Genomic DNA, 114219 nt, shown 5'->3' on the forward strand with positions numbered 1-114219 from the left:
ATCTCGTATGCCGGCTATGAAGGCGAAGTGATGCGTGGCGCCTTCGCCGGGGTGCCGCATGGCCAACTCGAGGCGGCCCGCGCTTTCGGCATGAGCCGTTGGAAGATCTTCAGGCGCATATGGCTTCCGCAGGCCATCCACCGGGCGCTGCCGACGCTGGCGGGCGAAACCGTTCTCCAACTGAAAGCAACACCGCTGGTGGCGACGATAACCATGGTCGACATCTATGCCGTGGCCTCGCGGGTGCGCCAGGATCTCTTCGTCACCTACGAACCCTTGCTGCTTCTGGCGTTGGTCTATATGTCCATCACCGGTGTCCTGGTCTTCGGCTTCCGCCGGCTCGAGGCGCGGATTCCGAACAAGATGGGTTAGGTAAAATGGTGAATGGTGAATGGTGAATAGTCAGTAGTCAGTAGCCCGTAGTGTTACCGGCTAAATCCCACTCACTATTCACCATTCACCCATTCGCTCAGATATCCATGGCAATCACAATGCAACTCAGTCTCGACCAGGCGACAGGGCTGTGCCGGATGGCCGCACTTGGCGCTGGCGCCAACGAAGAGGCGGCGCAGTCGCTGGCTGCCTCGATCGTCGCGGCCGAGGCGGAAGGACTGTCGACCGTCGGGCTGTCGCACTTCATCGATTATCTTGAAGCACTGGAGGCCGGCCGTATCGACGGCAACGCCGATCCGGTGATCACCAGGCCGGCGCTCGCGGTCTATCTCTCCGATGCGCGCGGCGGCTTGGCGCATACCGGTTTCGACCGCACGATCGATGACCTCGCCAAGGCGGCGCGGCTGTTCGGCGTCGCCATCTTTTCGCAGAAGAATGCTTATACGTGCGGCGCGCTCGGCTATTTCACCGGAAGGCTGGCCGTGCAGGGATTGGTGTCGTTCGCCGCCACCAACGGCCCGGCCGTGCTTGCCGGATCGGGCTCGGTCAAACCGGTCTACTGCACCAACCCGATGTCCTTTGCCGCACCCGCTGCGGACGGGGCACCGCTGGTCATCGACCAGTCGTCGAGCGCCACCGCCTTCGTCAACATCCGCAAGGCGGCCGAGGACGGCAAGAAGATCCCCGAAGGCTGGGCACTGGACGCCAGCGGCAACCCGACCACCGACCCGGCAGCCGCCATGAAGGGCGCCATGCTTGCCTTTGGCGGCCAGCGCGGCGCCAACATCGCGCTGATGGTCGAAGTGCTGGCTGCGGGCCTGTCGGGCGCCAACTGGTCGCTCGATGCGCCATGGTTCAGCGGCGGGCCGGACAGTCCGGGGACCGGCCTGTTCGTGCTCGCCGTCGAGCCCAAGCTGCTCGATCCGGACTTCGAGAACCGGATGAAGGACCAACTCGACCGGCTGCTGCGGCGCTATGGCGTGCATGTGCCAGGGCGTGCCCGGGCAGAAGCGGCTGAGAAGGCGGCGGCCCGCGGCATAAGCGCGCCGAAAGCCGTGGTGCAGCGCATTTCCGAGTTCGCCGCCCGCTATTCATCCTGAAGAAAATCGTTTGTCCGATGAGTGGCTGACGACGCCGGCCGATCCGGCAGCGCGAGCCTACTTCCCGCAATGATGATCGTTGATGACGTTCAGCGCATTCGCTTCCGGTCCTACTCTGTTGTAGGAGCAGGGTTCGGCGGCCGTTGTGAACAAGTGGTTGTCATAGTAACGCGGGCCACCGAACAGGATGTCGATGATGTCGCCATTGGCGGGAACGTAGCGTTCGGGTTGAGCTTGGTGGTGATGCCGGTTTCCGGCGAACGCCGAAGGGCCAATGCTGCAGCCTGTTGCGAAAGCCAGAGCGAAGATCGCAACGCATTTTGTCGTCATCGGCAATATCCTCCATTCGGAATCAAACCATACATCTAAAATCGCCGACCGAACAAAGGTTCCTGTTCCGAATGGAGTCACCCCAAAGCCGCGCGTCGGCAGGATTTTCTGCCGTTTCGAACGGATCCGGAAAACCATGCTTCAACAATGCCGGGCGACCTATCGTCGCCCTTTGCCTTTGGCGCGAAACCGACTATGAAACGGCTTCAATCAAGCCATCTGGATAGCCCGCCGGAGCCAGCCATGACCGAAATCCTTCAGACCCCAAAGCTCGTCGTCGTTTTCGGCGGCTCCGGCTTTGTCGGTCGTCATGTCGTGCGGGCGCTGGCCAAGCGCGGCTACCGCATCCGGGTCGCCTGCCGCCGGCCCGATCTCGCCGGCCACCTGCAGCCGCTCGGCAATGTCGGGCAGATCCAGCCGGTGCAGGCCAATGTCCGGGTGCGCTGGTCGGTCGACCGCGCCGTGCAAGGCGCCGACCATGTCGTCAATCTGGTGGCAATCCCGTATGAAGCCGGCCGGCAGAAATTCACTGCCGTCCACGAGTTCGGCACGCGCGCTATCGCCGAAGCGGCGCGCGCCGTCGGCGCCGGCCTCACCCATATCTCGGCTCTGGGTGCGGATCTCCACGCGCAATCGGACTATGCGCGTACCAAGGCGCTCGGCGAAAAGGCGGTTCTGGAGACGGTCCAGGACGCCGTGATCTTGCGGCCATCGATCAATTTCGGGCCGGAGGACGGTTTCTTCAACCGCTTTGCCAACATGGCCCGCTTTTCCCCGGTGCTGCCGCTGATCGGCGGCGGGCAGACGAAATTCCAGCCGGTCTACGTCGGCGACGTCGCCGAAGCGGTGGCGCACTCGGTCGACGGCAAGGTCCAGGGCGGCCGGATCTATGAACTCGGTGGGCCGCAGGTGCTTACCTTCAAGGAATGCATGCAAGAGCTGCTTGTCATCATCGAACGCAAGCGGTTTTTGCTGCCCGTGCCATGGTGGCTGGCGAACCTCCAGGCATCAATTCTCGGGCTGCTGCCCAATCCGTTGTTGACCAAGGACCAGGTCCTGCTGTTGCGCCAGCACAATGTGGTGTCGGATGCCGCCGTCAAGGACAACAGGACGCTCGCCGGCCTCGGTATCCAGCCACGGTCGATCGGAACCATCCTGCCAAGCTATCTCTGGCGCTACCGCGCCGCCGGCCAGTTCCAACGCAAGTCCGCCGCATAACACGAACGGACGTGCGGTTGCCTACGACGCGCGCCGGGTGACCTGCATCGGCAGGCCGCCTTGCGGCTGCGTCGTCAGCTTCTGCACCGGCCAGGGGCGAGTTTGTGCGGTGGTATCGAAACGATAGCGCGACAGCATGATCGCCAATGCGATGATTGCCTCCTGCATGGCGAAGCTGGCGCCGATGCAGACGCGGGGGCCGGCGCCGAACGGCAAATACTGGAAACGGTCGATCTTTTCGCGGTTCCCCGGATGAAAGCGTTCCGGCATGAAAGCGTCCGGCCGGTCCCACAATTTCCGATGGCGGTGAACGACCCACGGCATCACCAGCACCGCGGCACGTCGCGGTATGTAGAGGCCGTTCCAGGTTTCGGGCTCGATCGGTTCGCGGTTGATCGACGGCGCCGGCGGATAGAGCCTGAGCGCCTCGTCGAAGGCGGCACGGGTGAGCGGCATGGCGTCGAGCCATTTCGTCGGGTCGGGCTCACGCGCCAACACCGCATCGATCTCGTGCTCGATCTTTTCGCGCTCCCACGGCGCTTCGGCAAGGCAGTAGAGCGTCCAGCCGAGCGCCCTGGCTGTAGTCTCGTGGCCGGCGCCGATGAAGGTGATGATGTTGTCCTCGACCTCGGCCCGGGTCAGCCCGCCCGGTCCTTCCGCCTTCAACAGCAGCGTGAGAAAATCCTGCGGCACCGTGTCCGGAGCGCGCCTCAGCCGCGCCTCGCGCATCTGCACCGTGTCGGTGACGATCTTGCGGAAGTAGGCCATGGTCTTGCGGCCGCGGATGCGGGTCAGGCGCGGCAGCCAGTCGGGCGCACGCAAAAGGTCGAGCGGATCGACCCGGCCCATCGTCTCGAACAGGCGGTCGATCTCCTTGGCGAAGCTGCCGGGTTCGCCCGATATCTCGCCCGAAAACAGTGTCTCGGCCAGGATGTCGAAGGTGAGCAGCGTCATGTCGTGGGCGATATCCGACGTGCCACCTTGCTCGTAACGGGTGACGAATTCGAGCGTGCGTTTCAGCATCGGCTCGGCGAAGCCGAAGATGTGGCGCGGCGTGAACACCGGCGCCATCGCCTTGCGCGAACGCCGCCACACTTCGCCTTCGGCGGTAAGCAGGCCGTCGCGCAGGATCGGCCGCAGGATCTTTTGGCGCACCGTCGCCATCTTGTAATTCTTGGCGTTGTCGACAAGCACATGGCGGATGAGGCCGGGATCGTTGGCGATGACCAGCGGCCCGCCGACGCCGGTCACCGAAATCCAGGGCTCGTTGTAGGTCGCCTCGCCCCACAATTCGAGCGGATTGCGGTAGACGATGCGGATCATCTCCAACGTCGAGGGCGGCGCGGTGCGCGGCTTCGGCGCTGGCGGGACGAAGGGGACGGGCTGACTGTCCATGACTTGCTCCGCTGACACCTCAATGTAGTGGCGTGCAAGGCAGGCGTCCATGTGACCGGACGACAAGGCGAAGCATCCGCTCTCTGGAATGTGACCGGGGCACCGGAAAGTGCCTGCTTGCTGTGTCCGGCTGCGTGTCTTAGGTGGCAGCACCACAGATGCCACTAACCGGCGGGAGCCTGCCATGAAGCACCAGTTGAACGTCATCATCGGCAGCACGCGGCCGGGTCGCGCCGGACCCGTTTTCGCAAACTGGCTGGAAAGTTTTGCGCGCGAACACGGCAAATTCGAGCCGTTGCTCACCGATATCGCCGCCTTCAACCTGCCAGTGCTGGACGAACCGCATCATCCGAGACTCGGCAAATACGAAAACAGCCACACGAAAGCCTGGTCGAAAGCAATCGACGCCGCCGACGCATTCGTCTTCGTAGCGCCGGAATACAATTATTTCGCCGCCCCCGCGATCGTCAACGCGGTCGACTACCTGCTCAGGGAATGGCGATACAAGCCGGCCGCCATCCTCAGCTACGGCGGTGTCTCCGGCGGCTTACGAGCGGCGCAGGCGGTCAAACCGTTGCTGACCGCCGTCGGCGTCATGCCGATTCCGGAAGGCGTGGCGCTGCCGATGTACCAGAAGCTGCTCGATGAGACCGGCGCCTTCCTGCCCAGCGAGCAGGTGCTCGGCGGGGCCAGGACCATGCTGGACGAGCTGTTCCGCTGGAGCGAAGCGCTGAGGCCGATGCGGGTCGGCTGACAACGCGAACGGCCGAACTTGCCGATGCCATAACTTGCTCATGCCATAAAGAGATGGAATGCTCCGGCAAATGACCGGGCCGGGGCGGTTCGATTTGCGTTTTCTGTTTGCCTTGCTGCTGATCCTCTCGACGGCCTCCGCTGCCATGGCGGAGCGGCGCGTTGCGCTGGTCATCGCCGAGAACGACTACCGGCTGATCCGGCCGCTCGCCAATCCCGTCAATGACGGCGAGGTCATGGAAACGGCGCTGAGGAAGCTCGGTTTCGAGGTCTTCCTCGAAACCAACCGCGACCTGCGGCGCATGCGCCGGGCGCTCGATGATTTCCGCGAGGATGCCAAAGGCGCCGACGTGGCACTGGTGTTCTTCTCCGGCCACGGCGTCGAGATCGCCGGCGAGAATCGGCTCCTGCCGGTCGATGCAGACGCGTCGTCGCTCGCTACGCTGGAAAGGACCAGCCTGCCGCTGGAGGTGATCCGCGCGGCCGTCGCCGCCACCAGCAAGGTCGGGCTGATCGTGCTCGATGCCTGCCGCAGCGATCCGTTTGCGGCTACGGGCGGCGAAGGTCGCGGCGCAACGGCGCTGGTAAAAGAGGTCAGCGACAAGGTCCGGCCGGGTCTTGGCCGCATCGGGCGGGCAGAAAACATCCTGTTTGCCTTCTCGGCGGCGCCCGGCGAGACCGCAGCGGATGGGACCGGCCAGAATTCGCCGTTCACCGCGGCGCTGACGAAATATCTCGGCACCGAAGGTCTCGAGATCCGCTCGGTGCTGACGCTCGTGCAACAGGAGGTCTACGATCTCTCGCGCGGAAAGCAATTGCCCTATGTCGAGAGCGGCCTGCCGCAGCTGTTCTTTGCCGCCTCGGCCAAGGAGAAACTGCCGGAACGCGAACGCCTGTTGCTGGCCATGGCCGAGGTGACGCCCGAGATGCGCGGCGAAGTGGAGAAGATCGCCAGCGACGCCGACATGCCGCTGGCACCGCTCTATGGCGCGTTGATCAGTTCCGATTCCGGCCACCTCTCCGCGGACAGTCTGAACGCCAGGCTGCGTGAGGCAGCCGACGCCTTCGTCAAGGTGCGGAGCGAAATGCAGACGCTTGGATCCGACGATCTCAGAGTGTCGGCTTTGCGCCGGCAGGCCGAAGAGCAGCTTTCGCTGGGAGCGTTCGATGCGGCGCGCAAAAAGCTCGCCGAGGCAGCCGAGATCGACAATGTCTCGCGCAACGCGCTGAAGGCCAATTTCGTCAGCCGCACGCTCTCCGAAGCCGCGACGCGCTATTTGTCCGGCGGGGCGGCGCGCGCCGACCTCGACTACCCCACAGCCATCAAGGATTATGAATCCGTGCTCGCGCTTTATGGCGAAGCCGGGCAGGTGGTGCTGTCGCTCGACGACGCTGACCGCTTGATCCGCACGCTGGACGAGCTCGGCAAGCTCTATACCACGGTCGGCAATATCGATGCGGCCGGCCACGCCTTCGAGGCGCTGCAAGCCGATCTCGAGCGGCGGTCGCATCATGAAACCGATCCCAACGTGAAGCGCGACTTCGCCGTCAGCCACGTCAAGCTCGGCAACGTGCGGATGGCGCAAGGCAATCTGCCGACAGCTCTGCAAAACTATGAGACGGCCAAGACCATTCTGCAGGGCCTGACCGAGGCAGAACCGGACAATCTGGAGTGGTTCGGCGACCTCGCGATGACCGACGACAAGATCGGCAACGTATTGGCGACGCAAGGCGATCTGGCCGGCGCCGCAGAGGTCTACCAGGAAAGCCTGTCGATCAAGAAACAGCTCGCCGCCGGAGAGCCCGACCGTGCCGAACTGCAGCGCGACCTGACCATCACCTACGACGAGATCGGTCACCTTGCCCATGTCGCAGGCCAACTGGACAACGCACAGGCGGCCTATGAAGAGAGCCTGAAGGTGCGGCTGGCGCTGGCGGCGGACAAACCGGGAGACGCCGACCGGCAGCGTGACGTCTCGGTCAGCCACGATACGATAGGCGACCTGCTGCGCGAACGCGGTGACGCCGCCGGGGCGCTGGCGGCCTACAAGGAAGGTCTGGCGATCGTCAAGCAACTGGCGAAACGCGATCCGGACGACACCGAGCTGAAACGCGACCTGTCGGTCGGCAACGCCAAGATCGGCAACGCGCTGAGCGACCAGGAGAATTGGCCGGCGGCACTTTCGGCTTATCGTGAGGCACTCTCACAAGCCAGCGCGCTCGCCGCCGGCGACCCGAGCAACACCGATTGGCAACGCGACCTGTCCGTTTGCCTCGAGAAGGTCGCCGGCGTCCTGGCGATACAGGGCGACCACAAAGGCGCGCTGAAAGCCTATCTTGACAGTTACGCGATTGCGCAGCGGCTGGCCAAGCTCGATCCCGCCAATTCCGACTGGCAGCGGGACTTATCGATAACGCTGTCCGAAGTCGCCACGCTGCGCCTAAGGCAGCGCGACGTCAGGGGAGCCCGGCAAGCCCTTCAGGACAGCCTGGCCATTCGCGAGAAACTTGCCCGGTCCGATCCGGACAACGCCACCCGGCAACGCGACCTTGTGGTCGCCTATATCGACTACGCGCAAGTCGCAAAGGACCCGAAGGCCGTGCTTTCCAAGGCGCTCGACATGACGCTCGAGCTCGACCGGACCGGTCGGCTGGCGCCGCGATACAAGTTCATGGTCAAGTTCCTGCGGGAGCGGCTGGCCAGGATCGAAGCCAGGCGCCGGTAGCCGGCCGACGCGACGGTCATTCCGTTCGGAAATGCCTGCAAACCTTGGAAAAACCGCCTTTTGCGCCTATATCTATGACATTAGGAATGCGCGATTCGAAGCCGATTTTTCGCGCTCTGCACACGGCATCAATCAGACAGGTTTTCATGAGCGAACAGACCGACATCGCCAACGGCGTTGAAGCCGAATACGGCGCCGATTCCATCAAGGTTTTGAAGGGCTTGGATGCCGTTCGCAAGCGGCCGGGCATGTATATCGGAGACACCGACGACGGCTCGGGCCTGCACCACATGGTCTATGAGGTGGTCGACAACGCCATCGACGAAGCACTGGCCGGCCATGCCGACCTGGTGACGGTGACGCTCAATCCGGACGGCTCGGTGACGGTCATCGACAATGGCCGCGGCATTCCGACCGATATCCACACCGGCGAAGGCATTTCGGCGGCCGAAGTGATCATGACGCAGCTGCATGCCGGCGGCAAGTTCGATCAGAACTCCTACAAGGTGTCGGGCGGCCTGCACGGCGTTGGCGTGTCGGTCGTCAACGCGCTGTCGGCCTGGCTGAAACTGAAAATCCGCCGCAACGGCCAGATCTACGAGATGAGCTTCACGCATGGCGATGCGGACGCGCCGCTGCGGGTCACCGGCACCTACGAACAACACAAGGTCTCCGGCACCTATGAAGGGCGCAGCGGGAGCGAAATCACGTTTTTGCCGTCGTCCGAAACCTTCACCATGGTCGAGTTCGACTACGGCACGCTGGAGCACCGGCTGCGCGAGCTCGCCTTTCTGAACTCCGGCGTGCGCATCGTTTTGACCGATGCCCGCCATGCCGACATCGTGCGCCATGAACTGCACTATGATGGCGGGCTGGAAGAGTTCGCCAGATATCTCGACCGGACGAAGAAGCCGCTGCTCGACAAGCCGATCGCGATCCGCGCCGAGCGCGATGGGATCACCGTCGAAGTCGCTATGTGGTGGAACGACAGTTACCACGAGAACGTGCTGGCCTTCACCAACAACATCCCGCAACGTGACGGCGGCACGCATCTGGCCGGCTTCCGCGGTGCGCTGACGCGGCAGATAACCGGCTATGGCGATTCCTCAGGCCTGACCAAGAAGGAAAAGGTGGCGCTGATCGGCGACGATTGCCGCGAAGGGCTGACGGCAGTGCTATCGGTCAAGGTTCCCGACCCGAAATTCTCCTCGCAGACCAAGGACAAGCTGGTGTCGTCCGAGGTTCGCCCGGTGGTCGAAGGGCTCGTCAACGAAGCGCTCGGCACCTGGCTCGAGGAGCACCCGACCGAGGGCAAGGCGGTCATCGAGAAGGTTATCCAGGCCGCTGCCGCGCGCGAAGCCGCGCGCAAGGCACGCGACATCACCCGCAAGAGTTCGCTCGGCGTCACCTCGCTGCCCGGCAAACTGGCCGATTGCCAGGAGCGCGATCCGGCGAAATCCGAAATCTTCATCGTCGAGGGTGACAGCGCCGGCGGCTCGGCCAAGGGCGGCCGTTCGCGCCAGAACCAGGCCATTCTTCCGCTGCGCGGCAAGATCCTTAATGTCGAGCGCGCCCGCTTCGACCGCATGCTCGGCTCCGACATGATCGGCACGCTGATCACCGCGCTCGGCACCTCGATCGGCAAGGACGAGTTCAATGCCGACAAGCTGCGCTACCACAAGATCATCCTGATGACCGACGCCGACGTCGACGGCGCCCACATCCGCACCTTGCTGCTGACCTTCTTCTTTCGGCAGATGCCGGAACTGATCGAACGCGGTCATCTCTACATCGCGCAGCCGCCGCTCTATAAGGTGACGCGAGGGAAGAGCTCGCAATATATCAAGGACGAAGCCGCCTTCGAGGAATTCCTGATCGGCTCGGGGCTGGAAGAGGCGTCGCTTGCGCTCAGCACGGGCGAGGTGCGGGCCGGGCAGGACCTGCGCAGCGCCATCGACGACGCCCTAGCTGTCCGCCAGCTCATCAACGGATTGCACACGCGCTATAACAGAGGCGTGGTCGAGCAGGCAGCGATTGCCGGCGCGCTCAACCCGGAGATCTTCACCGATCTCGGCCGCGCCAACGAGATGGCCGAGCGTGTTGCCCGCCGTCTCGACATTATCGCCGAGGATACCGAGCGTGGCTGGACAGGCCGCATGTCGACCTCGAACGAGGGCATCGGCGGCTACGTCTTCGAGCGTACGGTGCGCAGCGTCAAGGAATTCGCGCATCTCGATCTGGCGCTGATCAATTCCGCCGACTCACGCCAGCTCGACCGCTATGCGCCGCGCCTAGCAGAAATCTACGGCGAGCCGCCAGTGCTGCGCCGCAAGGACGTCTCCGAAACCATTTCGGGGCCGCTCGCACTGCTCAACGCCGTTTTTGCCACCGGCCGCAAGGGCCTGACCATGCAGCGCTACAAGGGCCTTGGTGAGATGAACGCCGAGCAGCTCTGGGAAACGACGCTCGACCCGAATGTGCGCTCGCTCTTACAGGTAAGGGTCAATGACGCAACGGACGCGGACTCCCTGTTTTCGCGGCTGATGGGCGACGAGGTCGAGCCAAGGCGCGAATTCATCCAGGAAAATGCGCTGTCGGTCGCCAATCTGGACATCTGAGCCGCGATCCAGATACCCAGCCGCCAGGCATGAAGTGCATTGGTGCGCCTCGGCGCACCAATGCCGACTGCTGCAAGCAACAAAGATCACCAGGACCGCCGGAACGGAAAGGCTTTCAAGGCATTGTAGTCGATCACAATCGCCGCAGGAGGCATCCATGGGACGTGGCATTTTGCTCTGGCTTCTCGGAGTCCCAATTCCGATCATTATTCTGATCATGCTGTTCGCACGGTAGGGAGGCTTCGATGCAGTCCACCGTAACAGCTGTCGACGTTTCCGCACCGGCGGAATCCGCTTCCCCCGCCGTCAGCTGGGGACCAATCGTCGCCGGCGCCTTTGCTGCGTCGACGCTTACCTTCACTTTGATGCTGCTCGGCTCCGGGCTTGGGCTGAGCATGGTGTCGCCATGGTCCGGCTCGGGTGCGTCAGTCACCACTTTCGCCGTTTCCACCGCCGTCTGGCTGATCGTCGTGCAGTGGCTGTCGTCGGCCCTGGGCGGCTACCTCGCCGGACGCCTGCGCACCAAATGGGTCGGCATCCACACCGATGAAGTCTTCTTCCGCGATACCGCTCACGGCTTCCTGGCCTGGGCGCTGGCGACGCTGCTCGTCGCCGGCGTGCTCGGCACGGCGCTTTCGGCCGCGATAGGTACCGGTGTCCAGGCCGCTTCGACTGTGGCATCCGGCGCGGCACTGGGTGCTTCGGCAGGTGCTGCTGCAAACGCGGGTAGCGCCTCGACTGACAACGCCACATCGTATTTCGTCGATACGCTGTTCCGCCCGGCCGATCCGGCAAGGCTCGCTGCCGCCAATCCGGAGAGCGACGCCGCGGCAACCGCGCAGGCATCGCGCATTCTGATCGCGAGTGGCGCAGCAGGCGAAATATCGGCCGACGACAAGACCTATCTGTCGCGGCTAGTAGCCGCCCGCACAGGCCTGTCCGAAGCGGATGCCACCGCTCGCGTCGATGCGGTAATCGCCAAAGCGCAGGACGCCAAGGTCAAGGCCCAGCAGGCGGCAGACACCGCCAGAAAGGCAGGCGCCACCTTCTCGCTGATTGGCGCGCTTTCGCTGGTCGTCGGGGCCTTCATTGCCAGCGCGGCTGCAGCACTTGGCGGCAGGCAGCGCGACGACGAGGAAGCGATTTTCCTGACCAATCGTTGATCGGTGACTAAGCGAACTCGGTCCGCGTCGGGAAGATTACCCTCGAAGGGGACCTTGCTTTGAACTGCCGGCGCAGCATTGTCGTGCGCTGCTCGCCGCCGACGAAAGCTCAGTCCCCCAGCTTGCGGCCGAGATCGACCGCATCGCGCAGCACGGCTAGGTGCGAGCGTGGCTGTGCGCCGGCCGGCGCGTTGATCTCGACACCGCTCGCCACCAGCGACCAATAGAGCCTGTGCGTGAAGACGCGGCCGCGCGAGCCGCGCAGCTCGACCTGAACGTTTTCCACGCCGGGACCGAAGTTCTCCGTCATCCGCCCTGAAATCGGGTCGCCGGTCAGCCAGCCATTGCCCCTGTCGAAAATATTGGTCCAGCGCGTCGCGGCAAACACCGCGCCATGATGCACGGCCCGCTGCGGCTTGCCGGAATGGCTGCGCCCTTCCTGGTAGAGCATGGTCCCGCCCGCCGCCCTGTCGGCGATCGGCGGGCATGCCGAAAACAGGCGCTCGGCGATGCCGCGCCTGAATTCGGCGAGGTTGTAGGTCATCAGAAACTCGCTGTGGGTCAGCGGACTGCCGAGCGTGACGAAATCGCTGATCTTCCACGGCAGCGGATGATCGACGTCGCCGACGCGAAGCTGCCGGTAGAGCTCCCATTGGTTGCGCCGGAATACGGGGAGGTCGTCGAGGCTGTCGGGCCAAGCGGAGGCATCGGCGGCCAGCGTCGCCTTATCCACGGCGTGGATCGCCTTCAGCCGCGCTCTGTCGCGAATGGCTTCCAGCTTTCGAGGCCTGAAATCGGCCCACAATATCTGCAGCAGATCATAGGCGATGATCGACCCCAGGCTGTGCGAGACCAGCACGACGCGGTCATAGGCGTCGTCGATCATGAGGCGCTTCAGCAGCTTGAGGCCACGCTCGCGGACCAGCGCCCGCTTCTCGACCGTTGCCGCTTCGGCCCGGACATAGGCGGCGACATCGCCGAAATAAGGCAAGCCAAACTGGTCCACCGACCAGATGACGAACGACGCCAGAACCGTGACAAGCACGCCGGTCGTCCAGGAGATGTAGCCTTGCCAGGTCGACGTTGCGAGCGCCAGCGCCGCGCCGAGGACGACGATGGTGGCCAAAAGCGTGACGACATAGAGTTTGCGCACATCGTGCGGAATATCGGCGGGCTTGCGCCAGAGCAGGGTCGTCACCCAGGCCGCAAGGCGGCTCCGGGTCGTGCCCTGGGTGATGTCGGCCCAGTAAAGCTCGTAGAAATCGGTGCGGCGGCCATCGACATCATAGGGCGTGGTGATCCGGCGAAGCTCGTGCGAATTGGTCCGGCTGTCGGGCGTGATCCAGCTCTGGTTGATTTTCGCACCCATCGGGTCGGCCGGATCGGCGACATGGGCATAGAACGGAGCACGGGCCGGATCGTGGCTCCATACGGCCTGGACAAATCCCTTCAACGTGTCCATGGGCCGCTGTTCGCCCATTCCGTGCACGACCACCACCGCCTGGCTGCGCTTGCGTGGCGCCTTCTCTGCTGCGGTCAGATCGGCGGCCGGCGATGCAGCAGGACCAGGGTCGGGCACCAGCACCTCCACGATGACGCCGTTAGCAACACGACGGGGTCGGCATCGTAGCTTCAGAACCGGTAACAGCCAAGAAAAAGCCCGGCGCGGAGCCGGGCTGTATTCGACGACCGGCAGTGAGTTGGCAACGACGCCTTTTCAGTGATCCATGGCCTTGACGATCTCCTCGGTCATCTTCTTGGCGTCGCCGAGCAGCATCATGGTGCCGTCCTTGTAGAACAGCGTGTTGTCGATGCCGGCATAGCCGGAGCCGAGCGAGCGCTTGACGAACAGGCAGGTGCGCGCCTTGTCGACATCGAGGATCGGCATGCCGTAGATAGGTGAGGACTTGTCGTCACGAGCCGAGGGATTGGTGACGTCATTGGCCCCGATGACATAGGCGACGTCGGCCTGCGCGAACTCAGAGTTGATGTCCTCCAGCTCGAACACTTCGTCATAAGGCACGTTGGCTTCGGCCAAGAGCACGTTCATGTGGCCGGGCATACGGCCGGCGACGGGGTGGATGGCGTATTTGACATCGACGCCGTTGGCCTTGAGCTTGTCGGCCATCTCGCGCAGCGCGTGCTGTGCCTGGGCGACGGCCATGCCGTAGCCCGGCACGATGATGACCTTTTGCGCATTCATCATCAGATAGGCGGCATCCTCGGCTGAGCCCTGCTTTACCGTGCGCTCGATGCCGTCGTCGGCAGCGGCTGATGTCTCGCCGCCGAAGCCGCCGAGGATGACCGAGATGAACGACCGGTTCATGCCCTTGCACATGATGTAGGACAGGATGGCACCCGACGAGCCGACCAGTGCGCCGGTGATGATCAACGCCAGATTGCCGAGCGTGAAACCGAGTGCGGCGGCGGCCCAGCCCGAATAGGAATTCAGCATCGACACGACGACCGGCATGTCGGCGCCGCCGATCGGGATGATGAGAAGGACGCCCAGCACCAGCGAGGCGGCAACGATCAGCCAGAAGACCAGCTTGGATTCAGTGGTGACGAGCAGCACGATCAGCACGATCAGCGCAATGCCCAGGGCTGCGTTGATGAAGTGACGGCCGCCGATCATGATCGGCTTGCCCGACATGCGGCCGTCGAGCTTCAAGAAGGCGATGACCGAGCCGGTGAAGGTGATGGCGCCGATGGCGACGCCAAGGCTCATCTCGATCAGCGCCTGGGCGTGGATATCGGCGACGGTGCCGATGCCGAAGCTTTCCGGCGCATAGATGGCGGCGGCCGCCACCATGACCGCGGCAAGACCAACCAGCGAGTGGAAGGCGGCGACCAGCTGCGGCATCGAGGTCATGGCAATGCGCCGTGCCGTGACCGCACCGACCGAGCCGCCGATCAGCAGCCCAACCACGATCAGCGCGAAGCGCCCGGCCGAAGGGGTCGCGAGCGCCAGCGTCGTGGCGATGGCAATGCCCATGCCGATCATGCCGTACATGTTGCCCTGGCGGCTGGTGGTCGGATGCGACAGGCCGCGCAATGCCAGGATGAACAGGATGCCGGAGACCAAATAGAGGAAGGAGGCGAAGTTGGCGTTCATAGCGGCCTACTTTTCCTTCTTCTTGTACATAGCCAGCATGCGCTGGGTGACGAGGAAGCCGCCGAAGATGTTGACCGATACCAGCATCAGCGCAACAAAGCCGAAACCGGTGGCAAGCCCTGAGGCCGAGATGCCGACGGCCAGCAACGCGCCGACGACGATGACGGAGGAAATGGCGTTGGTGACCGCCATCAGCGGCGTGTGCAGCGCCGGCGTCACCGACCAGACGACGTAGTAGCCGACGAAGATCGCCAGCACGAAGATGGCGAAGCGGAAGACGAAGGGATCGATGGCGCCACCAGACAGCGCGTGCGCGGCGTCGCCGGCCGCCTCAGTGCCGGGAGCGACGGCAAGGTTCTGCACGGCGAGCCGCACGGCAGCTGTGGCCTGGTCGAGCTGGTCGAGGGCTTTCTGCAGGGTCTGATCCATCACGCGATCCCTCCGGTGGTCTTGGGCTTCCTCGAAGCGGCCGGCCTCTTCGCAGCCGGCTTCGCCGAAGCCTCGGCAACCATCGTCTTGGCCGGAATGGCCGGCGGTTCGACATGTTGGCCCTTTGGCGGCTCCTGCTCAGCCCTGACGAAGGCGGGATGCACGACCTTGCGGCCATCGGTCAGCATCGTCGCCTTGACCAGTTCGTCGTCGTGGTTGATGGCAAGCGTCTTCGCCGCCTTGTCGACCAGCGTCTCGAGGAAGGCATAGAGGTTCCGGGCATAGAGAAGCGAAGCGGAGGCGGCGACGCGACCGGGAACGTTGAGATGGCCGACGATCTTTACCCCGTTGGCCGTGGTCACCACCTTGCCGGCTTCGGCGCCCTCGACATTGCCGCCGCGCTCGACCGCAAGGTCGACGATCACCGAGCCCGGCTTCATCGAGGCGACCATCGCCGCCGAAACCAGCTTCGGCGCCGGACGGCCGGGGATCAGCGCCGTGGTGATGACGATATCCTGCTTGGCGATGTGCTCGGCGGTCAACGCCGCCTGCTTGGCCTGGTACTCCTTCGACATTTCCTTGGCGTAGCCGCCGGCCGTCTCGGCCGCCTTGAACTCCTCGTCCTCGACGGCCAGGAATTTTGCGCCGAGCGAGGCGACCTGCTCCTTCGCGGCGGGACGTACGTCGGTGGCGGTGACCACGGCGCCGAGGCGGCGCGCGGTGGCGATGGCCTGCAGACCGGCGACCCCGACGCCCATGACGAACGCCTTCGCAGCCGGTACGGTGCCCGCCGCCGTCATCATCATCGGCAACGCCCGGTCATATTCGGCAGCCGCATCGATCACCGCCTGATAGCCGGCGAGGTTGGCCTGGCTGGATAGAACGTCCATCGACTGGGCGCGGGTGATGCGCGGCATGAACTCCATGGAGAAGGCAGTAACACCGGCCCTGGCAAGGGCTGCGACGGCAGCATCGTTGCCGTAGGGATCCATGATCGCGATGACAGCGGCGCCGGACTTGTAGCCCTTCAGCTCGGCGTCCGTGGGGCGGCGCACCTTCAGCACCACATCAGCCCTGGCTGCATCGCCGGCCTTGCCGATCGTGGCACCGACCCTGGCGAACTCCTCGTCGGGAATGCGCGACGCCGTGCCGGCGCCGGTTTCGACAATCACGTCGAAACCCAGTGCCGCCAGCCGCTTCACCGTGTCGGGCGAGGCCGCGACACGCGGCTCGTTCGCGTCGAGCTCACGAGGGATGAAAACCGTCTGTCCCACCGCATGATCCTTTCGGCCGGAACCCGCTACCGCAAGACGCCGACCGACCCCGGGCGGTGCCTTCGACAAAGGTTGGAGGAGTTATCGGAGAATAAAGGCGCCGACGGCCAGGATCAGAACGAACAGTATAGTTCCTGAGAAGAAGCCTCCCGCAAAAAAGCCGAAAGCCATTGCCAGAAGCACAGCGAGGCAAAAGAGCGATCCGTATTTCGCGAGCCTGAGGAAGCCTGCATAGGTCCGATCATGCTCGGCATAGTCCATCTTCGCGCCCAGTTCGACAGGACCGGTCGGCGTGTGTTCAGCCATAGGAATACCCCTTCGAAGACATCTTTCAGGCACATAGCGAAAAGCCGCGTTAAGGGCAATGGCGCTAATGCCGCATCGCCGCAGCCAACAATCTCAAGCAAAACTTGAAATCGCTGCGCGGAGCGCGGCGATACCAATCCCAATGGATGGCAGGTCCGCCATTGCCGATGTCGTTAGCCGGCGAGATGCGGGAACAGCCCGAGCAGGCCGACAACGATCAGATAAAGGGCGACGATATAATTGAGCAGCCGCGGCATCACCAGGATCAGCACGCCTGCAATCAGCGAGATAAGCGGGGTAAGGGCGAGCGTGGAAATGGTCATATCGGTTCCTTTGATCGGATCGCAGTCGAAGCGATGCGTGGCGGATGTCGGCCATGCCAACCTACCACCAGCACCCTTGCCCAGAACGCCGAAGCGACCGGAAGGCTCCATGAGCTCGTTCAGGCGGCTTCGCGAAAATACTTGGCGGTGGGCAGGATGGTCAGCGGGGCGAGTTCGCCGGCACCGGGCGTATCGAACAACATGCGCTGCTCCATCGGCGTCGAGCGGAAGAACGGAAAGCGGGCGTAGGTTTCGTTCTTGATCGCCAGGACATCGGCTTGATAAAGCAGCGCGAAACAGTTGATCACGCCGGCATAGGGCCGCGCATCGCCGATCGGTCGCGCCCGATAGATGCGCTTGTAGAAAGCCGCATGGTCCTCGCGGATCATGGATATGCAATAAGGGGCGCCGAAATGGAAGCAAGCCATGCCGGCAAGGCGCAGCGTCACATAAGGGATCTGCGGGTAAAGCCGTGACCATTCGGCGTCCACGGCAAAACGGCTCGGGTCGATAAAGACTTCGCCGGCCGCCAGACGCGGCATCAACAAGTCCTTGTAGACGCTGAGCGCTGGTGATGTCGCGTTATCAGCAGACACGTTATGCAGGCGCATTGTGCTGACCAGCCGCCCATCGATGTAGATTCCGAACGTATGGCAATTGGGCAGTTCGTCAAACTCGTCATGGACCTGACGGGACGCATTCTCGGGCACCAGATCGTTCATCCGATAGGAATTGTAGCGCAGCCTGTAAATGCTTTCGAAGTCCTCGCCGCTTTCACAGCGTCGGTACTCCGTCCGGTCAAGCAGCGCATAAACATGTTGCGCGAAGCTGGACATGGTCTCGGACGCATCTTTCCCACCAGCGCCCGCCGCATGGCCGAGCGAACTCAACTGGGCACACATGAACTCTATTCCCCGCGATTACCGCCACCAGCCGACACTACGGACGGGTCATGAGATGTAAAGATGAAAATAAGTAGGAGGTCGTTTACCGCTCGTTAAGGTTAACAATTAATAAAATTATACTAAAATACGCGGTTTTTCAGCGCAAGTCAGCGCCGCGGCGCCTTCCTTGCGGTCTGGATGTCCTTGGCGAAGGGCCAGACGGTGCTCGACATCGTCTCGATGCCGGACGCGCTGAGTGCCGACCCGAACAGAAAGCCCTGGACCAGGTCCGGCTTGACCTGCAATGCTAGGATCTTGAGCTGTTCGAAGGTCTCGACACCTTCGACGGTAACCGAAAGTCCCAGCGGTCGCGATAGGTTGACGATGCCCTTGAGCAATTCGAGCGACCGGCTGTTCTGGGTGACGTCGATCAGGAACGAGCGATCGATCTTGATCTTGTCGAGCGGCAGTTTGTGGAGATAGCTCAGGCTCGAATAGCCGGTACCGAAATCGTCTAGTGCAATACGCACGCCGAGCCGCTTCAATTCCTCGATATATTGGCGTGTCAGCGACTTGTCGTCGAGCAGCGCCGTCTCGGTGACTTCGATCTCGAGGCGGCCGGCCGGCAGACCGGAACCGGCAAGCGCCTCGCGAACCTTCTGGATAACGTCGCGGTTACGAAAATCCTTGGCCGAGAGATTGACCGATACGCTGGTCTGGGATGGCCATTTGGCGCATTCGGTGCACGCCGCATGCAGGACGAAAGTGCTGATGTCGGAAATGATGCCCATTTCCTCCGCCAGAGGAATGAAGATACCGGGAGAGATCGGCCCGAGATCGGGATGATCCCAGCGGCACAGCGCCTCGCAACTGGCGATACGCATCGTGCTCATCGCCACGATCGGCTGATAGACCACCCGTAATTCCTTGTTTTCCACGGCGCTGCGCAAATCCGCCTTCATCAGCTGACGGCTGCGAAAGGCAGCATCCATGGAGGCCTCGAACAGCCGCCAACCGTTCTTGCCAAGCTCCTTGGCCTTGTAGAGTGCAAGGTCGGCCTTGACGATCATGGCGTCAACGTCGGTATCCTTGACCCGCGACAGCACCGCGCCGCCGCTGGCCTGGATGCGTAATCCGTGGCCGGCGACATCGACCTCGCCCTGTAGATTGACAAAGATCTCATCAACCTGGCCGTTCAGGTGGCTTTCATCCTCGACACGCTCGAAGAAGATCATGAACTCGTCGCCGCCGAAGCGGCTGACGGTGATGCCTGGCCCAGCGACTGCCGCCAGCCGCTCGGCAACGGCGTAGATCAATCCGTCGCCGACCGGATGGCCGAGCGTGTCGTTGACGCTCTTGAAATCATCGAGATCGAGCACCACCAGCCCGCAGAGACGGTCGGGATCCCCTGAGGCCATGGCTTCCACCACCAACTCGTGGAAGTAGGCGCGGTTGGGCAGGCCGGTGAGACTGTCGTAGCGCGCCATGAAGCGGATCTTGTCTTCCGCCTCGACCCGGGCGGTCACATCTTCGAAAGTGACGACGCCCAGTTCCTGGCTGCCTTCCCGGGCAGAAAATTCATAGTGCTGGCCGTTGGCGAGCGAGACCAGGACCTTGCGGTCGCGGCCCTCGCGCAACGCACGCGTCAGCTGGGCTTCGATGTAACGGCAATCCTTCGGCGCCAACATGCCGCCTGCAGCGCCGCGCATCAGCAGACCGTGGATGGAGCGGCCTAGCAGCGCATCGGGCGATTTGAGCGACATCAGGTGCGCGGCTTCGGCATTGGCCACCGCCACCCGGCCGTCGGGACCAAGCATGACAAGGCCATGTGACATGGTGTTGAGCGCGCGGTTGAAACGCTGCGCGATGCGGTTCGCCTTCTTTTCCTCCGACAAGGCGGTAAACAGGACCTCGCGGACGATGTCGGCGAACCGCTTGATCGCAAACAGAAAGGGGGCCGACATCAGACCGAGGATGATGTGGTAGATATCGCCGCGCAGGATAAAGCCAAGCGATATGGGCCATGTGGTGGTTATGATAAAAATCATAACCATGCGCGGCGAACCATAATTGCGGCCGGCAATCGACGTGACCGATGCCAACGTGACGCAGACAGAGGCTATTTCGGCATAGTTGTCGTGGCTGTCATTTGCCAGATAGATACTGACGAAACAGAATGCGCCAAGCATGAAACCATGCATCGAACCAAAAATTATGTAATCGTTTTCACGATTGTGCGCTTCCTCCCATGTCGTGGGGGAAGGAAGTCGCCCGTATTTCCGGATGTTGCGAAGGCGCAGAGTACCGACAATGATGAGCCCAGCGGCAACTAGAAGATACGCCAAGTCCATGGTCTTCCAATAGACCAGAATGACGAGGAGTGTCTGCGCAACAAGGCCGATCGACAGCGTGAACCCGTCGCGAAACAGAGTTTCCACGAACGGAATGTAAACGTCGACCGGAATCTCGTTTTTTCGTCTCAGATTCACGCCTGGATCCCAACCCTGGGGAACCCAGCAGTGTCACATTGGCCTTAAGAAAGGTTTAGAGCGGCGTTTCGAGCCCTGCCGGCATCCATTGGTGACGCTGCGGAAACAGGGAAACTACAGTTCAGGTAAACAAGGCGTATCACGGTGCGGAATCATTCGGCGGCTTGAAGCTGCGGCCGCAGCGGCGCCGTCGAAAGGCGGTCGAGCAGACGCTGGCGTTCGCCGGCGGCTTTTTCGGCACTGGCCCGCTTGACGTGGCCAAAGCCGCGGATGAGCGCCGGTACCGAAACAAGCGCGGCAGCGGCCTCGATCTTGCCCGGCGCCAGCGCGCCGGCGACAAGCTCCAGGTCGGCTTCATAGAGGGCAAGAAGCTGCCGCTCCATACGCCTCTCGGCGCTGTAGCCGAACAGGTCGAAAGCGGTGCCGCGCAGGCCCTTCATCGCCGCCAGCAGGCGGAACCCGTTCATCATCCACGGGCCAAAGCTCGATTTCCTCGGGCTGCCGTCACTGCCGCGCCTGCCCATGATCGGCGGTGCGAGATGGAATTCGAGCTTGTCGTAGCTCTGGAAATGCTTTGCGAGCTCTGCGGCAAAGGAGCTGTCCGTATAAAGCCGCGCCACCTCGTATTCGTCCTTGATCGCCATCAGCTTGAACAGGTTCTTTGCGGCAGCCTCGGTCACCACGGTCGACCCAGGCACAGCATTGGTTTCGGCCTTGCGCAGCGCCGCCAGTCTGTCGGCATAGCGCTTGCCATAGGCGGCGTTCTGATAGGCGGTCAGGAAGGCGACGCGGCGAGCAATCATATTGTCCAGCGTCTCGGCAATGGCGGCATGCTGCGTGGCCTTGCCCGGCTGGGCGAGAAGGCTGCGGACGAAATCCGGCTGGTGGGCGGCGCGGCGGCCCCAGCGAAATGCCGCGACATTCATCGCCACCGCCTCGCCGTTGAGCTCGATCGCCTTCTCGACCGCCTCCGCCGACAGCGGCAAGCCGCCGTGCTGGAAGGCGAAGCCGAGCATGAACATGTTGGCGCCAAGCGAGCTGCCGAACAGCGCGGTGGCGGTGCGGGTGGCGTCGAAGAAATGCGCCCTGTCGTCGCCCGCGGCAGTTCTTATCGCTTTCTTCAGCCGCTCGACGGGCAGCGTGAAATCGGCCGAACGGGCGAACTCGCCCGGCATGATCTCGGCGGTGTTGGCGAGGAAGATGGTATGGCCTTCGCGCACCGCGGCCAGCACCTTCTTGGCACCCGAAACGACGAGATCGCAGCCAAGCACGAGGTCGGCCTTGCCGGCCGATACGCGAATGGCGTGGATGTCGTCCGGCGTGCGGGCGATGCGGACATGGGTGAACACGGAGCCGCCCTTCTGGGCGAGGCCGGCCATGTCGATCATGCCGCAGCCCTTGCCTTCCAGGTGCGCGGCCATGCCGAGCACTGCACCTATGGTGACGACGCCGGTGCCGCCGACACCGTCTATGATCGCCGCCCAGCCTTGTTCACCGAGCGTAAATTGCGCCGGCGCCGGCACCCCCGCGAGCGGGTCGGCCGCGCCGGCTATGCCTTCAGCTTTCCTGATTTTGGCGCCGTGGACGGTGACGAAGGACGGGCAGAAACCATTGACGCAAGAGAAGTCCTTGTTGCAGCTCGACTGGTCGATCTTGCGCTTGCGGCCGAATTCGGTCTCGACCGGCTGGATCGAGACGCAATTCGACTGCACGCCGCAATCGCCGCAGCCTTCGCAGACCAGTTCGTTGATGAAGATGCGCTTGTCGGGATCAGGGAAGGTGCCGCGCTTGCGGCGGCGACGCTTCTCGGCGGCGCAGGTCTGGTCGTAGAGCAGCACCGAGACGCCTTTGACCGAACGCAACTCGCGCTGGACGAGATCGAGATCGTCGCGGTGGTGGATGGTGGCGCCGGCCGGAAATTCCACCTTGCCGGTATATTTGTCCGGCTCGTCGGTGACGATGGCGATGCGCTCGACGCCCTCGGCGCGCACCTGCCTGGCGATCATGTCCACCGTCAGGCCGCCCTCGTGCGGCTGACCGCCGGTCATCGCGACGGCGTCATTGTAGAGGATCTTGTAGGTGATGTTGGCGTCGGTCGACAGCGCGAAACGGATCGCCAGCACACCCGAGTGGTTGTAGGTGCCATCGCCCAGATTCTGGAAGATGTGCTCGCGCTTCGAGAACGGCGCCTGGCCGACCCACTGCGCGCCCTCGCCGCCCATGGCGGTGAAGCCGACCGTATTGCGGTCCATCCACAGCGCCATGAAATGACAGCCGATTCCGGCGGCTGCGAGCGAGCCGTCCGGCACCTTGGTCGAGGAATTATGCGGGCAGCCGGAGCAGAAGAAGGGCGTGCGCGAGGCGATGTCTGACGTGTCGGCCAGCATCGCCTGGAACTGGCGCAACTTCGCCACCCGCGCAGCGATTTCTTCCGACGGGCCGATCGTTCGCAAAATCCTCTCGCCGAGCGCGATGGCAATATCGTTGGGGTCGAGCGCGCCTTTGGCCGGGAACAGCCAGTCGCCGCGCTCGTCCTTCTTGCCGACGATGACCGGCTGCGTCGCGGTGCCGTAAAGGTTCTCGCGCAGTTGCACCTCGATCAGCGAGCGTTTCTCCTCGACGACGACGATGGTGTCGAGGCCGCGAGCAAAGTCGGCGATGTGCTGCAGGTCGAGCGGCCACGGACAGCCGACCTTGAACAGCCTGATACCGATACGATTGGCGGCCGCTTCATCGATGCCGATGTCTTCCAGTGCCTGGCGAACGTCGAGATAACTTTTGCCGATGGTGACGATGCCAAGCTTCGGGCTGCTGCCGCCCGAATAGACGATCCGGTTCAGCCCATTGGCGTGGATGAAGCCCGAAGCCGCGGCGCGCTTGTATTCATGCAACCGCTCTTCCTGACCGAGCATGTCGATCTCATTACGGATGTTGAGGCCGCCGGGCGGCATGTCGAAGTCCGGGATGACGATATCTAGCCGGTCGAGCGCGGCATCGACCGAGGCCGTCGATTCGATGTTGTCCTTGACGCATTTGATCGCCGCCCAGGTGCCGGCAAAGCGGGACATGGCAAAGCCGTAGAGGCCGTAGTCGATTATCTCCTGGACGCCGGCCGGATTGAGGATCGGCACCATGGTGTCGACGAACAGAAACTCGGTGGCATGCGCGTTGGTTGAGGATTCGGCCATGTGGTCGTCACCCATCAGGGCTAACACGCCGCCATGTTTCGACGAACCGGCGAGATTGGCGTGGCGGAACACGTCGCCGGAGCGGTCGACGCCCGGACCCTTGCCGTACCAGACCGAAAAAACGCCGTCATGGGTGCCCTCGCCCAGCAATTCGGCCTGCTGCGAGCCCCAGCAGGCGGTGGCGGCGAGCTCCTCGTTGAGACCGGGCTGGAAGACGATGTCCGACTGAGCGAGCTGGTTCCTGGCCTTCCACAGCTGCATGTCGAGGCCGCCGAGCGGCGAGCCGCGATAACCGGAGACGAAACCGGCGGTGTTCAGGCCAGCCCGGCGGTCGCGCTCGCGCTGCATCAGAAGCATGCGGATGACTGCCTGGGCACCCGACAGGAAGATGCGCTCCTTTGCCAGGTCGAACTTGTCGTCGAGCGCGACATTGTGCAGCGTCATCAGGCATTTCCTGTGCGGAGGCCGCGCCTGGAGGTGCGCGGCCAACGTCGGAGTCGAGTGCCCACAGTCTTTCTTCCCTTGCCGGGGAGGTCAAACAAAATCGAAGGTGCCAGGCGGTCCGCAACAAACGATCCGTGCGCGGCCGTGTGGCGCCACGAAACGCCTGTCGGGCAGGATGGCCGAGCACGAAAATTCCGGCGGCGGTCGGTGCCGCTGGTGTCGCATCATGCAGCCTTTGGGCAACTGGGCTTCGGTTCGCCGGGCAGCTTGCCGTCGACATGGCCGGCCAAGTCCTTGTTGAGCTCGTAGACTGGCCCGACCACCAGAGGCCGGTCGGGCAAGACCGACTGGTCGAGCGAGGACGTCAGAGTGGTCTCGAAACTCTGCAGCAACTTGCCGCTGGAATCCTCGATGCGGATCGACACCGCATAGGGCTTGTCCTTGACGACACAAGTGAGTGGCGGACTGGTGAGCGTCACATGCGGCAGCTTCGGCCATATTTTCTGGGTGACGATGATCGGATCACCACCGGCCGGGTTCTGGAAGGAGACCACAGCGACCTGCCCCTCACCCACCGGCCGCAGCGGATTGAGGGTGATGACATAGGTGGCGATACCCAGCCGGTAATTGAACTCGAACAGCTTCCCGGAAATGGCGAACAGCTGGTCCTTGCCGGAATCACGGCAGGCGCCGAGCGCGGCCGCCGCGAACAACGCCGCGACGACAATCATCGCGCGCGAGAATCTTTTAGACATTGGTGACCTCCCTGGCCGCGGTCCGGCGGCGATAGTATCGGTTTGCCTTCTGTCGGTTGCCGCACACCGCCATGTCGCACCAGAGGCGGCTGGAATTGCGGCTTTTATCGACAAACAGCCAGCTGCAGTTGGGACATATCCGCAGCCTGGCGATTGTGTCGCCGCGCAGCAGCGACAGCGCCGAGACCGCGAGCGCCGCCTCGAAGGCAATCGGCGTCGCCGGATCACCGAACGGTTTTCCAGGCGTGCCGATTTCGGTGCGGCTATGGGCGAGGCCATCGGCGCAGGCTTCCAGGAATTTTGGCATATCGCCGGTCGCGATCGCATCTTTCGACACTGCGCCGCGAAACAGCCGATCGGTCGTCTCGCGAATCGACAGCACCACCGGTGCGATTTTTTCAGGCGCCGGCGCAACGAGCCGCCTGCCGCCGAGCTCGGCGGCGCGAAAGCCGCTCGCCGCTTCTGCAAAGCGGGCGATCTCGGCCGGATCGTCGAAACGGTCGAAGGTTTTCTCCGGATCGTTCCGCAAAACGACGGTGTTCGCCGTGTCGAGCGCAAGCATGCCACCGGTGAAGCGGTGCGGAGTCCAGGATACTGTCATACGGCGAAATCTAACCGATAAATCGCGTTTGACAAGTTAGATTCCGGGTGCAACGCTCCTCACTGAGGCGATCGCCGTATTGAGAATGTCGTTCGTCCCAAACCTCTGCCCCGATTGCGGGGCATGCATCGAGGGTCTTGCATGCTCTATTTCTTCCAGCAGGTTCTGAACGGGCTGCATTCGGGCGCGCTCTATGCATTGCTTGCCTTCGGCTACGTGCTGACCAACGGCATCCTGCACCGCACCAATCTTGCCTATGGCGCGCTGTTCGCCTTTTGCGGGCATACGATGATCCTCACCGCGGCGTTCGGCTATCAGGCCCTGTGGCTGACGCTGTTTGCATCGGTCGCGCTCGGCGTAGCGGCGGCATTCCTTTATGCGGCGCTGCTCAGCCATGTCCTGTCGCGAAGCATCTTCGAACCGCTGGCCGACCGCTCGCCTAACGCCATCGTGGTGACGACGCTCGGCATATTGCTGGTCTTGTCGGAAGCCAGCCGCATCGCCGCCGATACCCATGACCTATGGTTGCCGCCAATGCTGGCCCAGACCATCGTCTTCGCGCAGAATGCCAGCTTCAAGGCGACGTTGACGCTGATCCAATTGCTCGATTGCGCCGCCGTGCTGGCGGCTATTGCGCTGGCTGCGTGGGGGTTCACACATTCCAGCTTCGGCCGAAGCTGGCGTGCCGTATCCGACGATCCAAAGGCCGCTGCGATGTGCGGTGTCGATGTCCGCGTGGTGTTTCGGCGTGCGGTGCTTTTCGGCGGCCTTTGCGCGGCACTGGCTGGCGTGCTCGCCGCCTTCTACTACGGAAACATCAGCTTCGGCACAGGGTTGGTCTACGGGTTGAAGATCCTGTTCGTGACCGCAGTGGGCGGCTATCTCTCGCCGCTGCGGGCGGCACTGGGCGCAGCCGCCTTCGGCATGGCCGAATCGCTATGGGCCGGCTATTTTCCGCTCGAATGGCGGGACGGCTGGATGTACCTGTTCCTCGTCGCCATGCTTGTGCTGATCGGCGCCGGCCGCGACCAACAGAAGATCGCCTGAGCCGCATCCGACTTTGGTTGGATGAAGAGCCGCATGTCCTTGGACATGCAAAGGACGCGGCAGCATTTTGCCGAACGTCACCTCACAACTGTGTTTATGCGGGCTGTCCCATGTTGACCCGCCGAACCACGCACTGCATACCGTTGGTCCACAGCGACGCGACGGACAGGGAACCGGCGTGCTCTGACACAAGGGAGGAATGCATGGCAGGGCTTCTCGCTCTTTCCAGAACCATTGACCGTTTGAACGAATTCATCGGCAAATGGGTTTCGTGGCTGATCCTGCTGGCAATCCTGGTAAGCGCCGCCAACGCTGTCATCCGCAAGATGTTCGACATGTCCTCGAACGCCTGGCTGGAATTGCAATGGTATCTGTTCGGCGCCGCCTTCATGCTGGCCGCGGCCTACACGCTGAAGCAGAACGACCATATCCGCATCGATATCGTCTACGGCATGTTCTCGCGCCGCGTGCAGCACTGGATTGACCTTTTCGGTCACGTCTTCTTCCTGATGCCGTTCGTGACGTTGATGGTGGTCTATTTCGTTCCTTATGTGTCGCTATCGTATCGCAGCGGCGAGATGTCGAACAATTCCGGCGGGCTGATCATCTGGCCGGCTAAGGCGATCCTGCTGGTCGGCTTTTTCCTGCTCGCGCTGCAGGGCATTTCCGAAATCATCAAGAAAATCGCCATTATGCGCGGTCATATGGACGATCCCACTCCGTTCATATCGGTGCATGAACAGGCTGAACTCGAAGCAAAGGCGCTCGTCGAAGAGGTGCGCTCGTGATCGAGTTCATCGCCCAGAACATGGCGCCGATCATGTTCGCCTCGCTGATCGTCTTCCTGCTGATCGGCTATCCCGTCGCCTTCTCGCTTGCCGCCAACGGCCTGATGTTCTTCTTCATCGGCGTACTGCTGTCGCCCTATTCGGGCGGCTCGATCAACCTTGCTTGGCCGTTGCTGCACGCGTTGCCGGATAATTTCTATGGCAGCCGGGTGATGTCGAACGATACGCTGCTGGCGATCCCGTTCTTCACCTTCATGGGCATCGTGCTCGAACGATCCGGCATGGCTGAAGACCTGCTCGACACGATCGGCCAGTTGTTCGGACCGGTCCGTGGTGGCCTGGCCTATGCCGTGATTTTCGTCGGCGCGCTGCTCGCCGCGACGACCGGCGTGGTGGCAGCTTCCGTCATCGCCATGGGTCTGATTTCGCTGCCGATCATGCTGCGCTACGGCTACGACCGCCGGCTGGCATCCGGCGTCATTGCCGCGTCCGGGACGCTCGCCCAGATCATCCCGCCGTCACTGGTGCTGATCGTCCTGGCCGACCAGCTCGGCCGCTCGGTCGGCGATATGTACAAGGGAGCGCTGATCCCCGGGCTCATTTTGACCGGCATCTACATGCTCTACATCCTGCTCATGTCGATCTTCCGGCCGAAGTCGATGCCGGCCCTGCCGCTGGAGGCCCGCACGCTCGGCCACGGTGTGCTGTCGCTGCTGGCGGCGCTGCTGGCGGCGGTGGTGGTTTCCTATGCGGCGTATCGCTACCTTGCGCCGAACCATGGCGGCAACGCCGATATCCTCGGCGCCAGTATTGGCGTCATCTTCATCTATGTCGTGGCGATCATCGACCAGCGCCTGAAGATCAACCTGATGTCCAGGCTTGCGCAGCAGGTGATCATCGTGCTGATCCCGCCGCTGGCGCTGATCTTCCTGGTGCTGGGCACCATCTTCCTTGGCATCGCCACGCCGACGGAAGGCGGCGCCATGGGCGCCGTCGGCGCGCTGGCAATGGCGGCGATGAAGGGGCGGCTGTCGCTCGACGTGGTCAAGCAGGCGCTGGCCTCGACGACCAGGCTGTCGTCCTTCGTTCTGTTCATCCTGATCGGCGCGCGGGTGTTCTCGCTGACCTTCTACGGCGTCAATGGCCACATCTGGGTCGAGCACCTATTGACGTCGCTGCCGGGCGGCGAAGTCGGTTTCCTGATTGGCGTCAACATCCTCGTCTTCGTGCTCGCCTTCTTCCTCGACTTTTTCGAGCTTGCCTTCATCATCGTGCCGCTTTTGGCGCCAGCGGCTGACAAGCTCGGCATCGACCTGATCTGGTTCGGCGTGCTTTTAGGCGTCAACATGCAGACCTCCTTCATGCATCCACCCTTCGGCTTCGCGCTGTTTTATCTGCGCTCGGTCGCCGCGCGCGTGCCCTATCTCGACCGGCTCAGCGGCAAGCAGATCGCGCCGGTCACCACAGGGCAGATCTATTGGGGCGCGGTGCCGTTCGTCTGCATCCAGGTGATCATGATCGGCCTGACCATCGCCTTCCCGCAGATGGTGATGCACTATAAAGGCACCGTCGTCGATCCGGGCACCATCAACTACCAGGTGCCGGAAACGCCTGGCATCGGCTTGTCGCCGCTTGGCACGCCGCCGGCCAACGGCGGCACTGCCCCGGCCTCACCTTCCACACCGGATTTGTCGCAGCCGCCGAGCTTCGACGAAAAACCGCCCGCGAAACCGGCGGCCCCGGCAATCGATCTGTCGCAGCCACCGAGTTTCAATTGAAGAAGGCCCGGCAGCCATGAAGGCGGTGCGACTGGAGCGAGTGGGGGGCCTCGCCGTGTGCGAGGTCGAGAAACCGACCGCCGGGCCGGGCGAGCTGCTGGTGCGGATTGAGGCGTGCGGCGTCTGCGGCACCGACAGGCATCTTTTCCATGGTGAATTCCCGTGCACGCCGCCGGTGACGCTCGGGCATGAATTCTCCGGCATCGTCGAGGCGATCGGACCTGCCGTATCCGGCTTTTCCGTCGGCGACCGCGTCACCGGCGATCCTAACATCGCCTGCGGCCGGTGCGCGCATTGCCAGGCCGGCCGGGTCAATCTCTGCGGCAATTTGCGCGCCATCGGCATCCATCGCGATGGTGGCTTTGCCGAATATCTTGTCCTGCCGCAGAAACAGGCCTTCGTTTTGCCAGGCAATCTGGCGCCGACGCATGGCGCGTTCTGCGAGCCGCTCGGCTGCTGCCTGCATGGCGTGGACCTTGCCGCGATCAAACCGGGCTCGTCGGTCGCGGTGCTCGGCGGCGGCGTGATCGGCCTGCTCACCGTTCAGCTGGCAAAGCTCGCCGGTGCGACGACCATCATCTTGTCGACGCGTCAGGCCTCGCGGCGGGCTCTTGCCGAGCAACTGGGCGCAACGGCGACGGTCGATCCCGGTGCTTCCGACGTCATCGACGCGATCGTCGGCCGGTCGGGTTTGATGCCGGGCGGCGTCGACGTGGTGTTCGAATGCGCCGGCGTGAAAGACACCGTCGAGCAGTCGATGCGGCTGGCCAAAGCGGGCGGCACAATTGTCGTCGTCGGCGTGATGCCGCAAGGCATGAAAGCGGCGTTCGAACCGTTCGACCTGCTGTTCCGCGAGTTGAAGGTCCTGGGCTCCTTCCTCAATCCCTTTACCCATCGCCGGGCCGCCGATCTTATCGCCTCGGGGGCGATCGAGGTAGACCGGCTGATATCGCGACAAGTCAGCCTCGACGAGGCGGTGGCGATCATTGCCAACCCGCCGGCGCCAGGCGAGGTCAAAGTCCTGGTTGTGCCTCAGGGCTGATCCATCGGGCCAGTTGCCACCGGCAGGCTTCGCGGTTCTGCGTGGCATCGATGGCTTCATCCTCAATCTGATAAAGCCCGGCTGATGAAGCCGGGGAAAGGCGACCCCTCCAACTCTGCCTATGCCGACGCCGGCCTGCAAACCGGGTGAGGTCCAGCAACTGATGCGTGGCCGCATCAAGTCGACTGGGTTCTATTGCCTTACGCCGGGTGGGAATACTGGGGGAAGTCAGTGCGTCCGAGGCTGACAGGGAAGGAACGCGAGGCGTGCTCAGGGTCCTTTTGACAAGAACCACGTCTTCCTGGGGCGGAATGCATTCAAATAAAACCGGGCATCCGCTTTGTTTTAGCCCATTTCTGCGACGCTGAGTGGAGCCACTCGGCGTCGCAGAATGTTCTAGAGCTTGCTGTTGCGCTGCTGGACCATCATGAAGGTGTCGTAGTTGTACTCGGCCACCTGCGCCCAGAGATAATGCTCCTTGCGGAACGCCTTGATCGAGTCCCAGATCTTCTTGAACGGCGCGTTCGAGGCTTCCATCTCGGCATAGACTTCGTTGGCCTTTTCGAAACAGGCGGCCATGATCTCCTGGCTGAACGGGCTCAACTTGGCCCCGCCGGCAACCAGCCGCTTAACCGCCGCCGGATTGAGATAGTCGTATTTCTGCAGCATGTTGGCGTCGGCCGCTTGAGCGGCAGTATGCACCAGCGACTTGTAAGCCGGCGAAAGTTCGTCGTATTTCGCCTTGTTGAACATCAGGTGGACAGTCGGTCCACCTTCCCACCAGCCGGGATAGTAGTAATAGGGCGCAACCTTGTAGAAGCCGAGCTTCTCGTCGTCGTAGGGGCCGACCCATTCGGCGGCATCGATCGTGCCTTTTTCCAGCGCCGGATAAATGTCGCCACCGGCGATCTGCTGCGGAACCACGCCGAGCCTTTGCACCACTTTGCCGGCAAAACCACCGATACGCATCTTGAGGCCGGAAAGGTCGGCGACCGTTTTGATCTCCTTGCGGAACCAGCCACCCATCTGCACGCCGGTATTGCCGCCCGGCAGCCCGAACAGACCCTGCGTCGCCAGGAACTCGTTGAACAGATCGATGCCGCCGCCATGATAGTGCCAGGCGTTGATGCCGCGCGCATTGAGCGAAAACGGAACCGCCGCTCCCAGCGCCCAGGTCGGGTCCTTGCCCCAGTAATAGTATGCCACCGTATGGCAGGCCTCGACGGTGCCGGCAGTGGTGGCATCGGCGGCCTGCAGGCCGGGAACGAGTTCGCCGGCGGCGAAGACCTGGACCTGGAAGTTGCCGTCGGTCGCCTCCGACAGCATCTTGGAAAACACTTCGGCGCCACCATAGATCGTATCGAGCGACTTCGGGAAGGACGACGCCAGCCGCCAGGTCACTTTCGGATTGGACTGGGCGATGGCCGGCGCGGCAAGTGTCGCGGCAGCGGCCGCGGCGCCAACGCCGGCGGTGCCGGCCTTGCGGATGAACGAACGACGATCCATGAAGTTCCTCCCTTTTGGATCCACTGACCGACATTCGGGACGCTTCGGCGCCCGGATCGGCTTCGAGCCCGACAATACACAGGCAAGGAGTCGAGTCCAGCGCGGCAGCCCGGTTTGAGTGGCGCATTTCGGGGAAATTCACGGCGTTGGGGCAGATCTTGCAACTATAGTCTAAGGTCGATTAACTGGCCTACGCGACACGCCGAAACTTGCCATGGAAATGCGCCTTCGGATCGCCTATTTTGCAGGCAGATAATTCGCTGCACCCGATGGGATCCGGACCAAATGCACCAGCCGCTCGTCGCCATATCGACAGACGTCCGCCAGTTCGACAATTACACCTGGCATGCCGCGCCGCAGCAATATCTTGAAGCGGCGCTTTCGGGGGCAGGCGTATTCCCGCTGCTGGTGCCGTCCTTCGGCGACCGGCTCGACTTCGACGAACTGCTTTCCTCCGTCGACGGCGTCATGGTCACCGGTTCCAAGTCGAACGTTCATCCCTCGCTCTATGGCGGTGACGCCAGCGAAGCCAATGGTCCCTACGACCCCGCCCGCGACGCCACCACGCTGCCGCTGATCCGCCGGGCGGTGGAGCGCGGGGTGCCATTGCTCGCCATCTGCCGCGGCATCCAGGAGATGAATGTGGCACTGGGCGGCACGCTGGCCACCGAAATCCAGGAACGCGCCGGTTCGCTCGATCATCGTGCGCCGGCGAGCGACAATCAGGACGAGCGCTTCGCCATCCGTCAGAGCGTGTCGATAAAACCCGGCAGCTGCCTGGCCGGGGTCTTCGGCGCCGGCGACATCATGGTCAATTCGGTGCATCGCCAGGCGGTCGACCGGCTTGGCCCGAAGCTGCAGGTCGAAGCGGTCGCCGCCGACGGCACAGTCGAGGCGGTTTCGGTGCGCGATGCACGGGCTTTCGCCGTCGGCGTCCAGTGGCATCCCGAATACTGGGTCAAATCGGACAGCATCTCGGTAAAGATATTTCGCGCATTCGGCGATGCGGTGCGCCTGCATCAGGCGGCGAAATCGGGCGCGCGCGCCGCGGCGGAATAGTCCTGCCGCGCTCGTCAGTCGCCGGCCGACGCCAGCGTCAGCAGCGGCAGCGCCGGCGCGTAGGATTCGTAACCATCGCCGTCGGCGACTGAGAACATGACGATCGGATCGGTGCCGTTAGCGCTGAAGGTGACCGTACCGTCATCCTGCTCTCGCCAGAACTTCGCCTGCTCGACACCGGGCAACACCCGGCGGCAATTCGGGGCAACCGTCAACAGCGACAGCCCTTGCGAAATCTCGGCGCCGCGGCTGACCGCACAAGACGCCTCGTCGCCATGGGCTACCAGCCTGTAGTTGCCAGACGAAGGTGTTGACTCACTGGCTGCGCGGCTTTGACCGCTACCGGCGTAAAACAGCTGGACGCTGCCTAACAGCGCAGCAGTCGCCATCAATGCGGGAACCGTTTTCATCCTGTTTCTCCGCGCATTTCAAGCGCGCCGCGTTCGAAGAGATCAGGAGGCGCGCTTCATCTTGCTGTCATGTGCTGTCAGGCGGACATACACTAGGAAGGACCAGAATGATTCCGAAGGGTTAAGCTGAAGTTAATAGATATGGCAACCCGCTTACGGCCTTGCCTTGACATTTGCCGTCTCCGGCACCGGCGTCAGCGCCTTGCGCTGCGAAAACCACGAGACCAGATTGTCGACGCACAGGTCCGCCATGGCGCGGCGGGTGTGCTGCGAGGCTGAGCCGACATGTGGCAAAAGCGAGGTGTTGGGCGCGGCAAGCAACGCCGCTGGCACATTTGGCTCGTCGGCAAAGACGTCTAGCCCGGCAGCGGCGATGCTGCCGCTGGCAAGTGCGGCGGCAAGGGCTGGTTCGTCGACCGTGCTGCCCCGGCCGATATTGACGAAGACGCCGTTCGGCCCAAGGGCCGAGAGGATTTCGGCATTGACCGCCTTTTCCGTCGAGGCCCCGCCGGGCGCCACCGAGATCAGCGTGTCGACCGCCTCGGCGAGACCTTTCAGCGTCGGGTGATAGTCATAGGACAGGCCTTCGACGCGGCGCCGGTTGTGATAGGCAATGGACAGCCCGAAAGCGTCGAGCCGGCGGGCAATGGCGAGGCCGATGCGGCCCATGCCGAAGATGCCGACATGGCGACCGCGCAAGGTCAGCCGGCTCAGCGGATAGTTGCCGTTGCGCAGCCAACTTCCGTCGCGCAGCCAGGCCTCGGCGCGCGGCAGTTCGCGGATGGTATTGATCAACAGGCCGAGCGCCGTATCGGCGACCTCTTCGGTCAGCACATCCGGTGTGTTGGTGACCATGATGCCGCGCCGTGCGGCGTGGCGGACATCGACCGAATCATAGCCGACGCCGAAATTGGCGATGATCTCGAGCTTTGGCAGCGCGTCCATCAACGCGGCGCTTATGCCGCCAAAGGCGGCTATGCCGCGCACCGTAAGGCGCATCTCGTCGGTGACCAGCGAGGGATCGGCGCGTTCGATCCGAACGCGGCTGAACGCCCCGTCGATGCGGCCGACCGCATGATCGTTGAACTGGCCCGGCACCAGAATGGCGACAGCTTGCTGTTCGGTTTTTGTCATGCACGTTCCACCGGTTTGCCGGTCGACTGGCGCACATGCAGTTCCGGCTTGATCAGTTCCTGCGACGGCCGCACCGTCTGTCCGTTGAGTTTGTCGAGCAGCGCGCTGGCGGCGCGGCGGCCAACCTCGCGCTGGCCGTTCCAGACGGTGGTCAGCGCCGGCGTCGCGATCGCCGCCTCCTCGAGGTCGTCATAGCCGGTAACAGAGATGTCGATGCCCGGCACCAGCCCGGCGCGCGCAATGCCGTTCATCAGGCCGATGGCGACGAGGTCGTTCCAGCAGCAGGCCGCGGTCGGCCTGTCCTTCAGCGCCAGGAACTGCCCGGCGGCCTCGAAGCCGGCCTGCTTGGTGCGCGGGCCGGCGATGCGCCAGGACGGCCTGACCTCAAGCCCTGCCGACTCCATAGCGTTGACATATCCCTGATAGCGATCGCGGCCGGTCGAGGTCTGGTCGGTGCCGCCGATCATGGCAATGCGCTTGTGGCCAAGCGAGATCAGATGATTGGTGGCAAGCCCGGTGCCATAGGCATCGTCGCCGCGAAACACCGGCACGTCGGCACCTTCGACGGTGCGTGCAATCAGCACTGCCGGGAGACCGTTCTCCTCGGCCATGATTATGTCTTCGGGCGGCGTGCCGATGGCCGGCGACATGATGACGCCGTCAGCGCCCAGCTGCAGAAGCGTGTCGATGAAGGTACGTTGTTTCTCGAGTTGGTCGTAGTGGTTCGACAGGATGAACGTTTGCCGGCTGCGGTCGAGCTCGCTCTCGATCGAACGCAATATTTCGGCAAAGAACGGGTTCATGATGTCGTGGACGACGACGCCGACTATGCCCGAGCGCGAGGTGCGCAGGCTGGCGGCGCGGCGGTTGTAGATATAGCCGATGGCGCGGGCATGTTCCTTGATGCGGTCGCGGGTGCCGCCGGCGACCAGCGGGCTGTCGCGCAAGGCCAGCGAGACCGTGGCCGTGGACACGCCGAGCGCATCCGCGATGGTCGAAAGCTTGATCTTCTGTGCCAGCGCCCTGCGCTCCTGAAGCAATTTAAACTGTTTAAAGGCCGGCTCTTATGCCATCGATCCCGAGCAAATCAAAGTTTTTTTGCCAGCGCTTCCGCCTCCGCGTCCAGCGTCGCGCGGTTGCGCAAGCGAAGCCGGTGCTCGCGGTGGACGATGTAGAGGCCGCTGGCGACGATGACTGTGGCACCGGCCAGCGTCCAGCGATCGGGAAACTGGTTGAAGACGATCAGGCCGGAGACGATCATCCAGATCATCTGCGAATATGGATAGGGGGCCAGGGCCGTGGTGGTGGCAAGGCGATAGGCCTGCACAAGAAGCCAATGGCCAAGGGCGCCGAAAACGCCGAGCATCAGCAATATGAACCAGTGCCAGCCATCCTGCGGCAGCGAAAGCGAAAACGGCAGTGTCGGCAGCAGCAGCACGGCCGGCGCCAACGCCGAAAACAGGATCAGGCTTTCCGAGGTTTCCGTCGCGGACATGCGGCGCGTCATGATGACGTAAAAACTGTTCGACAGCATCGAGCCGAGCGCAAAGAGATGGCCGACGCCAAAAACCCCGATGCCCGGCCGGGTAATGATGAGGACGCCGACAAAGCCGCTCATGATCGCCAGCCAACGCCGCCAGCCGGCCCATTCCCCTAGCAACGGACCGGCAAGCGCGGTGATCACCATCGGGCCGAAGAAGTAGATCGAGGTGGTTTCCGCCAGTTGCAGCGTCCGCAGCGCCAGAATGTTGCATATCGTCGATCCGAACAGGAGGAGACCGCGCGTGATGTGCGCCGGCAGGTTGGCGGGACGAAAGCGCAGCGGCTCACGCCATCCGCGCAGAAAGACGCCGACGATCAGGACATGGACCGCGAAGCGGGTCCAAGCGACGATCAGCGCCGAGACGCCGGCCAGGACAAGGTATTTGCTGCTGGTGTCGAGGAAGGTGAAAAACACGTAGACGGAAAGCATGCACAGGATCGCCGCCGGCGACGTCGCGCTTTCGTCATGTCTTGGGGGAGCATTCAATTTCAGGCCGGACGGGAAGCAAGGCAGTCCCTCACCAATGCGGCAATTGTCGCCTGCCGGCAAGCCAAAACAGGCTGGCACAACGAACGCCGCCGACCAGGCTCAGTTTTTGTCCCTGGTGGCCGACGACTCAGGCGTGCATGCGGGCGCCCTTGGTGATCTTGTCGACGAGCTTCTTTTCGGCGCGAAGCGCGATGCCGACCACCTTGGCATCCTCCGGCGCAAATTCGGCAAAGACGGCACGGTTGGCCAGATCATACCCAGTCGAAAACATTTCCTCGACATAGAGCGAGACCGTCACACTACGCTCCAGCGCCCGCCGGTGGATCGCGCCGAGCGTCTGGCCGTCCGCCGAAAGCACGATGACCGGCTGGATCGACAGCGGGTTGTAGATATTGCCGGCGCGATCACGGTAGGGGTCGCCGATAATGTCGGGAAACTGCGCGACGATGCCGCTGGTCAGAAAGGCGGTGACGTTGAGCTTTTGCCAGACGGGAAGATCATCCTTGAGCACGATTGCAAATTTCGTATCGAACATGCGACAGTTTCCAATCCGAAAGGGGGCCAATCCGAGGCTGCGAGTGAATCGATGCCGCACGGTCTAGACGGGGAAGCCTTTCAAGGTCTTGGACGTTTGTGCGTGGAAGCAGCCGAGAACTGCATCGTACCGGCACCCCGTGCTGCCGGCATGGAACGCATCGAGGCCCGGTTCCACGGCAACGCCTTCGATCTCCATCGCCACGACACCTATGCGATCGGGGTGACGCTTTATGGCGTGCAGCGCTTCCGCTATCGCGGCCAAACGCATCAGAGCTTGGCTGGCCAGATCATTATCCTTCATCCCGACGAACTGCACGATGGCGGTGCCGGCACCGAAGACGGCCTGCGTTACAGAATGCTCTATTTGGAGCCGTCCCTGATGCTCGATTGCCTCGGCGGCGGGTCACTGCCTTTCGTCGGGGATGCCGTAGTGACAGACCGCGATCTCCGCGCGACGCTGCTTTCGGCGCTCGGGCCGCTGGATCAGGAACTGGACGAGCTGTTTGTCGTCGATTTCATGACGCAGCTTATGCAAAGCCTGGCCGGGCACGCCGGTCAGCCGGCGAAACCGGTAGCGAAAACCGCGTGGCGCGCCGCCAGCCTGGCGCGCGACTATCTGGAGGAAAATGTCGCGCGGATTGTACGTTCGGATGAATTGGAGGCGATAACCGGATTGGACCGTTATGCCCTGTCGCGGCACTTCCGCGCCACCTTCTCCACCAGCCCGCACCGGTTCCTGTTGATGCGCCGGCTTCAGCGAGCCCGCCGTATGATCGAAGCCAACGAACCGCTGGCAGAGATCGCCATCGCGGCCGGCTTCAGCGACCAAAGCCATTTCAATCGGCATTTCAAGAAGGCGTTCGGCGTCACGCCGGGACGCTGGTCGGCACTGACGCGACGGCCGTCAGCGGCGAACGCGTGACCTTATTCTAGGATTTTGTCCTCGATATCCAGTTCGTCATCCGGGAGCACCATTTCGCCGTTCGACAGGTTCGCCTCGACACGCGCAAGCAGCTTGAACAGCGCTTTCTGATCCTTCTTGTCGAGACCCTTCAATGCCTGCTTTTCGGTCTTCTTCACCGATTTCTCGATGGCGTGGATGATTTCGCGGCCGGTGTCGGTGAGGAAAATATGCGCCTGGCGGGCATCGGCGGACGAGGCGCGCTTCTCCAGAAAACCCTGCGCCTGCAGCCGGTTGATGGTCTTGGTGATGGTCGGCGGACGCACGCCGAGGCGGCCGGCAAGATTGCCGGGCGTCTGCCCGTCATCGCGGTCGAGCGCCAGCATGATCTGGTCCTGGCCGGCATAGAAGCCATGCGCCAGAAGCCGGGCGGCGAGCGCCGTGCGCGCCAGCCGCGCCGCCGAATGCAGCCGGCTCATTGTTGCAGTCTTGTCCGCCTTGGCCATGCTCATCCCTCCTCGGCCGAACCGGTGCGGGCAGCATAGAAGCAGGCCGCCGATTGGCAATGACGATCGAAAACATTCCGGCTCGGAAAATAGCTTTGCCGGCAAGCATCGCGGTGTTCGCCGTGGCTAATGCCAGATGTTTATTTCAGTTAGATGACAAACGACTTTCCGCAATGGCTGGATGGGGACGTGACGAGGCGTTCTCAACCGGCCTTCACCGCGACCACCATCAAGGCCTGAAAGGCGTCCGCCATTTCCCGCAGCGCTGCCTGAGACAGCGGCCCGGCCTGCCGCGCAATGCCGTCCCGCGCGTTCGATGTGTCGCGTTTGCCGGGACGGTCGTTATAGGGCGCGACGGTGGCGAATATCTGATCGCTGAGGCTGTCGGGGAAGAACATCTGGCCGGTCATCACCGAGCGGTCGTCGGGGAAGATCTTGAAATGGATGTGGGTGGTGCGGCCGCGATACCAGCCGGGATAGATGGTGGCGAAAGAAGCAATGCCGCTTTCATCGGTTCTCTGCCAGCCCCGGAGAAAGCTCTGGCCAGACGTGTCGATATCCTGCCCGTCGCCCTGTCCGGGATAGCCGGAATAGGCGCCCTGGGCGTCGCAATGCCAGATATCGACGCGTGCGCCGGGAAGCGGCCGGCAGGAGGCGTCGACGATTTGCAGCCGCACATTGAGGGCGATGCCTTTCTTGCCCTCGGTGATATTGGCGCGTTCGAGCTTCGGGTCGAAATAGAACGGCCCTTCGGCGACCTCGGGCGTGATGGCGCAGACGCCGGCACCGGCTTCGAACAAGGCAAGCCCGGCATATGGCGAAACCTGCCCGGCCCTTGCACCGGCGGGCAGGAATATGCCGCCAGCGGTAACCGCAACGAGACCGAGCGCCTGCCGACGGGTTAGTGGCAAGGACTTGTCCGACATCTGGCGCCTCTTCAACGCGAACAGCCCCCGGTGAATGACCCTTTGCCTATCTAAGCCCCACCGCCAACCCGCGCCAATGAAAGTTCGGCAATGTGAGGAAAGTTCGGCAATACCAGCCTCTCTTTGGCCCACCGGTTTGCCTCGTGCAAAAGCCGAGCACACATCCTATATGGAGCCGACAATCCCTATTCGAGGCACAATATGAGCGACGCACAGACGCAGATCCCCGTAACCGTCCTCACCGGCTATCTCGGCGCCGGCAAGACGACACTGCTCAACCGCATCCTTTCGGAAAACCATGGCAAGCGCTACGCCGTCATCGTCAATGAATTCGGCGAGATCGGCATCGACAACGAGCTGATCGTGGAATCCGACGAGGAAATCTACGAGATGAACAATGGCTGCGTCTGCTGCACCGTGCGCGGCGACCTGATCCGCGTCGTCGAAGGCCTGATGCGCAGACCCGGCCGCTTCGACGCCATCGTCGTCGAGACCACAGGCCTCGCCGATCCCGTTCCGGTAGCACAAACCTTCTTCATGGACGACGACGTGCGTTCCAAGACCAGGCTCGATGCGGTGGTGGCACTGGTCGACGCCAAGCACCTGCCGCTGCGCCTCAAGGATTCCCGCGAGGCCGAGGACCAGATCGCCTTTGCCGATGTCGTCGTGCTCAACAAGACCGACCTGGTCACTCCCGAAGAGCTGAGCAAGGTGGAGGCGACGATCCGCGCCATCAACCCGGCGGCACGAATCCATCGCACCACACGCGCCGGCGTGGCGCTGTCCGAGGTGCTCGATCGCGGTGCGTTCGACCTGTCCCGGGCGCTGGAGAATGATCCGCACTTCCTCGAGGCGCATGACGATCACGACCATCATGATCATGACCACAATCACCATGATCACGACGGCCACGATCATGACGGGCATCATCATCATGCGCACCCTTCCGACATCCATGACGTGACCGTGCAGTCGGTGTCGCTGCGCGGCGGCGAGATGGACCCGAAAAAGTTCTTCCCGTGGATCGAGAAGGTCACCCAGATGGAAGGCCCCAACATCCTGCGGCTGAAAGGGATCATTGCGCTGAAAGGCGATGACGAGCGCTATGTCATCCAGGGCGTGCACATGATCATCGAAGGCGACCACCAGCGCGCCTGGAAGGACGGCGAGAAGCACGAGAGCCGGCTGGTGTTCATCGGTCGCGAACTCGACGCCGAGCGGCTGAAGACAAGCTTCGAGGCCTGCCAGGCCGCTTGATTTAGCTGCCCTTTCTTCCTTCTCCCCTTGTGGGAGAAGGGGTAGTCCGCAACGCTGGCGGTCTCTCCTCACGACGATCCGAAGCACGGGTTGAGACCCGCAGCTCAACCCCTTAAGGGTGAGGCAGCAGAAATCTCAAACGGAATGATCTCTCATGCCGACAGTCGCCCCGCTCGATCTCGAAGGCCACTGCCTCGCCGCCGTGTTCCTCGGCGACGTGCCGCATTTTGCGCTGGCTGACGGCACAATCCATCGGCTCGACCATGGCCACAAGACGGTGCAGGCCAATGACGGGCTGCTCGCCGCCTTCCATGATGCGGCGAACGACCGGCTGATCACCGGTGGTGAGGACGGCAAGATCTTTGCCGTGACCGCAGACGGCAATACAGCGGAATTGGCGACCGCAGGCAAGAAATGGATAACCAGCGTCGCCGCCGGGCCGCAAGGCGCTATTGCCTATGCTTCGGGCAAGATTGCCTATGTGCGCTTTGCCGACGGCAAGACCAGGGAATTCTCGCATCCGCGCTCGGTCGAGGGGCTTGCCTTCTCGCCCAAGGGCATGCGCTTCGGCGTTGCCCGCTACAATGGCGCGACGCTGCATTTCCCGGCCGCCGACGGCAAGCCGGCCGAACTCGAATGGGCCGGCGCCCACACCGGCATCACCTTCTCGCCGGACGGCGGCTTCGTCGTCACCACCATGCAGGAAAACGCGCTGCATGGCTGGAAGCTCGCCGACGGCAAGCACATGCGGATGTCCGGCTACCCAGGTAAGGTCAAAAGCCTGTCGTGGAGCGCCAAGGGCAAATGGCTGGCGAGTTCCGGCGCGCCGGCAGCGATCGTCTGGCCGTTTTCTGGCAAGGACGGGCCGATGGGCAAGGCGCCGCTGGAACTCGGCACGCGCGGCAATGCGATGGTCACCTGCGTCGCCTGTCACCCGAGCCAGGACGTCGTTGCTATCGGCTATGATGACGGCATGGTGATGGCGGTGCGCTTCGCCGACGCCAGGGAAGTGCTGTTGCGCCGGCCAGGCAAGGGCGCCGTCACCTCCATGATGTGGGACAAGGAAGAGCGCCGCGTCGCGTTCGGCAGCGCTGCCGGCGATTGCGGCGTCATCGATATTTCGGCGTAGCCTGCTTCGGTATCGGCCGTAACATCATAGATTGAGAGCAAATAGCGGCCGTCATAGACGCCTTCGTCGCTGGCTTTGGTCAGGATCGTCAGTTCGACATAGCCGTAGGCGTTTTCGACCTGCCGTTCGTGGTAGACGAGCAGCCGCAATTCCTTGTTGTCGAGCCAATATTGCGTGAGATTCTGATCCTCGAACACCGTCTTGCGCAGACTGTCGCCAGCCGGCCTGCCCAGAATTTCGAGCTCGCCGCTAAAATTGAAGGTCGGCCCGCCCATGCCTCTGGTGACCCCGGCACCGACCTGAAATTTGACGGCTGCATCCTCGGCGGAACACCAGATGCCGCCGGACGCCAGAGCCGCACCAACCGACGACAGCAGCGTTGCTGCGCAGACGATCGCCCGCACCATCCTGTCCCCTCCAGCCGAAGTGCCATTGGCGCCCGAAGGCGGCTCGCGGTCAAGCGCCTGTTTTCATTCAAATGACCGCTGACCCAACACAGGGCAGCCGCCCGGCCAATTGCGGTGGCGGATGCCGATTGTCTAAAGTGCGACTGAGAGGGCCGCCATGAACGTAATCAACCATTCAAAGACTTCCATCGGCGGCATCGGCCCGGCCCGGATCGCCGAGTTGCGCGCGACCGAGGCAGAAGTCTTCCGCCGGGCGCGGCCAAAATCGATGGCGAAAATCGGCCATGGCCTGCCCGGCTTCTTCGGCGGCGTGCCGATGCATTGGATGAACGACTGGCCGACGCCGTTCCCGATCCTCGTCGATAGTGCCAGGGGCGCCATCATCAGAGATATCGACGGCAACCGGCTCGACGATTTCTGCCTTGGCGACACCGGTTCGATGTTCGGTCATTCGCCGCCGTCGGTCGCACGCGCCATCCGCTGGCAGGCCGGACGCGGCCTGACCTACATGCTGCCTGCCGAGGACGCACTCGCCATCGGGCCGCTGCTGCAGCAGCGTTTCGGTTTGCCGTTGTGGCAGATCGCGACGACGGCGACCGATGCCAACCGCTTCGCGCTGCGCGTTGCCCGCGCCGTTACCGGCCGGGAGAAGATACTGGTCTTCAACGGCTGCTATCATGGCTCGGTCGACGAGACGATGGTGCGGCTGGTCGCCGGGAAAGCGGTGAATCGACCGGGACTGGCCGGCGAGTTCCGCGACCTGACGCGCGCGACTGATGTCGTCGAGTTCAACGATCTGCCGGCGCTCGACGCGGCACTCCGGGGCCACGATGTCGCCTGCGTCATCGCCGAGCCGGTGCTGACCAATTCCTGCATGGTGCTGCCCGACGCCGGCTTTCATGATAGCTTGCGGCGTCTCACCCGTGCGACCGGCACGCTGCTTCTAATCGACGAGACGCACACGATCTCGACCGGTCCCGGTGGCTATACAAGCAAATACGGGCTGGAACCGGACCTGTTCGTGCTGGGCAAGCCGATTGCCGGCGGCGTACCGGCGAGCGTCTGGGGGATGAGCGAAGACGTTGCGGCCCGCTATGCCGCTTATATCAGCCGGAAAGAGCCCGGCTACTCCGGCATGGGGACAACGCTGTCGGCCAATCCGCTGCAATTCGCAGCGATGCGCGCCACGCTGGAATACGTCATGACCGACGAGAACTACAGCCATATGGACCATCTGGCGCGGCGGCTCGACGCCGGGCTGACTGCCGTCATCGATCGCTATCGTCTGCCCTGGCATGTTGCTCGCGTCGGCGCCCGCGTCGAGTTCATCTGCGCGCCGGGCCCGTTGAGGAATGGCGGCGAGGCGGAAGCTGCGCATGCACCGGAGCTCGAGGCGGCGGTCCACGTTGCGCTGGTCAATCGCGGCGTGCTGATCGCACCCTTCCACAACATGATGCTGATCTCTCCTGCGACCAGCGCCGCCCAGGTGGACCGGCTGATCACTGCCTTCGGCGCGGTTGCGGCAAAGCTTACGGCGTGAGACAAGCTTGCGGCATGAAACAAGCGCCCAAGCAAAGTTTGAACCTGGTCACGGCATCCCCTTCGGGCTCGACGCCCGCCGAGGCGCAGGCCTTTCTCGACGCTCATCCCGAGATCGAAGCGTTCGACATCGTGCTGACCGACGCCAATGGCGTCGGGCGCGGCAAGATCGTGCGCCGGCACGAGTTGATGAGCATCTTCGAGGGTGGCCGGCACATGCCGATCTCGATCCTCGGCCTCGACATCACCGGCGAGGATGTTCACGAGACCGGGCTGATCTGGACGACCGGCGACGGCGACCTGCGGGCGTGGCCGATCCCCGGCACACTGGTGCCGCTGTTCGGCACACAGCCGCCGCGCGGCCAGGTGCTGATGGCGATGTACCATCTCGATGGCCAGCCGATGTCGTCCGACCCGCGGCTGGCACTCGCCCGCCAGGTAGACATCCTCGCGGCCAAGGGCCTGCATCCGGCTGGCGCCTTCGAGCTCGAATTCTTCCTGCTCGCCAACGAGCGCGATGCCGAAGGTAAGGTGCAGCCGGCGCACGCGGTGCTCGACGGACGCCGCTCGGCCAAGACGGAGGTCTATTCCGTCGACCATCTGCACGGCATGGAGCCGCTGTTTTCCGACATCTACGCCGCAGCCAAGGTGCAAGGCATCCCGGCCGAGACGGTCATCTCGGAATATGCGCCCGGCCAGTACGAGCTGACGCTCAACTACCGCAAGGACGTGATGCGGGCGGCCGACGATCTCGTCATGCTCAAGCGTCTGGTGCGGGCGCAGGCACGTCGGCATGGTGTCACCGCTTGCTTCATGGCCAAGCCGATCGAGAAGTATGCCGGCTCTGGCATGCATTTTCATGTCTCGCTGCTGGACGATGCCGGCAAGAACGTCTTTGCCGAAACCGGCGGCGAAAGCTGGTCGCTGCCGCTGCTGCGCGGGCTCGGCGGACTGATCCAGACGATGGCGGAATCGATGCTGGTCTTTGCGCCGCACGCCAACTCATGGCGGCGCTTCGTCTCGCAATCCTATGCGCCGGTGGCGCCGACCTGGGGCGTCAACAACCGTTCGGTGGCACTGCGTGTGCCGGCCGGCGATGCCAAGAACCGCCGCATCGAGCACCGGCCATCGGGCGTCGACGCGAATCCTTACCTGGTGGCAGCAACGGTGCTGGCAGGCATCGTCAAAGGCCTTGACGAGGGCCTCGATCCCGGTCCCGAAACCACCGGCAATGGCTACGAATCGGCCGTCACGCGCACGACGATGCCGGTCGACTGGCGTGCCGCGATCGAGGCAGCAAGGGCGTCGACCTTCCTCAAGGGCGCATTGGGCGAAGACCTGCACCGGACGTTCGTGGCGATCAAGCAGTCGGAATATCTGCGCGTGGCGCGCACGGTCAGCGAACTGGATTATCACCTCTATCTGCACGAGGTGTAGGGCCCTGTTCGGCAGAGTCTTCGCTCGGCGAAGTTCCGACCGGACCAGTTTTGAAGGAACCTTCCGGCGGCTTCGCTCATTCCGGTTCTGATCACAGAAGCGGACAAGGCCGCCTTAGCCATGATCGCCAGGATGCAGACGACCCCCACGTCGCACCATGCCAAGGTGGAGTCGAGAGGCTTGCCGACCGGCAAATCCCCGGAAACGACAGAAATCGACGCCAGGACGATTCCTGAACTGCGCGAAACGGCCAAGATCTGCCGCCGCTGTCCGCTATGGCACGACGCCACGCAGACTGTGTTCGGTGAGGGCCCTGATAAAGCTAAGGTGATCTTCGTCGGCGAACAGCCGGGCGACCAGGAGGACCTGGCGGGCAAGCCCTTCGTCGGTCCGGCGGGCAAGGTGTTCGACGCGATCCTGGACGATGCCGGCGTCGATCGGCTGAAAGTCTACGTCACCAACGCGGTCAAGCATTTCAAGTTCGAGCCGCGCGGCAAGCGGCGCATCCACTCCAAGCCGAACGCCGGCGAGGTGCAGGCTTGCCGCTGGTGGCTCGACAAGGAAATCGATCTGATCAAGCCCAATCTGGCGGTAGCGCTCGGCGCAACGGCGGCGCAGGCGCTGCTCGGCAAGGTGGTGCCGATCATGAAGATGCGCGGGGCGGTCGTGGAGCGCGACGATGGCTTGCGTGTCTTCGTCACCATCCACCCGTCCTTCATCCTGCGCATTCGCGAGCCGGCGGACAAGCAGGCCGAACGCGAGCGGTTCCTGCAGGATATGAGAGCGGTGAAAAGGCTGATGGCGGCCTGAACCTATCTGATCAGGATCGCCCTCAAATCATTGACGTTCGTCCCAGTCGGTCCGGGCGCGAAAAGATCGCCGACGGCGTTAAACGCGGTCCACGCATTGTTGCCGGCAAGCATGGCCTTGGCATCGACGCCCGCCTCGCGCATCCGCGACACCGTCGAGCCGTCGGCGAAGGCGCCGGCATTGTCTTCCGAACCGTCTATGCCGTCGGTGTCGGCGGCCAGTGCGTGCACGCCGGCCATGCCGCTGATGCCAATGGCGAAGGCGAGCAGGAATTCCGAGTTACGGCCGCCTTTGCCTTTCGCGCGCAAGGTCACCGTCGTCTCGCCGCCCGACAGGATCAGCACCGGCTTTGCGAATGGCCGGTTGCGCGTCGCCACTTCGCGCGCGATCGCAGCGTGGACGCCGCCGACCTCACGCGCCTCGCCCTCGATGGAATCGGAGAGAATGACCGCCTGAATGCCTTGGCGCGTCGCTTCGGTCGCTGCGGCTTCCAGCGAGACGCCGGCGGAAGCGATCAGATGCACCTCGTTGCGGATAAAACGCGGGTCGTCCGGACGCGGCGCATCGGCCGCCGGCGAATTGATATGCGCCATGACTGAGGCCGGCAGGTTCATGCCATAGGCAGCGATCGACGCCAATGCGTCCTCACGGCTGCCTATATCCGGCACGGTCGGACCAGAAGCGACCAGAGCCGGATCGTCGCCCGGAATATCAGAAACAACCAGCGAGACCACCTTGGCAGGATATGCGGCGGCCGCCAGCCTGCCGCCCTTGATCGAGGAAAGATGTTTGCGGATGGTGTTCATCGCGGCGATCGGCGCGCCGGAGGCGAGCAGCGCCTCGTTGACGGCGATCTCATCGGCCAGCGTCAGACCTTCGGCTGGTGACGGCAGCAGCGCCGAGCCGCCGCCCGAAATGAGCGCCACGACGAGGTCGTCCGCAGTCAGTCCCTGGACTTTTTCGAGCAGCCGCCGGGAAGCCTCGAGCCCCGCGGCATCCGGCACCGGATGCGCCGCCTCGATGATCTCGATGCGCCGGCAGGCCGCGCCATAGCCGTAGCGGGTGACGACCAGCCCCTCGATCGGCCGGTCCCACACTTTCTCGAAAGCCGCCGCCATCTGCGCCGAGCCTTTTCCTGCACCGATGACGATCGTGCGGCCCTTCGGCCTTGCCGGCAAATGATCCTTGATTGTCCTCTGGGGATCGGCGGCGGCAACGGCGGCGTTGAAGATCGAAATGAGAAAGGGCTTGGGGTCTACCTCTGTCATTTTGCTTCCGCCGGCAATGCCAGCTCGCGCGCATTGATGCCGAGATACTCACAAAGCGTATCGACGACCACACCATGGTCCTCACGCTCCGGCAGGCCCGAGACGGCGATCACGCCGATGACGCCGGCGCCCTTGACAGTGATGGGAAAGCCGCCACCGGCCAGCACGTAGTCGGCAACGTCCAGCCCCTCGCCGGGCTTGAAGCTGCGGTCGGGGCGCTGCTGCTCCAGCACCATGCGGTAGGTGCTTTTCAGGAACCGCCGCACGACGTTGATCTTGCGCCGCGCCCAGTCCGGATTGGAAGCGTTCGAGCCGGGCATTGCCGCATAGAACAGCGGCCGGTCGAAGGTTCTGATATCGACGATGATCGGCAGGTTTTCCTTGAGAGCCCGATCTCGGATCGCCGAGCCGATCTCGAAAGCGACGGCTTCATCGAAGGCCGAAAAGACAAGCGTGGCTTCCTGTTTCTCGATCAGAGCGATGTCGTCCGCAACGGCCATGTCGTTCCCCTGTCAACTTCGCCGCACGCTTTGCCGGATGGCTGCCGCCCGGTCAAGCCGGCCGCATACGACGGCTAAACCGCCATATCCGTCTTGGCCGCGCGGCCGGCGACATAGACCTCATGCACGGCGCGGTCGTCGCCGAGCGTCTGCAGCAGAAACAACTCCTCGGCGAGCGTGTCCGCCGTCTCCACCCGCAGTCGCATCGCCGGCGTGGCGCGGGCGTCAAGCACAACGATATCGGCGTCGCTGCCTTCCTCCAGGGTGCCGATCTTTTCCGCAAGCGACAGCGCCTCGGCATTGCCGCGGGTCAGTTGCCAGAAGGACTGGAACGGATTGAGCTTCTCACCGTTCAGCGCGATCACCTTGTAGCCCTCGTCCATGGTGCGCAGCATCGAATAGTTGGTGCCACCGCCGACATCGGTGGCGGCGGCGATGCGAAGCGGCTTCTCGCGGCGGCGATAGCGCTGATAATCGAAGAGGCCCGAGCCGAGAAACAGGTTGGAGGTCGGGCAGAACACCGCCACCGAGCCGCTATCGGAAAGCGCATCCGCCTCGCGTTCCGACAGATGGATGCAATGGCCGAACAGGCTTCTGCGCCCGAGCAGCCCGTAATGCTCATAGACATCGGTATAGTCGCGCGCCTGCGGATGAAGCTGCTGCGTGAAGGCGATCTCGGCGTGGTTTTCCGACAGATGCGTCTGCATGTGCAGATCAGGATATTCGCGGCAGAGCGCGCCCGCCATCTCCAATTGCTCGGGCGACGAAGTGATGGCGAAGCGCGGGGTGATGGCATAGTGCTGGCGCCCCCTGCCGTGCCACTCCTCGATCAACGCCTTGCTGTCGTCATAACCCGATTGCGGCGTGTCGAGCACGCCTTCCGGGGCGTTGCGGTCCATCATCACCTTGCCGGCGATGTTGAGCATGTTGCGGTCGTGCGACTCGGCAAAGAACGCTTCGGCCGATTCCTTGTGCACCGAGCAATAGGCCGCGACCGTCGTCGTGCCGTGGCGCAACACTTCGTCCAGGAACAGCCTGGCGATACGGCGGCCATGCTGAGCGTTCTGGAATTTGGTCTCTTCCGGAAAAGTGTAGGTGTTCAGCCAGTCGAGCAGCTCGGCGCCGAAGGAAGCGATGACCTGCATCTGCGGAAAATGCGCGTGCGCATCGATGAACCCGGGCAGCAGCAGATGCGGCCTGTGGTCGATCTTTCTTGTTCCCTCGCCCGCCTTTTTCTCGACCTCGGCATAGGCGCCCGCGGCAACGATCCTGCCGTCGCGGAGCAGCAGGCCGCCATCTTGCTCGTAACGCCAGGCGGAATGGTCGTCGACAGTTTCGGGCCAGCGCAAAAACGACAGCGTGCGGCCGCGCAGCAGCGTGCTGGTCATGCTATTTCCCCGCGCCTTCGAACCATGCCACCAGCAGCGCCCGTTCCTTGTCGGTGATCTGGGTGACGTTGGCGGGCGGCATGGCGTGGCTGCGCCCGGCCTGCAGGTAGATCTCGCCGGCGTGCTCGGCGATGCCGGCATCGGTATCGAGCATCACGCCCTTCGGCGCGTGGTAAATGCCCTCGTAGGACGGCTCGGCCGCGTGGCACATCGAACAGCGGCCAAGCACTGTATCACGCACGGCGGGAAAATGCGCCGAGGCGACGTAGACCTGTGCCGCCGAGGACGTTTTGACCTCGCCGGTCAGCAGTTTCGGCACCGTCGACAGCCAGATGATGACGACGAACAGGACGGCCGCCGCCAGCCAGGTCCAGGTCGGATTGCCTTTGCGCGCATGCCTAGTGTTGAAATAGTGCCGGATCAGCACGCCGATGATGAACACCAGCGAGGCGATGACCCAGTTGAACTCTGTCCCGAACGCCAGCGGATAATGGTTCGACAGCATCAGGAACAAAACCGGCAGCGTCAGGTAATTGTTGTGCAGCGAGCGCTGCTTGGCGATCTTGCCGTATTTCGGATCGGGCTTGCGGCCGGCGATCAGGTCGGCGACGACGATCTTCTGGTTGGGGATGATGACCATGAAAACGTTGGCCGACATGATCGTCGCGGTGATGGCGCCAAGATGCAGGAAGGCGGCGCGACCGGTGAACAGGTGGGTCAGTCCCCAGGCCATGAATACCAGCACCCCATACAGCACCAGCATCAGGCCGGTGTCGCTGTTGCCGAGCGGCGAACGGCACAAGAGATCGTAGACCACCCAGCCGACGCCGATCGTCGCCAGCGACAGCAAGATGCCTGTAGGCACCGACATGGCAAGGACATTCGGATCGATCAGGAACAGGTCCGCCCCGGCATAGTAGACGACGCACAGCATGGCGAAGCCCGACAGCCAGGTGGCGTAGGATTCCCATTTGAACCAGGTCAGGTGCTCGGGCATTTCGGCCGGCGCCACCAGATATTTCTGCACGTGGTAGAAGCCGCCACCATGCACCTGCCATTCCTCGCCGAAGGCTCCGGCAGGCATGCCCGGACGCTGGCGCAGCCCGAGGTCGAGCGCGACGAAATAAAAGGACGATCCAATCCAGGCGATGCCGGTAACGACGTGCAGCCAGCGCACGGCGAAACTCAGCCAATCCCAGAATATCGCGAAATCCATCATGAAAAATCGTCCCTGCCGATCGGCTGACTTTACGGGCTGGAGCGCAAACGGAAAGGGCCGAGCTGCACGATGACTTTCAAAAAAAATTGGAAAATACTAGGCTGATCATACGCAGCCACATGAGAGCCACGGAAGCCGCATGGCCTATCTCGACAACATCGCCGTTTTTGTCCGCGTCGTCGAGCTCGGCAATTTGTCGGCGGCTGGGCGCGACATGCGCATTTCGCCGGCGGTCGCTTCCAACCGGATCAAGGAGCTCGAGAAGCACCTGGGCGTCAGGCTGTTCAACCGCACGACGCGGCAGTTGATGCCGACCGAGCACGGCACGGTGTTCTACTCCGGCGCCAAGCAGGTGCTGGAGGCGGTCACCGAGGCGGAAGCGGCGGTCAGCGCGTTATCCGGCCAGCCGCGCGGCACGATAAAGGTGACAGCGCCGCTCGGCCTCGGGCGGCGGCTGGTGGCATCCGGCATCCCGGATTTCCACGACAGGTATCCAGATATCGAGGTGCGGCTCCGGCTTTCCGATCACAATGTCGATATCATGAAAGAAGGCATCGACGTTGCCTTCCGGCTGGGCATTATCGAGGATTCCAGCCTCAGGATGCGCGGCATCATGGAATGCGAGCGCGTGCTGGTAGCGGCTCCGCAATATCTGGACGTGCGCGGCGAGCCGACCGAGCCGCAGGAGTTGATCGGCAAGAAGCACGATTGCCTGATGCTGCGCTATTCCGGCGCGCGCGAATATGTGTGGACGTTGCAGACGCCGAACGGGCCACAAAAGTTCGAGGTGCACGGCCCCTACGATACCGATGATGGCGACGTGCTGACCGGCTGGGCGCTGTCCGGCCGCGGCATCATCAACAAGCCGCGCTTCGAGGTCGAGCCGTTTATCCGCGACCAGCGGCTGAAGGTGATCCTGAGCAATACGCCGCCGACGCCGGTGCAGTTTGCCGCCGTCTACCCGCACAAAAAGCTGCAGGATCCGAAGGTGCGGCTGTTGCTCGACTTCATGGCCGAGCGCTGCCAGCGGCTGATCAGGGATATTCTGGCCGGCAAATGATCGCCGGCTGGCCGGTTGCTTTCCGTCCAGCCGACGAGATAATTCCCAAGGAATCTCGCTCAACAGGGAAAAGCGATGGCCAACGGCGCCACCATGTGTCTCGCCGTTTCACTGTCTCCGGAAGCCGCCCCTTCCCATCCGCCCGACGCCGGCCTGGACTTCAGTCTGCTGACGCGGTTCGTGCAAGAAGCCGAAGCGGCCGGTCTGGACATGGTGTTGCTCGGCGATTCCGCGCCGGTTGCAGGCGGGCTGAACCGGCAAATGCGCTTCGAAGCAACGACCTTGGTGGCGGCCCTGGCGACGGTGACAAGCAGGATCGGCCTCGTCGCTGCAGCGTTGACGGTCGCCCACCAGCCCTACAATCTCGCGCGCCGTTTCGCTTCGCTCGATATTATCAGCCATGGCCGCGCCGGCTGGAACGCGAGCATGATGCCCGAACCGCGCGAGGCGGCCAATTTCAGCCGACCGGAAGGGTTTTCCGGCGACGATTTCCGCCTGCGCGCCGAGGAATTCATCGGCATCGTGCAAGGCTTGTGGAAAGGTCGGGACGCAGACGCGCTGCTGTTCGACAAAGTTGGCGGCCGCTTCTTCGATCCCGAGAAGATGCACCTTCTCGACCACAAGGGCGAATATTTTTCCGTGCGCGGGCCGCTCAACGTGGCGCGGTCGCCGCAGGACACGCCGGTGCTGGTCATGTCCGGCCTGTCCGAGCCCGACATGGATATCGCCGCCCGCACCGCCGATGTCCTCCTGCTGGATGAGCGATCGATCGACTGGGCTGGCGAGCTGAAGCGTCGTGCGCTTGCCTTCGGGCGCAGGCCGGAGGGGCTGAAAGTGCTGATGAATGTTACCGTCAGCGCCGAAATAATCGCCGCGCCGGACATGTTTGCGGACAGGCTCGAAGAGTGCTTTCGCTCGAAAGCCTGCGACGGTTTCAGCATCGACACGCCGCTCACGTCGGCGCTCGACGATTTCATCGGCCTCGTGCTGCCGGAGCTTCGCCGCCGCGGCCTTGTCCGGTCCGGCTACAGCGCGGCGACACTGCGCTCCCACCTCGGGCTTGCCGGGGAGGATCGGCAATGAGCGCCGGTCGAGGCCAGATGAAGCTCGGCGCCTTCCTGTGGGCGACAGGCCACCACATCGCCGCCTGGCGCCATCCGCAGGCGCATGTCACGGCCGGCATCGACATCGACCATTACATCCAGCTGGCGCGGACGGCGGAGGCGGCGAAGTTCGACATGATCTTCTGCGAGGACGCCGCCGGCGTGCGCGAGGCCAATGTCAACATCGCCAGCCAAACGTCGCGCTCGATCGGCTTCGAGCCGATCAGCTTGCTTGCCGCGCTCGCCGTCCAGACGGAGCGCATCGGCCTCGTCTCCACGGCGTCGACGAGCTACAACGAGCCTTACGGGCTGGCGCGGACCTTCCTGTCGCTCGACCATCTGAGCGGCGGGCGTGCCGGCTGGAACCTTGTCACTTCGGCCAGCCAGATCGAGGCCGCCAATTTCGGCTCGACCGGTCTGCGCCCACATGCGGACCGTTACGGACGGGCGCGCGAATTCGCTGCCGTGGTTGCCGGCCTTTGGCGAGGCCAGGGTGGACACGAAGGCAGAAGTTTTTCGGTGCGCGACCCGCTCGATCTGCCGCGCTCGCCACAAGGTTCACCGGTCATGGTACAGGCGGGAGCGTCGGACGAGGGTCGTGACCTCGCCGCCCGGACCGCCGACGTGGTCTTTACGGCGGCGCAGACATTCGAGGAAGCGAAGGCCTTCTACGACGACCTCAAGGGACGGCTGGCTGCCTATGGGCGCAAGCCGGACGACCTCAAGATCATGCCCGGCGTCGCGCCAGTCGTCGCGGCAAGCGAAGCGGAAGCCCGGGCAAAACATGATGAATTGCAGGAACTGATCCCGGACGACGTCGGTGTCGCGCTGCTTTCCAGCTATCTCAGCATATCCGATCTCGCGCGCTATCCCATTGACGGACCGCTGCCGGAGCTGCCGGCCAGCGAAGGCATGCAGAGCCGGCAGGCGCTGGTCATCGAGCAATCCCGCCGCGACAAGCTGTCCATTCGCCAGCTTGCCCGCCATTTCGCCGGCGCGCGCGGCCATTGGCGCGTCGTCGGAACGCCGGCCCAGATCGCCGACGAGCTCGAGGCACGCTTCGAGGGTGGCGCGGCAGACGGTTTCAACGTCATGCCGTCCTATTTTCCCGGCGAACTCAATGCCTTTGCCACGCTTGTCGTGCCGGAGTTGCAGCGGCGCGGGCTGTTTCGTACGGATTATGAAGGCAGCACGTTGCGCGACCACCTGGGCTTGAAACGGCCGGCGTAAAACGACGAGCGGAACGAAAGTCGGAGATCGCCGTTTTGGGATGCTGTGCCGCGCGGCGATGATGGGCGTCTGCGCGCATGTTCGATTGACCTTCCACAAACTTCACCCTCTTCAAACCAGGCGGACGCAACCGCCACAGGAGCCGACCATGGATGCCATCGCCACCCGCAACGACCTGCAATCCAACGCCAAGAAAGAGTGTATCGATCTTCTCAACGCCCGCCTCGCCGACGCCATCGATCTGGCGCTGGTCACCAAGCAGGCGCACTGGAACGTCAAGGGACCGCAATTCATCGCCATCCATGAGATGCTCGACACGTTCCGCGAGGAGATCGACGGCCATGTCGACACCATTGCGGAGCGCGCCGTACAGCTCGGCGGCACGGCGCTCGGCACATCGCAGGAGGTGTCGAAGGCGACTATGCTCGAGGCCTATCCGACCGACATCCACAAGACCCGAGATCATCTGGCGGCGCTGATCGACCGCTATGCCGCAACCGCCAAGCGGGCACGCGCGGCAATCGACGAAGCGGCAGGTGCGGGCGACGCCGACACCGCCGACATCTTCACCGCCTATTCACGCTCCCTCGACAAATTGCTGTGGTTCCTGGAGGCACATACGCAGGAGAAGGAATAGCTCTTTTTGGACGGCGCTATTTCCTCGGCGCGCCGAGGTTCGATTAGAAATTCCTCTCGAACTTCGGCACCTCGAGCTTCACCCGGCGATTTAGCTCATCGTGTCCGCCCTGGAACGCGGTGTAGCTAATGCTGGTTTTCTTGGAACAAAGCTGGAAATCTCCTGTCCATTTGCGACCAGCCCATTCGATGTCTTCCCACGGAATAAAGCGTGGGGGCACGAATGGCTGTCGAATCCCTACGCCCTCGATGTTCCAAAAGACCACACGAAGATAGAAGAACCAAATCCACCCGATCAGAGTCAGACCAAAGCCAACCAGCAGGCCATATACCCAGGGAAGTTGCTCGCTCCTTGTTTCGCTATATCCGGCAACCAAAATTATCGCGACAAAGCCCGCAAGCAGGACCGCAAACACATGCAAAAACCAGGTGGCGCGGAGTGTTTGCTCGCCGGCGTGTCGCGTAGCGCGCGTGCGCGATCCTATGGCAAACGCCAGAGAAACCGCAAAAGCGGCCAGAAGCGCTCCGACAAGCTGTTTCACCAACATGTGCTGCTCGTGTTTTCTCGGTCTTACGGCGCCAACTGCTCCATAAGCCAAGGTCTTCCGTACAAAAGCATCAAAAAGTCTGCGAGGATGCGGTCGACCGACCGCCGCTTGGTGCTTTGGGGTACTCTGTTAGTCCGTTGACAGGTAAATGACACCTCGCCAGCGCCGTCATGATCTCGGCTGCGGCGAGCGCGGCGATCACCTGCGGGCGCTTGTCATTGATTGCATAACCGCCGATCGGCGAGACGAGGCGGTCAAATTCCGCCTCGCTTCCGTCCGCCGATTTCAGGAACCAGTTCCGAAACGTCGCCTTCTTGGTCTTGGAACCGATCATGCCGACATAGGCGGCATCGCGGCGTTTCAGCGCCTCGGCGACGATCAGGAAATCCAGCGCGTGGTCGTGGGTGAGGACGACAAAGGCGGAGCCGGCCGGCGCCTTGCGAACCACCGCCTCAGGCATCGGCGTCAGCTTGGTTTCGACCGCTTCCGGCATGCCTTCCAGCGCTTCGGCTCGCGTCTCGACAACGACGACATGCACCGGCAGCAAGGCCACCGCCGAGGCCAGCGCCTGGCCGACATGGCCGCCGCCGAAAATGTAAACATGCGGCAGCTGCGCCTCCTCGGCCTCCGCCTCCGCAACAAGCTTGGCCTCAAGCGCGGCGTCGACCAGCCGGATCAGCAGCTCGACCCTGCCGCCGCAGCACTGCCCGATCTCCGGGCCTAGCGCGATGTCGAGGGTGGCGCGGATATCCCTCCCCCTTGAGGGGAGGGTGGCGGCGAAGCCGCCGGGTGGGGTCGCCGCGGCAGTGCTCGACGCTCTGGCGGTGCCTTCTGATACGACCCCCTCTGGCCGCTCCGCGGCCTGCCCTTCGCTATGGCTCCGGGCGTTCGTCGCTGAAAAAGTCAAATCGTTGGCTTTTTCTCGGCCATTGGCCGGCCGCTCCTCACCCCCCTCAAGGGGGGAGAAAAGCATCTGCCGCGCTTTGTCGATCGCCATATATTCGAGCTGGCCGCCGCCGATCGTGCCAAAAGTGGCCGATCCTGAGACGAGCATGAAGGCACCCGTCTCGCGCGGCGTCGAACCTTTTGTCCCGGCCACCTCAACCAAGGCGACCAGGCCGGCACCGGCAAGAAAGGCTTTCAGGCTCTGCACTTTCGCGTTCATCATTCGCGTTCCCTATTGGGAAATATAGAGTTTTTCGGCCTGAATTGCACGTTTTCCGGGATTCAAGTGCCGGTCTTGGCTTCCCGCTTCAGCCGTTCGATCGCCATCAGCACACGCTCCGGCGTGGCCGGCGGGTCGAGGCGCGGGCAGATTTTGTGGCTGGCAACGCTCGCCACTGCGTCCGACAGCGCATGCAGCACCGACATTGCGAGCGGAAAGGGCGGCTCGCCGACCGCCTTGGAGCGGTGCACCGTCGGCTCGCCTGCTTGCGCCCAGTCGGCCAAAGTCACATTAAAAATCTTCGGCCGGTCCGACGCGAGCGGGATCTTGTAGGTCGATGGCGCATGGGTGCGCAGCCGCCCCTTGTCGTCCCACCACAGTTCCTCCGTCGTCAGCCAGCCCATGCCCTGGATGAAGCCGCCCTCGATCTGGCCGAGATCGATGGCGCGGTTCAGCGAGCGGCCGGTTTCGTGCAGGATGTCGGTGCGCTCGACGATATATTCGCCGGTCAGCGTATCGACCGAGACTTCCGAGCACGCGGCGCCATAGGCGAAATAGTAGAAGGGGTGGCCCTCGCCCTTGTCGCGGTCCCAATGGATTTTCGGCGTCTTGTAGAAACCCGCCGCCGAAAGCTGGATGCGCGCCATATAGGCCTGCCTGACGAGATCCGCGAAGGCGATCTCCTGGTTGCCGATGCGCACGCGGTTGGGCAAGAACAGCACCTGGTCGCGCGGCAACTGGTATTTCTCGGCGGCGAAATTGGTCAGCCGGTCCTTGATCTGGCGGGCGGCGTTCTGCGCCGCCATGCCGTTGAGATCGGAGCCGGAAGACGCGGCGGTGGCCGAGGTGTTCGGCACCTTGCCGGTCGTCGTCGCGGTGATCTTGACCTGATCGAGGTCGATCTGGAACTCTTCCGCCACAACCTGCGCCACCTTGACGTAGAGGCCCTGCCCCATCTCGGTGCCGCCGTGGTTCAGATGAACCGAACCATCGGTATAGACATGCACCAGCGCGCCGGCCTGGTTGTAATGGGTGGCGGTGAACGAGATGCCGAACTTGACCGGCGTCAGCGCCAGTCCGCGCTTGATGAAGCGGCTGTTGGCATTGAAAGCATCGATGGTGCGGCGGCGCCTCGCATAGTCGGAACTCGCCTCCAGCTCGGCGACGATGCGGTAGATGATGTTGTCCTCGACCGTCTGGTGGTAGGGCGTGATGTTGCGGTCGCTGGTGCCGTAGAAATTCTTCTTGCGGATTTCGAGCGGGTCCTTGCCGACGGCAAACGCGACTTCGTCGATGACGCGCTCGGCGCCGACCATGCCTTGCGGGCCGCCGAAGCCGCGAAAGGCGGTGTTCGATACCGTGTTGGTGTAGAGTGGCGCCGATTGCGCGTGCACCGCCGGCCAGAAATAGGTGTTGTCGCAATGGAACAGCGCGCGGTCAGTGACCGGGCCGGAGAGGTCGGCCGAGAAGCCGCAGCGCGCCGCGAACATGAAATCTACGCCCAGAATATTGCCCTCGTCGTCGAAGCCGACCTCGTAGTCGACGAGGAAATCGTGGCGTTTGCCGGTGGCGATCATGTCGTCGTCGCGGTCGGGCCGGATTTTCACGGCCCGATGATGTTTCTTCGCGGCGATAGCGGCCAATGCCGCAAACTGATTGCCTTGCGTTTCCTTACCGCCGAAAGCGCCGCCCATCCGGCGGATTTCCACCGTCACCGCGTGGCTCGGAACACCGAGCGCATGGCTGACCATGTGCTGGATTTCGCTCGGGTGCTGGGTCGAGGAATAGATGGTGACGTCGTTGTCCTCGCCAGGGATGGCCAAGGCGATATGGCCTTCGAGATAGAAATGCTCCTGGCCGCCGATGCGCATTTTTCCCTTCAGCCGGCGCGGCGCCGCGTTGATCGCAGCCGCTGCATCACCGCGCTTCAGCGTCAGCGGCGGCGTGACCAGCTTGTCTTTCCGGGGATCGAGCTCGCCGATATCGGCGACGAACGGCAATTCCTTGTATTCGACCTTGGCCAGCCTCGTCGCGCGGCGCGCCTGCTCGCGGGTTTCTGCGATGACGCAGAAGATCGGCTGACCGAAAAATTGCACCTTGCCGTCAGCCAGCACCGGCTCGTCGTGACGGCCGGTCGGCGAAATGTCGTTCTCGCCTGGCACGTCGCTCGCCGTCAGCACATCGATGACGCCGGGTGCGGCGCGCACCGCCGAAAGGTCCATGCTGGTGATGGTGGCACTCGTCGCCGTCGAAAGCCCAAGGCAGCCGTGCAGCGTGCCGGCCGGTTCCGGCATGTCGTCGATATAGACGGCCGTGCCACTGACATGCTTGTGCGCGGAATCATGGCGCTGGTCGGTGGCGACGCCGCCGGCGATTTTTTGCGCCTTCAGGTTTGGGGTGGCGTGCTTGTTCATCATGCCGCCTCGTGCCGTGATACCTGGATCGGCGCCCGGGTGCCGGTGGTTTCGGCAAAGAAGCGCAGCAGCAGGTTGCGTGCCGCCAGCGCCCGGTATTCGGCGCTTGCCCGCATGTCGGTTAGCGGGGTGAAATCGCCGGCGTACGCGGCAATCGCCGCCTCGACCGTCGCTTCCGTCCAGGGCTTGCCAAGCAATGCCTTTTCGACGCCAAAGGCTCGCTTCGGCGTTGCCGCCATGCCGCCATAAGCGATGCGCACATCCGCCACCGTGCCATCACCGGCGAGCTTCAGGAAAAACGCGCCTAGGGCTGCTGTGATGTCTTCGTCGCGGCGCTTGGTGATCTTGTAGACGGCAAATTTCGTCTCGCTGCCCGGCACCGGAACATGCACGGCCTCGACGAATTCGCCGGGCTGCCGGTCCTGCTTGCCATAGGCGATGAAAAACTCCTCGAGCGGGATCGTTCGACGCTTGTCGCCGCGGCGCAGTGTCAGGCGGGCACCGAGTGCGATCAGCGGCGGCGGCGTGTCGCCGATCGGCGAACCGTTGGCGATATTGCCGCCGATTGTGCCCATGTTGCGCACCTGGTCGCCGCCGATGCGATCGAACAGCGGGCCTAGCGTCGGGATGCGTTTCGCCAGCGTCGCGAAGGCTTCGCTATAGGTGACACCGGCGCCGATCGAGATGATGCCCTTGTCCTCGGACATTTCGCACAATCCATCGAGATTGCCGATGAAAACCGCCGGCGCAATATCGCGCATGTGCTTGGTCACCCAAAGGCCGACATCGGTCGAACCCGCGACGATAGTGGCGCCCGGCTCCTTGACCAGCACGCTGGCCAGATCATCGGCATTGGCTGGCACGATCAGCCGCTTGTTGCCGGAGCCGATCTCGATGCGCGAACCGTCCTTCATCGCTTCGAGCTTGGCCGTGACTGCCTTGCGCTCCGTCGCCAACGGATCCTTTGCCGCCTTGCCGTAGCTGGAGATGGCACGTGCGGCGCGCATGATCGCCTCATAGCCGGTGCAGCGGCAGAGATTGCCTTGCAGCGCCTTTTCGATGGCGGCGTCCGACGGCTCCGGCGACCGCATCCACAGAGCATAAAGCGACATGACGAAACCCGGTGTGCAGAAGCCGCATTGCGAGCCGTGGAAATCGATCATCGCCTGCTGCACGGGGTGCAGTTTTCCTGCGTCGCCGCGCAGATGCTCGACGGTCACGACATGCGTGCCATCTAGCGAGCCAAGGAAGCGGATGCAGGCATTGACGCTTTCATAGACCAGTGTTCCACCGGAGAGCCTGCCGACCAGCACCGTGCAGGCGCCGCAGTCGCCCTCGGCGCAACCTTCCTTGGTGCCGCGCAGCGAGCGGTCGAGCCGCAGCCAATCGAGCAGGGTCTGGTCGGGTGCAACCGTGCCGAGCGCGACGTCCTCGCCATTGAGGATGAAGCGGATTTCGTCGCGTGTCTTGATCCCGGCCATCTCAGCTTCCCCGGTAGGTCGAATAGCCGTAGGGCGATAGGAGCAGCGGCACATGATAGTGCACCGGCTCGGCCATGCCGAAGCGGATCGGCACATGGTCGAGGAAGGCCGGTTCCGGCAGTTTTGTCCCTTGCCGGCGCAGATAATCGCCGGCCGCAAAGATCAGCTCGTATTCGCCGGTACGGAATTCCGCACCGGCAAGCAGCGGAGCATCGCAGCGGCCGTCATCATTGGTGACGACCGTCTTCAGATGCGTTCGGGCCTGGCCGTCAAGATGATAGAGCTCGATCGACAGACCGGCCGCCGGCTTGCCGGCCGCAGTGTCGAGGACATGGGTCGTCAGGCGCCCGCCTTCGGCTTTCGACGTTTCCGCCACTGGCTGCTCCATTCCCTGCACAGTCGAACACTATTCATGAATTGTGCGCCAATTAAAGGCGATGCATAAGTCCCGGTCGAGCGGAGCGCGACAAAAACACTTTCAAAAATTTCGGGGGAATGCGCAGGCACTCCTTTCGACTATCCTGATCACACTTTCCGGCAGGAGCGAGAATGCGTTACGAACGAGACATGCGCGGCTACGGAGCCAATCCGCCGGATCCGAAATGGCCCGGCGGGGCGCATGTCGCGGTGCAGTTCGTCGTCAATTACGAAGAGGGCGGCGAGAATTGCGTCCTGCACGGCGACAAGGCTTCGGAGGCTTTCCTGTCGGAGATCGTCGGCGCCGCGCCCTGGCCCGGCCAGCGCCACTGGAACATGGAATCGATCTACGAATACGGCGCCCGAGCCGGCTTCTGGCGATTGCTGCGCCTGTTCAGCGCGGCGCAAGTGCCGGTCACCTGCTACGGCGTCGCCACGGCCCTGGCGCGTTCGCCCGACCAGGTTGCGGCGATGCAGGAGGCCGGCTGGGAGATCGCCTCGCACGGGCTGAAATGGATCGACTACCGCGACCACGCCCCGGAAGACGAGCGCCGCGACATGGAAGCGGCGATCCGGCTGCATTATGAGGTCACAGGTGCGCGGCCGACCGGGTGGTACACCGGCCGCACCTCGATCAACACGGTGCGGCTGGCAGCGGAAGAGGGTGGCTTCGACTATGTGTCGGACACCTATGATGACGAACTGCCCTACTGGTTCGAGCATGTGGCACCGGACGGGTCGGCGAAGCCGCAGCTGGTCATCCCTTATACGCTCGACGCCAACGACATGCGCTTTGCCACGCCGCAGGGCTTCAACTCGGGCGACCAGTTCTTTGCCTATCTCAGGGATAGTTTCGACACGCTCTATGCCGAGGGCAAGGCAGGGCGGCCGCGCATGATGAATATCGGCCTGCACTGCCGCCTGGTTGGGCGGCCGGGCCGGGTCGCGGCACTGAAGCGCTTCATCGACTACGTCAAGTCACACGACAAGGTCTGGCTGGCACGGCGCATCGACATTGCAAAACATTGGCAGGAGACGCATCCGTTCCGGTTGCCGGCGCCACGCCCGTCGAAAATGGAATTCGAGGCCTTCGTCCAGGCATTCGGCGGCGTGTTCGAGCATTCGCCGTGGATTGCCGAGCGCGCCTATGAGCTGGAGCTCGGCCCGGCGCATGACAGTGCCGGCGGCCTGCACAACGCGTTTTGCCGCGTGTTTCGCGCGGCAAGCGAGACCGAGCGGCTTTCCGTGCTCAATGCCCACCCCGATCTTGCCGGAAAACTGGCGCAGGCCAAGCGGCTGACGGCGGAATCGACGAGGGAACAGGCTTCGGCCGGGCTCGACGCGCTGACCGATAAGGAGCGCGAGTTGTTCGCAAAACTCAATGCCGCCTACGTCACCAGTTTCGGTTTCCCCTTCATCATCGCGGTGAAAGGCAAGGCCAAGGAGGAGATCCTGGCCGAGCTCGAGGCGCGCATCGCCAATAGTCGCGATGTCGAATTCGAAACCGCCTGCAGACAGGTCGAGCGCATCGCGCTGCTTCGTCTCAAGGACATGCTTCCGCAATAGGCTTTGGCTGCCGCGATAGGCCCTGGCTTCCGCAACAGGCTTGAATTTATGGATATGATGAAAATGGCCGAGCGAACCTATTATGCGCCGCAGGGCGGACATCCCGGCCAGAGCGAATTGCTGACCGGCCGCGCCGTGTTCACGCAGGCCTATGCCGTCATCCCCAAGGGCGTGATGCAGGACATCGTCATCAGCGCATTGCCGTTCTGGGACGGGACACGCGTCTGGGTGCTGTCGCGGCCGCTGTCGGGTTTTGCCGAGACGTTTTCGCAATATATCGTCGAGCTCGCGCCTGGCGGCGGCAGCGACCGCCCTGAGCTTGACGCCGCCGCCGAAGGTGCGCTGTTCGTGGTCGAAGGCGAGCTAAGCGTTTCGCTTGCCGGCAAGAAACATAGCCTAAGGCCGGGCGGCTTTGCCTTCCTGCCGCCGGCGAGCGGATGGACGGTGCGCAATGAAAGCGACGCCGCCGTCCGCTTCCACTGGATCCGCAAGACTTATGATGCAGTTGACGGCATCGACACGCCGCAAGCGTTCTTCGCCAACGAACAGGACATCGCGCCGACGCCGATGCCGGGTACCGAAGGCCGATGGGCGACGACGCGCTTCGTCGATCCGGCCGACATGCGCCACGACATGCATGTCACCATCGTCACGCTCGAGCCTGGCGCGGTCATTCCCTTCGCCGAGACGCATGTCATGGAGCACGGGCTCTATGTGCTGGAGGGCAAGGGGGTCTACCGTCTCAACCAGGACTGGGTCGAAGTCGAGGCCGGCGACTATATGTGGCTGCGCGCCTTCTGCCCGCAGGCTTGTTATGCCGGCGGGCCAGGCAAATTCCGCTATCTCCTCTACAAGGACGTCAACCGCCACGCCAAGCTTGGCAGCGCCGGCGTCGCGAGACCTACACCATGACCCGCATCGTCGCGCGGCCGCTGACCCGCGAGAATTTCGCCGAATTCGGCGACGTCATCGATATGGGCGGCGACAATCATTATTCGATCAATGGCGGCAAGGCCGAGCGCTATCACGATCTCGCCACCGCTGAAGCACGAGGGCCGAATGCGCGCGTGCTGATCTCGATGGTGCGCGGCACGCCCTATGAGCTGCCGTTGAAGCTGACCATGGTGGAGCGCCATCCGTTTGGCAGCCAAGCCTTCATCCCGCTGTCGCCACGGCCGTTCCTGGTCGTCGTCTGCCATGATGGCGAGGAAGGCCCGGGCGAACCGCATGCGTTCATCACCGCGCCCGGGCAAGGCGTCAACTATCCGCGCAATTTGTGGCACGGCGTGCTGACGCCGATCGGCGAGCCGCAGGACTTCCTGGTCGTCGACCGTGGCGGCGACGGCTCCAACCTCGAAGAGTGCCACTTCTCGCACGCCTATGAGATTCATCTTCCCGATGGGAGCCGGTGATGGCTGACATTTCGCTGATCGACCGTCTGCTCGACGTCATCGAGCACGACATCTTGCCGAAGACCGCCGAAGGCGTCGCGCATGGCAACAAGCTGTTCGGCGCGGCGATCCTGCGCAAGGACGACCGCTCGCTGGTGCTTGCCGAAACCAACAACGAGACGGAAAACCCGCTCTGGCATGGCGAGGTGCATTGCCTGAAGCGCTTCTACGAACTGCCGAAAGCCGAGCGCGTCGACACCAGGGACGCGATCTTTCTTGCCACGCACGAACCCTGCTCGCTCTGCCTGTCGGCGATCACCTGGACCGGCTTCGACAATTTCTACTATCTGTTCAGCCATGAGGACTCGCGCGACAACTTCGACATTCCGCACGATCTGAAGATCCTGAAGGAGGTCTTCACCCTCGATCCCGGCGGCTACAATGCCGAGAATGCCTACTGGAAGAGCTTTTCGATTCGCAGACTCGTACGATCGCTGCCCGAGACCCAACGCAAGCGGCTGGAAGCACGGATCGGCACAATTTCCGCCCGCTATGACGAACTGTCCGGCGCCTATCAGGCCGGCAAGGACGAAAACGACATCCCGTTGAATTGAATGCAGCAAAGTTCAATGGCTTGAATTGCCACCTTTATGGTGGCATATTGCGTTATGGAGAAACGCAGACCCACTTACGATCTTGATGCAATCAGGCCGAGCTGGGTTCTGTCGACACGCTGGTAATCACGACGTCCGCCCTGCGGGATGCCATTGGGCTGGGCTTTGATCGCGCCGGTATTGTCGAGGTGATCGGCGGCATCACGCGGAAGATGTTTGTAAAGTCGATGACGACGTTCGCCGACCATCGTGTCTGGCAAGATGTCAATTACGTGCCAGCACGCGACCTGGTTCTTTACGTGAAATTTCAGGCGGACGTCGTGACCGAATTCACAGTCATGTCGTTCAAGGAAAAGTGACCATGGCGATGAAAGAAAATAACGAAACGAATAGCATGATCTCCCCCAAAACAGGAGAAACGCTGACGCGTGGGGTGCGTCCGTTCACTGTGACTTACAAGGGCGAGAGCATGATCGTCGACCTGCCGGGTTATTATCCCTCTTCGGGAAGTGAGGGCGTGCATGTCGGAGACGACATGACCGTCGTCGATGCAGCGCTCCGCATCCTCAAAGAAAAGATCGACGGCGTTCCGGCACCGGCCACCATCCGTCGCGTGCGCACAAAGCTGAAACTTTCGCAACGCGAGGCAGGATCCCTGTTCAAGGTCGGCGAGAACGCTTTCGACAAATACGAACGGGGTCTGATCGAGCCGAGTGGCCCAACCATTCAGCTGATGACGCTGTTGGAAAAACACCCGGAGTTGGTGGACGAGTTGCGGTAGCCGCGCGGCCTCTCTGACAGGTCGCATAATTTGCTGCTCCAGTCGCGAATAGCGATTGAAAGTCGCCTCGCTGCGGGGCGTTATGCCCCGCATGAAAACCGTCACTGAATTTCCCCGCAAGGTTGTCGAATTTCCGGACATGGGGATCGTCATGCCGGACGGCTGCCGCCTGTCGGCGCGGGTATGGATGCCGGCCGATGCTGCCGACGATCCGGTGCCGGCGATCCTCGAGCACCTGCCCTACCGAAAGCGCGACGGCACGATCTACCGCGATCAGCTGACGCATCCCTATTTTGCCGGCCACGGCTACGCCTCGATCCGCGTCGACATGCGCGGCAATGGCGATTCCGAAGGGCTGATGGACGACGAGTATTCCGAGCAGGAATTGCAGGACGCTTGCGACGTCATAGCCTGGGCGGCGGCGCAGCCCTGGTGCAACGGCAATGTCGGCATGATGGGCATTTCGTGGGGCGGCTTCAACTGCCTGCAGGTAGCAGCCAAGCAGCCGGGGGCGCTGAAGGCGGTCATCAGTCTCTGTTCGACGGTCGACCGCTATGCCGACGACATCCATTACAAGGGCGGCTGCTTGCTGATCGAGAATTTCGGCTGGGCCTCGACCATGCTGTCCTATTCGTCACGGCCGCCGGATCCGTTGCTGGCCGGCGACAACAAATGGCGCGACCTGTGGCTGACCAGGCTGGAGAACCAGCCCTTCCTGGCACCGCTGTGGCTGAAGCACCAGCATCGCGATGCCTATTGGAAGCGCGGCTCGATCTGCGAGGACTATTCCGCCATCCATGCCGCGGTGCTGTCGATCGGCGGCTGGCATGATGGCTATCGCAATACGATTTCCCATCTCGCCGCCAATATCGAGGCGCCGGTCAAGGGCATCGTCGGCCCGTGGATCCACAAATACCCGCATTACGCCGCGCCCGAACCGCGCATCGGCTTCCTGCAGGAGGCGTTGCGCTGGTGGGACCGCTGGCTGAAGGACCTCGACACCGGCGTCGAGGCCGACCCCGCCTACCGCGCCTATGTCATGGACAGCGTGCGTCCGGCGCGCTGGCATCCCGAGCGGCCGGGCCGCTGGGTCGCTGAATCGGAATGGCCGTCACCCAACATCAAGACGCAAGAGGTTGAGCTTATCGCTGAAGGCAACTACGCTATCGTCGCTTCGCCGCAAAGCTGCGGCCTTGCCGGTGGCGAATATTTCCCCTTCACCTTTGGACCGGAACTGCCGGGTGACCAGCGCCCCGACGACGCGCTGTCGGTGTGTTTCGACCAGCCGGTGCTGACCGAAGCGGTCGACATCGTCGGTGCTCCCGAAGTTCTGGTCAGGGTTTCGTCGGACCGGTGCCAGGCGAACATCGCGCTTCGGCTGTGCGACGTCCATCCGGACGGAGCGTCGGAGCTGATTTCCTACGGCGTGCTCAACCTGACGCATCGCAACTCGCACGAATTTCCCGAAGCGCTGGTGCCCGGCGAAACCGTCAGCGCCCGGGTGGTGCTCGATCAATGCGCCTATAGCGTGCCGGCCGGCCACCGCTTGCGTGTTGCCATCTCCAACAGCTATTGGCCGATGATCTGGCCGTCGCCGGAGCCGGTCCGGCTGGAATTGTCGGCCGCGACATTGACGCTGCCGCTGCGCCCGCCGGCGAAAGGCGACGAGGTCACCTTCCCCGCCCCCGAAGGCGCCACGCCCTGGGCAACCGAAACGGTCCGCGCCGCCAATTCCGAGCGTCATGTCGATCGCGACGAAAAGACCGGAATGATCACGCTTTCCATCGTCGACGATTTCGGCGAAGTGCGCGATCTGCAACACAGCCTTGCCAATGGCAACATCGCCAGAGAGACATGGGCGATCCATCCTGACAATCCGCTGTCAGCGTCGGGCAAGACGCATTGGACCCAGACGCTGTCGCGAAATGGATGGTCGGTGCGCACCGAAACCTTCGCCGAAATGCGCTCCGACGTGCAAAGCTTCATGGTTAGCGCCAGAATTGAAGCGTATGAAGGCGAGAAACTGGTCTTCGAGCGCAACTTCGTGGAGAAAATCCCGCGCGCACTGCTTTGAGCGCTTATAACGATTGGTCCAATTGCGACGCACGATTTACGCCACGGCATGTCGCATTCGGTCTTGCTTACCGCTTTCCCTTACGGTCATTATTCTCCCAATTGAAAATGAGAAAAACGACCATAAGGTCGGACCAACAGAGTGAGGAACTCAACATGTCTAACGAACTGGAATATCTGAGCCGGCGCGTTGCGTCCGGCAAACTGAGCCGTCGTGATTTTCTCGGCCGGGCGGCAGCGCTCGGCGTCACCGCAACCTTCGCCAATTCGCTGCTTTCCAGCGCTTCCCGCGCGGCGGGTCCGGTCAAGGGCGGCACGCTCAAGGCCGGCCTGGTCGGTGGCGAATCCACCAACAGCCTCGATCCGGCGCTGTTCATGACGCAGGTGCCGTTCGCCTTCGGCAAGATGTGGGGCGAACTGATCGTCGAGCTGTCTCCCGAAGGCAAGCTCGAGAACCGCATTGCCGAGGAGATCGGCTCGTCGGACGACGCCAAGACCTGGACGCTGAAGATCCGCGATGGCGTCGAGTTCCACAACGGCAAGAAAGTGACTGCAGAGGACGTGGCCGCCACCCTCGAACGCCATTCGGACGAGAAGTCGAAGTCCGGCGCGCTCGGTTACATGAAAGGCATCGAGAGCATCAAGGCCAGCGGCAAGGAAGTGGTGCTGACGCTGAAGGAGCCGAATGCCGACCTGCCCTACCTGCTTAGCGACTATCACCTGATCATTCAGCCGAATGGCGGCAAGGACAAGGCCGATGCCGGCATCTCGGCGGGTCCTTACAAGGTCACCACCAACGAGCCCGGCGTGCGCCATGGCGGCGAGCGCTTCGCCAACTACTGGCAGGGCGACAAGATGGGCCATGCCGACCAGATCGAGATCATCGTCATCAACGACGCCACGGCGCGTACGGCGGCCCTGCAGGGCGGCCAGGTCCACATGATCAACCGCGTCGAGCCGAAGATCGTCGATCTGATCAAGCGCGTGCCCGGCGTCACCATCCGCAACCATTCGGGACCCGGCCACTACGTCTTCATCATGCACTGCAACACCGCGCCGTTCGACAACAACGATTTGCGCATGGCGTTGAAGCTGGCGATCGACCGCGAGGAGATGCTGAACAAGGTGCTGCGTGGCTATGGCTCGCTCGGCAACGACTTCCCGATCAATGCATCGTACCCGCTATTCACCGAGATCGAGCAGCGCAAATACGATCCCGACAAGGCCAAGTTCCACTACAAGAAATCGGGCCATGACGGTGCCGTCCTGCTCCGGACGTCGGACGTCGCCTTCCCCGGTGCCGTCGACGCCGCACAGCTGTTCCAGCAAAGCGCGGCCAAGGCCGGCATCAAGCTGGAGATCAAGCGCGAACCGGGCGACGGCTACTGGTCGGAAGTCTGGAACAAGCAGCCCTTCTGCGCCTCCTACTGGGGCGGCCGGTCGACGCAGGACCAGATGTACTCTACCGCCTATCTGTCGACGGCCGACTGGAACGACACACGGTTCAAGCGTCCGGATTTCGACAAGATGGTGCTGGCGGCTCGCGCCGAGCTCGACGAGGCCAAGCGCAAGGCAATGTACCACGACATGGCTGTGATGGTGCGCGACGAGGGCGGCCTGATCCTGCCGATGTTCAATCAGTTCATCGACGCGACGGGCGCCAAGGTTGCCGGCTGGGTGGATGATCCGCATCAGGAGTTGATGAACGGATATGCTCTCGCGAAGTGCTGGCTCGAAGCCTGAGCCCGGCCTTGCGGATATGTCCTCACCCATCTTGAAACTGGTGGCCCAGCGCATTGCGCTGGGCATCATCCTTCTGTTGGCCGTTTCGGTCCTGATCTTCGCCGGCACCCAGATCCTGCCCGGCGACGTCGCACAAGCCATTCTCGGGCAGTCGGCGACACCGGAGTCGCTCGCCAATCTGCGCGAGCAGCTCGGCCTCAATGATCCGGCTTACATCCGTTATTTTCGTTGGCTCGGCGGCATCCTGACCGGTGATCTCGGTACGGCTATGTCGAGCGGTCAGGATATCGCAACCTCGATCAAGGGAAGGCTGTGGAACACGCTGTTCCTCGCCTTCTGGGCGGCGGTCGTCGCGGTGCCGCTGGCGATCATCCTCGGGCTGATCGCGGTGCGCTACCGCAATGGCTGGGTCGACAAGCTGATCTCGGGACTGGCGCTGGCCTCGACGTCCTTCCCGGAATTCTTCGTCGGCTATGTTCTCGTCTTTTTCTTCGCGGTGCAACATCAATGGTTTCCCGCCATTTCCACTGTCTATGACGGGATGCCTTTCGGCGAACGCATTCAGGCCATCGCACTGCCGGCGGCGGCGCTGACCCTGGTGGTGCTCGCCCATATGATGCGCATGACGCGCGCCGCGATCCTCAATGTCATGCAGTCGGCCTATGTCGAAACCGCCGAACTCAAGGGGCTTTCGGCCTTCGCGGTCATCCGCAGGCATGCCTTCCCCAATGCCATTGCGCCGATCATCAACGTCGTGATGCTCAATCTCGCTTACCTGATCGTCGGCGTCGTCGTGGTCGAAGTTATCTTCGTCTATCCAGGCATGGGCCAATACCTCGTCGACCACGTCACCAAGCGTGACGTGCCGGTTGTGCAGGCGGTCGGGCTGATCTTCGCCGCCGTCTACATCAGCCTGAACATCATCGCGGACATAGCGGCGATTGTCGCCAATCCGCGCCTCAGACATCCGAAATGAAGGGGTCGGGCATGCTCGTCATCAAACGCATCCCCATCCCGGCATTGATCGGCATCGTGCTGACGGCACTGTTCGTCTTGGCGGCAATCTTCGCGCCGTGGATCGCGCCGCACGGTAATGCAGAGATCGTCAGCGACGTCCCTTGGGAACCGATGTCGGCGGCGCATTGGCTGGGCACCGACAATCTCGGCCGCGATCTGTTGTCGCGCATGATCTATGGCGCCCGCATCACCCTGTTCATCGCGGTGCTGGCGACCGCGCTGTCGTTCTCGCTCGGCGCCATCCTCGGCTTTTCGGCAGCGGTTTTCGGTGGCTGGTTCGACACGCTGCTGTCACGGCTTGTCGATCTCCTGATGTCGATCCCGACACTGATCATGGCCCTTGTCGTGCTTTCGGTGCTGCCATCCAATCTGGTGACACTGATCCTGGTCATGGGCATTCTCGACTCGACCCGCGTCTACCGCCTGTCGAGGGCGGTCGCCGTCGACATCAACGTCATGGATTACGTCGAGGCGGCCAAATTGCGTGGCGAAGGCAGCGGCTGGATCATCTTCCGCGAAATCCTGCCCAATGCGCTGTCGCCGCTGGTTTCGGAACTCGGCCTGCGCTTCATCTATGCCGTGCTGTTCCTGTCGACGCTGTCCTTCCTCGGGCTTGGCGTGCAGCCGCCGGACGCCGATTGGGGCGGCATGGTCAAGGAAAACAAGGATGGCATCGTCTTCGGCATAGGCGCCGCCCTCATTCCGGCGGCAGCGATCGCAGCGCTGGCGCTTTCCGTCAATCTTGTCGCCGACTGGGTGCTCAACCGCACGACAAGCCTGAAGGGAGGACGCGGGTAATGGCTGACAAGCAACCGAAGCCCGGGCAACCGAAGTCCGGCGTGCTGCTCGACATCCGCAATCTGCGCATCGAGGCCACCGTGTATCCGCCGGGCGAGGCGCCGAAGAACATCGTGCTGGTGCACGATGTCTCGCTGACGCTGGAGAAGGGCAAGGTGCTCGGATTGATCGGCGAGTCCGGCGCCGGCAAATCGACCATCGGCCTGTCGTCGATGGGCTACGGCCGCGGCGGCGTGCGCATCACCGGCGGCGAGGTCATCCTCAACGGCCGGGATATCCTCAAAGGCGGCAAGGAGGGCTTTCGCAAGCTGCGCGGTCGCGAGGTCTGCTATGTCGCGCAATCGGCGGCGGCGGCCTTCAACCCGGCGCACAGACTGATGGACCAGGTGGTCGAAGCGACGCTGCTGCATGGCAGGGCGACACGGGCCGCGGCCGAAAAACGCGCCGTCGCGCTGTTCAAGAAGCTCAGCCTGCCGAACCCCGAAAGCATTGGCGAACGCTTTCCGCACCAGGTGTCCGGCGGCCAGCTGCAGCGTGTGATGACGGCGATGGCGCTGTGTTCCGAGCCCGACCTGATCGTCTTCGACGAGCCGACCACGGCGCTCGACGTGACGACGCAGATCGACGTGCTGGCGGCGATCAAGGACGCCATCCGCGACACTCATGTCGCGGCGCTCTACATCACTCATGACCTTGCTGTCGTCGCGCAGGTCTCGGACGAGATCATGGTGCTGCGCCATGGCCGGCTGGTCGAATGGGGCGGCACCCGCCAGATCATCAAGGAGCCGCGCCAGGAATACACCAACGCGCTGGTTTCGGTGCATGAGATCGAACACCAGGAGCAGAAGCCCGGCACGAGCCCGTTCCTGTCGGTCAAGAACATCACCGCCGCCTATGGCCGCAGTCACATCAAGGTGCTGAAGAACGTCTCGGTCGATATTTTCCCGGGCCAGACGCTGGCGGTGGTCGGCGAGTCCGGCTCCGGCAAATCGACACTGGCGCGCGCCATCACCGGCCTCTTGCCGCCCGAACAAGGCACCGTCACCTTCGACGGACGGCCGCTCGCCAACCGGCTTGCCGACCGGCCGAAAGAGGATCTTCGCCAACTGCAGATGATCTACCAGATGGCCGACGTGGCGATGAACCCGCGCCAGACGGTCGGCACCATCATCGGCCGGCCGTTGGAATTCTATTTCGGTCTGCGCGGAAGGCAACGTGACGCCCGTGTCGCGGAACTGCTCGACAAGATCGAGATGGGCAAGGGTTTTGTCGACCGCTACCCGGCCGAGCTTTCCGGCGGCCAGAAACAGCGTGTCTGCATCGCCCGCTCGCTCGCCGCCAAGCCGAAGCTGATCATCTGCGACGAGGTGACCTCGGCGCTCGATCCGCTGGTCGCCCACGGCATACTGGAGCTGCTGCTCGGGCTGCAGAAAGAGGAAAACGTCGCCTATCTGTTCATCACCCACGACCTGGCCACGGTCAAGTCGATCGCCGATTCGATCGCCGTGATGTATCGCGGCGAAGTGGTGCGCTACGGCGCCAAGAGCACCGTGCTGACGCCACCCTTCGATGCCTATACCGATCTTTTGCTGTCGTCGGTGCCCGAAATGGAGATCGGCTGGCTGGAAAAGGCGATCAAGGGACGCCGCATGGCTAGCGCGGGGAACTAGCGGGCCGGCCATTGCGCGTGACGATCCTGTCCGGGCGTGGATTGAACGGCAGGCCCCAGGCGCACGATCCGACTTATCCGACTAAACCGCATGGAGCCGCCTATGGCGCTCGACACAAAACTGTTGCTCATCATTCTCGACGGCGTGCCTTACCGGAACTGGCGACGGCTGATGGGCAATCTCGAAGGCTGGGTGCAATCCGGCGACGCGCGCGTGTGGAAGATGCGCTCCGTGCTGCCGTCGACCTCGGCATCCTGCTATGCCTCAATCCACACCGGCGTGCCGCCCCAAGTGCACGGCATCCTGTCCAACGAAAACCGGTTTCGCGTCGAACAGCCGGACGTTTTTTCCGAAGTCACGAAGGCCGGCGGCAAGACGGGTGCGGTCACCCATTCCTACTGGTCCGAATTCTTCCGGGGCTATCCGTTCGACCTGGTGGAGGACATGGAGTTCGACGAGCCGGGCGGGCCGATCAGCCATGGCCGGTTCCACACCATGACCGGCTACAATGACAGCAACCAGATGACGCCGAGCGACGTCGACCTGTTCGCGACGTTGACCATGCTGACCAGGCGCTACGGCATCGACTACGGCATCCTGCACAGCTGCACGCTGGACTCGATGGGCCACCGCTTCGGCCATGACTGCCACGAGATGGATCATGCCGTCTATGCAATGGACGCCATGCTCGCCGGCTTCCTGCCGCGCTGGCGGGAGGCCGGCTACGAGGTGATCGTCACCGCCGATCATGGCCAGACCAATCGCGGCCATCATGGCGGCCACGACGAGGAGATGCAGGATTTCGCACTTTACTACTTCGGATCCGGCGAGGGTCCGGAAGCCAATACGCTGCTCGATCAGCTGCAACTCGCGCCGACGGTGCTTGCGCGTCTCGGCGTGCCGGTGCCGGCGACAATGAAGGCCGAGCCATTTCTGAGCTGAGCGCGCGCCCTCTTCTCCCCTCTGGCAACGTTCCCGCTCTTCGGCTAGCCTCCGCAAAATTCCTCGGGCGGATGCGGTGAACCTTTTTGGGCCGATCAGCGACAGAGAAGGCAGGAGCCAGGCGGCTCGACCGGCGATGACTGCCGCGGAGACCGATCGCGCGCTCGTCGAGCGGGTCGCGAAGGGCGACCGTGCCGCCGTGCGGCTCCTGTTCATGCGCCACCACGCGCGGGTCTACCGCTTCGTGGCACGCCAGACGGGATCGGAACTGATGGCCGACGATATCGCGAACGAGGTGTTCCTCGAACTCTGGCGGCAGGCGCCGGCCTTCGAGGGCCGCTCGGAGGTCTCGACATGGCTGCTCGGCATTGCCCGCTTCAAGGCGCTGTCCCTGCTACGCAAGAAGAAGGAAGACTGGATCGACGACGATGACGCGGCCCAGGTCGCCGACGGCGCCGACACGCCGGAAGTCGTGACAATGAAGGAAGACAAGGCCGCTGCCTTGCGACGCTTCATCGATGCCATGCCGGAAGAGCACCGTACGGTGATCGACCTTGCCTATTATCACGGGCAATCGGTGAGCGAGATCGGCGAGGTACTCGGCATCCCGGTCGCCACGGTCAAGACCAGGATGTTCTACGCCCGCAAGAAACTCGGCGAAGCCCTCAAGGCCGCCGGTTACGACAGGGGGTGGCCATGAGCGCCGCTGAAAAAATGTCGCGCCGCGACAAAATGGAAATGCTGCTGCCGTTTTATCTGAACGGCTCGCTGGAGGGCACCGAGCTCGAAGCCATCGAGGAATGGCTGGCGAGCGATCCGGCGGCGATGGCCGCACTTGGCGAGGCCGAGGCCGAATTCTCCGGCACCGCTGCCGCCAACGAGGCAATCCGCCCGCCGGCCGATGCGCTCAGCCGCTTTGCCAGGGCGCTCGACGCCGAGGCCGGCCCGGCCCGCGCGCCTGCGGCATCGTCCTGGCTGGCGCAGGCCTGGAGCCGCTTCATGGCGGTGCCCGCCGGCGTCGCCTGGGCGGCGGCCACGGTGCTGCTGGCCCTGGTCGTCGCGCAATCCTTTGTGCAGACCGGCAACAGAGGTGGCGATTTCGAGATTGCCGGATCGGAGCACGATCTGGCCAAAATGCCGTTTGCACTGGTGAAGTTCAAACCGGATGCGAAGCTGTCCGACATCGTCGCTTTTCTCGACCAGAACCAGTTGAAGATCGCCGGCGGGCCGACCGCCGACGGCGTCTTCCGCCTTGGCGTTCCGGCCAAGACCGCCGCCGACTATCAGAAGCTGCTTGGCCTTATTGCCGCCCAGCCTTTCACCGAAGCTGCCCTGGAGGGAAGGAAACCGGCTGATGGCGGCTAAGGCGGTCATTCGATTGACGGCGGCGATCACAATCTTCGCCGCGTCCGCAATGGCCCAGACCAACGACCCGAACCTCACCCAGGCTGAGATCGACTGCCTGAACCGGGGAAGTGCTGCCAACGCCGACTGCGCCAAGGATGGCGGCGGCGTGAAGGATGGCGGCAAAGCGCCGGCTCCTGGAACGACGGGCGCGGTGTTTCTTCCGGGCTTGATTGTCGACCTGTTCCCCAATCCTACCGCAGTCACCGGGGCGCCGATACCTCCTGGCAATACTGCGGCCCCGCCGTCTGCTCCGCCTTCGGGCGCCCCGGCAACACAGGCTGCCGCGCCGGGCGGTCCGGTGGTTGCGCCGACCGATCTTGTCGCAACCGAGCCGCGGCGCGCCGTGATCGGCGATTTCGTGCCCGACGAGGTGCTGGTCACGATCAATGGCGATGCCGGTGCGGTCCAGCAGATCGCCGCCTCGTTCGGCCTCGAAATACGCTCGCAGCGGCAGTCGCGGCTGCTCGGCAACACGCTGGTGCGCTTCGGCATACCCGATGGCCGCCCGGTCGGCGTCGTGCTGGCGCAACTTGCCGCCAACGGCCGCATTTTGCGGCGTGAGGCCAACCATGTCTATGCGCTGCAGCAGGCGGCCAGCATCGTCAATTATGCGTTCGAGCGCATCGCACTCGACGCCAACGCGGCCAGCGGCGAGAATGTCCGCGTCGGCGTCATCGACACCGGCATCGACGACAGCAACCCGGCGCTTTCCGGCGTTATTGCCGGGCAGTTCGATGCCATGCCCGACGTGCCGATCAAGGCCCGCGACCACGGCACTTCGGTGGACGGCCTGATCGCCGGCACCGGCGCGTTCAAAGGCATGGCGCCGGGCGCCAGGATCTATCACGCCCGCGCCTTCGAGGGCGGCAAGTCGACCATGGACGTGATCCTTTCGGCGCTCGACTGGGCGGCGGAGCAGGATGTCCGCATCATCAATATGAGCTTCGTCGGCCCGAAGAACGACCTGCTCGGCATCGCCTGCCGCAATGCGCGCGCGCTTGGCATCGTGCTGGTCGCGGCCGCCGGCAATAACGGGCCGAAGGCGCCCTATGGTTATCCGGCCGCCTTCGACGGCGTGATCGCGGTGACGGCCACCGATGCCAAGGACGGGCTGATGCCGCAGGCCAATCGCGGCGCCTACGTCTTCATCTCCGCTCCCGGCGTCGAGATGGTGGCGCCGAGCGGCGCCGGCTCGGATGTGGTGACCGGGACCTCCTTTGCAGCGGCGATCGTGACCGGCGCGATCGCCAATCTGTTGCATGCCGCGCCCGACCGCTCCGCCGACTGGGTCGAGAAAGCACTCGCCGCCACGGCAAAGGATCTCGGGCCCAAGGGGCGCGACAATGATTTCGGCTTTGGGCTTCTGGACACCAAGGCGGCCGAGGCGGCGAAGAACTAAGTCTCGTGTTTGAAGCTTCTGCCTTATCAAAGCTCAATCAGTTGGTTGTCGCAAATGGCCGAGAAGGGTGGAGGCCGTGTAAAAACTCGACTCTGGCCGACGCTCTCAAGGGCAGCAGCATTATTCGAGGACAGAATTCTACGCTCAGGATATCGCGACGGGTTTCCACCGGCCTCGGTGGAGAGCGGCCATTTACCGAGCCGTCTCACAACGCTGTCGCGAAACTTGTCTCACGCCGTGCTATAATGACCAAGCCAACCTGCACTACGCCGCAGTAGGGAAAATGCTTCACCGCGGGCACACAGAATGTAGACCTGTGGTCGCCAGTCCTGATCAGAAATAGAAACGACAGGGAGGATGACGTGTCCCTCGACGCCAGTGACTTCGATCAAGCAGTTGAAGAATACCACCTGGCTCTGGATGAGTTCATGAAAGGAAACCCCGCGCCAGCGAAGAAGCTCTTTTCCCAACGAGACGATGTAACACTGGGCAATCCGTTTGGCCCTTTCGCGCATGGATGGAAACAGGTCATTGAGACGATGGAGCAAGCGGCATCGAACTACAGGGACGGCGACGCTACCGGCTTCGAGAACATAGCGAAGTGTGTGACGTCTGAGCTGGCATACATCGTCGAAGTGGAGCGGCTCAGGTCCAAGGTTGGCGGTCGGAGCGATGTCACGCCTCTTGCGTTACGCGCGACGAGCGTCTTTCGCCCAGAAGATGGTCTGTGGAAGATTGTGCATCGTCATGCCGATCCGATAACGACGGCTCAGCCGGCCGATTCGGTACTCCGCCGATAGCGGTTGTGGTATGGGGGAAGCGATCGATCTCCTTTGCTGCTGCAGCGCGGCTGTTCTTCAGTCCGTTCCCTGCTAAGGGTCGGCCCGCGTCATCGGGCTCGCAGGGTCGGACGGCCGCTCTGGGTCGAACTCGGTCGCCCGGAGTGATCGAGTTTTGACCTTTAGGCAGGCACGCCGGCGACCGATCCCCTGACCACCAGGTCGACCGGCCAGACCTCCGCGAGCCCCCTCCTCCAGGCCGGAAATGCGCGCCGCCAGCCGTTCGGCGATGCGTGCGCCCGCCAGGCGGATCGACGGACGTGTGGTCGACAGCGGCACCGAAAAATTTTCCGGCTTCAGGACAATGATTTCGGCTTTGGCCTGCTGGACACCAAGGCGGCCGAGGCGGCCAAAGAATAGCCCGCTCAAGTCGCGTTTTGCCGAGGACGTGCCAGAAAATAGAACGCGGCGATGTGCGTGATCATCAGCAGCGGTACGTAGATGATCGGGATCGCGTAGGTTGCGCCCAGTTCCCCCGCGCGGGCAGGAAGGCCGATCTGAATGGCGTGATAATAGTCGACGATGAGGTCGACCGTCCCTACGACGTTGAAGGCGACGACCAACGACCAGAAGAGCGGGCGTATCCTCACCGTGAGCAGCGCCAGCATGGCCAGCACGCCAGTCGCGAAATCGCCGTAGGCGGCGAACACGGCGAAATCGGCAGGCAGATTGGGGCTTACGACGCCTGGAACCATGAAGACGAGCCCGAAGAAGCGGAAGCTGTGCAGCGTAGCGATAGCGCGTTGCGCCGCGACCCGGTCCATCGACCTGAGCCACGGCCAGACATACGCCCCGAAGCAGAGCAGCCACGCGACATAGCCCAGAACGAGATGGGTTTGAAACAGTACTTCCGTGGACATCTGACGTCCTCCCAACAGTTGGTTCACACGGCCTCGAACACCGCGGTCAGGACGCCGAGCCGGCCTTGCATGAGATTTCGTCCCAGGTTGGTCGAAAGCTGAGCGAAGTCCGGTCCCATCACCACGCCGAGATTTGGTGAAGGCGGCGGCCCGGATGCGCGCAGTTGCGCGAACCAGGCCTTGGCGGTCTCGGTGTCGTCTTGCCACGCCAGCACGCGGAAGCCGGCCGGTTCGATCGCCTCGCCCGTCGCTTCGGCTGTGAGGAGGAAGCTCGTCGCCGGCGTTCGCGCCCAAGGCAGCGGATAGTGCGGCTCGCCAATGGCCGAGACGACGTCGAAGGTGGCAAACCTGCCGCCTGGTTTCAGCACGCGCCGGATCTCGCCGTAGAGCCGCGCCCGGTCGGAGATGTTCATCGCCACATGCTGCAGCAGCACGACGTCGAAACGGCTATCATCGAATGGAAGCTCCAATGCGCTGGCGGTCTGAAACGACAGCTGCCCGCTTTGTCCCGTGCGCTCGGTCAGATAGCGCGCAGCATCCACGAAAGGCTCGCTGAGGTCCACGCCGGTAACCCGGCAGCCATAGGTCGCAGCCAGAAAGCGCGCCGGCCCGCCGACGCCCGAGCCGACGTCCAGAACCGACGTGCCGGCCGCGATCCCCGCCAATTGGGCAATCTCGGCGGTCGAGGCAAGCCCACGGGTGTGAAACTGGTCGAGGGTGCCCAATTGCTGGGGCGTAAGAAGCTGATCCTCCGGGCCGAGGGCAGCCAGTACCATCTTCAGCCGCTCGGTCAGGCCGGTCGCGCGATAATGGTCGCGCACGCCATCAAGTTCATCGGTCATTGCAATATATCTCCTGGGCAAGATGTCTCCTGGCTTGCAGCTCTTACCTAAGCCCGCTTCCATAATCCGACTATCCGCTGTAATCAGAACAACCTATGAAGCAGGACTACACAATCCGGCGTGGTGCACTGGAGGGCGTCGAGGTGTTCCTGGCTGTCGCCAGGCACCGCAATTTCCGCCGTGCCGCCGCCGATCTCGGCGTGACGCCGTCCGCCGTGAGCCAGGCGGTGCGCACGCTGGAAGCCCGCATGGGTGCGGCGCTGTTCGCCCGCACGACGCGGAGCGTCGGTCTGACCGAGGCCGGCCAGCGCTTCCTCGAGCGCGCCGGCCCTGCCTTCGAGGAGATCGCCGCGGCCGGCGAGGCTGCGCGCGACGTCGGCCAACGGCCGACCGGGCTGCTGCGCCTGTCCGTGCCCCGCGCCGTCGTGCCATTGATCCTGGAGCCGATGATCGCGTCGTTCTGCCAAGCCTATCCTGAGATCGAACTGGAGATCGCCGCGAGCGACGAGATGGTCGATCTCGCGATCGGGGGGTTCGATGCCGGCATCCGCCTCGGCCAGCTCATCGCGCCCGACATGGTTGCAGTGCGGCTTACGCCGCCGTTCACGTTCGTGGTCGTCGGCAGCCCTGACTATCTCGAGCGCCACGGCTACCCCGAACGTGTCGACGACTTGCGCCACCACGCCTGCCTACGCTTGCGCCGCTCGAACGGCGCCATCGCGCCCTGGACCTTCGCCGACGGCAACGGTGCTATCGAGGCGATCGTCTCAGGCCCACTGATCGCGCACGACTATCCAACGTTGCTCGGGGCTGCGACAAAGGGCGTTGGGCTGGCGCAGACGCCTCGACCCGTCGCCGAAGGTCCGATAGCCGAAGGAAAACTCAGACCGGTGCATCGCTGCGACGACGCCGGGCGTCTTTCTCTACCATCTTGGCAAGCGCCAAGTCCTGCCGAAGCTGCGCGTCTTTATCGATCACCTCAAGTCCGCGGCCTGAGACATGACGCATGGCGATTGCCTGTGCTGGCCAACAGCCACCCAACGGCGACTTTGGTCGTTCAGAGTGATTGAGTTATGCCCCTAGGCAGGCGCGCCGGCGACCGATCCCCTGACCACAAGGTCGACCGGCCAGACCTCGCCGCGAGCGCCCTCCTCCAGACCGGAAATCCGCGCCGCCAGCCGTTCGGCGATGCGTGCGCCGGCCAGGCGGATCGACGAACGTGTCGTCGACAGCGGCACCGAAAAATTTTCCGGCTTCAGCCAGGGAAAGACGTCGTCATGGGCGATCAGCGACAGGTCGCCCGGAATGGTCAGGCCGAGATCGCGCACCGCCCGCACCACGCCGAGCGCCATGATCAGGCTGGAGCAGGCGATCGCCGTCGGCGCGTCGCTTTGTTCCAGCAGACGCCTGGCGGCGCGGTAGCCGTTCTCCTCGGTCATGGTGAGGGAACAGACATGCTGATCACGAAGCACAAGGCCGCTTGCCGCAAGCGCGCGCCGCACGCCGCGCTCGCGATGGATGGCGAAGGTCTCGCGATCATCGCCATTGATCAGTGCCAGCCGCCTGTGACCGAGTTGGACGAGTAGCCGCGCCGCCTCGTGGAAGGCGCCCTCATTGTCGATGTCGGTGAAGGGGTAGTCGAAATCGAAGCCTTCGCTGCGGCCGTGGACGATGAAGGGAATGCCGAGCGTATTGACGAGTGCCACCCGCCGGTCGGCCGGCCTCGGCGAGGAGATATAGACCGCGTCGACCTGCCGGTTGGCGACAATGCGCCGGTAGGTCGTCTCCTGGTCGTCGGCATCGGCCGGTGACAGCACCAGGTCGAGCTCGTGCGAACGCGCATAGTCGCCGAGGCCGGACAGGAACTCGACGAAATGCGGGTCGATATCGACGGTCGTTCCCGTCGGCAGCACATAGCCGATCATGCCGGTCTTGCCGGTCGCCAGCCGGCGCGCGCTCGGATTGGGGCGATAGCCGTGACGCTTGGCGGCATCCATCACCCGCCGGCGCGTTTCCTCGTTGACTTCCGGGTAGCCGTTCAATGCGCGGCTCACCGTGGTCTGCGAAAGCGCCAGCATGTGGGAGAGCTGCTTGAGGTTCACCGGAGGCCTCCAACCTCAAAGCGCTTTTAATCTGAATCGATCTGGCCGCTACGAACCGAGTTGCCGAGCGTGATGACCATACGCACGGTTCGGACCGGTTTGAAGCCGAATTTGCTGCTGCACCGCCAGAAAACTGTGCTGCAGCGCACTTTCGCCGGCACTCGACTGCAGAAATTAAATCGATTAAGCCGGCTTCCTCTTGACTCGCGATCAATTCAGTGGCGAGATCAAAATGACCAAAGCGCTTTGGAAGACTCTGCGAAAGGTTGCAGTTCCTTTCCGACTGAGTCACAGTCCTGCAGCGCCGGCGGACGGAATGGAGGTTTCGTTCGGTGTTTGTCACCACTGGGAGGGAATACCGATGAAGAAAATGCTTCTGCTGGGCGCCGCGTTTGCCACGCTAGCCCTGGCCATGCCCGCGCAAGCCGAACTGAAGTTCAAGCCGGGCGAAGATCCCCGTTTCAACTGGGCCAACTACGAAGAGCTCAAGAAGGTCGACCTCAAGGGCGAGACGCTGACGATCTTCGGACCGTGGCGCGGCGAGGACGAAGGGCTTATCCGCACCGTCCTCGATTACTTCTCCGAAGCCACCGGCGCCGAGATCAAGTACTCCTCGTCGGAGAATTACGAGCAGCAGATCGTCATCGACACGCAGGCCGGCAGCCCGCCCAACATCGCCGTGCTGCCGCAGCCGGGCCTGATCCAGGATCTGGCATCGAAGGGCCTTTTGACGCCGCTCGGCGACGACACCGCCAACTGGGTCAAGGACAATTACGGCGCCGGCCAATCCTGGGTCGACCTCGGCACCTTCAAGGACAAGGACGGCAAGCCCGGCTTCTTCGCCTTTCCTTATAAGGCCGACGTGAAGTCGCTGGTCTGGTACTCGCCGGACAATTTCGAGGAAGCCGGCTACAAGGTGCCGAAGACGCAGGAAGAGCTTGCCGAGCTCGAAAAGAAGATCATCGCCGACGGCGGCACGCCATGGTGCATCGGGCTTGGTTCGGGCGGCGCCACCGGCTGGCCGGCGACCGACTGGGTCGAAGACATCATGCTGCGCACCCAGACGCCCGAGACCTACGACAAATGGGTGAAGAACGAAATTCCGTTCAACGATCCGGCCGTGGTCAACGCCATCGACATTTTCGGCAAGATCGCGACCGACGACAAGATGGTCGAGGGCGGCGCCAAGGCGGTTGCGGCGACCGATTTCCGCGACAGCCCGAAGGGCCTCTTCTCGGTGCCGCCGAAATGCTATCTGCACCACCAGGCATCGTTCATCCCGACCTTCTTCCCGCAAGGCACCAAGATCGGCGAGGATGCCGACTTCTTCTATTACCCGCCCTACGCCTCCAAGCCCGAGCTCGGCACTCCGGTGCTCGGCGCCGGCACGCTGGCCATGATCACCAAGGACTCCAAGGCAGCGCGCGCCTTCATCGAATTCCTGAAGCTGCCGCTCGCTCATGAGATCTGGATGGCACAGGGCGGCTTCGTGACGCCGTTCAAGTCGGTCAACAAGGACGCCTATGCCAGCGACGCGCTGAAGAAGCAGGGCGAGATCCTGGCCAACGCCTCGACCTTCCGCTTCGACGGGTCCGACCTGATGCCGGGCAAGATCGGCGCCGGCGCGTTCTGGACCGGCATGATCGACCTGGTCGGCGGCAAGTCCGCCCAGGACGTCGCCACCGACATCCAGAAAAGCTGGGACGCGATCAAGTAAGCGGCCGGCTTGAGTTCCCAATCTGATGCGGTCCGGGCCTCAAACGGCCCGGATCCTATCCGGTGCTTGGCGTCGCGTCGATTGTCGTGAGCACAACGCATTCCGGCATGACGCGCGCCCAGTGACCTGCTTTTCGGCTGGTCGCGCTCCAGACAACTGAATCGGCGCATGATCCCGTCGCCAAAGCCATTCTCGACTGGCGGATCCGTGCGCAGGGGGAGGGACCCATGGCGGCTCAGATTTTTTCGGCGATATTCGTCATCATCATCGGCGTGGGCGGCTGCGTCGCCTATTTCTGGGGCGCCAACAAGGCACTCGACACAATCTTTCCGGCACGCGGCGTTTCCGGCAAGGCGGCGATTAACAATCTGCGCCGGCAGGGGGTGATCCGACCCTGGCTGTTCGTCGGGCCGGCGATGATCATCCTCACCATCTACCTGATCTACCCGGTGGTGGAGACGCTGAGGCTGTCGTTCCTCGATCGCGGCGGCGGCCATTTCGTCGGCTTGGCCAACTATCAATGGGCGTTCGGCGACCGCGAGTTCCGCAACTCGATCCTCAACAACATCATCTGGCTGGCGGTGGTGCCGGCCGCCTGCACCTTCCTCGGGCTGATAATCGCCGTGCTCACCGACAAGATCTGGTGGGGCACCATCGCCAAGAGCCTGATCTTCCTGCCGCTGGCCATCTCCTTCGTCGGCGCCAGCGTCATCTGGAAATTCATCTACGAGTATCGCGGCGACGGGCAGACGCAGATCGGTCTGCTCAACGCCATCATCCAGTATTTCGGCGGCCAGCCGCAGGTCTGGATATCGCTGCCGTTCTGGAACAACTTCTTCCTGATGGTCATCCTGATCTGGATCCAGACCGGCTTTGCCATGGTCATCCTGTCGTCGGCCTTGCGCGGCATTCCGGAAGAGACGCTGGAAGCCGCCGTCATCGACGGCGCCAACCCTTTCCAGATCTTCTGGAAGATCATGGTGCCGCAGATCTGGGGGACGATCGCCGTCGTCTGGACCACCATCACCATCCTGGTGCTGAAGGTTTTCGACATTGTGCTGACCATGACCAACGGCCAGTGGAACAGCCAGGTGCTGGCCAATCTGATGTTCGACTGGATGTTCCGCGGCGGCGGCGATTTCGGTCGCGGCGCCACCATCGCCATCATCATCATGATCGCGGTCATTCCGATCATGGTCTGGAACATCCGCCAGGCGAACAAAGAGACGGAAGGACATTGAGATGGCCGCGTCGACCGGAAAGTCCTTTTTCAGCCGTTTCGGCGTCCATATCGCCGTCTTCATCTTCGTCGCGATCTGGACGATCCCGACGCTCGGCATTCTGGTCTCGTCGCTGCGCGACAAGGACCAGATCATCGCTTCGGGCTGGTGGAACTCGTTCACCAGTTCCAGCCAGACGGAAGCCGGACGGCTGCCGCCCGCCTCGGCGCAGGTCGAGAAGGACGGCAAGTTCGTCCTGCAAGGCAATATCTTCGGCGACGGCCCGGCCCGCAACATCAGCGCCTTCGGCGTCAAGTCGGCAGCGCCGACGCAATATCCCGCCAGCACGACAGCCGATCTCGGCGACGGCGTGACCTTGCAGCTCAATGCCGACGGCAGTTTCGTCATGACCTCGCCGAAGGCTTTCGAAGGCGAACGCGGCCAGCGCGTCTATTACGCCTCGTCGGCGCCGCCGAAATTCACCACCGACAATTACGACACGGTGCTGTTTTCGGAAGGCATCGGTCGCTCCTTCATGAACTCGCTGACCGTCACCATTCCGGCGACCGTCATCCCGATCCTGATCGCCGCGTTCGCCGCCTACGCGCTGGCCTGGATGCGCTTTCCCGGCCGGGCCCTGCTCATCGCCGTCATCATCGGCCTCCTGGTCGTGCCGCTGCAGATGTCGCTGATCCCGCTGTTGAAGCTCTATAACGGCGTCGGCAGCTTCTTCGGCGTGCCGTCGAAGACCTATCTCGGCATCTGGCTGGCGCATACCGGCTTCGGCCTGCCTTTCGCCATCTATCTCCTGAGGAGCTATATCGCCGGCCTGCCACGCGAGATCATGGAATCGGCGCGCATCGACGGCGCCAGCGATTTCGAGATCTTCGTCAAGATCGTGCTGCCATTGTCGTTCCCGGTGCTGGCCTCGTTCGCCATCTTCCAGTTTCTCTGGGTGTGGAACGATCTGCTGGTGGCGATGGTTTTCCTTGGTACCGAGGGCGACCAGATCGTGCTGACCGCCAAGCTCAATGCGTTGCTCGGTTCGCGCGGCGGCGACTGGGAGATCCTGACGACATCGGCCTTCGTCACCATCATCGTGCCGCTGATCGTGTTCTTCTCGCTGCAGCGCTATTTCGTCCGCGGGCTGCTTGCCGGCTCGGTGAAAGGAGGTTGAGATCATGCAATCCGCTTTGAAGGCCACCCCGAAGCCCGATCTCGCTACAGATCGCGACTGGTGGCGAGGTGCCGTGATCTACCAGATCTACCCGCGCAGCTATCAGGATTCGAACGGCGACGGCATCGGCGACCTGAGGGGCATGATCGGCCGGCTGCCCTACATCGCCTCGCTCGGTGTCGACGCGATCTGGATCTCGCCATTCTTCAAATCGCCGATGAAGGATTTTGGCTACGACGTGTCGGATTATTGCGACGTCGATCCGATGTTCGGCACGCTGGCCGACTTCGACGCGCTGACCGCCGAGGCGCACCGGCTTGGTCTCAAGGTGATGATCGACGAGGTGCTCTCGCACACCGCCGACATCCATCCCTGGTTCAAGGAAAGCCGTTCGAGCCGCAGCAATCCAAAAGCCGACTGGTACGTCTGGGCGGATGCCAAGCCGGACGGCACGCCGCCCAACAACTGGCTGTCGATCTTCGGCGGCTCGGCCTGGCAGTGGGACACCAGCCGCCAGCAATATTATCTGCATAATTTCCTGGCCGAGCAGCCCGACCTCAATTTCCATAGCCGCGCGGTCCAGGACGCGCTGCTCGACGTCACCCGCTTCTGGCTGGAGCGCGGCGTCGATGGCTTCCGCCTCGATACCATCAATTTCTATTTCCACAGCCAAGGCTTGGAAGACAATCCGCCGCTGCCGCCCGAGCAGCGCAACGACCAGACGGCGCCTGCCGTCAACCCCTACAACTACCAGGACCATCTCTACGACAAGAGCCGGCCTGAAAACCTCGGCTTCCTTGAACGCTTCCGCGCCTTGCTCGACGAATATCCGGCGACGGCCGCGGTTGGCGAGGTCGGCGATTCGCAGCGTGGGCTGGAAGTAGTGGCGGCCTACACGGCAGGCGGCAAGCGCGTGCATATGTGTTACTCCTTCGACTTCCTGGCGCCGGAGAAGATCAGCGCGGCAAAGGTACGCTCGGTGCTGGAAACCTTCGGCAAGGTGGCCAGCGACGGCTGGTCGTGCTGGGCCTTCTCCAACCATGACGTGATGCGCCCTGCCTCGCGCTGGGCAGCCGGCGAGCCCGACCCGACCGCCTACCTCAAGGTGATCTCGGCGCTGCTGATGTCGTTGCGCGGCTCGGTCTGTATCTATCAGGGCGAGGAGCTCGGGCTCAGCGAGGCTGAACTCAGCTTCGAGGATCTGCAGGACCCATACGGCATCCGCTTCTGGCCGGAATTCAAGGGCCGCGACGGCTGCCGCACGCCGATGGTTTGGGACGGCGCTGCCCGCAATGGCGGCTTCTCGACGGCAAAGCCCTGGCTGCCGGTGCCCAGCAAGCACCTTGCGCAAGCGGTCAATGTGCAGCAAGGCGACGACGGCTCGCTGCTCGAGCACTACCGGCGCTTCCTGGCTTTCCGCCGCGCTCATCCGGCACTGGCCAAGGGCGATATCGAGTTCATCGAAAGCGACGGTGACACCGTCGCCTTCACGCGCCGCGAAGGCAACGAGCAGATCGTCTGCGCCTTCAATCTCGGCGCAAAGCCGGCCGAAGTCGATCTTGGCGGCCGCTCACTGCAGCCCTTGCCGGGACACGGGTTTTCGGGACAGACTGGCGCCGGCACTATCCGCCTCGGCGGCTACGGCGCCTGGTTCGGGCGTATCGACTGAATTCAAGGAAGAACTGGAGGGTACGTACCATGGCCGATGTCACGCTAAGGCAAGTGAAGAAATCATACGGCAATCTCAACATTCTGCACGGCGTCGACCTCGACATAAAGTCGGGCGAATTCATCGTCTTCGTCGGTCCGTCTGGTTGCGGCAAGTCGACCTTGCTGCGCTGCATCGCCGGGCTGGAGGAAATCACCTCGGGCGAGCTCAAGATCGACCGCGAAATTGTCAATGACGTGCCGCCGTCGAAACGCGGCATCGCCATGGTGTTCCAGTCCTATGCGCTCTATCCGCACATGACGGTCTACGACAACATGGCGTTCTCGATGAAGATCGGCAAGGAAAGCAAGGCCGAGATCGACAAGCGGGTGCGCCAGGCGGCCGAGATCCTGCAGCTGACCAAATATCTCGACCGTCTGCCCAAGGCGATGTCGGGCGGCCAGCGCCAGCGCGTCGCCATCGGCCGCGCCATCGTGCGCAATCCCAAGGTCTTCCTGTTCGACGAGCCGCTATCCAACCTCGACGCGGCGCTGCGTGTCGCCACCCGCATCGAGATCGCCAAGCTCAAGGAATCGATGCCGGCGACAACGATGATCTACGTCACCCACGACCAGGTCGAGGCGATGACGCTGGCCGACCGCATCGTAGTGCTGAAGGAAGGCCATATCGAACAGGTCGGCACGCCGATGGAGCTCTACAAGCGGCCCGGCAATCTGTTCGTCGCCCAGTTCATCGGCTCGCCGGCGATGAACATCCTGCCGGCAACGATCGACAGGACCGGCAACCCCACCGTCGTCAGCCATGTCGGCGGCCGCAAGGCGACGGTGCCGATCGCAACGCCTGTCTCGGCGAAAGGCGCTGCGGTGAGCTTCGGCGTGCGGCCGGAGGATCTGATGATTGCCACTGGCGCCGACTATTTGTTCGAAGGCACGGTCGATTATGTCGAGCAGCTCGGCGAGGTCCAACTCGTCTATGTCGACATCGGCCGCGCCGACCTGCCGCTGGTGACCAAGCTGCCGGGCAATGTCGAGGTCAAGCGCGGAGCGACGCTGCGGCTGACGGCTGACGCCGGCGACCTGCATATTTTCGACGCGGACGGGCGCTCTTTCGCGCTCCATGAAGCAGAAGCAAAGGCGGCTTGAAGCAGGCGTTTTTCCGCCATGCAAAAGACAAGAGCGGCGGGCATGGCCCGCCGCTCTTGTTTTTAATTCCAGTTCGGCTGTTAGTTGTTGCCGAAGAGGTTGCGGTCGGCGCCCTGAGGCGCGGACTTAGGCACATCGCCAGACGAATTCAGCAGCTTGTAGATCGGCGAGTTGCTGTCACGCACCGAATACGTCTGCGTCTTGTCGACGTTGACGGTCGTCTGCTTGTTGATGTCGGTGCCGCCAACATTGTCGTTGCGGGCATAGGCGCTGCCGGCGGCAATCAAGAGAGCGGCGGCAGCAAGAACGATCTTTTTCATTTTAATACTCCTGAATTTCTCGGGTCCCGGCAGCGGGCATGCCGCCGCCTTGATGGTGGGATCGGCTGTTAGTTGTTGCCGAAGAGGTTGCGGTCGGCGCCCTGGACGACCGGCTGCTTTTCAGCCTGGTCCGACGTCTTGACGGAAGCCGTGTACGAGCTATCGACAGAAGCGGTAGGCTGGTTGGCACCGTTGGAACCATAATTGTCGCTAGCGGCGAAAGCGCTGCCGGTGATGGCCAGAACGGCGGCGGCAGCAAGAACGATCTTTTTCATTTTAATACTCCTGAATTTTTTCAGATCCCGGGCGGCGGATATGCCCGCCGCCCTGATACTGGGATCGGCTGTTAGTTGTTGCCGAAGAGGTTACGGTCGGCGCCCTGGACAGGCTGCTTGTCAGCATGAACCGGCTTCTGAATGGAAGCCGTGTACGAGCTGTCGACCGAAGCGGCAGGCTGGTTCGCACCATTGGAACCAAAGTTGTCACTGCCAGCGAAGGCGCTGCCGGTGATGGCCAAAACGGCGACGGCGGCAAGAGCGATCTTTTTCATTTTAGTACTCCAGTATCTTAGTTTTCGGTCCGTCTAGCGGCGTGTCTTGGGAGGAATTCGCGTCGTTCGGACAGCCCCGATGTGGGAAAGCCAATGGCCAGTTTCCAATCACGAAGTTGTTTGGTGTGGACCAAGAATCTACACCTTGAAATTGTGCCAGAGATTCCCTTCGCCACAATTTTATTTATAAATATCAGGTGGATAGCCCGTAGCATCGGTCTGGCTGCAAGGTGACTTGGAGAGGCAGCGTTCACAGCGTCCTGCACGCATTGTCAACAGAAACGAACCGTTCGGTTCGATTTTTTAAAACCGATAAAAGTAGCAGCAGGGGTTGTTTATGGAATCGTTAACCATTTCAGCCAAACGCGGCCTCGCCGTTCTGCCTGTTTTCGGCCCATTTATGCCGGCCGGCGAAGGCAGCAACCGGGCAAGCAGAACCGGGTCAGACCCCGTAGCGTTCGGTGCGGATGAGTGCCGCCGGCACGCCGGCATCGATCAGTGCCTCGGCGGCGGCCGTCACGAATGCGTTCGAGCCGCAGACGAAGGCGAGCTTCAGCGGCGCGGGCAGCCTCGTCATGGCTTGCACCATCATCGCGGCGTCGATCCGCCGCGCATAATCCGCCGGACGGCGGGCCGGCTCGCGCGTCAGCGTCAGCACCAGGTCGAAACCATCCCGGCGCTCGGCGAGGTCGATCAACTCGTCGCGAAAGACCACCTCGTCCCAGACCCGCGCCGAAAACACCAGGGCGGCGGCGACCAGCGATCCCCGCATCGCCCGGTGACGGACCATCGACATCAGCGGCACCACGCCCGACCCACCGCCGACGAGCAGGAGCGGTCCGCCATCGCCGTCGGACCAGACGAAATGGCCGCCGAGCGGCCCGCGCAACTCGACCTCGTCGCCCACCGCCGCGATCTCGTGAAAGAATGGCGAGACCTCGCCGTCCTCGAGTTTTTCAATCGCCAGCTCGATGGTCTCGCCGGTCTCCGGCGCCGAGGCGATGGAGTAGGAGCGGCGCGCCTGATAGCCGTCAGGTGCAGTCAGCCTGACGTCGACATGCTGTCCGGCCCGGTAAGCGAAGGGCCGCGAGGGCTGCAGGAAAAAGCTGGTGACGCGCGGCGTACGCTTTTGGATGCGGGTGATGGTGACCGTCTGCCAGGGCGACTGCGCCGCCGGTGCGTCGCCGCTCATGGATCGTTCGTGTAGCGCTGCTCGCGCCACGGGTCGCCATAGATATGATAGCCTCGCAACTCCCAGAAACCCGGCTCGTCACGCTCGGTGAACTGCAACCCGTTCAGCCATTTGGCCGATTTCCAGAAATAGAGATGCGGAACGAGCAGCCGTGCCGGGCCGCCATGGTCGGGGGTGATCGGCCTGCCCTCGTAAAGCAGCGCCACCATCGCCTTGCCGCCGGTGAGATCCTTCGTCGGCACATTGGTGGAATAGCCGTCGAAACCCAGCGCCAGCGTGAAGGCAGTGGGCGGCTCGATGCCGGCGTCGGCAAGGATGTCGTCGACCAGCACGCCCTGCCACGCCGTGTCGAACTTGGTCCATGCGGTGACGCAATGGATGTCGCGCGTCATCTTGGTCAAGGGCAGCGCGTTGAACTCGGCCCAGTGCCACTTCTTGATTGGCCGCGGCCCATGCTTAAGCGTGAACGACCAATCCTCGGTGCGCACATGCGGCGTCGGGCCGGCCGACAGGACCGGGAAACCTTGCTCGAGATATTGCCCCGGCGGGATACGTGCATCCGTATCCGTCGGCGGCTTTCGTCCGGAAGAGAAGCCTCGGGTAACCATCGAGAATATCCGTTTGCGCAAGGTCCAATCGACCTTTGTCAGTTTTCTCGAAGACGCGCCCGCGGGCAACCGAAATCTTGGCTCCGGCCTGGCGGCAATGCTCTACATCGACCTTGGCAGCGCGCCGTCTGCTTCAGCCACTGGCGAAGGGCACGGCGACAAACATCTGGGCGTCGCCACGCTCGACAAGCAGCAGCACCGATTTCTTGCCAGATTTGGCAGCCTGCACAATCGCCTGGTTAGCCTGCCTGGCGCTCCTCACCGGATGCTGGTCGACGGTGACGATGATGTCGCCGGGCTGGATGCCGGAAGCCGATGCCGCCTTGTTCGGGTCGACGCGCTCGACCAGTGCGCCGTGCTGGTTGCCTGCCAGGTTCATTGCCTGGCGCACATCCGGGGTGACGTCCATCAGGCCGAGACCGAGCGCCGGTGCGCGAAAGCCCTGCTCCGTCGACGGCTGACCCTGATCGCCTGTCACCGATCCCGTTGCCATGTCGTCTTCGTTGCGCCCGACCTCGACGGAGATCTGCAGGCTTTGCCCCTTGCGCCAGACACTGAGGGTTTCCCTCGTGCCGGGCGCAACGTCGGCGACGGCGCGCGACAGATCCCTTGGATCCTTTATGTCCTGGCCAGCGAAGCTGGTGATGACGTCGCCGGTCTCGATGCCTGCCCTGGCGGCCGGCGATCCGTCGCTGACCTGCGCGACCAGCACGCCGGCGGGGTGATCGAGGCCGATGGCGCTCGCCATGTCAGGCGTCACCGGCTGGATCTGGACGCCGAGATAACCGTACTGGATGGAGCCGCCTTTCATCAGCTTGGCGACGACCTTTTGCGCCTGGTCCGAGGGGATGGCGAAGCCGACGCCGACGCTGCCGCCATTCGGCGAAAAGATCGCCGTGTTGATGCCGACGACATTGCCGTTCACATCCGTCAGCGGGCCGCCGGAATTGCCCCGGTTGATCGGCGCGTCGATCTGGATGAAGTCGTCAAACGGCCCGCTGTGCAGGTCGCGGCCGCGCGCCGAGACGATGCCGGCCGTGACCGTGGTGCCAAGGCCGAAAGGATTGCCGAAGGCGAGCACCTGGTCGCCCGGCATGAGCTTATCGGAATCGCCCCATTTGACGGTCGGCAAGGGCTTGCCGGCCTCGACCTTGAGCACGGCAAGATCGTTCTTGGCGTCATGGCCGATCAATTTGGCGGGAAGCTCGGTGCCGTCGTCGAGCGTCACCTTGATCGACTGGGCGCCGTCGACGACGTGATTGTTGGTGACGATGGTGCCGTCGGCGCCGACGATGAAGCCTGAGCCGAGGGCCTCGGTGCGCGGCGCCTGCTCCGGCGGTGTTTTGGGGGCGGGCTGTCCCTGGTCATCGAAGAAATGGCGGAAATAGTCGTCGAAAGGCGAGGTTCCGCCAAACGGCGAGGCGTCGCTCATGGTGTCCGGCTGTTGAGCTTTCATGACCGTCGTGATGGTCACCACCGCCGGTTTGTCCGCCGCCACGACCGGCGCGAACGAGCCGCTCGGCGCCGTCATGCCGGTGACGGGAGGGGTGACTGTTGCCGCCAGGACATCATTCAGCCTGGGAGCGAGAGGCAGGGCGAAGGGGCTGACAACCAGCGCGGCGCCCAGCAGAGCGGCGACGCGATGTCTGCGAAGGGTCTGGATTGGTGACATGGCCGTTGTCCGGGCGAGAGATTGGTGAAGCCACAACGTTCCGTCACCGGAACGATTCACCGGCGCGTCGGTCGTCGGCCTTGCCTGTCTCGCCTGTCACGGCAGCCGACCGGATCGACAGCCCCGCATTTAGGGCACCGATCGTCGTTTCCAGATAATATTACGAAGATTTAATTTCCGGCTGGCAACCGCCGTGCCGGGCTGGCGCCGAAACCCGAAAACAAAAACCCGCCTTGCGGCGGATCGTTGGGGCGAATCAGCACCATACCCAAATTAGTAGCATAGCTGCCGGCACAAAGCAAGAACAAAATAGCTACCCAAGACAAATCGCTTCAGATTTGCGCCGCTTCAGCAGAGGCCTCCTATTCGCCTTTCCCGTCGGTCCGGCTGAGATAGGTGGTGGCGATCTCGCGCATTCGCCTGCCGTCGAAGCTCGGTCCATGGCCGCCATGGCCGATGCGGATCGGCAGGTCGAGCAGGCGCTGCATGGTGCGGCGATAGGCGACGCGATCCGAATCCGGCAGGTCGTCGATCAGCATGGCGTCGTAGATGGCGTCGCCGGCGAAGAAGAGGCCGTCTGCCTCGTCGAACAGCGCGATCGAATCCGGAGAGTGGCCGGGCAGATGCAGGACGCGGAATTGGCGGCCGCCGAGGTCGATCCTATCGCCCTCGTCCAGGGTCCTAGTCAGCGGCGCCGGCTGAATCCTGTAATCGGCCGCTTTCCAGCCCTTTGCCGGCAGCCTGGAGACGGCGCCTTCCAGATCATGGAACATGTAGGCGTAGGTCACCGCTTCATCCATGCTGTCGAACTGCGCGGCGCTGTGGCTCGGCCCTGCCCGCAACGGAAACTCGTGCAGCGAGCCGACATGATCGAGATGGATATGCGTGGCGACGACCAGCAGCGGCTTGCCGGCCGGCGTGTCGATCTGCGGCGCCAGCGGGCAGATCCCCATGCCGGTGTCGACCAGCAGGTCGACATCGCGGCCGCGCAAATGCCAGATGTTGGCGCGCACGAATTCATGCACCAAGGGCTCGGTCAGCATCGTCGTCTTGGCATCGACGATGGTTTTGCTGAACCAGCTGTCCATCAGATCAAGGCCGGCATCAGACGAACGGCTTGCCGATCTTGTACTTTTGCGGGACCAGCCGCTTCAGATAGGCCATCCCCGCATCGGACAGCCGGTTGACATCGGGCAGCATGAAATCATCCGGCATATGGCGCGTTTTGCCGGCGACGTTCTTCAGCGGCACCTTCTTCAGCACGGTTTTCTTGCCGTCATATTGCAGCGCCACCGAACCGCCGCCCTCGTCGGCCACCGTGACCGCGAAGGCGCCGGCGTCGAAGGCCTCCTGCGCGTCCACCGCGCTGATGGCGCCGACATAGCCGCGCGGCATATAGCCGAGCGCATCGACGCGCGCCCGCTTGCCCGGCAATCCTTCGGCGAGCGCGCGCTCCAAGGCTGCCGGCAGGTCGCTGCCCGACAGCTTGACATTGCCGTGCTGGTCGCGCTCCAGCTTTTCCGGCGGCACAAGGCTTTCGACCAGCGCCTTGCCGTCGGCGGTGCTGACGCCTTCGGAGACGGCAACGATGCAGCGCTTGTGGCGGTCGAGCGTGGCACGCACGTCGTCGATGAAAGCTGCCGCCGAGAACGGCCGCTCCGGCACGTAGACGAGATGCGGGCCGCTGTCCTGATCGAGCTGCCATGCCGCGGACGCGGCCGTCAGGAAACCGGCATGCCGCCCCATGACGATGCCGACATAGATGCCCGGCAGAGCGCGGAAATCGAGATCGACCGAAAGGAATGCTCCAGCGACGAACTCGGCCGCCGACATGAAGCCGGGCGTGTGATCGTTCTCCTCGAGATCGTTGTCGATGGTTTTCGGCGCGTGCACGAAGGCGATCTTGCCGCCGGCGGCGTCGGTCAGGATCTGCTGCGTGCCCGAGGTGTCGTTGCCGCCGATATAGATGAAGGCATCGGCGCCGGCTTTCTTCAAGCCATTGAGGATGAGATCGCAATAGGCGGCATCCGGCTTGTCGCGCGTCGAACCAAGCGCGGCGCTCGGCGTCGCCGCGATCAGCCGCAGGCGGTCCTCGGGGATGGCGGAAAGATCGACGTAATTGCCGTCACGAATGCCGCGCACGCCGTGGATGGAACCAAGGACCTTGGCGCCGGGATGCCGCTTGCGGATTTCGAGCGCAGCGCCCACCACGGTCTGGTTGATGACGGCGGTCGGGCCGCCGCCTTGCGCGATGACAAAAGTTCCGGCCATTGTTCACGTCTCCCGGGCAATGAAAATCGCAGGCACATTCGCCTGTCTTGCGGCATCGCGCAACGGCAGAGTGATCGTTGAAAGCGAAGCCGCCGTTCAGAAGACGACGACCGGGTTTTTCTTGGAGACGCGGCTGTAGAGATCGATGATGTCCTGGTTGATCAGGCGCACGCAGCCCGACGACATCGCCTGGCCGATGCTCCACCATTCGGGCGAGCCGTGGATGCGATAACCGGTGTCGCTGCCGTTCTGATAGATGTAGAGGGCACGCGCGCCGAGCGGATTGTCGAGGCCGCCCGGCTGTCCGCTTTGCCATTTCACCAGCTCCGGCCTGCGGGCGATCATCTCGGGCGGCGGGGTCCAGACCGGCCATTCCTTGCCGTATTGGATGTTGGCGCGGCCGGACCAGCGGAATCCGTCCTTGCCGATGCCGACGCCGTAACGGATCGCCTCGCCGCCGGGCTGCACCAGATAGAGCAGCCGCTCCTGCGAGTGAACGACGATGGTGCCGGGCTGCTCGCCGGTCGGATCGACGACGATCTGGCGGCGGAACTCCGGCTTGACCTTGAGATAGGGCACTTCCGGCACATTGAAGCCACCGTCGGTGAGCGAAGCGTACATCACGTTGGGGCTGGTGATGTTCTTGTCGACGCTGATGCTCGGACGGACCGGCCGGATCGAGCCGGTGGTCACGTCGTCGAGCTGGAGCGACGGCAGATCCAGCGTCTGACTGCAGCCGGCGACGCCGAGCAGCGCCAGCGCACCGGCGCCGGACAGCACCGTGCGGCGGGAAAGCTGTATTTCGGTTTCGATTGCGTCGCCATTATGCGGCAGCGACAGACCGTGCGGCAACTCACGCATTTACCCAAACCCTACGCTATCGGCGGGAAACACGGTCCGGCCGGATCGCAGGCATTTTCACCAATCATGGTTGAAAAAGCGTGAAGGCCGGCCGCCTCGCGTTAACGAGGGGCTTTTTCGATTTTTGCCTCTTTACATCTTCGCGAGGCCAAGGATTTATCCTCTTCTTTGAGCTCAAGGAGAAGAAAATGTCCTTCGAAAACTGGGCCGCGTTTGCCGCCGCCTCGGCAGTCCTTCTGGTCATTCCGGGCCCGACCATCCTGCTGGTGGTGTCCTATGCGCTCGGCCAGGGCTGGCGCACCGCGCTGCCGATGGCAGTCGGCGTGGCGCTCGGCGACTTCACCGCGATGACACTGTCGATGCTGGGCATCGGCGCGCTGCTGGCGGCGTCGGCCACCGTGTTCACCGTGCTGAAGGTGATCGGCGCCGGCTATCTGATCTATCTCGGCATAAAGTTGTTTCGCGCCGGCGGTGCGCTCAGGGCCGAACCGCGCACCGATGCGGTATCGTCGGCGAAAATGACGGCGCATGCCTGGCTGGTCACCGCGCTCAATCCGAAAAGCATCACCTTTTTCGTCGCCTTCCTGCCGCAGTTCCTCGACCGGCATGCGGATTTCTGGGCACAGATGCTGATCTTCGAGATGACCTTCCTGGCGCTCGCCTTCGCCAATGCCTTCGGTTATGCGCTGATCGCGGCAAGGGCGCGCAACGTGGTGCGCAACCCGAAGGCGATCCGCATCTTCAATCGCACCGGCGGCACGCTGCTGGTCGGCGCCGGGATCGCGACGGTGGCGATGCGATCGGGCAACTGAGGACAGACCATGGCGGTCAGCGATGCATTCGGCTTGACACTGTCCGGCGCGACGGAGGCCGGGCTCTCGTCCTACAGCCGGGCTGCGCGCGAGTTGCAGTGCTTCATCGGCGATCCGGTCGGTACAGTTGACCGGGCAATCGCCGACGATCCCGGCTTCGTCATGGCGCATGTGTTCAAAGGTTATCTCTTTGGCCTTGCCACAGAGCGCGAAGCGACGGCGCTGGCCAAGGCATGTCACGAGGCAGCGCTGCCGCTTGCCGCGACGACGCGCGAGCAGGCGCATGTCGCCGCCCTTGGCCACCTTGCGGAGGGACGCTGGCACGAGGCCGCCCGCGTGCTGGAGGATATCGCCATCGAGTTTCCGCTCGATGCGCTGGCGCTGCAGACCGGCCACCAGATCGACTTCTTCACCGGCAATGCGCGCATGCTGCGCGACCGCATCGGCCGCGCGCTGCCGTTCTGGCAGAGCGGCATGCCGGGCTACCACGCCATACTCGGCATGCAGGCCTTTGGCTTGGAGGAGATGGGCGACTACGCGCGCGCCGAAAAGCTTGGCCGCACGGCGGTCGACATCGAGCCGCGCGACGGCTGGGCCCAGCATGCGGTGGCCCATGTCATGGAGATGCAGAGCCGGCAGAAGGACGGCATTCTGTGGATGCGCGCCAATCCCGAGGCGTGGACGCGGGAAAGCTTCCTGCAGGTGCACAATTGGTGGCATCTGGCGCTGTTCCATTATGATCTCGGCGAGACCGACGAGGTGCTGGCGCTCTATGACGGGCCGATCTATGGCGAGCGCTCGACGCTGGCGCTCAACATGGTCGATGCCTCGGCGATCCTGTGGCGGCTGCATCTCGGCGGCGTCGATGTCGGCGAGCGCTGGACAACACTCGCCGCCAATTGGGCGCCCAAGGCCAGCGCCGGCCATTATGCCTTCAACGACGCCCACGCAATGATGGCGTTTGTCGGCGCCGGCTTCGAAGCGCCGGCCAGCGGCTTGCTCGAGGCGCAGCGCGAGGCGATGCAGGGCAAAGACGACAACGCCGGTTTCACCCGGGATGTCGGCCATCCCCTGACGCTCGCCATCAAGGCATTCGGCGAGGGCCATTATGCCGAGACGATACGCCTGATCCGGCCGATCCGGGCAATCGCCCATCGCTTCGGCGGCAGCCACGCACAACGCGACGTCATCGACCTGACCCTGATCGAGGCGGCATTGCGTTCCGATGATGGCGCGCTGGCGAGGGCGCTTGCGTCGGAACGTGCACTGGCACGGCCGGACAGCCCGTTGTCAGCACTGTTTTCACGGCGTGCAACCGCTCTCGCGGCGAATTGACCAAGACTAAATCTTGCCTTAAAAACTGCCCCGGCCAGATTTTTTCGAGTGTCGAAAAAATCTTCGCGTGTTGACCGGAGCTTGTCCGGCGGCACGATTGCCGGGATATCTTCACCGCCCGTGTCGCAAGACCGGGACGAGAAGCAAGGAAGACCGTCGCCGCCAGGCATGACGGACATGGGAGGAAACATGTATCTCGGCCTCGATCTCGGCACGTCGGGCGTCAAGGCGCTGCTGATCGATGCGGCGCAGGGCATCGTCGGTTCCGGCCATGCGTCGCTCGACGTGTCGCGTCCGCATCCCGGCTGGTCCGAACAGAACCCGGCCGACTGGACCCGCGCCTGCGAAGCGGCGATCGCCGAGCTGAGGTCCATGCATGCGAAGGAACTCGCGGCGGTCAAAGGCATCGGCCTTTCCGGCCATATGCATGGCGCCACCCTGCTCGATGCCGCCGACCAGGTGCTGCGTCCCTGCATCCTGTGGAACGACACACGCAGCCACGCCGAGGCGGCTGTACTCGATGCCGACCCGCGCTTTCGCAAGCTGACCGGCAACATCGTCTTTCCCGGCTTCACCGCGCCGAAGCTGGCCTGGGTGAAAAACAACGAACCGGCTGTTTTCGCCAAGGTGGCAAAGGTCCTGCTGCCGAAGGACTTTTTGCGGCTCTGGCTCGCCAGCGAGCACATTTCGGAAATGTCGGATTCGGCCGGCACGTCGTGGCTCGATGTCGGCAAACGAGCCTGGTCCGCCGAACTGCTCGCCGCCACGTCGCTCGACGAAAGGCAGATGCCGTCATTGGTCGAAGGCACGGCAAAGGCCGGTGCCTTGCGCGGCGAACTGGCCGCGAAATGGGGCATGCAGGCCGGCATCCCGATCGCCGGCGGCGCCGGCGACAACGCGGCCTCGGCCTGCGGCATGGGCACGGTCGGCGCTGGCCAGGCTTTCGTCTCGCTCGGCACGTCAGGCGTGCTTTTCGCCGCCAACGCGTCCTATCTTCCCAATCCGGAAAGCGCGGTGCACACATTCTGCCACGCACTGCCCGGCACCTGGCACCAGATGGGCGTCATCCTGTCGGCAACCGATTCACTCAACTGGCTGTCGGGGATAGCTGGAAAAAGCGCCGGCGAGTTGACCGCCGAACTTGGCGATGCGCTGCAGGCGCCGACCGGCGTCTCCTTTTTGCCCTATCTCTCGGGCGAACGGACGCCGCACAATGATTCCGCCATTCGTGGCGCGTTTACCGGGCTTGCACACGAGACCGGCCGCGCCGCGCTGACCCAGGCCGTGCTCGAAGGCGTCGCCTTCGCCTTCCGCGACAGCCTCGACGCGCTGGCCAAAGCCGGCACGACGCTGACCCGGGTGACGGCGATCGGCGGCGGCTCGCGTTCGCGCTACTGGCTGAAGGCCATCGCGACAGCGCTTGGCCTGCCCATCGATATTCCAGCCGACGGCGATTTCGGCGCCGCCTTCGGCGCGGCCCGGCTTGGCCTGATTGCGTCGACCGGTGCCGATCCGCGCGCCGTGTGCACGGCGCCGGCGACGGACACCACGGTCGAGCCGGTCGCCGCCCTCGGCGATGCCTACGCGGATGCTTATCAGCGCTACCGGGCGCTTTATCCGGCGATCAGGAGCGCCACGGCGTGAGCGGATTCCCGCCCTCGCCGCGGCCTGCCGAAAAGGCCTCACTGCGCCGGCAGCTTGTCGAGAAAGCCGGTGATGCTTTTCAGCCGGCCATTTTCGATGACGCCGATATCGGTGCCTTCGATGATGGACTCGACGCCGTCCGGCCCGAGGTTCCAGGAGAAGCGGATGGTATCGGCGAAGCCGTCCGGCTTGCCTTTCAGCGAGAACCTGAAGCCGGCAAAGCGCTGCTGCACGCCGTCGATCAGCGCCGCGATGCCGTCATGGCCGTCGCCCTGCATGATCGGATCGCGATAGCCGACGTCCTCGGTGAAGGTCGCCTCGAGCAAGGCTTTCCTGCGCGCGGCGTCGCTCTCGTTCCAGGCGGCGATGTAGTTTTCGGCAATGGTGTTGAGGTCGGTCATGGTCTGTCTCCTTCGTTGAGTGGCTTTGACATGTGCCTTTCACCCAGCACCAACGCGAAACCAATTACGCCTGAGGTAATCAGGCCGAACCATGCGAGAGGAAAAGAACATGACCAGCGGTTTTTTCGGCGATATCCAGCAGATCAAATACGAGGGACCGGATTCGACCAATCCGCTGGCCTACCGGTTCTACAATCCCGACGAGATCGTCGCCGGCAAACGGCTTGAAGACCATCTGCGCTTTGCCGTCGCCTATTGGCATTCCTTTGCCTGGCCGGGCGGCGATCCGTTCGGCGGCCAGACGTTTGACCGGCCATGGTTCCCCAAAGCCGGCGGTGTCGACACGATGGAACTGGCCAAGCTCAAGGCCGACATCGCCTTCGAGATGTTTTCGCTGCTGGGCGCGCCTTATTTCTGCTTCCACGATGCCGATGTGCGGCCGGAGGGCCGGGACTTTTCCGAAAGTGCGGCGCGGCTCGACGAGATCGCCGACTATTTTGCTAAAAAAATGAAGCAGACCGGCGTCAAGCTGTTGTGGGGCACGGCCAACCTGTTCTCCAACCGCCGCTTCATGTCGGGCGCCGCCACCAATCCCGATCCGGACGTCTTTGCCTATTCGGCGGCGACGGTGAAACACTGCATCGACGTCACCAAGCGGCTGAACGGCGAGAACTACGTGCTGTGGGGCGGCCGCGAGGGCTATGAGACGCTGCTCAACACCGACCTTGGCCGCGAGCAGGAACAGGCCGGCCGCTTTCTCAATCTGGTCGTCGACTACAAGCACAGGATCGGCTTCGAAGGCACCATCCTGATCGAGCCGAAGCCTCAGGAGCCGACCAAGCACCAGTATGATTATGACGTCGCCACCGTCTATGGCTTCCTCAAGCGTTTCGGACTGGAGAATGAGGTCAAGCTCAACATCGAGCAGGGCCACGCCATCCTGGCCGGCCATTCGTTCGAGCATGAACTGGCGCTGGCCAATGCGCTCGGCATTTTCGGCTCGATCGACATGAACCGCAACGACTACCAGTCGGGCTGGGACACCGACCAGTTCCCCAACAATGTGCCGGAGATGGCACTGGCCTACTACCAGGTGCTGCAGGCCGGCGGCTTCAAGACCGGCGGCACCAATTTCGACGCCAAGCTCAGGCGCCAGTCGCTCGATCCGCAGGATCTGCTGATCGGCCATATCGGCGGCATGGATTGCTGCGCACGCGGTCTCAAGGCGGCAGCGCGCATGGTCGAGGACAAGGCGCTGTCCGCCCCGCTCGCCAAGCGCTATGCCGGCTGGGATGCGGCCGAGGCCAAGGCGATGCTTGCCGGCAAGCGCACGCTGGAGGAAATCGCCGAGCGCGTCGTCAAGGAAAAGATCGAGCCGCAGCCCAGATCCGGCCGCCAGGAACTGCTCGAAAATATCGTCAACCGGTACGTCTGAGGCGTACCCCGTTCGCGGCCGCATTGTTCAGCGGCCGCGGGATAAAGAGCACTTTCCGCGGGGCTGAGACCGACGACAAGGTCTTAGTCGTGATCGAGGCCTCTCAGGTAGGCGCAAAACATGTCGGCCATGGCGTCGGCGTAGGCTTCGATCTCCGCGGAAGTTCGGGGCGCCTCCGAGAACTGCTTCCCCACCGTACTGAGCGTCGTCACGATCAAGTCGCCGGCCAATTCGCGAGTCACTTGCGCGGCGTTGGGCAGCGCCTCCTGCATGAAGATCTGGATGGTGCGGTCTCCGGACGCCCTTGCCGCCTGCGCCTCAGGCGCATCGCGGTAAAGCGGTGCGGCGTCGTCGAGCGCCACACGCACCGCGGCCTCGTCACACTCCGAGCGGAGGAAGGCGTGGACCAGGCCGCGCAGCCGTTCAAGCGGCGGTTTCCTGATATCCTCGAGGATGTCGCGCAGCAAATCGGTCGTCTGCCGCCATTCGTCGCTCTGGAGCCGGAACAGGATCGCCGCCTTGTTCGGAAAATACTGATACAGCGATCCGACGCTGACACCGGCCATCTCGGCCACCCGTGCCGTGGTGAAGCGCTGTGCGCCTTCTTTCGCCAAAACCTGAACAGCAGCCTGCAAAATCGCAGCGACGAGCTCCGCCGAGCGGACCTGCTTGGGCTGTTTTCGCGAGGAAATCCGCGGACTTCGGTGATCGCTCATTGCGAGGCGCGCCAATGCGATTAGTGAATGCGAATGATTAGTCGTATTTTGAATGCCGCACAAGAACGCATTCAATTTTGACTGGAGACCGCTATGACCACACTGACGACAAAGCCGCTCGCGCCCCTGCTGGACCGCCTGTTCGAGGAAGCCGCTGCGGCAACGAGCCCTGCAGTGGCAGAATTCTCCGCCGAGGAGCGGATGCGCCTGGTTCGAAGCAAGACCGAATACGTCGAGCTCTATGGGCGGCTAAGGGACCTCTGGCTTCCCGTTTCGCGAGAGACCGGCACGCTGCTCTACATGCTGGCACGAGGCAGCGGCGCACGGACGATCGTCGAATTTGGAACCTCGTTCGGCATCTCGACCCTGCACCTTGCCGCAGCCTTGCGGGACAATGGCGGCGGCCGCCTGATCACCAGCGAGTTCGAGCCATCCAAGGTGACGCGCGCCAGGAGTAATCTGACAGCAGGCGGTCTCATTGACATGGTGGAAATCCGCGAAGGAGACGCGCTGCAAACATTAAGCGTCGATCTTCCCGAAACCGTCGACCTGCTTCTGCTCGACGGCGCCAAAGCGCTCTATCCCGAGATCTTGAGTCTGGTTGAAAACCGCCTCAGGCCGGGCGCCTTCGTCGCTGCCGACAACGCCGATCTTTGCCCCGAATACCTCGAGCGGGTGCGCTCGACCGGGAGTGGCTACATGTCCACGCCGTTCGGCGAGGATGTTGAACTGTCGATGCGGCTTGGCTGAAGCACTGCCTGACTGCCGGAACGATCGTGCCCAAGATGGGCGGCGGCGGACAAAACTTTGCCCGGCATCGCCCCTCAATCGCCTCGCTCTTGCCTTCAAACAGCCGTCACGAATCTCGTATATGTGGTTCGTGGCGGGAACAGAAAGAAGGAGGCGAAACGATATGCAGCACGAACGCGAAATCGACGCCCTGCTCTCATCTGGCGAGGCCGGATCGATCATCGACCGGCTGATGGCGCTGCCGTACCCGAAGCAAGGTGCGTTGAGTGCAAACGAATGGGATCGCGCGGTCGCCAGCCGCTTCGAGACCCATCTTGCGAGACAGATGCGCTCGCAGATCGACGGCAACAGCGTCCGCCAGGACGCTGCCTGACCCCTACTATCTCTGGCGCAGCCTGACCGGCGCTTCGCCGAACGCTCTTGAAAACGCTCTGGAAAATGCCGCGGCGGACGAAAACCCCGTTCGCCCGGCAATGTCCGCCATGGCGATGCGCGTGTCGACCACCAGGCGGCGCGCGGCGCCGAGGCGCAGCCTGAGGTAATAAGCGCCGGGCGTTTCGCCGATCGACTTGCGAAAGATGCTTTCCAGCGTCCGTGCCGTCACCCCGGCGCGCTTTGCCACCGCGGCGATGGTCAGCGGCTGGTCGACATGCGCTTCCATCAGCCGGATGGCTTGCGCCAGCCTGGGATCGTAGCCGTCAAGACGGCCGAGCGAGACCAGCGGCTGCGCGTCCGTCGCGGCGCGCGCCTGGTCATAGATGAAGACGCTCGCGACATCGAGCGCCACGGCCATGCCGAGCCGCGTGCGGATCAGATGCAGCATCAGGTCGAAGGTCGGTGAGGCGCCGCCGGAGGTGAACACCGGGCCGTCGATGACGTAGCGGTCGGGGCGCACGTCGACACCGGGAAAGGCCGAAGAGAAATCCTCCATGTCCTCCCAGTGGGTGGTGGCGCTGCGCCCCTCCAGCAAGCCCGCGCGCGCCACCAGCCAGGTGCCGGCCTCGACGCCGCCGCAGGCGCGCGCCGCGCGCGCCGCCCGGCGCAGTCCGGACAGCAGAGCCGATGTGGCATAGTTCTGCGTGCCGAAGCCGGCGACGACGACCAGCATGTCGGTTGTGTCAGCCGCATCGAAGCGGCCGCTGACCGCCACCGGCAGGCCGCATGTGGTGACCGGCGCCTCGCCTGTGACCGAGACCAGCCTGAAATCGAACAGCGTCTCACCGGCAATACGGTTGGCGGCGCGCAACGGATCGACGGCCGACGCGACGCACATGATCGACGAGCCGGAGAATACCAGCAGCGTCACCTTGAGCGGCAAACGTTCGGCACGAAAGATCGTCGGTTTTTCGGTTTTGGTCACACGATCTTCGTAAAACGCAAAACAGTTTCCGGCAAGTCAGGCATTCTTGCCCTACGTTCTATTGGGAGAGTGTCCGATGCCGTTAGCGATGAACCGTGAGGTTTTCATTACCTGTGCCGTGACCGGGTCCGGCGGTTCGCAGGACCGCAGCCCGCACGTGCCGCGTTCGCCCAAGCAGATCGCCGATTCGGCCATCGAGGCAGCAAAGGCAGGTGCGGCGATCGTGCACTGCCATGTGCGCGATCCCGAGACCGGCAAGCCGCGACGCGACGTGCACCTTTATCGCGAAGTAACGGAGCGCATCCGCGCGGCGGATGTCGACGTTGTTTTGAACCTGACCGCCGGCATGGGCGGCGACATGGTGTTCGGCCCGCCGGAGAACCCGCTGCCGCTGAACGAAAAAGCCACCGACATGGGCGGTGCCACAAACCGCATGGAGCATGTGCGCCAGTGCCTGCCGGAAATCTGCACGCTCGACTGCGGCACCATGAATTTCGCCGAGGCCGATTATGTCATGACCAACACGCCCGGCATGCTGCGCGCCATGGGCGGCATAATGACGGCGCTCGGCGTCAAGCCGGAGATCGAGGCCTTCGACACCGGCCATCTGTGGTTCGCCAAGCAATTGGTCGAGGAAGAAGTGCTGAAGCCGGACGCCTTGGTGCAGTTGTGCATGGGCGTGCCGTGGGGCGCGCCGGACGACCTCAACACCTTCATGGCGATGGTCAACAATGTGCCGCCAACCTGGAACTGGTCGGCCTTTGCCATCGGCCGCAACCAGATGGCCTATGTCGCGGCCGCGGTGCTGGCCGGCGGCAATGTCCGCGTCGGGCTGGAGGACAACCTCTGGCTCGACAAGGGGGTGCTGGCGACCAATGCGCAGCTGGTCGAGCGGGCGGTCAGCATCGTGTCGAATATGGGCGCCAGGGTCATCGGCCCGGATGAGGTGCGCAAAAAGCTGAACCTGACGAAGCGCGCACCGCTTTGAAAAGCCGCTAGCCGGTTGGGAGGAGCCGCCGATGAAGACCGTGAAATTCACTGCCATGAAGGACGGCGACCGCGAGGACTATGCCTTCCTCACCGAGCATGAGATCGACTACGCGGCAAAGACCGGTGAGCGTCTGCTCGACGCGCTGATCCAGCTCGACGAAGGCCTGTCCGGCTACAAGATCACCCGGCTCGGCCATTCGCTGCAAGCGGCAACGCGGGCCTGGCGCGACGGCGCCGACACCGACTGGATTGCCTGCGCCCTGCTGCACGATATCGGCGACATCTACGCGCCCTATAATCACGACGAGTATGCAGCCGCCATCCTGAAGCCTTTTGTGCGCGAGCAATGCACCTGGGTGGTGGAGAAGCACGGCGACTTCCAGCGCCTCTATTACGCCCACCACCTCGGCGGCAATCCGCACGCCCGCGACCGTTTCGCCGGGCACATGTATTTCGACGATTGCGATGAGTTTTGCGAACGCTGGGATCAGTCGAGCTTCGACCCGGATTACGAGACATTGCCGATCGATTTCTTCCGGCCCTTCGTGCTCGAAGTGTTCGCGCGCAAGGCCTATGACGCGTCCGTGATCCGTGCCGGCGAGCGTGTCGCCCTCACCGACCCCGCAACAGCCAGGACAAGAACCGGAGCCTCCGCATGAGCATCATCAACAAGGCGGCCGCCATCGGCGGCGGCGTCATCGGCGCCGGCTGGGTGGCGCGGCTGCTGCTCAACGGCATCGACGTGTCGATCTTCGATCCAGATCCCGAGGCGTCACGCAAGGTCGGCGAGGTGATGAAGGGAGCGCGACGCGCCTACAAGCAGATGCTGCCCGGAGGTCTGCCGAAAGAGGGCAAGCTCACCTTCGCCAAGACGATCGCCGAGGCGGTGGCCGATGCCGACTTCATCCAGGAAAGCGTGCCGGAGCGGCTCGACCTCAAGCACCGCGTTCTGGCCGAGATCGACCTCTATGCCCCGGCCAACACAATTGTCGGCTCCTCCACCTCCGGCATCAAGCCGACCGACATGCAGGTGGCGATGAAGAAGCATCCGGAGCGGCTGGTCGTCGGCCATCCGTTCAACCCCGTCTATCTCCTGCCGCTGGTCGAGATCGTCGGCGGCGAACAGACCTTTCCCGAGGCGATCGAAGTCGCCAAGGAGATGTATGCCTCGATCGGCATGAAGCCGGTGGTGATCCGCAAGGAGATCGAGGCCTTCGTCGGCGACCGCCTGCTCGAAGCGGCCTGGCGCGAGGCGCTGTGGCTGGTCAAGGACGGAATCTGCACGGTCGAGGAGCTTGACGACATCATGCGCTATGGCTTCGGCCTGCGCTGGGCGCAGATGGGCATGTTCCAGGTCTATCGCGTCGCCGGAGGCGAGGCCGGCATGCGCCACTTCATGGCGCAGTTCGGCCCGTGCCTGAAATGGCCGTGGACCAAGCTGATGGACGTGCCGGAGTTCAACGACGAGTTGGTCGAGCTGATCGCGACCCAGTCGGACGACCAGGCGCACGGTCTGTCGATCCGCGAGCTCGAAAAGATCCGCGACGACAATCTGGTCTCCATCATGGAGGCACTGTCGAAGCAGAACAAAGGCAAAGGCTGGGGCGCCGGCGCCTTGCATAAGGACTACACCAGGCAGCTGGCCAAGCTTGCGGCCAAGAAGCCCACCGCCTCCAAGGCGGCCGAGAAGGCCAAGGCTGAAAAGCCGAAGAAAAGGAAGAAAGGCTGAGACCATGGATTTTGGTCTTTCGGAGGAGCAGAAGCTCATCGTCGAGACGACGCGGGCCTTCGTCGAGAACGAGCTTTACCCGCATGAGCGCGAGGTCGAGCGCACCGGCGTGCTGCGCCGCGAGCTGATCGAGGAGATCAAGGCCAAGGCGATCGAAGCCGGCCTTTATGCCGCCAACATGCCGGCCGTTGTCGGCGGCGCCGGGCTCGATACGGTGACTTGGCTGCTCTATGAAAAGGAACTCGGCCGCGCCAATTACGCGCTGCATTGGACCTGCGTGGCGCGGCCTTCGAACATCCTTCTTGCCGGCACGCCGGAGCAGCGCGAGAAGTATCTGTTCCCGTGCATTCGCGGCGAAAAATGGGATTGCCTGGCAATGACCGAGCCGGGCGCCGGCTCCGATTTGCGCGGCATGAAGGCAACCGCCGTGCAAGACGGCGACGACTGGGTGCTGAACGGCACCAAGCATTTCATAAGCCACGCTGACATTGCCGATTTCGCCATCGTCTTCATGGCCTCGGGGGAGGAAGAGTCTTCGCGTGGAAAACGCAAGAAGATCACCGCCTTCTTCGTCGACAAGGGCACCAAGGGTTTCACCGTGCGCGACGGCTACCGCAACGTCTCGCATCGCGGCTACACCAACGCCATACTCGAATTCGACGATTGCCGGCTGCCCGCAAGCCAGGTCCTCGGCGAGGTCCACAAGGGTTTCGACGTTGCCAATTCCTGGCTCGGCGCGACCCGCCTTCAAGTCGGCGCCACCTGCCTTGGCCGTGCCGAGCGGGCGCTCGGCCACGCCATCGAATATGCCGCGCAGCGCCAGCAGTTCGGCCAGCCGATCGGCAAGTTCCAGGGCGTGTCGTTCAAACTCGCCGACATGGCGACCGAGTTGAAAGCCGCCGACCTGATGGTGTTCGAAGCCGGCTGGAAGTACGATCAGGGCACCGTCACCGATCAGGACATGGCCATGGCCAAGCTGAAGGCCACCGAAATGCTTGCCTTCGTCGCTGACGAGGCGATCCAGATCCATGGTGGCATGGGGCTGATGGACGACCTGCCGCTGGAACGCATTTGGCGCGACGCCCGTGTCGAGCGCATCTGGGAAGGCACGTCGGAAATCCAGCGCCACATTATTTCGCGGGCGCTGCTGCGCCCGTTCGGGGGCTGATCGATGCACAGACTTGAACGTCTCCTGCGTCCACGCTCCATTGCAGTGTTCGGCGGTGCGCAGGCGGCTGCCGTCGTCGCACAATCGATCAAGATGGGCTTTGCCGGCGAGATCTGGCCGGTGCATCCGAGCAAGGACGAAGTCGCCGGCCGCAAGGCCTATCGCTCGGTGGCCGAGTTGCCCGGTGCGCCGGATGCCGCCTTCATCGGCGTCAACCGGCACTTGACCATCGAAGTGGTCAAGGCGCTGGCCGAGCGCGGCGCCGGCGGTGCGGTCTGCTTCGCCGCCGGCTTCCTCGAAACCGAGGCCTATGACGAGGACGGCGAGCGGCTGCAGGCCGAGCTGGTCGCGGCGGCGGGCCGGATGCCAATCATCGGGCCGAACTGCTATGGGCTGATCAATTACACCGACGGCGCGCTTTTGTGGCCCGACCAGCATGGCGGCATCAGGCTGCCAGAAGGCGGTCGCGGTGTTGCCATCATCACCCAGTCGTCGAACATCGCCATCAATATGACGATGCAGAAGCGCGGCCTGCCGATCGCCTTTCTGATGACCGCCGGCAACCAGGCGCAGACCGGGCTTTCCGAAATGGCGCTCGGCCTGATCGAGGACGACCGTGTCACCGCGCTCGGCTTGCATATCGAGGCTTTCGATTCGGTAGCCGGCTTCGAAAGGCTGGCGGCACGGGCGCGCGAGCTGAAAAAGCCTGTTATCGCCATGAAGGTCGGCCGCTCCGAGCAGGCGCGGCAGGCGACCGTCTCGCATACCGCGTCGCTGGCCGGCTCGGACGCAGCGTCCGGCGCGTTCCTGAAGCGGCTTGGCATCGCCCGTATCGATTCGATCCCGGCCTTCATCGAGGCGCTGAAGCTGCTGCACGTCACCGGACCCCTGCCCGGCTACCGGCTGTCGTCGATGAGCTGTTCGGGCGGCGAGGCGTCGGTGATGGCTGACAGCGCCGAAGGCCGCTGGGTGACGTTTCCGCCACTCACGCCCGAGCACCGCGCGCATGTCAAATCGACGCTCGGGCCGCTGGTCGCGGTGGCCAACCCGCTCGACTACCACACCTTCATCTGGAACAACGAGCCGGCGATGACCGCCACCTTCACCGCCATGGTGTCTGGCGGCTTCGACCTCAACATGCTGGTGCTCGATTTCCCGCGCCCCGACCGCTGCTCGGACACCGACTGGTGGGCGACGCTGCGCGCCTTCGAAGCGGCGCTGAAGACCAACCGCGCGCAAGGCGCGATCGTCTCCTCGCTGCCGGAGAACCTCCCCGAGGAATACACCGCCGGGCTGATGGCGCGGGGCATGGTGCCGCTGTTCGGCATTTCCGAGGCCATGGACGCCGCCCAGGCGGCAGCCTTCATCGGCTGGGCGTGGCGCGAGCCGCAGGCGCAGCCGATCGACACCTCGGCGTCCGGCGCGCCGGCCGGCGACCATGTCACGCCGGACGAGGCCGAGGCGAAGGCGCGGCTCATCGAGGCCCGGCTCCCCGTGCCGAAGGGCGAGCGCGCCGGCAATGCGGTCGAGGCTGTGATCTCCTCGATGGCGCTCGGCTTCCCGGTGGCGCTGAAGGCCCTTGGCGTCATCCACAAATCCGAGCTCGATGCGGTCCGGCTCAACCTCAGGGATGCCGAATCCGTCAGCACCGCGGCGCATGACCTCGGCCCGCTCGGCACCGGGCTTTATGTCGAGCGCATGGTGCGCGATGGCGTCGCCGAGCTGCTGGTCGGCTTCACCCGCGACCCGATGTTCGGCGCGGTGATGACGCTCGGCACCGGCGGCGTGCTGGTCGAGCTGTTGCGCGACAGCGTCACGCTGATGCTGCCGGCGACCCCCGACGATATCGAGGCCGCTTTGCGCGGGCTGAAATTGTTCCCGCTGCTCGACGGTTATCGCGGTCGGCCGAAGGCCGACGTCGCGGCGGCAATCGATGCGATATCAGGCATTGCCGGCTTCGTGCAGCAAAATGCCGGCGAAATCGAGGAGCTCGACATCAATCCGCTGATCGTCTGCACCGAGGGCAAGGGCGCCTGGATCGCCGATGCGCTGCTGGTGCTGGGAGACAAGAAGAATGGCTGAAATCATCACCACCCGCCGCGAGGGCACGATCCTCGAAGTGACGCTCGACCGGCCGAAGGCCAATGCCATCGACTTGAAGACCTCGCGGCTGATGGGCGAGACGTTCAAGGCGTTTCGCGACGATCCCGACCTGCGCGTCGCCATCGTCAAGACCGCCGGCGACAAGTTCTTCTGCGCCGGATGGGATCTGAAAGCCGCGGCCGGCGGCGACGCGGTCGACGGCGATTATGGCGTCGGCGGCTTCGGCGGGTTGCAGGAACTGCGCGATCTCAACAAGCCGGTGATTGCCTGCGTCAATGGCATGGCGGTCGGCGGCGGCTTCGAACTGGCGCTGTCCTGCGACCTCATCTATGCGTCGGATCATTCCTCCTTCGCCCTGCCCGAAATCCGCGCCGGCACGCTGGCCGATGCGGCGACGATCAAATTGCCGAAGCGCATCCCTTATCACGTCGCCATGGACCTTTTGCTCACCGGCCGCTGGATGGATGTCGCCGAGGCGCATCGCTGGGGCCTGGTCAACGAAGTGCTGCCCAAGGACACGCTGGAGGACCGCGTCTGGGAGATCGCCCGGCTGCTTGCCAGCGGCCCGCCGCTGGTCTTCGCTGCGATCAAGGAAACGGCCCGGGTCGCAGAATCGCTGACCTTCCAGGACGCCATGAACCGGGTGATGCGCCGGCAACTGCCGACGGTTGACGCGCTCTACGGCTCGGAGGACAATCTCGAGGGCTTTCGCGCCTTTGCCGAAAAACGCGATCCGGTGTGGAAGGGGAAATGACGCTGAGGAGATGATGGCGATCCTTCACACCCCCCTCTGCCCTGCCGGGCATCTCCCCCGCAAGGGTGTTCAGGCGGATTCTTTGCGATCCATTCAGCGCCCATGACCGACTACAAAAAGCTCATCGACGCCGAGACCTGGTCCTTCATCGAGCGGACCAATTCCTATTATCCGCCCGATACGATCGACTACACTATCGCCGAGCAGCGCGAGATCTATAACCGGATGTGCCGCGAGTTCTTTGCCGGCTATCCCCAAGGCGTCACGGCGGAAACCACCGCCATTGCCACGCCATGGCATCCGGTTCCAATCCGCATCTACCGCGCTCCGGCGCCGGAAACGGCGGCGATGGTGCTTTATTTCCATGGCGGCGGTTTTATGCTCGGCGGGCTCGACAGCCATGACGACCTCTGCGCCGAGCTTTGCAGCCGCACCGGCTACGAAGTGGTTTCGGTCGACTACCGGCTGGCGCCGGAACACCTTCATCCGGCCGCCTTCGACGATGCCATCAGCGCCTTCGAATGGGCGTCGACCACTTACGAACGGCCTATCCTGCTGTGCGGCGACAGTGCCGGCGGTAATCTCGCCGCGTCCGTCAGCCACGCGACGCGCGGCCATGCGCGCAAGCCGATCGGCCAGATCCTAGTCTATCCCGGCCTTGGCGGCGACAGCTCCGCCGGTTCCTATGTCACCCACGCGGAAGCGCCGATGCTTAACGTGCGCGACCTCGTTTTCTACAAGGACATCAGGACCGGTGGCGAGGACCGCACCGGCGATCTCACCTTGTCGCCGCTCGCCGACGCCGACTTTGCCAATCTGCCGCCCACCATCGTGATCACCGCCGAATGCGACCCGCTGTCGTCGGACGGCGAAGCCTATCGCGATCGCATCGTTGCTGCAGGCGGGCGCGCCTGGTGGTTCGAGGAGCCGGGACTGGTGCACGGCTATTTGCGCGCCAGGCACACGGCCGGCCGCGCCCGCTCGAGCTTTACCCGGATTGTCGATGCGGTAGCGGTTTTGGGAAGGGGCGAGTGGATCTGGTGAGGGATGTCTTCCCGACCAGAACGGGCCTTTGTCGGCCGGTACAGCTCTATTTGCGGCGGCGTCGCGGGCCGGAAACCCGCTTCAGCCAAGGTCCCAAATGAAAGGCGCTCATCAGCAGGTACATCGGGACCATGCCGCCCAGCGGTGACGCCTCTTGGCCGGTCGAGCACATCATATCCGGCGCTCCGCCGAGAAGCGTCAGCAGCGCCATGGTTGCGAAGGTCGGCGCGGCCGCAAAGGACAGCCAATCGGCTGCACTATGGCCGGCCGGGCTCGCATCGCCGGCGGATCCGCCTGCATGAATCTCGCTCATGTCCGTTGTCCTGCACAGTGAGCGGGATGCGGTCGAATTGAACCGTGCATCCCGCTCCTCCAATTGTCCTAGCCGCATTTCCGCGACGCCAAAGACGTTCTATTCAGTGCGGTTCCGGAACGCGGCCTCTCCCGCGTCCGACACCTCGACCCACTTTTTGTCGGGAACGGCTTCGGCGCCGTAATTGTCGTGCCAGTTCCACCACTTGTACGTCGGCGTCTGCGGATAGCCCTCGGGCGAATCTTCCCAAACCTCCTGGCGGCCGAGCGGCGACAGGTCGAGATAGCTCCATACCGTCCCCATCGCCTCGTCGCCGCGGTTGTTGATGAAGTAGGTGCGAAACACGCGATCGCCGTCGCGGATGAACACGTTATGACCGTGCCACTCGTCAACGCCGAAGTCGGCATCGAAGCTGTCGGTGATGGTGTACCAGGGCATCTTCCAGTCCATCCGCGCCTTCAGCCGCGCAATGTCGGCCTGCGGTGCGCGCGAGGCGTAGGCAAGCGTGGTGTCGCGGGCGTTCAGATGGGCGAGGTTGCCGACCTGATCGGCCCCCAGCGAGCAGCCGCGGCAAGCGTGGTCGGGCCAGCCGAATACGCCGGGCTCGAAGAAGGCGCGGTAGACGATCAGCTGACGGCGGCCCTCGAACAGGTCGAGCAGGCTGACCTTTCCGTCGGGCCCTTCGAACGTATAGGTCTTCTCCACCGCCATCCACGGCATCCGCCGGCGCTCGGCGGCCAGTGCGTCGCGAGCCCGGGTCACCGTCTTCTCCTTCACGAGCAGTTGCTGGCGCGCGGCTTCCCACGCGTCAGGCGAAACGACCGGTGGTGTCTTCATCGCGAGCCGCGTCGTCTGCTCGCCTGTGCCATTCTGATGTGCCGTCATTGTGCATCTCCCTTGCTGGTTTGTCGCCGCAGGCGCGACGTGTTGGGTCGTGAGATAGGATAGGGGCGATAGCAGATTGGCGAGAGTGACAAGTGTGACGCGATTCCGACGGGTTCGCTGATCACTGCCGACTTTGCCGCCCGTGGCGCCCCCGCGCTCATTCGTGCCCGGACTGCTGAATGGGCCGAGCGCCGGCGAGGTAGCGGTCATTGTCAAACGGCTCGGCCTGGTTGCTGTCCGGGCTCCACAGCTGGCGGTGGGTTCGTGTGAGATCGCCGAGGTAGACATGCAGCGCACCCGATCGCGCGCTGCCTGTATTCGCAACCGAATGCACGGTATTTGACGCCAGATGCACCACGGCAGGCGCTGCGATGTCCTGCCTTTCGGGAACATCGAGTTCGCTGCCAGCAACGGGATAGATGAAGTTCGTCTCGCTGCCCTTGTAGATGCCGATCAAGGCATCCATCCGGTGGTTGTGGGGCGGGTACTGCAGGCCGGGCGACAGCGTGATGTGATAGATCGTCAGGTTCGGGCTCGCATGCAAAAGAACCTCGTCGTCGTCTTCTTCGTGAGCGAGTGTTGCCGATGCGTGAAAACGGTTGGTGTAGTCGCCCAGGACCGTCCTTACCGCTTCGAGGGGATCTGGCCCCTTCGCGGCATTGACGATATCATCGGCAACGGCGTAGAGAGGCGAGTTGGCGGGTAAAGGCATATCAGTTATCCTCCCTGAGATGCTCAGATTTCCAATCTGAGATGCTCACGCTAGCGAAGGCTGATGCCAGCGTCAACCGGACAGCCAGACGGACAAAATATGAAAACGACGAAGTTGAGGGCCGAACCGGCAAGGCCGGCCACGGTCGAGGCGACAGCACTGTCAGCCGCCGACGTCCTTCGCAGGGAACAGGCATATGAGCAGCTGAGGAATGACATCATTGCCTGCGTGCTGCGCCCCGGCGAAGCGCTGACCGAGAAACAGATCGGCGATCGATACCTGATCAAAAAGGCGACGATCCGCGCCGCGCTGGCCCGCCTGATGCAGGAAGGGCTGGTCAGGAGCGAGCCGCGCCGTGGCTACGTCGTCGCGACGCTCAGCCTGCGCGATGTCAACGAGATCTTCGATGTCCGTAGCTTGATCGAACCGGAAGTGTTCAGGGTGGCGGCATCGAACATGACCGAGCGCGGGCTGGAGGACATCAGGCTGGCAGCAAAAAAAGTGCTGAAGCCGGAGACGCTACGCAGTCAAATTGCATTCCTTGCGGCCGATCGTGCCTTTCGTCTGGCCCTTGCGGAGCTCTCGGGAAATCTGCGGCTGGCGCATCTGCTGGACCAGATCCTCGACCAGTCGGCGCGGGTTCTCCACCTCGGGTTCAAGTCGCGCGACTTCACCCAGTTGATCATCGCCCAGCAAAAGGAACTGGTTCTTGCCTGCGAGGCAGGCGACGTTTCCGGCATCGTCAAACTTGCCCGTTCGCAGTGCCTGTATCTCAAGAAGCAGGTGCTCGAGGCTTTGCTTGCAAGTTCCAAGCTTCAGGACGTCAATTTGCAGCCCTTCGCCTAAGGGAAGTTGGCCATTCGGTGCGACCGCCACCTTGGCGCAAACGGCCGCCGCGGGCCTTGTTTCACCCCACCGCGCGTGCCGCCGCCCGTCCAGCGCTGCGGCCGGAAAAGATGCAGCCGCCGAGAAACGTGCCTTCGAGCGCTGCATAGCCGTGCATGCCGCCGCCGCCGAAACCGGCGGCCTCGCCCACCGCGTACAGTCCCTCGACCGGTTGGCCGCCGGCGCCCAGCACCCGGCTGTCGAGGTCAGTCTCAAGCCCGCCGAGCGTCTTGCGGGTCAGGATGCTGAGCCTGACGGCAACCAGCGGGCCATTGGCGGGGTCGAGCAGCTTGTGCGGCCTTGCGGTGCGGATCAGCCGGTCGCCGAGATAAGCTCGCGCACCGCGCAGCGCGGTGATCTGCATGTCCTTGGAGAACGGATTGTCGAGCTGCCGGTCGCGGGCGCGGATTTCGCGCTCGACCTGCCCCAGTTCGAGCAGCGGCTCGCCGCCGGTCAGTGCGTTCATGCGGGCGACCAGCGCCGGCAAATCAGGCTCGACGATGAAATCCTCGCCCTTCTCCATGAACGCATTGACCGGCGCGGGCACGCCGCCGGTGGCGCG

Annotated in this window: 106 protein-coding genes and 2 pseudogenes (1 of these 108 only partly in view); 58 read left to right on the forward strand and 50 right to left on the reverse strand. The window is 63.3% G+C overall.

Annotation, left to right across the window (positions count from 1 at the left end; all coding sequences use genetic code 11):
• The coding region (locus NKH70_RS00005) for an ABC transporter permease subunit (protein ID WP_353015899.1) at window positions 1-372 on the forward strand (372 nt) is incomplete at its 5' end.
• Window positions 373-491: 119 nt separating this feature from the next.
• Window positions 492-1493: an Ldh family oxidoreductase gene (locus tag NKH70_RS00010; protein ID WP_352915238.1), complete on the forward strand. Its 1002-nt coding sequence runs from the start codon at window positions 492-494 to the stop codon at window positions 1491-1493.
• A gap of 57 nt (window positions 1494-1550) precedes the next feature.
• Here NKH70_RS00010 and NKH70_RS00015 read toward each other — a convergent pair whose 3' ends face one another.
• The gene (locus tag NKH70_RS00015) at window positions 1551-1961 is read right to left on the reverse strand and encodes a hypothetical protein (RefSeq protein WP_352915236.1); all 411 of its coding nucleotides are present in this window, start codon (window positions 1959-1961) and stop codon (window positions 1551-1553) included.
• A gap of 105 nt (window positions 1962-2066) precedes the next feature.
• Here NKH70_RS00015 and NKH70_RS00020 point away from each other — a divergent pair, with 105 nt between their 5' ends.
• Entirely contained in the window at window positions 2067-3041 is a 975-nt protein-coding gene (locus NKH70_RS00020; RefSeq protein WP_352915233.1) for a complex I NDUFA9 subunit family protein, read from the forward strand.
• A gap of 21 nt (window positions 3042-3062) precedes the next feature.
• Here NKH70_RS00020 and NKH70_RS00025 read toward each other — a convergent pair whose 3' ends face one another.
• Window positions 3063-4436, reverse strand: a complete 1374-nt coding sequence (locus NKH70_RS00025; RefSeq protein WP_352915231.1) for a cytochrome P450 — start codon at window positions 4434-4436, stop codon at window positions 3063-3065.
• A 184-nt stretch (window positions 4437-4620) separates the two neighbouring features.
• Between NKH70_RS00025 and NKH70_RS00030 the strand changes: the two genes are divergently transcribed.
• From NKH70_RS00030 to NKH70_RS00045, 4 genes are all read left to right on the forward strand, one after another.
• Entirely contained in the window at window positions 4621-5190 is a 570-nt protein-coding gene (locus NKH70_RS00030) for an NADPH-dependent FMN reductase (RefSeq protein WP_352915229.1), read from the forward strand.
• A gap of 58 nt (window positions 5191-5248) precedes the next feature.
• Complete coding sequence (locus NKH70_RS00035; protein WP_352977081.1) at window positions 5249-7915, forward strand: caspase family protein; 2667 nt, start codon at window positions 5249-5251, stop codon at window positions 7913-7915.
• Window positions 7916-8061: 146 nt separating this feature from the next.
• Entirely contained in the window at window positions 8062-10533 is a 2472-nt protein-coding gene (gene gyrB, locus NKH70_RS00040) for a DNA topoisomerase (ATP-hydrolyzing) subunit B (RefSeq protein ID WP_352915225.1), read from the forward strand.
• A 245-nt stretch (window positions 10534-10778) separates the two neighbouring features.
• Window positions 10779-11696 (forward strand): hypothetical protein, encoded by a 918-nt coding sequence (locus tag NKH70_RS00045; RefSeq protein ID WP_352915223.1) that lies wholly within the window; start codon window positions 10779-10781, stop codon window positions 11694-11696.
• Between the two features lie 109 nt (window positions 11697-11805).
• On the opposite strand, the gene NKH70_RS00050 is transcribed toward NKH70_RS00045, so the two are convergent.
• From NKH70_RS00050 to NKH70_RS00100, 11 genes are all read right to left on the reverse strand, one after another.
• A complete protein-coding gene (locus tag NKH70_RS00050) occupies window positions 11806-13275 on the reverse strand; it encodes a hypothetical protein (RefSeq protein WP_353024758.1) in 1470 nt (489 codons plus the stop codon).
• A 138-nt stretch (window positions 13276-13413) separates the two neighbouring features.
• The gene (locus NKH70_RS00055) at window positions 13414-14811 is read right to left on the reverse strand and encodes an NAD(P)(+) transhydrogenase (Re/Si-specific) subunit beta (RefSeq protein ID WP_352915219.1); all 1398 of its coding nucleotides are present in this window, start codon (window positions 14809-14811) and stop codon (window positions 13414-13416) included.
• 6 nt (window positions 14812-14817) lie between these two features.
• Window positions 14818-15240, reverse strand: coding sequence for an NAD(P) transhydrogenase subunit alpha part 2 (locus tag NKH70_RS00060; RefSeq protein ID WP_502908312.1), 423 nt, complete (start codon window positions 15238-15240; stop codon window positions 14818-14820).
• Window positions 15240-16514 (reverse strand): Re/Si-specific NAD(P)(+) transhydrogenase subunit alpha, encoded by a 1275-nt coding sequence (locus NKH70_RS00065; protein WP_352717338.1) that lies wholly within the window; start codon window positions 16512-16514, stop codon window positions 15240-15242. Before NKH70_RS00065 ends, NKH70_RS00060 begins: the two co-directional genes overlap by 1 nt.
• Window positions 16515-16595: 81 nt before the next feature.
• On the reverse strand, window positions 16596-16820 hold the full coding sequence (locus NKH70_RS00070; protein WP_292658309.1) for an aa3-type cytochrome c oxidase subunit IV: 225 nt from the start codon (window positions 16818-16820) through the stop codon (window positions 16596-16598).
• 173 nt (window positions 16821-16993) lie between these two features.
• Complete coding sequence (locus tag NKH70_RS00075) at window positions 16994-17143, reverse strand: DUF3096 domain-containing protein (protein ID WP_013528205.1); 150 nt, start codon at window positions 17141-17143, stop codon at window positions 16994-16996.
• A gap of 119 nt (window positions 17144-17262) precedes the next feature.
• Window positions 17263-18033 carry an N-acyl amino acid synthase FeeM domain-containing protein gene (locus NKH70_RS00080; protein WP_502908300.1) on the reverse strand — a complete coding sequence of 257 codons (771 nt, stop codon included), beginning with the start codon at window positions 18031-18033 and terminating at the stop codon, window positions 17263-17265.
• Between the two features lie 161 nt (window positions 18034-18194).
• Window positions 18195-20516 (reverse strand): putative bifunctional diguanylate cyclase/phosphodiesterase, encoded by a 2322-nt coding sequence (locus tag NKH70_RS00085; protein ID WP_352915216.1) that lies wholly within the window; start codon window positions 20514-20516, stop codon window positions 18195-18197.
• A gap of 152 nt (window positions 20517-20668) precedes the next feature.
• Window positions 20669-24148, reverse strand: coding sequence for an indolepyruvate ferredoxin oxidoreductase family protein (locus NKH70_RS00090; protein ID WP_352915214.1), 3480 nt, complete (start codon window positions 24146-24148; stop codon window positions 20669-20671).
• Window positions 24149-24372: 224 nt separating this feature from the next.
• Window positions 24373-24903 (reverse strand): hypothetical protein, encoded by a 531-nt coding sequence (locus NKH70_RS00095; RefSeq protein ID WP_352717333.1) that lies wholly within the window; start codon window positions 24901-24903, stop codon window positions 24373-24375.
• Window positions 24896-25504: a CGNR zinc finger domain-containing protein gene (locus NKH70_RS00100; RefSeq protein ID WP_353015908.1), complete on the reverse strand. Its 609-nt coding sequence runs from the start codon at window positions 25502-25504 to the stop codon at window positions 24896-24898. Before NKH70_RS00100 ends, NKH70_RS00095 begins: the two co-directional genes overlap by 8 nt.
• Before the next feature lie 141 nt (window positions 25505-25645).
• Here NKH70_RS00100 and NKH70_RS00105 point away from each other — a divergent pair, with 141 nt between their 5' ends.
• The 4 genes from NKH70_RS00105 (at window position 25646) to NKH70_RS00120 (ending at window position 30159) form a co-directional block, all read left to right on the forward strand.
• Window positions 25646-26551 (forward strand): branched-chain amino acid ABC transporter permease, encoded by a 906-nt coding sequence (locus tag NKH70_RS00105; protein ID WP_352717331.1) that lies wholly within the window; start codon window positions 25646-25648, stop codon window positions 26549-26551.
• 203 nt (window positions 26552-26754) lie between these two features.
• The gene (locus NKH70_RS00110; protein WP_352717329.1) at window positions 26755-27339 is read left to right on the forward strand and encodes a TRAP transporter small permease subunit; all 585 of its coding nucleotides are present in this window, start codon (window positions 26755-26757) and stop codon (window positions 27337-27339) included.
• A complete protein-coding gene (locus NKH70_RS00115) occupies window positions 27339-29117 on the forward strand; it encodes a TRAP transporter large permease (protein ID WP_352915253.1) in 1779 nt (592 codons plus the stop codon). The genes NKH70_RS00110 and NKH70_RS00115 overlap by 1 nt, the downstream gene beginning before the upstream one ends.
• A 16-nt stretch (window positions 29118-29133) precedes the next feature.
• Window positions 29134-30159: a zinc-dependent alcohol dehydrogenase family protein gene (locus NKH70_RS00120; RefSeq protein WP_352915207.1), complete on the forward strand. Its 1026-nt coding sequence runs from the start codon at window positions 29134-29136 to the stop codon at window positions 30157-30159.
• A 396-nt stretch (window positions 30160-30555) separates the two neighbouring features.
• On the opposite strand, the gene NKH70_RS00125 is transcribed toward NKH70_RS00120, so the two are convergent.
• Window positions 30556-31665 (reverse strand): TRAP transporter substrate-binding protein, encoded by a 1110-nt coding sequence (locus NKH70_RS00125; RefSeq protein ID WP_352492671.1) that lies wholly within the window; start codon window positions 31663-31665, stop codon window positions 30556-30558.
• A 285-nt stretch (window positions 31666-31950) separates the two neighbouring features.
• On the opposite strand from NKH70_RS00125, the gene NKH70_RS00130 reads away from it, so the two are divergent.
• Window positions 31951-32724 carry a gamma-glutamyl-gamma-aminobutyrate hydrolase family protein gene (locus tag NKH70_RS00130; protein WP_352915205.1) on the forward strand — a complete coding sequence of 258 codons (774 nt, stop codon included), beginning with the start codon at window positions 31951-31953 and terminating at the stop codon, window positions 32722-32724.
• Between the two features lie 14 nt (window positions 32725-32738).
• On the opposite strand, the gene NKH70_RS00135 is transcribed toward NKH70_RS00130, so the two are convergent.
• The 5 genes from NKH70_RS00135 to NKH70_RS00155 all read right to left on the reverse strand — a co-directional run bounded on the left by NKH70_RS00135 (window position 32739) and on the right by NKH70_RS00155 (window position 36835).
• A complete protein-coding gene (locus NKH70_RS00135; RefSeq protein ID WP_352915204.1) occupies window positions 32739-33134 on the reverse strand; it encodes a hypothetical protein in 396 nt (131 codons plus the stop codon).
• Between the two features lie 153 nt (window positions 33135-33287).
• Window positions 33288-34268, reverse strand: a complete 981-nt coding sequence (locus NKH70_RS00140) for a 2-hydroxyacid dehydrogenase (RefSeq protein ID WP_352915203.1) — start codon at window positions 34266-34268, stop codon at window positions 33288-33290.
• Window positions 34265-35287: a LacI family DNA-binding transcriptional regulator gene (locus tag NKH70_RS00145; RefSeq protein ID WP_292658373.1), complete on the reverse strand. Its 1023-nt coding sequence runs from the start codon at window positions 35285-35287 to the stop codon at window positions 34265-34267. The genes NKH70_RS00140 and NKH70_RS00145 overlap by 4 nt, the downstream gene beginning before the upstream one ends.
• Window positions 35288-35355: 68 nt before the next feature.
• A complete protein-coding gene (locus NKH70_RS00150) occupies window positions 35356-36240 on the reverse strand; it encodes a DMT family transporter (RefSeq protein ID WP_352915201.1) in 885 nt (294 codons plus the stop codon).
• 187 nt (window positions 36241-36427) lie between these two features.
• Window positions 36428-36835 (reverse strand): DUF2000 family protein, encoded by a 408-nt coding sequence (locus NKH70_RS00155; protein ID WP_352915198.1) that lies wholly within the window; start codon window positions 36833-36835, stop codon window positions 36428-36430.
• Window positions 36836-36886: 51 nt separating this feature from the next.
• Here NKH70_RS00155 and NKH70_RS00160 point away from each other — a divergent pair, with 51 nt between their 5' ends.
• Window positions 36887-37759: an AraC family transcriptional regulator gene (locus NKH70_RS00160; RefSeq protein WP_352915195.1), complete on the forward strand. Its 873-nt coding sequence runs from the start codon at window positions 36887-36889 to the stop codon at window positions 37757-37759.
• A 2-nt stretch (window positions 37760-37761) separates the two neighbouring features.
• Here the strand turns inward: NKH70_RS00160 and NKH70_RS00165 are convergent, their stop codons facing one another.
• Window positions 37762-38244, reverse strand: a complete 483-nt coding sequence (locus NKH70_RS00165) for a MarR family winged helix-turn-helix transcriptional regulator (protein ID WP_352915193.1) — start codon at window positions 38242-38244, stop codon at window positions 37762-37764.
• A gap of 203 nt (window positions 38245-38447) precedes the next feature.
• The gene (locus NKH70_RS00170) at window positions 38448-39170 is read right to left on the reverse strand and encodes an intradiol ring-cleavage dioxygenase (protein WP_352915190.1); all 723 of its coding nucleotides are present in this window, start codon (window positions 39168-39170) and stop codon (window positions 38448-38450) included.
• A gap of 201 nt (window positions 39171-39371) precedes the next feature.
• On the opposite strand from NKH70_RS00170, the gene NKH70_RS00175 reads away from it, so the two are divergent.
• The 5 genes from NKH70_RS00175 to NKH70_RS00195 all read left to right on the forward strand — a co-directional run bounded on the left by NKH70_RS00175 (window position 39372) and on the right by NKH70_RS00195 (window position 45749).
• Window positions 39372-40427, forward strand: coding sequence for a CobW family GTP-binding protein (locus NKH70_RS00175; protein ID WP_352915187.1), 1056 nt, complete (start codon window positions 39372-39374; stop codon window positions 40425-40427).
• A 154-nt stretch (window positions 40428-40581) separates the two neighbouring features.
• The gene (locus tag NKH70_RS00180) at window positions 40582-41556 is read left to right on the forward strand and encodes a WD40 repeat domain-containing protein (RefSeq protein ID WP_352915184.1); all 975 of its coding nucleotides are present in this window, start codon (window positions 40582-40584) and stop codon (window positions 41554-41556) included.
• 564 nt (window positions 41557-42120) lie between these two features.
• Complete coding sequence (locus NKH70_RS00185) at window positions 42121-43503, forward strand: aspartate aminotransferase family protein (protein WP_353024759.1); 1383 nt, start codon at window positions 42121-42123, stop codon at window positions 43501-43503.
• Window positions 43504-43517: 14 nt separating this feature from the next.
• Window positions 43518-44939, forward strand: a complete 1422-nt coding sequence (locus NKH70_RS00190) for a glutamine synthetase family protein (protein ID WP_352915179.1) — start codon at window positions 43518-43520, stop codon at window positions 44937-44939.
• Window positions 44940-45026: 87 nt separating this feature from the next.
• Complete coding sequence (locus NKH70_RS00195; RefSeq protein WP_352717377.1) at window positions 45027-45749, forward strand: UdgX family uracil-DNA binding protein; 723 nt, start codon at window positions 45027-45029, stop codon at window positions 45747-45749.
• Window positions 45750-45751: 2 nt separating this feature from the next.
• On the opposite strand, the gene NKH70_RS00200 is transcribed toward NKH70_RS00195, so the two are convergent.
• The 4 genes from NKH70_RS00200 to NKH70_RS00215 all read right to left on the reverse strand — a co-directional run bounded on the left by NKH70_RS00200 (window position 45752) and on the right by NKH70_RS00215 (window position 50124).
• Entirely contained in the window at window positions 45752-47017 is a 1266-nt protein-coding gene (locus NKH70_RS00200) for a glycerate kinase type-2 family protein (protein ID WP_352915177.1), read from the reverse strand.
• A complete protein-coding gene (locus NKH70_RS00205; protein ID WP_352717312.1) occupies window positions 47014-47517 on the reverse strand; it encodes a heme-degrading domain-containing protein in 504 nt (167 codons plus the stop codon). Before NKH70_RS00205 ends, NKH70_RS00200 begins: the two co-directional genes overlap by 4 nt.
• 74 nt (window positions 47518-47591) lie before the next feature.
• Window positions 47592-48905, reverse strand: coding sequence for a guanine deaminase (guaD, locus tag NKH70_RS00210; protein ID WP_352915173.1), 1314 nt, complete (start codon window positions 48903-48905; stop codon window positions 47592-47594).
• Window position 48906: 1 nt separating this feature from the next.
• Window positions 48907-50124 carry a urate hydroxylase PuuD gene (locus tag NKH70_RS00215; RefSeq protein WP_352717309.1) on the reverse strand — a complete coding sequence of 406 codons (1218 nt, stop codon included), beginning with the start codon at window positions 50122-50124 and terminating at the stop codon, window positions 48907-48909.
• A gap of 139 nt (window positions 50125-50263) precedes the next feature.
• On the opposite strand from NKH70_RS00215, the gene NKH70_RS00220 reads away from it, so the two are divergent.
• The 4 genes from NKH70_RS00220 (at window position 50264) to dps (ending at window position 54154) form a co-directional block, all read left to right on the forward strand.
• Entirely contained in the window at window positions 50264-51184 is a 921-nt protein-coding gene (locus tag NKH70_RS00220) for a LysR family transcriptional regulator (protein ID WP_352464534.1), read from the forward strand.
• Between the two features lie 75 nt (window positions 51185-51259).
• The gene (locus tag NKH70_RS00225; RefSeq protein WP_353024760.1) at window positions 51260-52267 is read left to right on the forward strand and encodes an LLM class flavin-dependent oxidoreductase; all 1008 of its coding nucleotides are present in this window, start codon (window positions 51260-51262) and stop codon (window positions 52265-52267) included.
• Entirely contained in the window at window positions 52264-53517 is a 1254-nt protein-coding gene (locus tag NKH70_RS00230; RefSeq protein WP_352717306.1) for an LLM class flavin-dependent oxidoreductase, read from the forward strand. Before NKH70_RS00225 ends, NKH70_RS00230 begins: the two co-directional genes overlap by 4 nt.
• 148 nt (window positions 53518-53665) lie before the next feature.
• Entirely contained in the window at window positions 53666-54154 is a 489-nt protein-coding gene (dps, locus tag NKH70_RS00235) for a DNA starvation/stationary phase protection protein Dps (protein WP_352915165.1), read from the forward strand.
• A gap of 43 nt (window positions 54155-54197) precedes the next feature.
• On the opposite strand, the gene NKH70_RS00240 is transcribed toward dps, so the two are convergent.
• The 5 genes from NKH70_RS00240 to uraH all read right to left on the reverse strand — a co-directional run bounded on the left by NKH70_RS00240 (window position 54198) and on the right by uraH (window position 60137).
• Window positions 54198-54701 carry a hypothetical protein gene (locus NKH70_RS00240; RefSeq protein WP_352915163.1) on the reverse strand — a complete coding sequence of 168 codons (504 nt, stop codon included), beginning with the start codon at window positions 54699-54701 and terminating at the stop codon, window positions 54198-54200.
• Window positions 54702-54771: 70 nt separating this feature from the next.
• Window positions 54772-55866: a xanthine dehydrogenase accessory protein XdhC gene (xdhC, locus tag NKH70_RS00245; RefSeq protein ID WP_352915248.1), complete on the reverse strand. Its 1095-nt coding sequence runs from the start codon at window positions 55864-55866 to the stop codon at window positions 54772-54774.
• A 62-nt stretch (window positions 55867-55928) separates the two neighbouring features.
• A complete protein-coding gene (gene xdhB, locus NKH70_RS00250; protein ID WP_352717302.1) occupies window positions 55929-58280 on the reverse strand; it encodes a xanthine dehydrogenase molybdopterin binding subunit in 2352 nt (783 codons plus the stop codon).
• Window positions 58280-59761, reverse strand: a complete 1482-nt coding sequence (gene xdhA / locus NKH70_RS00255; RefSeq protein WP_352977083.1) for a xanthine dehydrogenase small subunit — start codon at window positions 59759-59761, stop codon at window positions 58280-58282. Before xdhA ends, xdhB begins: the two co-directional genes overlap by 1 nt.
• A gap of 1 nt (window position 59762) precedes the next feature.
• Complete coding sequence (gene uraH / locus NKH70_RS00260) at window positions 59763-60137, reverse strand: hydroxyisourate hydrolase (protein ID WP_352717300.1); 375 nt, start codon at window positions 60135-60137, stop codon at window positions 59763-59765.
• Between the two features lie 173 nt (window positions 60138-60310).
• Here uraH and puuE point away from each other — a divergent pair, with 173 nt between their 5' ends.
• The 16 genes from puuE to NKH70_RS00340 all read left to right on the forward strand — a co-directional run bounded on the left by puuE (window position 60311) and on the right by NKH70_RS00340 (window position 76379).
• Window positions 60311-61744 (forward strand): allantoinase PuuE, encoded by a 1434-nt coding sequence (puuE, locus tag NKH70_RS00265; protein ID WP_352717298.1) that lies wholly within the window; start codon window positions 60311-60313, stop codon window positions 61742-61744.
• Window positions 61745-61807: 63 nt separating this feature from the next.
• Window positions 61808-62656, forward strand: a complete 849-nt coding sequence (locus NKH70_RS00270) for a bifunctional allantoicase/(S)-ureidoglycine aminohydrolase (RefSeq protein ID WP_502908303.1) — start codon at window positions 61808-61810, stop codon at window positions 62654-62656.
• A complete protein-coding gene (locus tag NKH70_RS00275) occupies window positions 62653-63156 on the forward strand; it encodes an ureidoglycolate lyase (RefSeq protein WP_352915156.1) in 504 nt (167 codons plus the stop codon). The genes NKH70_RS00270 and NKH70_RS00275 overlap by 4 nt, the downstream gene beginning before the upstream one ends.
• The gene (locus NKH70_RS00280; protein WP_352915154.1) at window positions 63156-63749 is read left to right on the forward strand and encodes a nucleoside deaminase; all 594 of its coding nucleotides are present in this window, start codon (window positions 63156-63158) and stop codon (window positions 63747-63749) included. Before NKH70_RS00275 ends, NKH70_RS00280 begins: the two co-directional genes overlap by 1 nt.
• 158 nt (window positions 63750-63907) lie before the next feature.
• The gene (locus NKH70_RS00285; protein WP_352977133.1) at window positions 63908-64108 is read left to right on the forward strand and encodes a type II toxin-antitoxin system MqsR family toxin; all 201 of its coding nucleotides are present in this window, start codon (window positions 63908-63910) and stop codon (window positions 64106-64108) included.
• A 2-nt stretch (window positions 64109-64110) separates the two neighbouring features.
• Window positions 64111-64530: a type II toxin-antitoxin system MqsA family antitoxin gene (locus NKH70_RS00290; RefSeq protein ID WP_352915151.1), complete on the forward strand. Its 420-nt coding sequence runs from the start codon at window positions 64111-64113 to the stop codon at window positions 64528-64530.
• Window positions 64531-64621: 91 nt separating this feature from the next.
• A complete protein-coding gene (locus tag NKH70_RS00295; RefSeq protein ID WP_352915148.1) occupies window positions 64622-66604 on the forward strand; it encodes a CocE/NonD family hydrolase in 1983 nt (660 codons plus the stop codon).
• A gap of 155 nt (window positions 66605-66759) precedes the next feature.
• Window positions 66760-68346: an ABC transporter substrate-binding protein gene (locus NKH70_RS00300; RefSeq protein WP_352464554.1), complete on the forward strand. Its 1587-nt coding sequence runs from the start codon at window positions 66760-66762 to the stop codon at window positions 68344-68346.
• A 16-nt stretch (window positions 68347-68362) separates the two neighbouring features.
• A complete protein-coding gene (locus NKH70_RS00305) occupies window positions 68363-69322 on the forward strand; it encodes an ABC transporter permease (protein ID WP_352464556.1) in 960 nt (319 codons plus the stop codon).
• Between the two features lie 11 nt (window positions 69323-69333).
• A complete protein-coding gene (locus NKH70_RS00310; RefSeq protein WP_353024761.1) occupies window positions 69334-70161 on the forward strand; it encodes an ABC transporter permease in 828 nt (275 codons plus the stop codon).
• Window positions 70161-71831, forward strand: coding sequence for an ABC transporter ATP-binding protein (locus NKH70_RS00315; protein WP_352717290.1), 1671 nt, complete (start codon window positions 70161-70163; stop codon window positions 71829-71831). Before NKH70_RS00310 ends, NKH70_RS00315 begins: the two co-directional genes overlap by 1 nt.
• A gap of 102 nt (window positions 71832-71933) precedes the next feature.
• Window positions 71934-72773 (forward strand): alkaline phosphatase family protein, encoded by an 840-nt coding sequence (locus NKH70_RS00320; RefSeq protein WP_352717288.1) that lies wholly within the window; start codon window positions 71934-71936, stop codon window positions 72771-72773.
• A 136-nt stretch (window positions 72774-72909) separates the two neighbouring features.
• Window positions 72910-73473 carry a sigma-70 family RNA polymerase sigma factor gene (locus NKH70_RS00325; RefSeq protein WP_352452243.1) on the forward strand — a complete coding sequence of 188 codons (564 nt, stop codon included), beginning with the start codon at window positions 72910-72912 and terminating at the stop codon, window positions 73471-73473.
• Complete coding sequence (locus NKH70_RS00330; protein ID WP_352915145.1) at window positions 73470-74138, forward strand: anti-sigma factor; 669 nt, start codon at window positions 73470-73472, stop codon at window positions 74136-74138. The genes NKH70_RS00325 and NKH70_RS00330 overlap by 4 nt, the downstream gene beginning before the upstream one ends.
• On the forward strand, window positions 74128-75579 hold the full coding sequence (locus NKH70_RS00335; RefSeq protein ID WP_352977085.1) for a S8 family serine peptidase: 1452 nt from the start codon (window positions 74128-74130) through the stop codon (window positions 75577-75579). The genes NKH70_RS00330 and NKH70_RS00335 overlap by 11 nt, the downstream gene beginning before the upstream one ends.
• A gap of 362 nt (window positions 75580-75941) precedes the next feature.
• Window positions 75942-76379, forward strand: a complete 438-nt coding sequence (locus NKH70_RS00340) for a YybH family protein (protein ID WP_352717284.1) — start codon at window positions 75942-75944, stop codon at window positions 76377-76379.
• Between the two features lie 161 nt (window positions 76380-76540).
• On the opposite strand, the pseudogene NKH70_RS00345 reads toward NKH70_RS00340, so the two are convergent.
• From NKH70_RS00345 to NKH70_RS00355, 3 genes and pseudogenes are all read right to left on the reverse strand, one after another.
• A pseudogene (locus tag NKH70_RS00345) lies at window positions 76541-76718 on the reverse strand (transcriptional regulator); the annotation flags it as partial.
• A gap of 65 nt (window positions 76719-76783) precedes the next feature.
• Window positions 76784-77278, reverse strand: coding sequence for a DUF8737 domain-containing protein (locus NKH70_RS00350; RefSeq protein WP_352717283.1), 495 nt, complete (start codon window positions 77276-77278; stop codon window positions 76784-76786).
• A gap of 23 nt (window positions 77279-77301) precedes the next feature.
• Window positions 77302-78120 carry a class I SAM-dependent methyltransferase gene (locus tag NKH70_RS00355; RefSeq protein WP_352717281.1) on the reverse strand — a complete coding sequence of 273 codons (819 nt, stop codon included), beginning with the start codon at window positions 78118-78120 and terminating at the stop codon, window positions 77302-77304.
• Window positions 78121-78215: 95 nt separating this feature from the next.
• Here NKH70_RS00355 and NKH70_RS00360 point away from each other — a divergent pair.
• Window positions 78216-79116, forward strand: a pseudogene (locus NKH70_RS00360) (LysR family transcriptional regulator).
• An 83-nt stretch (window positions 79117-79199) separates the two neighbouring features.
• On the opposite strand, the gene NKH70_RS00365 reads toward NKH70_RS00360, so the two are convergent.
• Window positions 79200-80222 carry a substrate-binding domain-containing protein gene (locus NKH70_RS00365; protein WP_352915137.1) on the reverse strand — a complete coding sequence of 341 codons (1023 nt, stop codon included), beginning with the start codon at window positions 80220-80222 and terminating at the stop codon, window positions 79200-79202.
• A 361-nt stretch (window positions 80223-80583) separates the two neighbouring features.
• Between NKH70_RS00365 and NKH70_RS00370 the strand changes: the two genes are divergently transcribed.
• From NKH70_RS00370 to NKH70_RS00390, 5 genes are all read left to right on the forward strand, one after another.
• Complete coding sequence (locus tag NKH70_RS00370) at window positions 80584-81939, forward strand: ABC transporter substrate-binding protein (RefSeq protein WP_352915135.1); 1356 nt, start codon at window positions 80584-80586, stop codon at window positions 81937-81939.
• Window positions 81940-82166: 227 nt separating this feature from the next.
• Complete coding sequence (locus NKH70_RS00375; protein ID WP_352717276.1) at window positions 82167-83180, forward strand: carbohydrate ABC transporter permease; 1014 nt, start codon at window positions 82167-82169, stop codon at window positions 83178-83180.
• Window position 83181: 1 nt separating this feature from the next.
• Complete coding sequence (locus NKH70_RS00380; RefSeq protein WP_352717274.1) at window positions 83182-84336, forward strand: carbohydrate ABC transporter permease; 1155 nt, start codon at window positions 83182-83184, stop codon at window positions 84334-84336.
• Window positions 84337-84340: 4 nt separating this feature from the next.
• Complete coding sequence (gene bglA / locus NKH70_RS00385) at window positions 84341-86005, forward strand: beta-galactosidase BglA (protein WP_352915130.1); 1665 nt, start codon at window positions 84341-84343, stop codon at window positions 86003-86005.
• Between the two features lie 29 nt (window positions 86006-86034).
• Window positions 86035-87147, forward strand: coding sequence for an ABC transporter ATP-binding protein (locus NKH70_RS00390; RefSeq protein WP_352717271.1), 1113 nt, complete (start codon window positions 86035-86037; stop codon window positions 87145-87147).
• Window positions 87148-87227: 80 nt separating this feature from the next.
• On the opposite strand, the gene NKH70_RS00395 is transcribed toward NKH70_RS00390, so the two are convergent.
• The 9 genes from NKH70_RS00395 to NKH70_RS00435 all read right to left on the reverse strand — a co-directional run bounded on the left by NKH70_RS00395 (window position 87228) and on the right by NKH70_RS00435 (window position 94621).
• The gene (locus tag NKH70_RS00395; protein ID WP_352915127.1) at window positions 87228-87467 is read right to left on the reverse strand and encodes a DUF680 domain-containing protein; all 240 of its coding nucleotides are present in this window, start codon (window positions 87465-87467) and stop codon (window positions 87228-87230) included.
• Window positions 87468-87535: 68 nt separating this feature from the next.
• A complete protein-coding gene (locus NKH70_RS00400; protein WP_352717269.1) occupies window positions 87536-87742 on the reverse strand; it encodes a DUF680 domain-containing protein in 207 nt (68 codons plus the stop codon).
• Window positions 87743-87813: 71 nt separating this feature from the next.
• A complete protein-coding gene (locus NKH70_RS00405) occupies window positions 87814-88017 on the reverse strand; it encodes a DUF680 domain-containing protein (RefSeq protein ID WP_352717268.1) in 204 nt (67 codons plus the stop codon).
• Window positions 88018-88459: 442 nt separating this feature from the next.
• A complete protein-coding gene (locus tag NKH70_RS00410; protein ID WP_352915124.1) occupies window positions 88460-89209 on the reverse strand; it encodes an FAD-binding oxidoreductase in 750 nt (249 codons plus the stop codon).
• Window positions 89206-89817 carry a molybdopterin-dependent oxidoreductase gene (locus NKH70_RS00415; RefSeq protein ID WP_352915121.1) on the reverse strand — a complete coding sequence of 204 codons (612 nt, stop codon included), beginning with the start codon at window positions 89815-89817 and terminating at the stop codon, window positions 89206-89208. The genes NKH70_RS00410 and NKH70_RS00415 overlap by 4 nt, the downstream gene beginning before the upstream one ends.
• A 133-nt stretch (window positions 89818-89950) precedes the next feature.
• The gene (locus NKH70_RS00420; protein ID WP_352915119.1) at window positions 89951-91489 is read right to left on the reverse strand and encodes a DegQ family serine endoprotease; all 1539 of its coding nucleotides are present in this window, start codon (window positions 91487-91489) and stop codon (window positions 89951-89953) included.
• Window positions 91490-91851: 362 nt separating this feature from the next.
• Window positions 91852-92577 carry an MBL fold metallo-hydrolase gene (locus tag NKH70_RS00425; protein ID WP_352717263.1) on the reverse strand — a complete coding sequence of 242 codons (726 nt, stop codon included), beginning with the start codon at window positions 92575-92577 and terminating at the stop codon, window positions 91852-91854.
• Window positions 92578-92593: 16 nt separating this feature from the next.
• Window positions 92594-93760, reverse strand: a complete 1167-nt coding sequence (locus NKH70_RS00430) for a diphosphate--fructose-6-phosphate 1-phosphotransferase (RefSeq protein WP_352915116.1) — start codon at window positions 93758-93760, stop codon at window positions 92594-92596.
• A 96-nt stretch (window positions 93761-93856) separates the two neighbouring features.
• Window positions 93857-94621 carry a L,D-transpeptidase gene (locus tag NKH70_RS00435; RefSeq protein WP_352915113.1) on the reverse strand — a complete coding sequence of 255 codons (765 nt, stop codon included), beginning with the start codon at window positions 94619-94621 and terminating at the stop codon, window positions 93857-93859.
• Between the two features lie 188 nt (window positions 94622-94809).
• Here NKH70_RS00435 and NKH70_RS00440 point away from each other — a divergent pair, with 188 nt between their 5' ends.
• The 3 genes from NKH70_RS00440 (at window position 94810) to xylB (ending at window position 98412) form a co-directional block, all read left to right on the forward strand.
• The gene (locus NKH70_RS00440) at window positions 94810-95433 is read left to right on the forward strand and encodes a LysE family translocator (RefSeq protein ID WP_352717259.1); all 624 of its coding nucleotides are present in this window, start codon (window positions 94810-94812) and stop codon (window positions 95431-95433) included.
• A 9-nt stretch (window positions 95434-95442) separates the two neighbouring features.
• Complete coding sequence (locus tag NKH70_RS00445; protein WP_352915110.1) at window positions 95443-96768, forward strand: tetratricopeptide repeat protein; 1326 nt, start codon at window positions 95443-95445, stop codon at window positions 96766-96768.
• A gap of 189 nt (window positions 96769-96957) precedes the next feature.
• Window positions 96958-98412 carry a xylulokinase gene (xylB, locus tag NKH70_RS00450; protein ID WP_352915243.1) on the forward strand — a complete coding sequence of 485 codons (1455 nt, stop codon included), beginning with the start codon at window positions 96958-96960 and terminating at the stop codon, window positions 98410-98412.
• Between the two features lie 38 nt (window positions 98413-98450).
• Here xylB and NKH70_RS00455 read toward each other — a convergent pair whose 3' ends face one another.
• Entirely contained in the window at window positions 98451-98813 is a 363-nt protein-coding gene (locus tag NKH70_RS00455; protein ID WP_352915107.1) for a nuclear transport factor 2 family protein, read from the reverse strand.
• A gap of 109 nt (window positions 98814-98922) precedes the next feature.
• On the opposite strand from NKH70_RS00455, the gene xylA reads away from it, so the two are divergent.
• Window positions 98923-100248, forward strand: coding sequence for a xylose isomerase (gene xylA / locus NKH70_RS00460; protein ID WP_352915104.1), 1326 nt, complete (start codon window positions 98923-98925; stop codon window positions 100246-100248).
• 83 nt (window positions 100249-100331) lie between these two features.
• Here xylA and NKH70_RS00465 read toward each other — a convergent pair whose 3' ends face one another.
• Complete coding sequence (locus NKH70_RS00465) at window positions 100332-100964, reverse strand: TetR/AcrR family transcriptional regulator (RefSeq protein WP_353024762.1); 633 nt, start codon at window positions 100962-100964, stop codon at window positions 100332-100334.
• A 93-nt stretch (window positions 100965-101057) separates the two neighbouring features.
• Between NKH70_RS00465 and NKH70_RS00470 the strand changes: the two genes are divergently transcribed.
• Together NKH70_RS00470 and NKH70_RS00475 are read left to right on the forward strand one after the other, a co-directional pair.
• Window positions 101058-101714 (forward strand): O-methyltransferase, encoded by a 657-nt coding sequence (locus tag NKH70_RS00470; protein WP_352915099.1) that lies wholly within the window; start codon window positions 101058-101060, stop codon window positions 101712-101714.
• A gap of 163 nt (window positions 101715-101877) precedes the next feature.
• Entirely contained in the window at window positions 101878-102087 is a 210-nt protein-coding gene (locus NKH70_RS00475; protein WP_352915096.1) for a hypothetical protein, read from the forward strand.
• Window positions 102088-102093: 6 nt separating this feature from the next.
• Here NKH70_RS00475 and NKH70_RS00480 read toward each other — a convergent pair whose 3' ends face one another.
• Window positions 102094-103074, reverse strand: a complete 981-nt coding sequence (locus NKH70_RS00480; protein ID WP_352516932.1) for a GlxA family transcriptional regulator — start codon at window positions 103072-103074, stop codon at window positions 102094-102096.
• A gap of 76 nt (window positions 103075-103150) precedes the next feature.
• Here NKH70_RS00480 and bcoG point away from each other — a divergent pair, with 76 nt between their 5' ends.
• From bcoG to NKH70_RS00515, 7 genes are all read left to right on the forward strand, one after another.
• A complete protein-coding gene (gene bcoG, locus NKH70_RS00485; RefSeq protein WP_352915093.1) occupies window positions 103151-104062 on the forward strand; it encodes a 3-dehydrocarnitine:acetyl-CoA trimethylamine transferase BcoG in 912 nt (303 codons plus the stop codon).
• A 31-nt stretch (window positions 104063-104093) separates the two neighbouring features.
• On the forward strand, window positions 104094-104723 hold the full coding sequence (locus NKH70_RS00490) for an HD domain-containing protein (RefSeq protein WP_352915090.1): 630 nt from the start codon (window positions 104094-104096) through the stop codon (window positions 104721-104723).
• A complete protein-coding gene (locus NKH70_RS00495) occupies window positions 104720-105793 on the forward strand; it encodes a 3-hydroxyacyl-CoA dehydrogenase NAD-binding domain-containing protein (protein WP_352915087.1) in 1074 nt (357 codons plus the stop codon). The genes NKH70_RS00490 and NKH70_RS00495 overlap by 4 nt, the downstream gene beginning before the upstream one ends.
• A gap of 4 nt (window positions 105794-105797) precedes the next feature.
• Window positions 105798-106961, forward strand: coding sequence for an acyl-CoA dehydrogenase family protein (locus NKH70_RS00500; RefSeq protein WP_352915084.1), 1164 nt, complete (start codon window positions 105798-105800; stop codon window positions 106959-106961).
• 3 nt (window positions 106962-106964) lie between these two features.
• Window positions 106965-109043, forward strand: a complete 2079-nt coding sequence (locus NKH70_RS00505) for an acetate--CoA ligase family protein (RefSeq protein ID WP_352915082.1) — start codon at window positions 106965-106967, stop codon at window positions 109041-109043.
• Entirely contained in the window at window positions 109036-109818 is a 783-nt protein-coding gene (locus tag NKH70_RS00510) for a carnitinyl-CoA dehydratase (RefSeq protein WP_353024763.1), read from the forward strand. Before NKH70_RS00505 ends, NKH70_RS00510 begins: the two co-directional genes overlap by 8 nt.
• 102 nt (window positions 109819-109920) lie before the next feature.
• Entirely contained in the window at window positions 109921-110862 is a 942-nt protein-coding gene (locus tag NKH70_RS00515; protein ID WP_352717237.1) for an alpha/beta hydrolase, read from the forward strand.
• Between the two features lie 46 nt (window positions 110863-110908).
• Here NKH70_RS00515 and NKH70_RS00520 read toward each other — a convergent pair whose 3' ends face one another.
• From NKH70_RS00520 to NKH70_RS00530, 3 genes are all read right to left on the reverse strand, one after another.
• The gene (locus NKH70_RS00520) at window positions 110909-111175 is read right to left on the reverse strand and encodes a hypothetical protein (RefSeq protein ID WP_352915079.1); all 267 of its coding nucleotides are present in this window, start codon (window positions 111173-111175) and stop codon (window positions 110909-110911) included.
• Window positions 111176-111274: 99 nt separating this feature from the next.
• Window positions 111275-112060 (reverse strand): DUF899 domain-containing protein, encoded by a 786-nt coding sequence (locus NKH70_RS00525; protein ID WP_023677589.1) that lies wholly within the window; start codon window positions 112058-112060, stop codon window positions 111275-111277.
• 157 nt (window positions 112061-112217) lie between these two features.
• The gene (locus NKH70_RS00530; protein WP_352911644.1) at window positions 112218-112772 is read right to left on the reverse strand and encodes an autotransporter; all 555 of its coding nucleotides are present in this window, start codon (window positions 112770-112772) and stop codon (window positions 112218-112220) included.
• 99 nt (window positions 112773-112871) lie between these two features.
• Here NKH70_RS00530 and NKH70_RS00535 point away from each other — a divergent pair, with 99 nt between their 5' ends.
• Entirely contained in the window at window positions 112872-113618 is a 747-nt protein-coding gene (locus NKH70_RS00535) for a GntR family transcriptional regulator (RefSeq protein WP_352911647.1), read from the forward strand.
• A 61-nt stretch (window positions 113619-113679) separates the two neighbouring features.
• Here NKH70_RS00535 and NKH70_RS00540 read toward each other — a convergent pair whose 3' ends face one another.
• On the reverse strand, window positions 113680-114219 hold the end of the coding sequence (locus tag NKH70_RS00540) for an FAD-binding dehydrogenase (protein WP_352911649.1). It continues 1119 nt past the right edge of the window; the window shows 540 of its 1659 coding nt (coding positions 1120-1659); its start codon lies off the right edge, out of view; it ends in the stop codon at window positions 113680-113682.

Origin of the sequence: Mesorhizobium sp. M0991, assembly GCF_040318915.1 — a bacterium.
Lineage (GTDB): Bacteria > Pseudomonadota > Alphaproteobacteria > Rhizobiales > Rhizobiaceae > Mesorhizobium.

Bases quoted from the DNA above. Each gene is read 5' to 3' on its own strand.
- NKH70_RS00055 (WP_352915219.1), bottom strand. From the start codon at position 14,811: ATGAACGCCAACTTCGCCTCCTTCCTCTATTTGGTCTCCGGCATCCTG.
- NKH70_RS00170 (WP_352915190.1), bottom strand. From the start codon at position 39,170: ATGTCGGACAAGTCCTTGCCACTAACCCGTCGGCAGGCGCTCGGTCTC.
- NKH70_RS00495 (WP_352915087.1), top strand. From the start codon at position 104,720: ATGAGCATCATCAACAAGGCGGCCGCCATCGGCGGCGGCGTCATCGGC.
- bglA (WP_352915130.1), top strand. From the start codon at position 84,341: ATGCAATCCGCTTTGAAGGCCACCCCGAAGCCCGATCTCGCTACAGAT.
- xdhC (WP_352915248.1), bottom strand. From the start codon at position 55,866: ATGAACGCGAAAGTGCAGAGCCTGAAAGCCTTTCTTGCCGGTGCCGGC.
- NKH70_RS00240 (WP_352915163.1), bottom strand. From the start codon at position 54,701: ATGTTGGTGAAACAGCTTGTCGGAGCGCTTCTGGCCGCTTTTGCGGTT.
- NKH70_RS00510 (WP_353024763.1), top strand. From the start codon at position 109,036: ATGGCTGAAATCATCACCACCCGCCGCGAGGGCACGATCCTCGAAGTG.
- NKH70_RS00075 (WP_013528205.1), bottom strand. From the start codon at position 17,143: ATGACCATTTCCACGCTCGCCCTTACCCCGCTTATCTCGCTGATTGCA.
- NKH70_RS00330 (WP_352915145.1), top strand. From the start codon at position 73,470: ATGAGCGCCGCTGAAAAAATGTCGCGCCGCGACAAAATGGAAATGCTG.
- NKH70_RS00270 (WP_502908303.1), top strand. From the start codon at position 61,808: ATGGCCGAGCGAACCTATTATGCGCCGCAGGGCGGACATCCCGGCCAG.
- NKH70_RS00165 (WP_352915193.1), bottom strand. From the start codon at position 38,244: ATGGCCAAGGCGGACAAGACTGCAACAATGAGCCGGCTGCATTCGGCG.
- puuE (WP_352717298.1), top strand. From the start codon at position 60,311: ATGCGTTACGAACGAGACATGCGCGGCTACGGAGCCAATCCGCCGGAT.
- NKH70_RS00185 (WP_353024759.1), top strand. From the start codon at position 42,121: ATGAACGTAATCAACCATTCAAAGACTTCCATCGGCGGCATCGGCCCG.
- dps (WP_352915165.1), top strand. From the start codon at position 53,666: ATGGATGCCATCGCCACCCGCAACGACCTGCAATCCAACGCCAAGAAA.
- NKH70_RS00380 (WP_352717274.1), top strand. From the start codon at position 83,182: ATGGCCGCGTCGACCGGAAAGTCCTTTTTCAGCCGTTTCGGCGTCCAT.
- NKH70_RS00295 (WP_352915148.1), top strand. From the start codon at position 64,622: ATGAAAACCGTCACTGAATTTCCCCGCAAGGTTGTCGAATTTCCGGAC.
- NKH70_RS00535 (WP_352911647.1), top strand. From the start codon at position 112,872: ATGAAAACGACGAAGTTGAGGGCCGAACCGGCAAGGCCGGCCACGGTC.
- NKH70_RS00200 (WP_352915177.1), bottom strand. From the start codon at position 47,017: ATGACAGAGGTAGACCCCAAGCCCTTTCTCATTTCGATCTTCAACGCC.
- NKH70_RS00155 (WP_352915198.1), bottom strand. From the start codon at position 36,835: ATGTTCGATACGAAATTTGCAATCGTGCTCAAGGATGATCTTCCCGTC.
- NKH70_RS00350 (WP_352717283.1), bottom strand. From the start codon at position 77,278: ATGTCCACGGAAGTACTGTTTCAAACCCATCTCGTTCTGGGCTATGTC.
- NKH70_RS00010 (WP_352915238.1), top strand. From the start codon at position 492: ATGCAACTCAGTCTCGACCAGGCGACAGGGCTGTGCCGGATGGCCGCA.
- NKH70_RS00530 (WP_352911644.1), bottom strand. From the start codon at position 112,772: ATGCCTTTACCCGCCAACTCGCCTCTCTACGCCGTTGCCGATGATATC.
- NKH70_RS00315 (WP_352717290.1), top strand. From the start codon at position 70,161: ATGGCTGACAAGCAACCGAAGCCCGGGCAACCGAAGTCCGGCGTGCTG.
- NKH70_RS00455 (WP_352915107.1), bottom strand. From the start codon at position 98,813: ATGACCGACCTCAACACCATTGCCGAAAACTACATCGCCGCCTGGAAC.
- guaD (WP_352915173.1), bottom strand. From the start codon at position 48,905: ATGACCAGCACGCTGCTGCGCGGCCGCACGCTGTCGTTTTTGCGCTGG.
- xylA (WP_352915104.1), top strand. From the start codon at position 98,923: ATGACCAGCGGTTTTTTCGGCGATATCCAGCAGATCAAATACGAGGGA.
- NKH70_RS00205 (WP_352717312.1), bottom strand. From the start codon at position 47,517: ATGGCCGTTGCGGACGACATCGCTCTGATCGAGAAACAGGAAGCCACG.
- NKH70_RS00220 (WP_352464534.1), top strand. From the start codon at position 50,264: ATGGCCTATCTCGACAACATCGCCGTTTTTGTCCGCGTCGTCGAGCTC.
- NKH70_RS00375 (WP_352717276.1), top strand. From the start codon at position 82,167: ATGGCGGCTCAGATTTTTTCGGCGATATTCGTCATCATCATCGGCGTG.
- NKH70_RS00405 (WP_352717268.1), bottom strand. From the start codon at position 88,017: ATGAAAAAGATCGCTCTTGCCGCCGTCGCCGTTTTGGCCATCACCGGC.
- NKH70_RS00415 (WP_352915121.1), bottom strand. From the start codon at position 89,817: ATGGTTACCCGAGGCTTCTCTTCCGGACGAAAGCCGCCGACGGATACG.
- NKH70_RS00425 (WP_352717263.1), bottom strand. From the start codon at position 92,577: ATGGACAGCTGGTTCAGCAAAACCATCGTCGATGCCAAGACGACGATG.
- NKH70_RS00400 (WP_352717269.1), bottom strand. From the start codon at position 87,742: ATGAAAAAGATCGTTCTTGCTGCCGCCGCCGTTCTGGCCATCACCGGC.
- NKH70_RS00060 (WP_502908312.1), bottom strand. From the start codon at position 15,240: ATGGATCAGACCCTGCAGAAAGCCCTCGACCAGCTCGACCAGGCCACA.
- NKH70_RS00280 (WP_352915154.1), top strand. From the start codon at position 63,156: ATGGCTGACATTTCGCTGATCGACCGTCTGCTCGACGTCATCGAGCAC.
- NKH70_RS00150 (WP_352915201.1), bottom strand. From the start codon at position 36,240: ATGCTTTCCGTCTACGTGTTTTTCACCTTCCTCGACACCAGCAGCAAA.
- xdhB (WP_352717302.1), bottom strand. From the start codon at position 58,280: ATGAACAAGCACGCCACCCCAAACCTGAAGGCGCAAAAAATCGCCGGC.
- NKH70_RS00230 (WP_352717306.1), top strand. From the start codon at position 52,264: ATGAGCGCCGGTCGAGGCCAGATGAAGCTCGGCGCCTTCCTGTGGGCG.
- NKH70_RS00225 (WP_353024760.1), top strand. From the start codon at position 51,260: ATGGCCAACGGCGCCACCATGTGTCTCGCCGTTTCACTGTCTCCGGAA.
- NKH70_RS00070 (WP_292658309.1), bottom strand. From the start codon at position 16,820: ATGGCTGAACACACGCCGACCGGTCCTGTCGAACTGGGCGCGAAGATG.
- NKH70_RS00445 (WP_352915110.1), top strand. From the start codon at position 95,443: ATGGCGGTCAGCGATGCATTCGGCTTGACACTGTCCGGCGCGACGGAG.
- NKH70_RS00140 (WP_352915203.1), bottom strand. From the start codon at position 34,268: ATGACAAAAACCGAACAGCAAGCTGTCGCCATTCTGGTGCCGGGCCAG.
- NKH70_RS00500 (WP_352915084.1), top strand. From the start codon at position 105,798: ATGGATTTTGGTCTTTCGGAGGAGCAGAAGCTCATCGTCGAGACGACG.
- NKH70_RS00505 (WP_352915082.1), top strand. From the start codon at position 106,965: ATGCACAGACTTGAACGTCTCCTGCGTCCACGCTCCATTGCAGTGTTC.
- NKH70_RS00095 (WP_352717333.1), bottom strand. From the start codon at position 24,903: ATGTCTAAAAGATTCTCGCGCGCGATGATTGTCGTCGCGGCGTTGTTC.
- NKH70_RS00410 (WP_352915124.1), bottom strand. From the start codon at position 89,209: ATGAGCGGCGACGCACCGGCGGCGCAGTCGCCCTGGCAGACGGTCACC.
- NKH70_RS00015 (WP_352915236.1), bottom strand. From the start codon at position 1,961: ATGGTTTTCCGGATCCGTTCGAAACGGCAGAAAATCCTGCCGACGCGC.
- NKH70_RS00290 (WP_352915151.1), top strand. From the start codon at position 64,111: ATGGCGATGAAAGAAAATAACGAAACGAATAGCATGATCTCCCCCAAA.
- NKH70_RS00135 (WP_352915204.1), bottom strand. From the start codon at position 33,134: ATGAAAACGGTTCCCGCATTGATGGCGACTGCTGCGCTGTTAGGCAGC.
- NKH70_RS00305 (WP_352464556.1), top strand. From the start codon at position 68,363: ATGTCCTCACCCATCTTGAAACTGGTGGCCCAGCGCATTGCGCTGGGC.
- NKH70_RS00275 (WP_352915156.1), top strand. From the start codon at position 62,653: ATGACCCGCATCGTCGCGCGGCCGCTGACCCGCGAGAATTTCGCCGAA.
- NKH70_RS00525 (WP_023677589.1), bottom strand. From the start codon at position 112,060: ATGACGGCACATCAGAATGGCACAGGCGAGCAGACGACGCGGCTCGCG.
- NKH70_RS00110 (WP_352717329.1), top strand. From the start codon at position 26,755: ATGGCAGGGCTTCTCGCTCTTTCCAGAACCATTGACCGTTTGAACGAA.
- NKH70_RS00515 (WP_352717237.1), top strand. From the start codon at position 109,921: ATGACCGACTACAAAAAGCTCATCGACGCCGAGACCTGGTCCTTCATC.
- NKH70_RS00520 (WP_352915079.1), bottom strand. From the start codon at position 111,175: ATGAGCGAGATTCATGCAGGCGGATCCGCCGGCGATGCGAGCCCGGCC.
- NKH70_RS00105 (WP_352717331.1), top strand. From the start codon at position 25,646: ATGCTCTATTTCTTCCAGCAGGTTCTGAACGGGCTGCATTCGGGCGCG.
- NKH70_RS00475 (WP_352915096.1), top strand. From the start codon at position 101,878: ATGCAGCACGAACGCGAAATCGACGCCCTGCTCTCATCTGGCGAGGCC.
- NKH70_RS00090 (WP_352915214.1), bottom strand. From the start codon at position 24,148: ATGACGCTGCACAATGTCGCGCTCGACGACAAGTTCGACCTGGCAAAG.
- NKH70_RS00020 (WP_352915233.1), top strand. From the start codon at position 2,067: ATGACCGAAATCCTTCAGACCCCAAAGCTCGTCGTCGTTTTCGGCGGC.
- NKH70_RS00355 (WP_352717281.1), bottom strand. From the start codon at position 78,120: ATGACCGATGAACTTGATGGCGTGCGCGACCATTATCGCGCGACCGGC.
- NKH70_RS00300 (WP_352464554.1), top strand. From the start codon at position 66,760: ATGTCTAACGAACTGGAATATCTGAGCCGGCGCGTTGCGTCCGGCAAA.
- NKH70_RS00440 (WP_352717259.1), top strand. From the start codon at position 94,810: ATGTCCTTCGAAAACTGGGCCGCGTTTGCCGCCGCCTCGGCAGTCCTT.
- NKH70_RS00470 (WP_352915099.1), top strand. From the start codon at position 101,058: ATGACCACACTGACGACAAAGCCGCTCGCGCCCCTGCTGGACCGCCTG.
- NKH70_RS00465 (WP_353024762.1), bottom strand. From the start codon at position 100,964: ATGAGCGATCACCGAAGTCCGCGGATTTCCTCGCGAAAACAGCCCAAG.
- NKH70_RS00125 (WP_352492671.1), bottom strand. From the start codon at position 31,665: ATGGATCGTCGTTCGTTCATCCGCAAGGCCGGCACCGCCGGCGTTGGC.
- NKH70_RS00025 (WP_352915231.1), bottom strand. From the start codon at position 4,436: ATGGACAGTCAGCCCGTCCCCTTCGTCCCGCCAGCGCCGAAGCCGCGC.
- NKH70_RS00045 (WP_352915223.1), top strand. From the start codon at position 10,779: ATGCAGTCCACCGTAACAGCTGTCGACGTTTCCGCACCGGCGGAATCC.
- NKH70_RS00215 (WP_352717309.1), bottom strand. From the start codon at position 50,124: ATGATGGATTTCGCGATATTCTGGGATTGGCTGAGTTTCGCCGTGCGC.
- NKH70_RS00430 (WP_352915116.1), bottom strand. From the start codon at position 93,760: ATGGCCGGAACTTTTGTCATCGCGCAAGGCGGCGGCCCGACCGCCGTC.
- NKH70_RS00325 (WP_352452243.1), top strand. From the start codon at position 72,910: ATGACTGCCGCGGAGACCGATCGCGCGCTCGTCGAGCGGGTCGCGAAG.
- NKH70_RS00130 (WP_352915205.1), top strand. From the start codon at position 31,951: ATGCACCAGCCGCTCGTCGCCATATCGACAGACGTCCGCCAGTTCGAC.
- NKH70_RS00190 (WP_352915179.1), top strand. From the start codon at position 43,518: ATGAAACAAGCGCCCAAGCAAAGTTTGAACCTGGTCACGGCATCCCCT.
- NKH70_RS00320 (WP_352717288.1), top strand. From the start codon at position 71,934: ATGGCGCTCGACACAAAACTGTTGCTCATCATTCTCGACGGCGTGCCT.
- xylB (WP_352915243.1), top strand. From the start codon at position 96,958: ATGTATCTCGGCCTCGATCTCGGCACGTCGGGCGTCAAGGCGCTGCTG.
- bcoG (WP_352915093.1), top strand. From the start codon at position 103,151: ATGCCGTTAGCGATGAACCGTGAGGTTTTCATTACCTGTGCCGTGACC.
- xdhA (WP_352977083.1), bottom strand. From the start codon at position 59,761: ATGGCCGGGATCAAGACACGCGACGAAATCCGCTTCATCCTCAATGGC.
- NKH70_RS00175 (WP_352915187.1), top strand. From the start codon at position 39,372: ATGAGCGACGCACAGACGCAGATCCCCGTAACCGTCCTCACCGGCTAT.
- NKH70_RS00335 (WP_352977085.1), top strand. From the start codon at position 74,128: ATGGCGGCTAAGGCGGTCATTCGATTGACGGCGGCGATCACAATCTTC.
- NKH70_RS00035 (WP_352977081.1), top strand. From the start codon at position 5,249: ATGCTCCGGCAAATGACCGGGCCGGGGCGGTTCGATTTGCGTTTTCTG.
- NKH70_RS00490 (WP_352915090.1), top strand. From the start codon at position 104,094: ATGAAGACCGTGAAATTCACTGCCATGAAGGACGGCGACCGCGAGGAC.
- NKH70_RS00180 (WP_352915184.1), top strand. From the start codon at position 40,582: ATGCCGACAGTCGCCCCGCTCGATCTCGAAGGCCACTGCCTCGCCGCC.
- gyrB (WP_352915225.1), top strand. From the start codon at position 8,062: ATGAGCGAACAGACCGACATCGCCAACGGCGTTGAAGCCGAATACGGC.
- NKH70_RS00395 (WP_352915127.1), bottom strand. From the start codon at position 87,467: ATGAAAAAGATCGTTCTTGCTGCCGCCGCTCTCTTGATTGCCGCCGGC.
- NKH70_RS00120 (WP_352915207.1), top strand. From the start codon at position 29,134: ATGAAGGCGGTGCGACTGGAGCGAGTGGGGGGCCTCGCCGTGTGCGAG.
- NKH70_RS00100 (WP_353015908.1), bottom strand. From the start codon at position 25,504: ATGACAGTATCCTGGACTCCGCACCGCTTCACCGGTGGCATGCTTGCG.
- NKH70_RS00160 (WP_352915195.1), top strand. From the start codon at position 36,887: ATGCCGCACGGTCTAGACGGGGAAGCCTTTCAAGGTCTTGGACGTTTG.
- NKH70_RS00435 (WP_352915113.1), bottom strand. From the start codon at position 94,621: ATGCGTGAGTTGCCGCACGGTCTGTCGCTGCCGCATAATGGCGACGCA.
- NKH70_RS00370 (WP_352915135.1), top strand. From the start codon at position 80,584: ATGAAGAAAATGCTTCTGCTGGGCGCCGCGTTTGCCACGCTAGCCCTG.
- NKH70_RS00310 (WP_353024761.1), top strand. From the start codon at position 69,334: ATGCTCGTCATCAAACGCATCCCCATCCCGGCATTGATCGGCATCGTG.
- NKH70_RS00390 (WP_352717271.1), top strand. From the start codon at position 86,035: ATGGCCGATGTCACGCTAAGGCAAGTGAAGAAATCATACGGCAATCTC.
- NKH70_RS00030 (WP_352915229.1), top strand. From the start codon at position 4,621: ATGAAGCACCAGTTGAACGTCATCATCGGCAGCACGCGGCCGGGTCGC.
- NKH70_RS00420 (WP_352915119.1), bottom strand. From the start codon at position 91,489: ATGTCACCAATCCAGACCCTTCGCAGACATCGCGTCGCCGCTCTGCTG.